Below are 115,343 nucleotides of genomic sequence, written 5' to 3'. Positions count from 1 at the left end.
TGCCGTAGCCCCACAACAGCCAGTTGAAGATCGGCGTGGTACCGACGGCCTCGCCGACAATGCGCGGCTCGTAACCGATGCGCAGCACGACGATGCCGGCGAGGATGGCCGCGAGCGTGCGCAGGAACGGAATCGGCCGCTGCGTGGATATCCAGGCGGTGCCTGCTGACATCAGCGCCAAGGCGATCGTCAGCCAGCCTTTTTCCAGCGCAAAGGTCAGCGCCAGCGCCAGCGCTGCGAGGGTGCCGGTCGCAAACAGTGCGATCGAGGCTTGTAGTCCCGGACGATCCTCGCGCTTGCTGAGTATCTCCGTCGCAGCGGCATAGGCCGCGGCGAGCATTACCGCGACAATCGCAAACGGAATCGAGCGGTCGAGATGCGCAATGCGGGCGTAGAGTGCGACCAGCAGCGCCAGCGGCGTGAACACCGCTGCGGCCGACCAGATCACCGGTATCACCGGCCCCGTGAAGCGGCCCTGCGCGAAAAATCCCGCCACGCCAAAGCCCGCCGCGAAGATCGCGGCCGAGATCAGATGCAGCGACACTGATCCTTCCGTGGCGGTCGGCCCGATGCCTTGCAGCGGCCCGCCGGGCAGCACCAGCATGTCGGGATTGGCGCGAATGGCCCATTCGGCGAACACGACGAAGACCAACGCGGCGGCGGCGCCGACGGCACCCGCGGCGGCATCGCTGCGCCAGGCAACCACGATGCTGCCGGCCACCAGCAGCCCGAATACGATCGTCGCGGCGTCGGCATGAAAACTGTTGAGCACGATCAAGGTCGCGCCGAGCAGATAGGCCGCAAGCGAGCCGGATGAGATCGGCTCAACCTGGCCTTGGTCCGCGGGCGGGCCGAACATGAAGCCGCACACCACAAGTAGCGCGGCGAGAATGAATCCGGCGAGCACGTGGAACGCATGCGGGCCGACCATCGACGGGCCGCATTGCAGGCAGGGGAATGTCCATAGCAGGGCAAACGCGATCGTGGTGACCGCGAGCCAGCGCCACAGCCTGACGCGTGCCAGACCGAAGGCCGCCGCAGTGACGATTGCGAGATAGATGTAGAGCGCCCAAAAGTCCGGCTTGTCGGACGAGACCAGGATCGGCGTCACAAAGGCGCCGACCACGCCGAGGCCGGCCAGCGCCGGGCCATGCAGCAGCGCCGCGGCCAGCGTGCCCAGCGCTACCAGACCGAGCAGGATGAACGCGGTCGCCGGGACCAGGAAGCCGTACAGCGCATAGGCTGCATAAACCGTGGCAAATGCCACCGCCGTTCCGGCGGCGGTCAGGATGGCCGGGATATTGGCGATCGGCAGCGCGTCGATCGTGGAAATGCTTTCCTTGCGCCGCGTCCATTCGCCCGCAAGCAGCAAGGCCAGAGCGAACAGGCCGCCGAGGATGGTGCGCACGCCGGGGCCGAGCAAACCTGCCTCGATCGAATAGCGCACCATGAAGAATCCGCCGAGCGCCAGCGTCAGGCCGCCGATCCACACCACCCAGCGCGTGCCGACGGTTTCCTCGAAACCGCGATCGGCCGGCGGCAATGGAGGCGGCGGCGGTGCCCCGTCGGCGGCCTGCCCAGCCGCCTCAGGACTGGCAGCGGACGCGATGGATTCCGCCTCGGGAACGATCGGCGGAGGCGTCGGTGTGGCCCCGCTCGGAGCTGGCGGCAGACTTTGCTCGAAGGCTTCAAATGGTGTCAGGGGCGGAGGCGCGGCTGCAGCAGCGGCCCCCGGCGTGGCCTGCATCGCCTCCAGGCGCTGGCGCAACTCCGCCACCTCATTCATTGCCTTCCGCGCCAAGATCAGGGCGACGATCGCGATCGCAAGCGAAAAGAAAACGAAGGGGTCGTCGAACATCGGGCCTCCGGGCGGGCGCATCAGAGCGTTAACCGGCCACGTCCGCAGCCCGGTTGCAATCCTGTGTGTGCTTTTGTCCGCTAAAAGTTCACGCCGATCCGGAGTTCATTTGGCGCATCCGTGTCCCGGACGCGGTGCAGCGTGCAAACGCTGCTCCGCTGAGCCGGGACCCGACGTCGCAGTGCATTGGACCCCGGATCAGCAGCGCACCACGCCGCATGCGCAGCATCCGGGGAACGCCGCGTCATTCCAGATCTAGTCGGAAGGGCCGGCCTTCGACCATCATGCTGCCCGGACCCATTTCGTCCAGCGCGCGCAGCATGCGCCCCTCACGGCCCAGCGCCCTGTCGGCGAGGCTGACGATCAACCGGTTCGGCGCCGCGATCGGGGAGCGGGCGCGAATCTGCCGGGCGATCTCGATCTCGGCGCGATGCGGATTGAGCGCGCAGGCGGCGGCAAAAGCACTCGCCGTCGAGCGGCTGATGCCGGCATAGCAATGCACCACCATCGGCGCGCTGCGGTCCCAGCCTCGGACGAAATTCAGCACTCTTTCGATATGATGATCCGCCGGCGCGACAAAGCCGTCCATCTCCTCGATAATGTCGTCCATCGAGATTTTCAGATGGTTGGCCTCGAGCACCGAGGCCGGGCGCTGCACCTGATCGACATTGGCCATCACGGTGAGAATGTGGCTGGCGCCGGTCGCCCTGACGGTGTCGGGAAGTGCGGCAAGCGAACAGACGTGAAGCATGGCGTTCCCTGGTATCCTTGGTTGCCGCGATTATAGCTGCTGCCTGTAGGGTGGGCAAAGCGAAGCGTGCCCACCATTTTTGTCGGATGGTGGGCACGGCGCAAGCGCGCCTTCGCCCACCCTACGTTGACGATAGCAGCTCGAATCGCGCCAAAAACTGCTTTTCGGCCCGGGCCGCGGTCCACGGCGTCAGATAGTCCCGCACCGTGGCCTCGGGGAGGCCGGGGTCCCTGCCGAACAGGCGCTTCGCTTCACTTACCGAAAATCCCGCCAGATGGGTGGCTTCGAGATAGGCCGCGCCGCGGTCCGCCGCCTTGATGGCCCTCGTGATTTCATCGGCGAGACTTGGCGGCAGGCCGAAGCGAATATGGATCGCCGCCAGCAGGCGCTTCTCCACCACCTTGTAGTCGCCGCCGAGCACTGCCTTGAACGGTGAGATCATGTCGCCGATGACATATTCTGGTGCGTCGTGCAGCATCGCCGCGAGGCGGAAGCGGGCGTCGACGCGCGGCATCTGCTCGCGCATCACGGCTTCGACCAATAGCGTGTGCTGCGCCACCGAGAAGATGTGCGCGCCGCTGGTCTGCCCGTTCCAGCGCGCCACGCGCGCCAGGCCATGGGCAATGTCGGCGATTTCGATATCGAGCGGGGATGGATCGAGCAGATCGAGCCGTCGCCCCGACAGCATCCGCTGCCAGGCGCGCGTGGCGAGGCTGGACGATCTTCGCGCCGTCATTTGGCCTTGAGGCGGGGCTTGCGCAGCTTGCCGGTGCAGGCCTCGTGGCAGAAGCACGTGACGAGATGGTCGTTGACCATGCCGGTAGCCTGCATGAAGGCATAGACGATGGTCGGGCCGACGAATTTGAAGCCGCGCGCGCCGAGTTCCTTTGAGATCTTGACCGATACCGGCGTCGAGGCCGGTACGCTGGCCGTGGTCTTGAACTGGTTGACGATGGGCTTGCCGTCGACGAAGTCCCACAGGAATTTGGAGAAGCCCGCGCCTTCTTCCATGATCTTCAGATAGGCCTTGGCGCTGTTGACCGCGCCTTCGATTTTTGCGCGGTTGCGCACGATGCCGGCGTCGTTCATCAGCGCGTGGATCTTCTTGGCATTGTAGCGCGCGATCTTTTCCGGCTGGAAATCGTCGAACGCTTTGCGGAAGTTTTCGCGTTTGCGCAAAATCGTGATCCACGACAGCCCGGCCTGAAAACCGTCGAGGATCAGTTTTTCGTACAGCGCCCGGTCGTCATATTCAGGCACACCCCATTCTGTGTCGTGATAGGCCATGTAGAACGGGTCTTCGCCGGGCCACGGGCACCGTGTCTTGCCGTCAGTGTGCAGGCGCGCAGATTTGCTCATGCGACGGTCTGCTTCGGTGGGACGCGAACGTCGTTCGGATCGGTCAGCCGGATCGCAAGGCCGCCGGCGGTCAACGAAAGTCCTGCATCGAGCGCATCCGCAACGCGGTCGATCCGGACCAGCGCGAGGCCGTGGCCGCCGGCGGTCGATCCCATGGTGCCGACCTGCTTGTCGCCACCGAGAACGGCGACGCCGGTTTCCGGCGAAAAGTCTTCGAGGGTAACGCGCACGATCCGCGTGCGCGCGGTGCCGCGATGCTGCATGCGCGACACCACTTCCTGGCCGACATAGCAGCCCTTGTCGAAATCGACGCCGTGCAGGCGGTCCATGTTGGTCTCGTGCGGGAATGCGTCGCTGTACATGAAGTCGAGCCCGCCGCGCGGCACGCCCAAGGCGATGCGATGCGCCTCGTAGTCCTCGCTGTCCACGAGGTCGGCGCCGATCAGCTCGGCCACCTTTTGCTTGAGATCTTCAGGGACAAGAATGCGCCAGCCGAGAGCTTCATGCCGCGGATCGGCAAAGGCCAGATCGGGCTTCACCGCGGGCTCGCCGTCCCAGGCCGCCAGCACGCCCATGCTGTCGGAGATGTTCTCCACCGCGACCTTGGCGCGCAGCTTGTAGAAGCCGAGCTTGTCGGCGAGGTTCTGCGCCAGCACGCGGGGCGCATCGATCAGGAAGTCGCCGCCGTGACCTGCAGGGGCTTCGGTGATAAGGAAGTCCGTCGTGATCTTTCCCTGCGGCGTCAGCAGCGCGCCGAACCGGCCAAGACCGGGCTGCAGCGGCGTGACATCTGTGGTGACGAGGCCGTTGAGGAAGTTGCGGGCATCCTCGCCACTGACCTTGACCACGCCCCGGTCCGGAAGAAATGCTGCTTTCATTAGGTAAAACGGCCTCTTTTGCAGTGCGGTTTGCAGTGAGCTTTCAAGTTCCTGGGAAAACGCAGGAGCCGGATATCACATGAGAACGTAAGGCGCTAAGGTGCTGTCAACAAGGCCTTAAAGCGAGCGCCAGAGGACCATGAAGCAGCGATGAATCAGCGATTTGATACCATTCTAAAATCCGGCACCGTGGTCAATCAGGACGGTGAGGGCATCTGCGACATCGGCATCTCCAATGGCCGGATCGCTGCGATCGGGGGGCTCGGACAGGCCTCCGCCGGCGAGACGATCGACTGCAAGGGCCTGCACATCCTGCCCGGCGTGATGGACACGCAGGTGCATTTCCGCGAGCCGGGGCTGACGCACAAGGAGGACCTCGAGACCGGCTCGCGCAGCGCCGTAATGGGCGGCGTTACCGCGGTGTTCGAGATGCCGAACACCAATCCGCTCACGGTCACCGAGGAGACGTTCGCCGCCAAGATCAACGCCGGCCGTCATCGCATGCATTGCGACTTTGCCTTCTTCATCGGCGGCACCCGCGAGAACGTGAACCATCTGCCGGAGCTGGAACGCGCGCCGGGTTGTGCCGGCGTAAAGGTGTTCATCGGCTCCTCCACCGGCGCGTTGTTGGTCGAGGACGACGAAAGCCTGCGGCGTATCTTCCAGGTAATCCGCCGCCGCGCCGCCTTTCACGCCGAGGACGAATATCGCCTCAATGACCGCAAGTCGCTCCGCATCGAGGGCGACCCGCGCTCGCATCCGGTATGGCGCGACGAGACTGCAGCGCTGATGGCGACCCAGCGGCTGGTCAATCTTGCGCGCGAGACCGGCAAGCGCATCCACGTGCTGCACATCTCGACCAAGCAGGAAATCGACTATCTGCGCGACCATAAGGACGTCGCATCCTGCGAGGCGACGCCACATCATCTCACCATGGCCGCGCCGGAATGCTACGAGCGGCTCGGCACCCTTGCACAGATGAACCCGCCGGTACGCTCGGCCGATCACCGCGAGGGCATCTGGTATGGCATCGAGCAGGGTATCATCGACGTGCTCGGCTCCGACCACGCGCCACATACGCTGGAGGAAAAGGGGAAGACCTATCCCGCTTCGCCCTCCGGCATGACCGGCGTGCAGACGCTGGTGCCCTTGATGCTCGATCACGTCAACGCAGGCCGGCTGTCGCTACAGCGTTTTGTCGATCTCACCAGCGCAGGTCCTGCGCGGCTGTACAACATCGCCTGCAAAGGCCGCATTGCGGCGGGCTACGACGCCGACTTCACCATCGTCGATCTCAAGCGCTCTGAGACCATCACCAACAAGTGGGTGGCCTCGCGCGCCGGCTGGACGCCCTATGACGGCGTCCGCGTCACCGGCTGGCCGGTCGGCACCTTCGTGCGCGGCAGGCGCGTGATGTGGCAGGGCGAAGTAACGACACCGTCCACCGGCGAGCCGGTGCGATTTCTGGAGACATTGAAGGCGTAAGGCACAGCATCGCCGACCACAACTGTCGTCACCCGCGAAAGCGGGTGATCCAGTATTCCAGAGAAGGCAGTGATTGAATCGAGAAGCCGCGGCGTACTGGGTCGCCCGGTCAAGCCGGGCGATGACATTTGTGCAAGATCACTGCTTCGCCAGCGTCAGCGAAAACTCGCCGTTGCGCACGCGGGCCGAAAGACCTTCGGCGAATTTCGCGACCGCGTCCTCGCCATAGGTCGAGACCAGTTCGGCGAGCGCCGTGAACAGGCTCGCTTGCGCCAGGCAGTCGCCGTCGACGCCATCGTGCCGCGCTTCGGCCCAGGCCTCGCTCAGGTAGCTAAGGGCAGTCTGCTTCTGTTCGAGATCCGGAAGCGGGTCGTGGGTGGTCGAGAAGGAGACTGGGCGGCTCATGAAGCTCAACGAAATCTGCGCGCGAACCAGGGCGGATCGCATCCTAACTCGACAAGCTGTATCACGCGCTGCGGGCCCGCCTAGGCCACATCTTTAGGAAAGGTTAACGGCACTGCCGATATTTCGAGCGAGGGTTCCACGAGGTTCCCAACGTCAGGAAATGCAGCCGAGAATCGCTCCGGGCGTAGCGCAGACATGGTGCGCGCCGGCCTCGATCAGCTCGGCCCGGCTGCCGTAGCCGTACAACACGCCGATGCCCTTCATACCGTTGTTTTTTGCGCCGACCATGTCGTGGCTGCGGTCGCCGATCATCAGGGTTTTGGACGGATCGACGGCAACTTCCTTCAGCGCGTATTGCAGCAAATGCGACTTGTCCGCGCGGGTGCCGTCGAGCTCGGCGCCGAACACGCGCTCGAAGTGCTTGCGCAAGCCGAAATGGTCGATGATGCGCTCGGCGAACACGTGCGCCTTGCTGGTAGCGACGAACAGCCGGTGGCCGGACGCGCGGAGTGCCGTCAGCACCTCGTCGATGCCGTCGTACACGCCGTTTTCGTAGAGGCCGATGTCGGAAAATCGCTCGCGATAGAGCGTCACCGCGCGGTCCGCGGAGTGATCGCCGAGCAACTTGACAAAGCTTGAGCGCAGCGGCGGGCCGATGCACCAGGTCAGTTCGTCCTCGGTCGGGATGGTGGGATGATCGAGCCTTTGCAGCGCATACTGGATCGATCGGGTGATGCCGGGCTTGGGGTCTGTCAGCGTTCCGTCGAGGTCGAAATAGATCGTGTCCATGGCCTTAGTTCGCGTAGCGCGCGGTGAGGTCGCGCGAGATTTTGGAGCCTTCCTCGATATATCTGCGGATCGCGACCGAGGCTGCCGGCGTGCAGGTCCGGTAGGTCTGCTGAAAGCCATTATAGCCGCGGTTGAAGCCGGCGATCATGCGGGCGCGGCGGTCCCCGGAGGGGGTTTCGGCATCGATCAGCGCCTGCATCTCATTGCGCCATTTCGCTCCTTCATTGGCGCCGCAAATGCCTCGGAGGTAATGCAGGGTGCCGAGAATCTCGGCCAGCCGCTGCAGTTCGCCATCAAACGGCGCAGCCGCGTCCTGGGCGCGTGCGGGGGCCACATGGCATGCCGAAATGAGGATGAGGGCGGCGAGGGCGTGCTTGAGCATTTGAGGGCCGATATGCCCCCTCAATACGCCCGAGGCAAGGCGTGAGGCGCCAGTAGGGACCGCCTAGACCAGCTTCCGGGCGGCCTCGATAACCTCCAGAAGGCCGCCGGTGACCTTGAGATTGCCAAGCGCATCCGGCGCCAGCCATTTGAAATCGTCGTGCTCGTCGTTCAGGACTGGCTCGCGGGCCGTCCAGCGCGCCGCGAATGACATGATCACGTAGTGCCCGCCGCCAGAGGCCCCCGGCAGCACCTCGCGCCAGCCGGCCAGGCCCAGAATCTGGATTCGCAAGCCCGTTTCCTCGTCCACCTCGCGGTGGAGCGCGGTATGCAGGGATTCGCCGAATTCGACCCGGCCGCCGGGGAGCGAGTAAAAGCCCTTGCCCGGCGTGCGGGCGCGGCGGACCAACAGGACCTTGCCGTCACGGAAGATCGCGCCGCTGACGGCGAGTTGGGGGCGGTCCGGCTGAATGGGAGAGGTCAAGGGGTGATCCGGTAAGCAGGGAACTCGCTGCGCACACGATCATGCCCGATCGGGCCGCGCAGGTCGAATGTGGTGGGCCGGGGACGAGGCGGCTAGTTCGACATCGCCCCTTCGAAGTCGGTGTCGGCATTGCCGTTGATGACGCCGCCGGCCAGCGCCACCAGCGGCTTGACCCAGGCGGTGGCCTGCTCGGCCAGCGTGGCGCGGGTTTTGTCCTGCTGGGCCTCGCGCATCGCCTTGCCTACCGCGGTCAGGATCGAGGTCATGGTCGCCGTGAGCTTGTCGAAATCGGCACGGACCTTGGGGTCGGCGCATTCATAGGCCTCGATCGCGAGGTCGCGGGCCTTGAAGTTGGAGGCCCAGAAATGCTCGGCGTAGGACAGCGGCGTCCAGGTGAGAAAATCCTCCGCGCATTCCGGCATGTCCGGAACCATTTCGAGCAGCATGATGGCTTCGTTGAAATGATTCAGGTAGTCGGTGGCGAGCCCAGTGCGGGGATTGATATTGGCGGCGCGCAATTGCTCCGCGCGAGCTTCATCTATGCGGCCTGTCGGTGGCGGCATCGGCGGATCGGATCGCACTTCTGTGGCGGCCATGGAGGTCATCCATCCCACTGTTAACATCTGGGGTTAACACCCATTAAACGGAAGCCTATGTTGGTCAGATAATGTGCGGACGCTTCGTCATCACCTCGCCGCCGGAGGCGCTTCGGCAAATCTTCGGCTATATCGAGCAGCCCAATTTCCCGCCGCGGTATAATATCGCGCCGACTCAACCTGTTCCGGTGGTGATTCTGGAAAATGGCGGCCGCCATTTCCGGCTGATGCGCTGGGGCCTGGTGCCGGCTTGGGTGAAAGATCCCCGTAAATTTACGCTCCTGATCAACGCGCGCTCCGAGACGGTGCTTGACAAGCCCGCGTTCAAAAACGCCATCAAGCGGCGGCGCTGCCTGATCCCGGCGGACGGCTACTACGAATGGCAGGACGCCGGCGGCCGCAAGCGGCCGTTCTTCATCCATCGCCGCGACGGCCGTCTCGTTGGCTTTGCTGCGCTCGCGGAGACCTGGATGGGGCCGAACGGCGAGGAGACCGACGGCGTCGCCATCGTCACCGCACCCGCCAGCCGCGATCTCGCCACGCTGCATCACCGCGTGCCCGTGACGATCGCGCCTGACGAATTCGAGCGCTGGCTCGATGGCCGCATCCACGATGCAGAGGATGTCATGCCGCTGCTGCGCGGGCCTGTTGAGGGCGAGTTCGCCTGGCACGAGATTTCCACGCGCGTCAATCGCGTGGTCAATGACGACGCGCAATTGCTGCTGCCGATCACGGACGAGCAGCGTGCGGCGGAGGAGCCGAAGCCTGCGAAGCGCGCCGCGCCGCGCAAGGCGACGGCGGCATCAGAGGATGACGGGCAGGGCTCGTTGTTTTGAGGCGGATACAATCTCGTCGTCTCTGGTAGGGTGGGCAGAGCGAAGCGTGCCCACCATTTCCACCACGAAATTCTGCTCGCAATGGTGGGCACGCTGCGCTTTGCCCTCCCTACAGGTCAGCGAAAAATATGCAGCGCCGCGTATTGCAGCAGCATGATGGTCTTGGCATCCGCAATGCGGCCATCCGAAATCATGGCCAGCGCGGAATCGATCGGCAACTCCAGCACCTCGATGTCCTCGCCTTCGTTGGCCAATCCACCGCCGTCGCCGACCCGCATCGCAGCTTCGTATTCGGCGACGAAAAAGTGCAGCTTCTCGGTGACCGAGCCCGGGCTCATGAAGGCCTCGAACACCTTGCGCACATCGTGCAACCGATAGCCGATTTCCTCCTCCGCCTCCGCACGAATCCGATTCTCGGGAGTCTCGTCGTCGAGCATGCCGGCGGCGGCCTCGATCATGAGATCGTCGTGCCCGGCACGATAGGGCGGCAGGCGGAACTGTCGCGTCAGCACGACGGTGCGGCTTGCGACATTGTACGCCAACAGCGTGGCGGCGTGACCGCGGTCGAAAACCTCCCGCTTCATCGTCTGCCATTCGCCGTCGCCGCGGCGATAGTCGAACTCGACTTCCTCCAACCGATAGTGCCGGTCGGAGAGCACGGTGACGTTCTTGACGCGGACACGATCTGCGAGGCTCATGGCAATCCTTCAGCTCACCGCGGCGGCTCGCGGCCGTCGAGCCACTTGGCGAAAAACAGCATCTTTTGCTCGCCGAATCCGATCGACTGGTAGAAGGCGGCGACATCAGAATTTTCCGGCCGCACCAGCAATTGCAGTTTCGGAATGCCGGCCGCGCGCAGCCAGTCCTCGGCCGCGTTCATGATGGCGCGGCCATAACCTTGCGCGCGGCGATCGGGATCGGTGGCGACGTAATAGACCCAGCCGCGATGCCCGTCATGGCCGACCATCGCGGTCGCCACGATCGCGTCACCGTCGCGGCCGATCAGCACCGTGGAGTGCGGTCCACGGCGAGCGAGCGCGATGTCGGCGGCGGGATCGTTCCAGGGCCGCGTCAGGCCGCTGGCCTGCCACAGCGCGATCACGGCCGCGACATCGGCATCCACGATCTCGGCGATGGCGAGCGCAGGCACGGGCTTCGTCGCTGATACGGTCACAGCACCTTGCCCGGATTCATGATGCCGAGCGGGTCGAGCATTGCCTTGATGCCGCGCATCAGTTCGATCGCGACCTTGTCCTTGACGTCGGGCAGTTCGTCGCGCTTGAGCACGCCGATGCCGTGCTCGGCGGAAATCGATCCACCCATCCGCAATACGATTTCGAACACCACCTCGTTGACCTCATGCCAGCGCGACATGAAATCGGCGGTATTGCCGCCGATCGGCTGGCTGACGTTGTAATGGATGTTTCCGTCGCCGAGATGGCCGAACGGCACAGGCCGCGAGCCCGGGATGAGCTTCACCACTGCCGCATTGGCCTCCTCGATGAAGGCGGGCACGGCCGCGACCGGCACCGAGATGTCGTGCTTGATCGAGCCGCCTTCCGGCTTCTGCGCGGCCGACATTTCGTCGCGCAGTTTCCAGAACGCGGCGCGATGCGAGAGATTCGCCGCGATCACGGCATCATCGACGATGCCTTCCTCCATGCCCTTGGCGAGGATCGCTTCCAGCGCGTCACGCGCGTCGTCGCGCGAGGACGACAATTCCATCAGAACGTACCAGGGATGCTTGGTCGAGAGCGGATCGCGGATGTCGATGCCGTGACGCAGGCTGAAATCGACGGCGATATCGGCCAGCAATTCGAAGCTGGTCAGGCTGCCGGCGGCCTCATTCTGCGCGATCGACAACAGTTTTAGCGCCTGCGCCGGCGATTGAAGGCCGACATGGGCGGTCTCCACCGCGTGCGGCTTCGGAAACAATTTTAACGTCGCCGCGGTGATGATGCCGAGCGTGCCCTCGGCGCCGATGAAGAGGTTGCGCAAATCGTAGCCGGTGTTGTCCTTTTTCAGTTTGGACAATCCGTTCAGGATCCGGCCATCCGCCAGCACGACTTCGAGCCCGAGCGCCATCTCGCGCGCCACGCCGTACGCCAGCGCCGCCGTGCCGCCGGCATTGGTGGAGAGATTGCCGCCGATGGTGCAGCTACCCTCGGCGCCGAGCGACAATGGGAACAGGCGATCGACTTCGGCCGCGCGAGCTTGCGCGATCTGCAGCACCACGCCGGCCTCGCACGTCATGGTGTTCGAGGCGGGATCAATCTCGCGAATTTTGTCGAGCCGCCGCAGCGAGACGACGACCTCGCCATGATGCGGGGTCTGCCCGCCGACCAGCCCGGTGTTACCGCCCTGCGGCACCAGCGCGATTTGGTGTTCGCTGGCGAGTTTGCAGATCGCGGACACTTCTGCCGTCGAGCCCGGCCGCAGCACCAGCGGCGAGCGGCCGTGGAACAGGTCGCGTTCCTCGGTGACGTAAGGCGCAATATCGGCAGCATCGGTCACCGCATATTTCTCGCCGACGATGGCGCGGAATTTTGCGATCAGCTCGGCGGGAAGCGGCGACACGGAACCCTGAACGATATTCATTTTATTCTCTTTCATTCCCGACCGTTCATTCTCGCCCAACTGCCGCGCGGCGCAGCCGGTCGTTGATGGCTTCGCCCAATCCTTCGTTCGGAATCGGCATCACCGCGATCGTGTGCGCGCCCTTGGCGTCGAGCGCGCGAAGATGGCCGAACAAATTGGCGGCGGCCTCGTCGAGATCGCCGCGCTCCGACAGATTCATCACGCTCGAGGCGGCGTCAATTCCGGAAATTGCTCCGAGGCCAAACGCGAGCAATGCTTCGCCCGGCTCGAGCGCGGCCGCATTGAGCCGCACACGCGCGCGCGGCGCGTAGTGCGAGGCCAACATGCCCGGCGCCAGCGGCTGGCCGGTTTCGCTCTCAGTGCCCGCCGGCGGCTGCACCAGCGCGCGGCCCAGCACGCGCTCGATCTCGGCGCGCGGCAGGCCGCCGGGGCGCAGCAGCATCGGCGCGTCAAAGCAGCCGACGATGGTCGATTCGACGCCGACCTCGACCGCGCCGGCATCGACGATCAGGTCGATCCGCCCCGCGAGGTCGCTCTGCACATGAAGGGCCGTGGTAGGCGAGACGTGGCCCGAGATGTTCGCGGACGGCGCGACCACCGGGCCGCCGAACTCGCGCAGGATGTCGCGAGCCACCGGATGGGCCGGAATGCGGACCGCGACCGTATCGAGGCCGGCGGTCGCGAGATCGGCGACTGCGCAAGCTTCCGTCTTCGGCAGCACCAGCGTCAGCGGGCCGGGCCAGAACGCTTCGGCCAGCGCCGTCGCAGCCGCGTCAAACCGGGCGATCTGCCGCGCGGCGGCGACATCGCCGACATGGGCGATCAGCGGGTTGAAGGCCGGCCGGCCCTTGGCCTGGTAGAGGCGGGCGATCGCGGCCGGATTGGTGGCATCGGCGCCGAGGCCGTAGACCGTCTCGGTCGGGAACGCCACCAGCCCGCCTTCTGAAAGCGCACGCGCGGCAGCCGCCACGGCGGCCTCGCCGGCGGGCAAAATCTGGGTTTTCAGGCCAACATTCACTGTGATTAATTTCCTTAATTCGGCTGCTTGCGGTCGCCGAAACCCAAGGCTATAAGCCGCGTTCCAAGTCGGAGTGTGGCTCAGCCCGGTAGAGCACTGCGTTCGGGACGCAGGGGTCGCAGGTTCGAATCCTGCCACTCCGACCATTTGCGCTTGCCATTCATTTTTCAGGACTTTTTCTGATTGCTGGCGGTTCCCAAGTCAACCGCTGATTCCCCTTCCAAAGCCGAGCATAGATATGCGTTCCCGCGGCGCATGGCGTCCGGGGCTTGCCAGTTTCACCCTCGAAAGGGAGGATGCAGGGAATGCCGGGTGCCGGCTCGCACCCGCGGTCTCGTGTGCAAGTAGCGCTAAGAAAATGCGCACACGAGCATACAGGTACAGCCAGAGCATTCCGGCATTCCCTGCGCAATGGTTTGACGGCTTATGCCGCGCTCTCCCGGAGACGAATTCCTTTTGCCTCCGTCGCTGCCGGCGGATCGAGTCGTTTGGAACATCTCGAAGGAGAGGTTGAATCAGATTGCGTACGATCGATGAATTTTTCAACGTCCGCCAAACTGGTCACGAACCCGGGGATAGCTCATGTTCTTGCTCGAACAGGATCTGGCCGAACTGGTTGCCTGGCGCCGCCAACTGCACCGCAGGCCGGAATTGTCGGGGCAGGAGAAGGAGACGGCGCAAACCGTACAGGCGTTTCTCAGGGCAGCCGGGGCCGACAAGATCATTACCGAACTGGGCGGACATGGCGTGGCCGGGATCTATGAAGGGAGTGCGCCGGGCCCGACGATCATGCTTCGGTCCGAACTGGACGGACTGCCGATTCAAGAGACATCCGTGATTCCGCATCGGTCGGAGGTGCCGGGAAAAGCGCATCTCTGTGGCCATGACGGTCACATGACGATCCTCGCAGCCGTGGCGCGCGATCTCTGCCGAACGCGTCCCCGCTGTGGGCGGGCCGTGTTGCTGTTCCAACCCGCTGAAGAGGATGGATCGGGCGCGGCTTCTGTGCTTGCCGACAAAAAATTTCAGCAGGTGCAGCCGGACTTCGTGTTTTCCTTGCACAACCTGCCGGGCCTTGCGCTGGGCGAAGTCGCCATCGCGGAAGGCCTGGTCAATTGCGCCTCGCGCGGCATGCAGATCGCATTGTTCGGCCGAACGGCGCACGCGTCGAATCCGGAACTCGGCGTTTCGCCGCAACGAGCCATGGTCCGGCTGCTGAACGAAATCCCTGCGCTGGGACAGGGCGGCGAGTTCACTAGCGAATTCTCGATGGTCACGGTCACCCACGCGCGGCTGGGTGAGCCGGCGTTTGGCATCTCGCCGGGGCACGCCGAGCTTTGGTTGACGCTCAGAACGCTGACGGACGCAAAGATGGAAAGCATCCGCTTGCAGGCTGAGAATTTGATTCGGCGCGTTGCGGAAGACGAGCGGCTGAAAGTGGAGATCGCCTATCGCGACGTCTTCGCTCACTGCATGAACGCGCCCGAGGCGGTCATTCATCTGAAGAGCGCGCTAGATGCCGAAGGGATCGCGCACTCCACGCGGGGCCTGCCGCTGCGCGGCTCCGAGGATTTCGGCCTGTTCAACCGGCAAGCGAAGTCTGCGATGTTTTTCTTGGGCGCCGGTCGGGATCATGCCGGCCTGCATGCGCCGGACTATGATTTTCCGGACGAGTTGATCGAAGTCGGCTCGCGGGTCTTCATCCGCGCGTTGCGCAATCTGTTGGGTTGATGTGGCGCGAATCGATTTCCTGATATCGCTGCACAACAAAGCATCACGACTCGGCCGACCGCTGCATTCGACTTCGCGTTCACCTCACAAAATTAGAACGCTTAAAAACTTCATGCGATTTAGAACAATTCGAAGAGCGTGAGGTGTTGCCTCATCGCAACTAACGCAATCCGTTATGTGCACGCTTCGTTACCTTAGATGGCTTCTACTCGCCGTTTCCACCTCAGAAGTTAGAACGGGCCGGAACCTGCTTGTGGGCCTTTGGGGTGGAAGTATGACGCATCGAGTCGCTGCCAGAAATGTTATGCGCGCTGTTTCGCTGGGAGCGGTGAGCTATCTTGCGCTGTCTCTGGATGTTGCCGGCGGCTCGAGCGCCTTCGCGCAGAATTTGCCGCCCGTCACCGTCGATGCTCCAACCCAGCAACGCGCGCGCTCAGCCCCAGCACGGAGAACGCAAACGTCGACGTCGCGCGTGCAGCGCCGTGTCGCAGCGCCGGCGCCGCGTCGGGTGGAGCCGGTGCCGTATGTGACGCCTACGACTGGCGCGCTCGGTGCTCCGCCCGCACCCTATGCGGGTGGGCAGGTTGCCACGGGATCCCGGCTCGGATTTCTCGGTAATCGCGGCGTTATGAACACGCCGTTCAACCAGACCAGCTACACTGCGGAGCTGATTAAGAACCAGCAGGCGCGCACCGTCGGCGATGTCCTGTACAACGATCCGTCGGTCCGGATGAAGACGCCCGCCGGCAACGGCATCGATGGCCTCTACATCAGGGGCTTCTACCACGACAGCGGCGACTACTCCATGAACGGCCTCTATGGAATGGCGCCGTTCTATTCAACGTCGGCGAATTTCCTCGAACGTGTCGAGGTTCTGAAAGGCCCGGGCGTGCTGCTCACCGGCATGCCGCCTGCGGGCGCCAACGGTGGTAGCATTAACCTGGTAACGAAGAGCGCTCCCGACTTCGATATTACGGAGCTGACCGCACTTTATAGGTCAAAGTCCCAATTCGGACTGCAGACTGATGTGAGCCGGCGCTACGGTGAACACAAGGAATGGGGAATCCGGTTCAATGGCGAGGGGCGAGGTGGATCGACCGCGTTTGACCGGCAGACCTCCGAGTTCGGCAACGCCGCACTCAATCTCGACTACCGGGGCGAGCGTGTGCGCTTCTCCACGGATATCGGTTACCAGGCCGAAAATCTTAATCCGCCGCTGCGGTTCCTGACGTTCAACACCAGCCCTCCTTTTCCGACCTCCATTCCGGTTCCAGCCGCACCAAAGCCCGGCACCAATTACATGCCGGATTGGGCCACATGGAAACCGAGGGATACGTTCGCGATGACGCGCGGCGAAGTCGATCTGACTGAGTCGGTCACTGCATATGGCGCGCTCGGATACCACAAGAGCGAGATCGATTACATCTATGCGTCGCCGCGCATCACGAGCGCCAATGGCAACTGGACGGCCATTCCTTTCAATGGACGCGACGTCTATGACAATTATGCGGGTGAGGTCGGGCTGCGCGCATCGGTCGACACTGGGCCCATCAACCATCTCCTGACCGTCAACTACTCGGCCTTCGAGCGGGATTACAGTTCGTTCGGCAGGGCAGGTGCGGCTGTCAATTCAAACCTGTACAATCCGGTCTCGATCCCTTACCCGAACTTCACGACTGTCGCCCAAAATCTTCAAACTCAGACAAGGCTTACCAGTGTCGGCATCGCCGACACGATGTCGATGTTTAATGACAGACTCCAGTTCATCGTTGGAGCCAGACGACAGACGGCGGCAGTGGACAGTGCAAACCTTCTGACTGGCGCCAAATCGAGCGTCGATGTTCCAACCTGGAGTCCCGGCTATGCGGTAATCGTGAAGCCGCTGGAGAACGTCTCGCTCTACGCAAACTACATCGAAGGCCTCAAGGCGCCAGAAGTGGTAACGGGAGCCACGACGTATTCAAACGTCGGAGAAATCATTCCGCCCGCGCAGACGAAGCAGAAGGAAGCCGGCGTCAAAGTCGACATGGGCCGCGTTACCGTCACAGCGAGTTGGTTTGATATCACGAGCCCTAACATAATAGCGGTCGCCGTACCGGGAGTGACCCTGCCTGCAAGGCGACTTGCTGGCGAGCAGCAAAATCGTGGCGTAGAGCTCCACGCCTTCGGCGAGATTTCGCCGACTGTTCGGATCCTGGGCGGCGTCACTCTCATCGATGGCGAAGTGATCAAGCAATCGACCTCGGTTGGATCATCGGTCTTCAACTTCAACGGTAAGGTGCCCGTGGGTGTGTCGGCGTTGAATCTCAATATTGGCGCCGAATGGGACACTCCCTTCGTGGACGGGCTTACGCTGACCGGCCGGGTCATTCACACCAGCGAGAGTTATGCCAACGATGCGAATACGCAGGAGCTGCCGGCATGGACGCGGGTCGACCTCGGTGCGCGCTACACCTTCCTGTCACCCTGGAACGGCAAGCCAATCGTCATTCGCGCCAATGTAGAGAACGTCTTCAATGAGGCTTATTGGAACTCCTATCGCACGGTAAGCAGCGCCGTATCCCTCGGTGCCCCGCGCACCTATCTCTTGTCGACGACGTTCAATTTCTGAACGCTGCGCAGTTCAATCGCTTGCAATTCATGCCGCCGCGGATCTCATCCGCGGCGGCATTTCTTTGACCTAGTGTTGTCGCAAAACTGACGCATCGAAATTGATGACAATGCGATGAAAATCGTCGCGCGCTGGATGTGCGATTTCGAAAATCAAAAAGGTTCCCGCCTGGCGAGTTAGAATTGCAAGAAACTGCGCATCGCATTGCCATCAGTCACTTTTCATGCGCGCCGGCCGCGCAAGCGCGGAGGTTGCATCGTGTCACGCCATCGCCACCTTGGAGCTATTAAAAACTTCGTCGTCGATATTGCTTTGACCATGATTTGCTTCTGACCTAGTCAACACGCCATTGCTTTCGTTTTCTGAAGAGGGACCGAACCATGATGGTGTTCGACAGAGACGACGTCACCTTCACCGTCGTCATCAATCACGAAGAGCAATACTCCATCTGGCCGACGTTCAAGGATATTCCGAGCGGCTGGAAAGCGGTGGGCAAGACCGGCAGCAAGAAGGAATGCCTTGAACACATCGAGCAGGTGTGGACCGACATGCGCCCGCTAACGTTGCGCAAATTCATGGACGGGACGGCGCCGCAGAAGTCGGCTTAAGCCAACGGAGCCTTGTCTTCCGATGCGGCTTCTTTGTCTGCCTTACTCCGGCGGCAGCGCCATGTTCTATGCGCGGTGGCGCAGGCTTTTGCCGTCATGGATCGATGTCCGGCCGATAGAGTGGCCCGGGCGCGGCGCACGCATGGACGAGCCGCTGGCGACCGACCCCCACGCGCTTGCATGGCAGCTCGCTGCCGAACTTCACGCCCAGCTTGATGCGCCCTATGCACTGTTTGGACATAGCCTCGGCGCGCTGATTGCATTCGAACTCGCGCATTTCCTGCGTGATCGCGGCGCGCCTGCGCCGGCTATTCTCTTTGCCTCGGGCGCTGAGGCGCCGGCCGTTCGAGACGGCAGCAAATGGCGCCTGCCATTGAGCGACGAAGCGTTGCTGAAGGAGCTCCGCGATCTGCAGGGCACGCCGGATGAGGCGCTGTCGAATGCCGAGCTGATGCGATCGGCATTGCCGGTGCTCCGCGCCGATTTTTTGATGTGCGGCGCCTATGTCTATCGGCGGCGGCATCCGTTGTCGTGTCCCGTGCACGTCTTCGGCGGCGCCGACGACGAGACCAGCCGCGAAAAGCTACAAGCCTGGCGGCGGGAAACGTCGGCGGAATTCGCGCTCGACATGCTGCCGGGCCATCACTTCTTCATTCACACGCAGCAAGCCGAACTGCTCGGCCTGATCGGATCGGCCCTGGCCCGACGGTCGGGGCGATCGATCGGTTCGCATCGGAGCGAGGATCATGAGCGTATTCTCCGTCCAGCCACTCATTGAAGGCAAGCGTCTTCCGTTGTTGCTGAAGGCCGACAAGGCCGGGCAGCCGCTCGGTGCGGCGCTTCCCATGCTACGCGACACCATCGATCGGCATTTGACCGATTGCGGCGGCATCGTGTTTCGCGATTTCTCTCTCGATGGGCCTGACGCGTTCCGGGCGTTCGCGGCCGATTTCGGTCATCCGCTGCTCACCTACGAGTTCGGATCGACGCCGCGCTCGCAGGTCACCTCCGGCGTCTACACCTCCACGGAATATCCGCCGCACCAGCACATTCCGCTGCACAACGAGCAGGCCTATACGCGCGATTGGCCGATGAAGATCTGGTTCTATTGCATGCAGCCGGCGCAGGAGGGCGGCGAAACGCCGATCGCCGACAGCCGCGCCATCTATCGCGACATGCCGACGGCGATTCGGGAGCGTTTCGCCGAGAAGGGCGTGATGTATGTGCGGAACTACGGCAACGGGCTCGACGTCGACTGGCAGCAGGTGTTCGGTACCGAGACGAGGTCGGAGGTCGAGGCCTACTGCGCCGGGCACGACATCGAATGCGAATGGAAGGAAGACGGCGAGCTTCGCACCCGCCAGATCTGTCAGGGGACGGCACGGCATCCGGTGACGGGAGAGTGGGTCTGGTTCAATCAGGCCCATTTGTTTCACGTTTCCAACCTCGAGCCGGAAGTGCGCGAGAGCTTGCTCGACGTGGTCGGCGACGAGACTGAACTGCCGCGCAACGTCCTCTACGGCGACGGTTCGCCGATCGACGACGAGACGCTCGCCACCGTCCGCAACATTCTCGAAACGCACAAGATCAGCTTTCCCTGGCAGGCCGGCGATGTGGTGATGCTTGACAACATGCTCACCGCGCATGCGCGCGCGCCGTTCAAGGGACCGCGCAAGGTGATCGTTGCGATGGCGGAAGCGCATCGGCAGGGCTGATCGGCATTTCGGGCGACGAGAATCGTCGGTTGCGGGCGGACTGGATTCGAGAAGATGTACAGAGACAATCTCGTCGAACGACTACGGTGCCATGCCGCGTTACGCCCGGACGGGGTCGCGTTGCGCTTCCTGGAGGGAGACGGCGTCGCCGAAGAGTTGACGTTTGCCGGTCTCGACGCCCGGATTCGATCCGTCGCAGCCCGGCTGCAGCAATTGGGCGGCGCGGGCGAGCGCGCGGTTATCCTGCTGCCCAGCGGCCTCGACTATGCCGTGGCTTTCTATGCGTGCCTTTATTCGGGGGTGATCGCCGTCCCGGCCTATCCGCCGGAGGGCGGCGCCGAACGCTATGCAGGGCGTCTCTACGGCATTCTGCGCGATGCGACGCCCCGCCTCATCCTGACGGAAGCCGCGCTGGTTGGTGCGGTGGAAGCAGCACTTCCCGAACTGGCGAAAGCAGAGATCATCGCGGTAGATGCGATACCGGCGGCGTTCGCTGCAGAGTGGCGTGAGACGAGGCCGGAGGCAGATGCGGTTGCCTTCCTGCAGTACACGTCCGGATCGACCTCGCAGCCGAAAGGCGTTTGCGTCTCGCACGCGAACCTGACGGCCAACGAGAAGGCCATCGAGGCCGTCACCCGAGGGGCGCTCGACGACGTCTTCGTGAGTTGGCTGCCGCTCTATCACGACATGGGATTGATCGGCGGGTTGTTGAATCCGCTGTTTACCGGCTTTACCGCCGTCCTGATGTCGCCACGCAATTTTCTCGAGCGGCCGCGACGCTGGCTTGAAGCCATCGATCGTCACGGCGGTACGCTCAGTGGCGGACCTGACTTTGCCTTCGCGCTGTGTGCCGACCGCATTTCCGACGAGACGATCGGCCGGCTCGATCTCAGCCGCTGGAGGTTCGCATTCTCAGGCTCGGAGTTTGTTCGCAGCAGCACGCTCCGCAGATTCGCGGAACGATTCGAGCCGGCCGGGTTCAATCGACGAGCGTTGAACGCCTGCTACGGCCTGGCCGAGGCGACGCTGCTGGTGACGGCAGGTGACCTCTCGACCAAGACTGTCAGCCATACCCTCGATACGGCGGCGCTTGCGGCGGGCCGCGTCGCAACAGCCGACGAGGGCACCGATCTCGTGGCGTGCGGCCGGACGGTCGCGGGCCACGTCACGCGCATCATGCGCATCGACGGGGCGGCTGCGGCGCCGGCCGACGAAGTCGGCGAGATCTGGGTCGCGGGCCCGAGTGTCGCGCTCGGATACTGGAACAATCCTGAGGCCACGCAAAAAGCCTTCGTCGAGCACGACGGCATGCGCTGGCTGCGTACCGGAGATATCGGATTCATTCAGGACGGCGCGCTGATCGTAACGGGCCGGCTCAAGGACCTGCTGATCGTTCGCGGCCAGAACGTATATCCGACTGACGTCGAGCAGGCGGTCGAAGCCGAGGTCGAATCCGTCCGTAGCGGACGGGTTGCCGCGTTTGCGGTCGAGATCGATGGACGGGAAAGCATCGGCGTCGCGGCAGAATTCAGCCGTACCGTTCTCAAGCGCGAGCGTCCCGAGGCTCTCGCCCAGGGAATCGGCGAGGCCGTGCTGCGGCAGGCGCAGGAATATCCGGCCGTCATCGTCCTGTTGAATCCGCAAGCGATGCCGCTGACGACGAGCGGAAAACTGCAGCGCTCCGCCTGCGCCGCCGGCTGGGCCAACAACACGCTCGACAGTTTTATGGTCTTCGAAAGAGGCCGACGTCGCGATGGCGCGACGCTGACCGCGCCCGCGACCGACACCGAGCGCGCGCTGGCGTCGATCTGGTGCGAGGCGCTGGGCGTAAGGGCCGTGCACCGCGAGGACGATTTCTTCGTACTGGGTGGAAACTCGATCTCGGCCGGCCAGATAGCTGCCGCGCTCCGCGAACGCTTCGGCGTCGAGTTGGAACTGCGCAGCTTTTTCGACGCGCCGAAGCTTGACGCATTCGCTGATCATATCGACGCGCTGCAGCGCGACGGCGCGAAGAGGGCGCTTCCCCCGATCCAGCGGGCAGCGCCGGCCGACCGCGCGACCTTGTCCCATGCGCAGGAGCGGCTGTGGTTTCTCTGGAATCTGGACCCCAATGGCACGGCCTACACGGTCGCGAGCACGATCAGGCTCAAGGGAAAGCTCGACCATACCGCCTTGTTACAGGCGATTGCGGAAATCGTTCAGCGTCATGAGGTGCTGCGCACCACATTCGTTGCAACGGATGGTCGCGCAAGGCAGGTTATTCACGACGCCCTCGGCGTCGGTATCAGGCACCAGGATCTCCGCGGATGTCCCGCTGAACACGCGGCGGAGGTCAGACGGTCCGAACTCGGAAAACCGTTCGACCTTGTCAATGGGCCGCTATTGCGGGCGGTGTTGCTTCAGTTCGCAGATGATGCGCACGAATTGCTGCTGCTTGCTCATCACATCGTCGTCGATGGATGGTCACTTGACGTGATGCTCGAAGAGCTGGCGGGACTCTACCGCAACGGCATCGGACAAGACGCAGGCCGGCCGCCGGTGCCGATGATGCAATATGCGGATTTCGCAGTCTGGCAGCGAAACTGGCTCGCTTGTGGCGAGGGAGATCGGCAGCTCGCCTATTGGCGTGCAAAGCTGGGCGACGCGCACCCCGTGTTGGCTCTGCCCCATGACCGGCCGCGTATGGCTACGCAAAGTCATGCCGGCGATACGGTCGGCCTTGCCATCGACGGCGCGCTGGCGGCCCGGCTGCGGGAGATCGCCGCAAAACACCGGGTGAGCGTCTTCATGCTGCTGCTCGGTGCATATCAGGCGCTGTTGCATCGCTATACGGGGCAGAGCGATTTGCGCGTCGGCGTGCCGGTCGCGGGGCGTCGTCACGCGCAGCTCGAGCGGCTGATTGGCTGCTTCATCAACACGCTGGTGCTGCGGGCCGAGGTTGCCGATGAAGCAACCTTCGCGAACCTGCTGCAGCAGGTCAAGGACGCGGTGATCGAGGCGCTGTCGCATCAGGATCTGCCGTTCGAAATGCTGGTCGACGGGCTGCGCCCTGAACGAAGCGGTGGGCACAATCCGCTGTTCCAGGCCAAGTTCAACTACATGACGGCGCCGCGCGGGTTCGACGGCGTCGAGGGGCTCACCGCCGAGATCGACATCATGGACCTCGCGGGATCGCATTTCGATCTCGCGCTCGATGTCGTCGATGGCTCTGGCGGCATGAAGGTAACGTTCAACTACGCCACTGATCTGTTCGATTCCCCGACGATCGCGCGGCTGGCGGCGCAGTTCGGTTCATTGCTGCGCCAGATCGCGGAGAATGCGGAACGACGGATTTCGGACTTCGTCATCGACGATGCGAACCGGCAGGTCGTGCCGAGCGAGGCCGCCGTGTTCGGGTTCACCGATGTGGTCGGTCTTCATCGCGCGTCGACGATCGATCGCCAGGCCGAGGTCGCCATCCGGTGCGGCAGCGAGACGCTGACATTCGTCGACCTGGAGCAAAAGTCAAACCGCATCGCTCACATGCTTGCAAGCAAGGGCGTGACGCGCGAGGTGCCGGTTGCGCTGTGGATCGAGCGCTCGCCGGCATTTGTTGTCGCGCTGCTTGGTGTGCTGAAGGCGGGCGGCGCCTATGTGCCGCTCGATCCGAAATGGCCGCTGGAACGTATCAGGCGCATCCTGCAAGACGGCGGCATCGAAATCGTGCTGGCGGCCGGCGAGAAGCTGGCCGAAGTGCGTGCACTTGATTGCACTGTGCTCGATGCGGAAGCCGAAGCGGCGGCGCGCGAGGACACATCGAGCGCGCCATCAGACAATCTGATCCACCCGGCGCAGACCGCCTACGTCATCTATACCTCCGGATCGACCGGGACGCCGAAGGGCGTCGCCGTCTCACACGGCGCGTTGGCCAATTATGTGCAGGCCCTGCTGCAACGCCTGCAGCCGCAGCGTTTGGCGAACATGGCGATGGTCTCGACCGTGGCGGCGGATCTCGGCCACACCGTTCTGTTCGGGGCGCTCGCCTCCGGCGCGACGCTGCATTTGTTGCCGCCCGAAGTGGTGTTCGATGCGGATGCGTTCGCGAAAGTCATGCGGGACGGCGAAGTCGGCATTCTCAAGATCGTGCCCAGCCATCTGCGAGGGCTGCTCAAGGCTTCGCGCTCGGCCGATCTCCTGCCCAGCGATACGCTGATCCTCGGTGGCGAGGCCAGCGATCCCGCACTGTTGAACGAGATCCGGCAGTTACGGCCGCAATGCCGAATTCTGAATCACTACGGACCGACGGAAACGACGGTTGGCGCGGTCACGCATGAATGTGACCCCGCGAGCGAGACGGGTGCGATCCCGACTGGCTTGCCGCTTGCCAATCTGCGCGCGCATGTTCTGGATGACGCGCTCAACGAGGTTCCGATCGGCGTAGCCGGCGAACTCTATATTGGAGGCGCCGGCGTCGCGCGGGGCTATCGTGGCGAGGCCGGCTTGACCGCCGAGCGCTTCATTCCGGATCCGTTTGGGCCGGCTGGAGAGCGGCTATATCGCACCGGTGATCGCGTTCGCTGCGATCGGGAAGGCCGGCTGATATTCCTCGGCCGTGGCGATGATCAGATCAAGCTACGCGGCTATCGCATCGAGCTTGGTGAAGTCGGGCGCGCGATCAAGGGGCTGCCGGGGATCGACGACGCGGTGGTTGTCGCACGCGCCATCGGGGACAGCGCCGAATGCCAGGAACTCGTTGCGTACTGTGTGCCCGCGATGGGTGCCACGCCGAAGCCGGATGTGATCAAGCAGCAATTGGCCGCGGTGGTGCCGGAATACATGGTGCCGTCGCACATCACTGTTCTGCAGCGGCTGCCGCTGACGCCAAACGGCAAGGTCGACCGCAAGGCGCTGCCCGAGCCGGTGGGAGATGTGGTCGCCGCGAACTATTCCGCGCCGATGGGGGACACTGAGGAACAGATTGCGGCGGTGTGGCGTGAGGTGCTCAGTCGCGAACGCATCGGCCGCAACGACAATTTTTTCGAGCTTGGCGGCGATTCCATTCTCAGCCTGCAGATCATCGCACGCCTGCGCAAGCGCGGCATTCGCCTGACGCCGAAGCAGGTGTTCGGCCAGCAGACCGTGGCGGGGTTGGCAAGCGTCGCCGCCGTCGCGCCAGCACCTGCGGCAGGGAAAGAGAGTTCTGCCGCAAAGGTATCGACCGGTGCGGCAACCGGCATGCGTCATTTGCTGCCAATTCAGGCACGCTTTTTCAGCGAAGACATCGGCAACCGGAGCCATTGGAACCAGGCGGTGCTGCTGGAGCCGCAAACGCGGATCGACTGGGAGACGCTGCGGCGCGCGCTGACGACGATCGTCGATCATCACGATGCGTTGCGCCTGCGGTTCGCGCAGGTGGACGGCGCGTGGCGCACAGCGCTGGGCATTCCGCCATCACCGTCGGAGTTGCTGTGGATTCGTACCGATGTCGGAGATGCGACACAGGTCACCGCGATTGCATCGGCCGCGCAGGAAAGCCTGTCGCTGTCCTCGGGTCGTTTGCTGCGTGCGGTGGCGATCGACCTTGCGGACGGCAGTCAGCGGCTGCTGATCGTGATCCATCATCTGGTTGTCGACGGCGTATCCTGGCGGGTCCTGCTCGAAGACCTGGCCTCGGCGTACGACCAGCTAAAGAGAGACGCCGTCGTAACGCTGCCGCCGAAGAGCGAGTCCTATGCGTCCTGGGGCGAGCGGTTGCATTCCTACGCGACGACCAGCGAGCTTGCCGACGAACTGCCGTTCTGGCTCGATGGTGCGGCGGGTCCAAGCCTGCCATGCGACGATGATCATGGCGGCGTCGATCGGGTCGGCGACGGCGAAGAGGTATCACTGGTGTTCGATACCGAGGTGACGTCGAGGCTACTGCAGGAGGCGCCGTCGGCCTATCGGACGCAGGTCAACGATCTGATGCTGGCGAGCCTGGCGCGTGCCGTGTCGCACTGGAGCCAGCGCGACGATGTGACGGTCGAGCTCGAGGGTCACGGCCGCGAGGACATTTTTCCCGGAGCGGATATTTCCCGCACGGTCGGCTGGTTCACGACAGCCTTCCCGGTGCGGCTGCAAGGCGGGTCGGACGACCACGCCTCCCTGATCAAGGCGGTGAAGGAGAAGCTTCGCGCGATCCCGAACCGCGGGCTTGGTTATGGCGTGTTGCGCTATCTCGGCTCCGAACACCAGCGCAACGCGCTGGCGCAACTGGCGGAGCCGCAGGTCGTCTTCAACTATCTCGGCCGCTTCGACGGCAGTGTGGGGGCTTCCTCGCTGTTCGGATTCGCGCCCGAGAGCGCGGGTGCGTCGCGCAGCGCCATTGCGCCCTTGCGGGGATGGCTGAACATCACCGGTCTGGTGCGTGAGGGACGTCTGCACTTGTCGTTCGGATATGGACGAAAGCGCTATCGGCGAGAGACGGTCGAGCGGCTGGCGAAACTTTACGAAACGGCCCTGTGCGAACTGGTGGCGCATTGCTGCAGCGGGGCCGTTGGTCTCACGCCTTCGGACGTCCCGTTGTCCGGCCTCGACCAGGCCGATCTCGATCGGTTGGCGACGATTTTCGATCTCCGCAGCATCGAGGACATTTATCCGCTTTCGCCGATGCAGCAGGGCATGCTGTTTCACGCAGTCTGCGATGGCGACAACGATGCCTATGTCAACCAGGTCGGGCTCGAGCTGTTCGGCTTCGAGGCCGACAAGCTTCGAGCCGCGTGGCAAGCGGTGAGTGACCGGCATGCGGCCTTGCGGACCGGCTTTGTCTGGCAGCACGTGTCAGGCGCGGCCCAGCAGGTCGTGCACCGTCATGTGACGGTGCCGTTCGTCGAAGAGGATTGGCGCAGCCGGACGGCAGCGCTGGAACGTGGCGGACGCGCCGAACTGGATGCCGCGCTGGCAGAAGCATCGCGGCGGGAGCGCGAGAGCGGCTTTGACGTCTCCCAGCCGCCGTTGCAGCGGGTGCGCTTGATCCGGCTCGACGACGAGCGTCACTGGCTGATCTGGACCCATCACCACATCTTTGTCGACGGCTGGAGCTCGGCGCGGCTGGTTGCGGAGGTGTTTCGGCATGTGAGCGGGGGAACACTGCCGGCCGTACAGGGCAGCTATCGCGACTACATCGCATGGCTGCAAGGTCGCGATCACGCAGGCGCCGAGAAATTCTGGCGCGACGCTTTGGCAGGGCTCGAAGCGCCGACCTTGCTGGCGAATGCGCCGGTTACGAACAAGGCATCGGAGGAGGGACACGCCAGCATTGCGCTTTCGCTGAATGCGGAATTGACCGAACGGCTGAAGGCATTTGCGAAGCGCGAGCGCGTGACGCTCAATACGCTCGTTCAGGCGGCGTGGGCGCAGTTGCTGCGGCGGCATTCGGGGCAGGCCGCCGTCTGTTTCGGGGTGACTGTATCGGGTCGTCCGGCAGACCTGCCGGGCTCCGAGGAGATGGTGGGCCTCTTCATCAACACGTTGCCGATTGTCGACGCACCAAGCCCGCAAGCGCGAGCTGGCGATTGGCTGCGTCAGTTGCAGGAGCAGAACCTGGCTCTGCGCGAGCATGGCTGGACGCCGCTCTACGAAATCCAGCGCCTCGCCGGCCAAGCCGGGCAGGCGCTGTTCGACAGCATTCTGGTGTTCGAAAACTATCCGATCGATGAGGCGCTGCGGCGAACGGGGGAGAGCTGCCCACGCGTGGGACGGGTGCAACATGTGACGCCGACAAATTATGCGCTGGCGGTTGCCGTGTTTGCCGGAAGCGAACGGCTCGATCTCGAGTTCAATTACGACCGCGCCCGCTTTGATGAGGTTGCCATCCGGCGCCTTCGGGACATCCTGCACGGATTGCTGGAGCGGATCGCGGCCAATGCGGAGCGACCGATCGGCGATCTCGGATTATCCGCCGGTGATGAGACCCGGCGAATTCTGGAATGGAGCGGTGCCGGCCGTTTGGCGACAGGTGCTTCCTATGTCGGCGTCGTTGCGCATATCGAAGCGCAAGCCGTGCGGGCGCCTTCTGCCCTTGCGATTGTGTGGGGCGACCAGCGCCTGAGCTATGGCGAGTTGAACGCCCGGGCCAACCAACTCGCGCGGCGGCTTCGCCACTGGGACGCCGGTCCGGATCGCCTGACCGGCATCGCCTTGGCGCGCAGCCCTGAAATGATGATAGCGCTCCTGGCCGTTCTGAAAGCAGGCGGCGCCTATCTTCCGCTCGATCCGGATTATCCGGCCGAGCGGCTCGGCTACATGCTGCGCGACAGTGCGGCGACACTGGTATTGACGCAAAGCGCGCTGCTCGAACCTCTCGCGCCGGTGCTGCGCGAGACCGGCGTCGAAGCCTGGTGCATCGACGAGCCGCAGCGGCCAGTCGGCGAAGATACAGCCAATCTGAATGTCGAGATTCACCCGGATAGTCTGGCCTACGTCATCTACACGTCGGGTTCGACCGGGACGCCTAAGGGCGTGGCGGTAACGCATGGGCCGCTGGCCATGCATTGCGAAGCGATCGGCCGTTTGTACCGCATGACTTCGCGCGACCGGGAATTCCAGTCGGCCTCGATCAATTTCGACATTGCCCACGAGCGCTGGCTGGTGCCGCTGATGACAGGTGGCTCGGTCGTGCTGCCGTCCAGGCCAGGTCTATTGATCGACGACCTCGTCGATGAGATTGCGAGAAACTCGGTCTCGACGATCTTTCTGCCGCCGGCCTATGCGGATCAAATGAGCGCAGCGTTGTGCCAGAGTCGGCGCCGGCTTGCGATCAGGGCGTGCATTGTCGGCGGCGAGGCCTGGTCGGATAGCGGAATCAAAGCGCTTCGCCAGGCCGCCGATGTCGACCTTCTGGTCAACGCCTACGGCCCGACCGAAACGGTGATCGCGCCGACGGCGTGGCTCGTCGATGACGCCGCGTTGACGCCAGGCCAGCCGGCGCCGATCGGACGGCCCGTTGGCATCAGGTCCGCCTACATTCTCGATGCCGATCTCAACATCGTGCCCGTTGGTGTCACCGGCGAGCTGTTCATCGGCGGCATTGGATTGGCGCGAGGCTATCTGAACCGGGGCGCGCTGACGGCAGAACGATTTATCCCGGATCCGTTCGGCGGTAGCGGCGGGCGTCTCTACCGTACCGGCGATCTTGCGCGGTGGCGGGTGGACGGCGTGATCGACTATGTCGGCCGTGCGGACCAGCAGGTGAAGATCCGCGGCTTCCGTATCGAACTGGGAGAGATCGAGGCGCCACTGCTCGAGCAGCGTGGCGTACGTGCGGCGGCCGTGGTGACGCGCGAGAGCAGGACCGGCCGTCAGTTGATCGCCTATGCGAGCGGCGAGCCGACGCTTGACAGCCGCGCCTTGCGCGATGCGCTGTCGGCCATCCTGCCCGATTACATGGTGCCATCGATGATCGTGGTGCTCGAGCAATTGCCGCTGACCCCCAATGGCAAGATCGACCGTCGCGCATTGCCGTCGCCGCACGAGGATGCCCAAGCCCACCGCGGCTATGAGGCGCCCGAGGACGAAATCGAGATCGCGCTGGCGAAGATCTGGGCCGAACTGCTCGGCGTCGAGCAGATCGGACGCAACGATCACTTCTTCGAGCTCGGAGGACACTCACTGCTGGCGGTGCGGGTGCTCAGCCGGGTCTCTCAGGAGATCGGCGTGTCGATTCCTGTCTCAGACCTGTTCGTTCATCCCGACCTCGCGTCATTCGCACGCGTCGTATCGATCAGGCTGATCGAGCAGGAGTTCGATGCCGACGAGCTCCAGGATCTGATCGCGGCGGGGCAGTGAACATGGCTGAACCATCAAAGCCCGGTTTGCGTGATCTGGATTCCGCACAGGTGAAGAAACTCCTGTCGCTGGCGAGAGACCGCGGCCGAAATGCCAGCAAGATTGGAATCTCCTCGATTCCGGCGGTGCCGCGCGGCGGGCCGCTGGAATTGTCCTTTGCCCAGCAGCGGCTTTGGTTGCTGGCGCAGCTCGATGGCGCCAACGCCAACTATCACATTCGCGGCGCTTTGAGCCTCGCGGGTGATCTCGACGTCGCTGCATGGCGTCGCAGCCTTGATCGGTTGTTTGCGCGTCACGAAGCGCTGCGCAGCGTCTTCCGCGTGGTCGAAGGAAAACCCTGCGTTGAATTGCTGCCGGCCGATGAGCACCTGCCGGTGCTCGAACATGACTTGCGGCAACGGCTGGATGCCGAACAGGAACTCGCGCGCTTGTGCCGCGAGGAGGCCGATACGCCGTTCGATCTCGCCGCCGGCCCGTTGATCCGCGGACGCCTGATACGGACAGCGGAGAAGAAGTATCTGTTCCTGCTCACCCAGCATCACATCATATCCGACGGCTGGTCGATGAGCGTGCTCGTGCGCGAGCTTGGCGCGCTTTACCGAGCCTTCACAGCAGGCCAAAACGATCCGTTGCCGCCGCCGGCAATTCAGTATCCGGACTATGCAGCCTGGCAACGGCAGTGGCTGGCCGGCGAGCGATTGCAGCGCCAGGTCGATTATTGGCGGCAGGCGCTCGCGGGCGCGCCGGCGGTGCTCGAACTGCCGACAGACCGGCCGCGCCCGCCGGTCAGGTCTCTCGCCGGCGCGTCATTGCCGATCGAGATCGACGCCGGGCTTGCGCATCGTATCAGGCTGTTCAGCCAGTCGCACCGCGCGACGGCATTCATGACGGTGCTGGCGGCCTGGGCGGCGGTGTTGTCAAAACTTTCCGGGCAGACCGATCTTGTGATCGGCACGCCGACGGCAAACCGCAACAGGCGCGAAATCGAAGGCCTGGTCGGCTTCTTCGTCAACATGCTGGCGCTCCGCGTCGATTTATCGGGAGAGCCTGATGTGGCGGAGCTGCTCAACCGCGTGCGCGCTGCGGCGCTCGAAGCTCAGGATCATCAGGATCTGCCGTTCGAGCAACTCGTCGAGATCATTCAGCCGCCGCGGCGGCTGGAGCATACGCCGGTCTTTCAGGTCGTGTTTGCCTGGCAGAACAACGAGACGGCGGTGCTTGAACTGCCTGGCCTCCAGGCCGAGATTGCCGATATCCCGCTGCAGCAGGTCAAGTTCGATCTCGAGCTCAATCTGGGCGAGGCGGGCGGCCGCATCGTCGGCGCCTTGAACTATGCAACGGCACTGTTCGACGAAGCGACGATCAGGCGTCACCGGGACTATCTGCTCGTCTTGCTGCGGGCCATGGTAGCCGACGCGGATCAAATCGTCGATCAGATCGACATTGTCGGTCAAGAGGAACGCAAGCTCGTTCTGGACACATGGAACGAAACGGCTGCGCCGTTCCCATCGGAGCGCTGCATCCACGAGCTGTTCGCAGAGCAGGTCCGAACCGCGCCCGAAGCCACAGCGCTGGTTCACGAGAACGTTCGCCTGAGCTATGGCGAACTTGATGCGAACGCCAATCAGCTCGCACGGCATTTGATCGCTTTGGGTGTGGGCCCGGATCAGCCGGTCGCGATCTGCCTGGAGCGCGGCATCGCCATGGTCGTCAGCCTGCTGGCCGTGCTGAAGGCGGGCGGCGCTTATCTGCCGCTGGATCCGGCCTATCCGGCGGAGCGGCTGCGGCAGATCGTGGAGGATGCAAAACCGAAATTGTTGATTGCTGATAGTGCCGGACGCGCAATCTTCGCGAATGCGGCCTGCAAGATTGTCGATCTGGAGGCGAGCGCGTCGGCCGTCGCCAATTTGGAGGCATCAGATCCAGGCGACCTTGTCACGGGACTTACATCACAGCATCTCGCCTATATCATTTACACGTCCGGCTCTACCGGCCGGCCGAAGGGAGTGATGGTCGAACATCGCGGCTTGGTAAATCTGGCGCTGGCCCAGCGAGCGCTGTTCGACGTTTCCCAACGCAGCCGCATCGTGCAGTTTGCCTCGTTCAGCTTCGACGCCAGCACCTGGGAAATTGTCATGGCCCTGTGCTCGGGGGCCGAACTGTTTCTCGTCGGCCCGCAACAGCACCGCAATACGTCGGAACTGCTCGATTTTCTCTCGGACAATACCATTACGCACGCGACCTTGCCGCCGGCCATGCTGCAGGGGCGGGACGATCTCGACAGGCTGGCGTCGCTGCGGGTGCTCGTCCTCGCCGGAGAATTGCCCAAGGCGGAATTGATCAAGGGTCTGCCGCCTGGCGTTGCCGTTTTTAACGGCTACGGGCCGACGGAAACGACGGTCTGCGCTACCAGTTGGCTGCGGCCGGCGAGCTTTGATAGCGACGTCGTCCCAATCGGTCGCCCGCTTCCCAATACACGGATCTATCTGCTTGATAGCTTCGGCGCGCCCGTTCCGTTAGGTGCGACCGGCGAGATCTGCATCGGCGGGGCAGGAATAGCCCGCGGCTATCTCAATCGCGCCCATCTGACGGCGGAGCGCTTCGTGTGCGACCCCTTTAGTGGCGACGCTAACGCGCGAATGTATCGCAGTGGCGATCTCGGACGCTACCTGCCGGATGGCAACATCGCGTTCCTCGGCCGCAACGATCATCAGGTAAAAATCCGCGGCTTCCGCATTGAATTGGGCGAGATCGAATTTCGTCTCAATGAGCACGCCGACGTCGCCGATACGGTGGTGCTGGTCCGCCAGGATCACAGCGGTGACCCGCGCCTAGTCGCCTATGTGGCCGCGAAGGACGACGGCGTGAAGCTTGATGCCGGTGAATTTGCGGCTGCGATGCGCAATCATCTCCGTGAGCGTTTGCCGGACTACATGGTGCCGTCGGCGTTCGTGCGCCTGGATGCACTGCCGCTCACGCCGAACGGCAAGGTCGATCGCAAGGCGCTGCCCGCGCCGGAGGATGATGCCTTTGCAAGGCGCAGTTTCGAGGCGCCGCAGGGCGAGATCGAGGGGGTAGTTGCAAAGATCTGGACCGAGCTGCTCGGCGTCGATCGAATTGGACGTAACGATCACTTCTTTGAACTGGGAGGCCACTCGCTGCTCGCGGTCCGCATGCTGGAACGCTTGCAGCGGCATTCGCTCCGCGCTGACGTGCGCACGCTGTTCGCAAAGCCGGTGCTGGCTGAGTTCGCCGCCAGCCTCAATGGCGGCGTCGGCGTGGCTGTTCCGGCCAATCTGATCACGCCGCAGACGACGACAATTACGCCCGAGCTGTTGCCGCTGATCGCGTTGACGCAATCCGACATCGACAGCATCGTGGCCAAGGTGCCCGGGGGCGTTGCCAACATCCAGGACATCTACGGGCTATCGCCGCTTCAGGATGGCATCCTGTTTCATCATCTACTGTCGAAGCAGGGCGATCCATATCTGCTGGTCGGCCAGATGGCGTTTGCAAGCCGTGACCTGCTCGATCGCTATCTCGCTGCCGTTCAACAGGTGATCGATCGTCACGACATTCTCCGCACGTCCACTGCATGGGATGGGCTGTCCGCTCCGGCGCAAGTGGTTTGGCGGCGGGCTTCGCTGGCTGTTACCGAAGTCGTGTTGGATCGCGACAGTCCCGCGCACGAACAGCTTGCGCGGCGTTTCGACCCGCGCCGCAGCCGGATCGATCTCGGTCAGGCGCCGCTGCTGCGATTTGCGATCGCCCGCGATCCCGGCAAGGAGCGCTGGCTGCTCTTGGTATTGCTGCATCATTTGATCGGCGATCACTCCACCCTGGAGGTGATGCACGACGAAGTTCAGAAGATATTGTCGGGACGTGCTCATGAGCTTTCGGCTTCGTATCCGTTCCGAAATCTGGTTGCGCAGTCGCGTGGATCGGCCGCCATCGCGGAGCACGAGCGCTTCTTCCGACGCATGCTGTCCGACATCGATGAGCCGACCACGCCGTTTGGGCTGGATCGCGTGCATGGTGACGGTGGTGGCGTGGCGGAAGCGCGGCGAATGCTTCCGGAACAGCTCAATGCACGGCTCCGCGCTCTGGCACGGCGGCTGGGGGTGAGCCTTGCCAGCCTCTGCCATCTTGCCTGGGGCCAGGTGGTGGCGCGAAGCAGCGGACGCGAGCGCGTCGTGTTCGGCACGGTTCTGTTCGGCCGCATGCATGCGGGAGCCGGCGGCGATCGCACCATGGGATTGTTCATCAACACATTGCCGCTGCGGATCGATCTTGATGGCGCCTCGGTTGAAGACAGCGTTCGTCATGCGCACGCCCGGCTGACCGAGCTGATGGCGCATGAACATGCCTCGCTGGCGCTCGCGCAACGATGCAGCGGCGTCGCCGCGCCGGCGCCCCTGTTCAGCTCGATCCTGAATTACCGACACAACGCGATGCCGGCGGCTTCGTCTCCAGATCAGGGCGGCGCAGGTCTGCAGGGCGTCGAGTGGCTCGGCGGCGAAGAGCGTACGAACTATCCCTTGATGATGGCGGTCGAGGATTATGGCCAGGCGCTCGGCTTGACCGCTCAGGTTGTCCATCCGCTCTCGGCCGATCGTATCTGCGCCTTGATGCAGAAGGCGCTCGATCAATTGGCTGAGGCGTTGGAACACGCGCCTCGGTCTCCGGTCCGGCAACTGGATGTTCTGCCTAATGAAGAGCGTCAGCTTTTGCTGGAGACGTGGAATCGGACGCACGCTCGATATCCACGAGACCGTTCATTCGTCGCGCAGTTCGAGGCGAAGGTCCGCCAATGCCCCGACACGATCGCGTTGGTGTTTGGCGATGAGGCATTAAGTTACGCCGCGTTGAACGCGCGCGCCAATCGGCTGGCGCGGCGATTGCGCGGTCGCGGCGTTGGAACCGACGTGGTGGTGGGGCTGGCGCTCGAGCGCAGCGTCGAGATGATGGTCGCGCTGCTGGCGGTATTGAAGGCGGGCGGGGCCTATCTGCCGCTCGATCCGGACTATCCGGCGGAGCGGCTGGCGCACATGCTGCGCGACAGCGGGGCAGCGCTGGTGCTGACGCAACGGATGCTGCCGGAGCAGTTTACCCCGGTGCTGGAGGAGACCGGCGCCGAGGCCTGGCTGCTTGACGAGCAGCAGCACGGAGATGGCGAGGGCGGTGATGCGGCGAACCTCGACGTCACCGTCCATCCCGAGAGCCTCGCTTATGTGATCTACACCTCCGGCTCGACCGGCCTGCCCAAGGGCGTGATGGTCCGCCATGATGCGGTAACAAACTTTCTGGCGACGATGGCGGATCGGCCGGGCCTGACGCCCGAGGACCGCGTACTCGGCTTGACCTCGCTGTCGTTCGACATTGCGGTGCTGGAACTGTGGCTGCCGCTCACGCGCGGGGCATGCGTGGTGCTGGCAGATCGCGCGGCGGCGCATGATCCGGCCCGGCTCAAGGCTATCGTCGCCAAGCAGGGCGTCACCCTGATCCAGGCGACGCCGTCGACCTGGCGGATGCTGCTCGACCATGACGGCCCGTCGCTCCCCGCAAGCTGCCGCGTGCTGTGTGGCGGCGAGGCGCTGGCGCCGGATCTGGCGCGGCGGCTGGTGGCGCAAGCCGGTGAGGTCTGGAATTTGTACGGCCCGACCGAGACCACGGTGTGGTCGGCCCGCCATCGCCTCGATGCGCAGGATGGTCGTCCGCTTCTGGGCGGCCCAATCGGCAACACCACGCTGCATATTCTGGATAACGACCTCAATCTCGCGCCGGTCGGGGTTGCCGGCGAACTCTATATCGGCGGCGCAGGACTGGCGCGCGGCTACTGGCGGCGCGGCGCGCTGAGCGCGGAGCGCTTCATCCCCGATCCGTTCGGCACATCAGGCGCGCGGCTCTACCGCACCGGCGACGTGGCGCGGTGGCGCGCTGACGGCGTGATCGAGTATATCGGCCGCGCCGATCACCAGGTGAAGATCCGCGGCTTTCGGATCGAGCTCGGCGAGATCGAGGCGCGGCTTCTCGAACAGGATGGCGTACGGTCGACGGTGGTGGTGGCGCGCGAGCATGGCGCGGCGCGCCAGCTCGTCGGCTATGTCAGCGGCGCGGCATCGCTGGACGGGACAACTCTGAAGACCGCGCTGTCGTCGCTGCTGCCGGACTACATGGTCCCGCCACGGATCGTGGTGCTGGAGCGGCTGCCGCTGACACCGAACGGCAAGATCGACCGCAAGGCGCTGCCCGCCCCGGACCAGCTCGCCGCGTTGGCCGAGCATGTGGCACCGCGCACGCCGGTGGAAGCGGCGCTCGCCGCGATCTGGGCCGACCTGCTGCGCCGGCCCAACATCGGCGTCACCGACAACTTCTTCGAGCTCGGCGGCGACTCTCTCACCGCCGTCCAGCTCGTCAGCCGCATCAAGCGCGATCTCGGCCACGACCTGCCGCTGAACCGCCTGTTTGAAATGACGACCATCGAGACGATGGCCGCTGCGCTTGCCCCGGAGATTCAGGTCGACAAGCGCAGCGACGACATCGCCGCGATGCTCGACATGTTGAAGGAAGTCGAACTTTCCGATGAATGATATCGCCGCCACGCAGAAGCAGCAGCTTCGTGACATCTCAGGGCGATTGATGCGCCTTGATGCCAGCAAGCAACAAGCATTCCTGACGCAGCTCGCGGCGAAGGGCGTCAATCTCGCTATGCTGCCGATTGCGCGCCAGGAGAAAACACGGGCACCGCTTTCCTTTGCGCAGTCGCGCCTCTGGTTTTTGTGGCGGATGGATCCGGACAGCGCCGCCTACAACATATCGGCGACGGTGCGGGTGCGAGGGCAGCTTCAACGGCACGCCCTGCAGCAGGCCTTCGATGCGCTGGTCGCCCGTCACAGCGCGCTTCGCACGGTGTTTCGACAGGACGGCAAGGAAGCCGAGCAGGTCGTGCTCGACCCGCAACCGTTCGCGTTGCGGCATGTAGCGCTCGATGGCGATGACCGTGAACAGCAGGCATATCTGTTGGCGCGGCAGGAAGCCTCGCGGCCGTTCGATCTCGAAGCCGGCCCGCTCATGCGCGCCGCGCTGCTGAGGCTGGAGGAGGACGACCATTTTCTCGTCGTCAGCCTGCATCACATCGTGGCCGACGGCTGGTCGATGGGCGTGCTGGTCGACGAGTTCTGGCGCTTGTACGCGGCATTTGCAGGCAGCGAGGCGCCGGCTTTGCCGGAGCCCGATATTGAATATGCCGATTATGCCTGTTGGCAGCGACTCTGGATGGGCGCTGTCGATGGCGAGCGCCAGGTCAATTACTGGACGACGCGCTTAAAGGATCCGGCGGTGCTGCAGCTTCCAATCGATCGGGCGCGGCCGGCGGTTCCCGATCTCGCCGGCGCCGCGCTCCGCATGGCGCTCGATCCGGCGCTCGCCGAAGGCTTGCGCGCGCTGGCGCGCCGGCATCAGACCACGCTGTTCGTCGTCCTGCTGGCAAGCTTCAAACTGCTGCTTTATCGCTACACCGGCCAGTCCGACATCAGCGTCGGCGTGCCGGTCGCCAATCGCCACCGCGATGAGACGCACGGGGTGATCGGGCTGTTCGTCAACACCCAGGTGCTTCGTACGCAGCTCGACGGGCGCGCGACGTTCGCTGACTTCATCGCATCCGTCCATTCGGCCACGATCGAAGCGCAGGAGAACCAGGACCTTCCGTTCGAGCGCTTGCTAGAGATACTGCAGCCCAAGCGCAGCCTGAGCCAGAACCCGCTCTTTCAGGTGCTCTACAACCATCAGCGCCGGCGCCAGTCGGGCAACCCGCCCGACCGGACCGGCCTGCAGATCGAGAAGCTCGACGCCGAAGTCGACACGGTCAAGTTCGACCTGGCGCTCGACAGCGAAGAGGGACCGGCAGGGGAGATCCGCGCGATCTTTACCTATGCGACCGCGCTGTTCGAGCCGGCGACGGTCGAGCGCCTTGCGTCGCATTGGATCACGATCCTGAACACGATGGTTCAGGACGGCGCGCAGTCGGTCGCCGGCGTGGCACTGCTTTCCGCGCAGGAACTTGCCACGCTGCGGGAGTGGAACGGCGCGGGTGCCGGGATAGCCGCGCCGTTTACACCGGTGCACCAAACGGTCGCGCGGCTGGCCGCGGAAACGCCTGACGCGCCGGCGCTCATCTTTGGCGACAACGTGATCTCTTATGCAGAGCTCAACCGTCGCGCCAATCGACTCGCGCATCGCCTGATCCGCTTGGGCGTCAGCCCTGCCGATCTGGTCGGCATCTCGGCACGGCGGTCGCCATCGCTCGTTGCAGCCCTGCTGGCCATATTGAAGACCGGCGCGGCCTATCTGCCGCTCGATCCCGAGCATCCGGCAAAACGACAGGTCGGAACCATGCACGACGCCGGCGTGCGCTTCGTGCTGGTTGATTTGGAAGGCTCGGCACTCACTGCGCTTCCGTCAGGGATCGCGGCTGTCCCGCTCGACGCAAGTGATCTCGACCGGGAGGCGGAGAACGATCCCGGCATTGCCGTCGAAGCAACAAGCCTTGCCTATGTGATCTACACCTCGGGCTCCACTGGCGTCCCGAAGGGAGTAGCCGTCGAGCATGGGCCATTTGCGATGCATTGCGAGGTCACCGCCGCGCTCTACGACATGGACCGGTACTCGCGCGAACTGCACTTCCTGTCCTTTACGTTCGACGGCGCCCATGAGCGGCTCTGGACGGCGCTGACATGCGGCGCTGCGCTTGTGATGCGTGACGAGAATCTCTGGTCGGCCGAACAGACGCTTGACGTTCTACGTAAGCAGCGCGTCACCAACGCCGGCTTTCCGCCGGCCTATTTGCAGCAGCTCGCCGACTTTGCGGCGTGGCGCGGCGATCCGCCGCCGGTCGGGCTCTACTCGTTCGGCGGCGAGGCCATGCCGAAGGCCGGGTTCGACAAGGTCAAGCGCGCGCTCAAGCCGCGGACGTTGATCAACGGCTACGGCCCGACCGAAACCGTCGTGACGCCGCTGGTCTGGAAGGTCGATGCCAGCGAGGAGATCGAGGGCAACTATGCGCCCATCGGCCGCCCCGTGGGACGCCGCTCGGCTTATATTCTGGACGGGGACCTGAACATCGTGCCGGTTGGCGTAACCGGCGAATTGTTCATTGGCGGCGAGGGACTGGCGCGCGGTTATTGGCGGCGCGTCGGACTGACGGCCGAGAGATTCATCCCCGATCCCTTTGGTGCGCCCGGCGCGCGGCTGTATCGCACGGGCGATTTGGCGAGATGGCGCGCCGATGGCGTGATCGAGTATGTCGGGCGCTCCGATCATCAGGTGAAAATCCGCGGCTTCCGGATCGAGCTCGGCGAGATCGAGGCGTGGCTGATGCGCCAGCCGGGCGTGCGATCGGCGGTGGTTGTTGCGCGCGAAGCCGGCGTAACCAGCCAACTGGTCGGCTATGTCGCCGGCGAGGGTACGTTCGATGAAGCGGCCATGCGCGCGGCACTTTCGGACGAACTGCCCGATTACATGGTGCCGGCCCGCATCGTGAAGCTTGAGCGGCTGCCGCTCACGGCGCACGGCAAGGTGGACCGCGAAGCGCTGCCGGTGCCCGAGATGCCCGCTGCTGCGGCCGCACATGTCGCGCCGCGCACCGCGACCGAGGCGACGCTTGCCGCAATCTGGGCCGAGTTGCTTGGCCAGCCGCTCATTGGCGTTGACGACAATTTCTTCGAGCTCGGTGGCGATTCGATCATCTCGCTGCAACTGGTCGGTCGCGCCCGGCAGGCGGGCCTCGTGATCGAACCGCGTGACGTTTTCCGGCACCAGACCTTGCAGGAGCTGGCGCGGGCCGCGCGCATCGAACGACCGGTGGAAGACGCGACTCCCGAGAAGGACCTCGAGGGCAGCGAGCATCCGCTGTTGCCGATCCAGGCGCGGTTCTTCAGCGAAGACGCTGGAGAGCGTCACCACTGGAACCAGGCCGTCCTGTTGATGCCGAAGTCGCGGCTGGATTGGGCGACCGTGGAACGCGCGGTCGCCGCCGTTATCGCGCATCACGATGCCTTGCGTCTTGGCTTCAAGGAAGTCGATGGCGCTTGGCGCGCAACCTATGGCGCTGCGCCGGCAGCTTCGGAGTTGTTGTGGATTCGGAGCGGCATCCGCGATGCAGCCGAGGTGACGGCGGTCGCTTCTGCCGCCCAGGCGAGCCTGTCGCTGGCAGGACCGCTGCTGCGCGTGGTCGGCATGGAGCTTGCCGACGGCAGTCAGCGGCTCCTGATCCTGGTGCACCATCTCGTCATCGACGGCGTGTCATGGCGCGTGCTGCTCGAAGACTTTGCGGCGGCGTACGGGCAGTTTCAGCAAGGCGCAGCGTCGATCGCGCTGGCGAGGAGCCAATCCTATGCATCGTGGGGCGCGCGGTTGCAGGCATATAGCCGCTCCGAAGAGCTGTCTGCCGAGTTGCCCTATTGGCTCGAACGAGGTTCGCGCGCCGATCTGCCTTGCGACGACGATCATGATGGTGTCGACCGGGTTGCCGAGGGCGAGGAAATCCTGCTGGCATTCGATGCCGGGCTGACGACGCGGCTGCTCAAGGAAGCGCCGTCCGCCTACCGGACCCAGGTCAACGATCTGCTGCTGGCGGCATTGGCGCGGGCGGTATCGCGCTGGAGCGGAATTGAGGATGTTGTCGTCGAGCTCGAAGGGCACGGCCGCGAGGACATCTTCGCTGGGGCAGACATTTCCCGCACGGTCGGCTGGTTCACGACCGCTTTCCCCGTGCGCCTGCCGGCCGGCTCCGGTGATGACGCTTCCCTGATCAAATCCGTTAAAGAGGAGCTTCGGGCGATTCCCGCCCGCGGCTTGGGCTTCGGCGTATTGCGCCATCTCGGCACCGAGACGCAGCGCCATGCGCTCGCCGCGCTGCCCGAGCCGCGCATCGTTTTCAACTATCTCGGTCAGTTTGATTCCAGCGTAGGTGAGGGCACGCCGTTCCGGCTTGCGTCTGAGAGCGCCGGGCCGTCGCGCAGCGACAGCGCGCCGCTTGGCCGCTGGCTGAGCATCAACGGCCAGGTGCGCGAAGGCCAGCTACGGTTGTCCTTCAGCTACGGCCGCAGGCGTTACCGGCGAGTTACGATCGAACGCCTCGCAGAGCATTATGCCGCGGCGCTGAGAGAACTCGTCGAGCATTGCACAAGCGGCGCCCGCGGCATGACGCCATCGGACTTCGCATTGTCGAATTTGAGCCAGGCCGATCTCGATCTCCTGGGAGCGACGATCGATTGCCGCGATATCGAAGACATCTATCCGCTGTCGCCGATGCAGCAGGGCATGCTTTTCCATGCGCTGCGCGACGGAGAAAGCGGCAACTACGTCAACCAGGTCGGTCTCGAAGTGCGAGGCCTCGATGCCGGCAGGTTGCGCGCAGCCTGGCACGAGGTGAGCGTGCGCCACGCGGTGCTGCGGACCGGCTTTGCCTGGCGCGAGTTGTCAGGCGCGGCCCAGCAAGTGGTCTATCGCCATGTGACGCCGCCATTCGTGGAAGAAGACTGGCGCGAGCAGGCTGCAGCCATGGACCGCGGCGAACTCGAGGCGGCGCTGGCGAAGGCGTCGCGGGCCGAGCGAGCTAGGGGATTCGACCTGTCGCAAGCGCCGTTGCAGCGCGTGCGGCTGATCCGGCTTGACGAGAACCGCCACTGGCTGATCTGGACGCACCACCATATCCTGCTGGACGGCTGGAGTTCGGCGCGTCTGGTTGCCGAGATACTGCAACATGAGCGCGGCCATCGTTTGCCTGCCGTGCAGGGCCGCTACCGCGACTACATCGCCTGGCTGCAACGGCAGGACCGCGATGCGTCGGCGACGTTCTGGCGCACGGCATTGGCGGAACTGGATGAGCCGGGTTTCCTGGCGGATACGCTGGGAGGACCTGCAGCCGCTGGTGCATCCGGCCATGGTTCGCTCGATCTGCTTCTCACTGCCGATCTGACTGCAAAGTTGCACGCATTTACGAAGCGCGAGCGCGTCACGCTGAACACCCTGTTGCAGGGCGCGTGGGCGCAATTGTTGCGCCGTCACACCGGCCGGCGCGTTGTCTGCTTCGGCGCGACGGTGTCGGGCAGGCCGGCAGAGATCAGCGGGTCCGAGGAAATGGTCGGCCTGTTCATCAACACCCTGCCGGTTGTGGATCGGGCAAGCCCGCAAACCGATGTGGGTGCATGGCTGCGGGACCTGCAGGAACGCAACATCGATTTGCGCGATCACGGCTGGATGCCGCTCTACGAGATCCAGCGCCTCGCCGGACGATCCGGCCGACCGCTTTTCGACAACATCCTGGTGTTCGAGAATTATCCGATCGATCAGGCCTTGCGCGGCGAGAACGAAAGCGGTCGGCGATTGGGGCGGGTCGAGCAGGTCTCGATTACCAACTATGCGCTCACGGTGGCGGTATTCGCCAAGACGGACGGCATCAATCTCGGCTTCCGCTACGATCGAGCCCGGTTCGATGAAGACCAGATCAGATATCTGCAGCTCACGCTGTCGCGGCTCCTTGCCGAGATCGTCGCGGATGCCTCCCGACCGCTGGGTGAGCTCAGCGGGCTCGATGCCGATGAGACGCGGAAGGTGCTCGGCTGGAGCGGTGGCTTTGCCAAGGCTCCGAACGTTGGCAACAGTATCGTCGCTCAGATCGAGGCTCGTGCGGCTGCTTCGCCATCCGCTATTGCGTTGGTATTTGGCGACCAGCAGGTCAGCTATGAGGATCTGAACGCTCGCGCCAATCGTCTGGCGCGGCGGCTGCAAGCCCACGGAATCGGCCGCGACCGGTTGGTCGGGCTTGCACTGGAGCGCAGCGTCGAGCTGGTCGTCGGTGTTCTCGCCGTGCTGAAAGCCGGCGGAGCCTATCTGCCGCTCGATCCCGATTATCCGCCAGACCGCCTTCTGTATATGCTGCGCGATAGCGGAGCCGCGCTGATGCTGACGCAAGGCCGGCTGCTGGATCGTCTCGCGCCCGTAATTGCGAGCGCGTCCGTTGAAGCCTGGGCTATAGAAAGAGAAAGGGAGGCTTGGGCAGGAGAGCCGGTCCGCAATCTCGACGTAGCGCTCCATGCCGACAGCCTGGCCTATCTGATGTACACGTCGGGATCGACGGGTATGCCTAAGGGCGTCGCGTGCACGCATGGCGCGCTGGCCGCGCGGCTTGGCTGGATGCAAACGGAATATCGCCTCGGTGCCGGCGAGACCTTGCTGCAGAAAACGCCGTTCAGTTTCGACGTCTCGGTCTGGGAGATCCTCTGGCCGCTCGCAACCGGCGCACGGCTTGCGATTGCGGCGCCGGGCGCGCATCGCGAACCGCGGCTTCTGGTCGATGCCATCGTCGCCCACGAGGTAACGACGCTGCATTTCGTGCCGCAGATGCTCGAACATTTTGTCGCCGAGTCTGAGGCGAAACGCTGCGTCAGCCTCAAGCGCCTGTTTTCCGGCGGCGAAGCTTTGTCGGCGGAACTGAAGGCGCGTGCGCTCGCAGCCTTCCCCAATTTGCGTTTCGACAATCGATACGGTCCAACCGAAGCCTTGATCAATGCCACGTTCTGGAATTGTCGCGACGATGACGCGGCGCGGGTGCCGATCGGACGGCCGATCCCGGGTACGGCAATTCGTATCCTCGATACCGACCTGAACATGGTCCCGGCCGGCGTGACCGGTGAATTGTTCATTGGCGGAGCAGGGCTGGCGCGGGGCTACTGGCGACGCCAGGCGCTGACGGCGGAATGCTTCCTTCCCGATCCCTTCTGCGGCCCTGGCGCGCGGCTATATCGAACGGGTGATTTGGCGCGTTGGCGCGCGGACGGCGCGATCGAGTATGTCGGGCGGTCCGATCACCAGATCAAGATCCGCGGCTTTCGTATCGAGCTCAGAGAGATCGAGGCGCGGCTGCTCGATCAGCCCGGTGTCCGCGCTGCGGTGGTGGTAGCGCGCGAGATCGGATTGGGCCGCCAGCTCATCGGATACGTCAGTGGCGCGAGTGAACTGAAGGAACAGGTCCTGCGGACGGCGCTGTCGGTCGTTCTGCCTGATTACATGGTGCCATCGCGGATCGCAGTGCTGGAGCGGCTGCCGCTGGTGCCGAACGGCAAGATCGACCGCCAGGCGCTCCCGGCGCCCGACGCCGCGTCCGCGGGTGCGCAGTACGAGGCGCCGCGCACGCCGGCCGAACTGGCGCTCGCGGCGATCTGGGCCGACCTGCTCGGGCGGCCTGCTGTCGGCCTTGCCGATAATTTCTTCCAGCTCGGCGGCGATTCGATTATCTCGCTGCAGATGGTGAGCCGGGCCCGCCGCGCCGGTTACCTGATCGAACCCCGCGACGTGTTTCAGCATCAGACGCTCGAAGCATTGGCGCTGGCCGCACGTGCCGAGCAACGCAGCGAAACGCTTGCCGATCAGGGGCAGGTCACCGGCCCGCATTCGTTGCTGCCGATCCAGGCCCGATTCTTTGCAGAGGACGCAGGAAGGCGCGATCACTGGAACCAGGCGGTGCTGCTGCGGCCGAGGGATCGTCTCGATTGGGAAATGATGCAGCGCGCGATGGCGGCCGTGGTCGATCATCACGACGCGCTGCGGCTTCGCTTTAAGGAAGCCGAAGGAACGTGGCGCGCGGAGCACGGCGCCGCACCCGCCGCCGCGGATTTGCTTTGGATACGAAGCGCGGCCGACGGGGAAGCCGTGACGGCGTTGGCATCGTCGGCGCAGGCAAGTCTTTCGATATCGAGGGGGCCGCTGCTGCGGGCGGTTGGGATCGACGTTGCCGATGGCACTCAGCGTCTCCTCATCGTGATCCATCATCTGGTGGTCGACGGCGTGTCGTGGCGGGTTCTGCTGGAAGACGTCGCCGCCGCCTATGCACAGCTAGTGAACGGCGACGCGGCGGTTGCGCTTCCGGCGAAGAGCCATGCCTATGCCGTATGGGGCAAGCGGCTGCAAGATCATGCAGCATCGCCCGAACTGGCGACTGAATTGTCCTATTGGGTCGATCGCCGTGCAAATGCGGATATTCCTTGCGACGACGATCACGGCGGCCCCGACTATGTCGCCGATGCCGATGAAGTCTTGCTCACGTTCGAACGGGAATTGACGCAGCGCCTGCTGACGGATGCGCCGTCCGCCTACCGTACGCAGATCAACGATCTTCTTCTTGCAAGTCTCGCGCGTGCTGTCTGGCAATGGAGCGGACAGGACGATGTGCTGGTCGAGCTGGAAGGCCACGGCCGCGAGGACCTGTTCGGCGATCTCGACATCTCGCGCACCGTCGGCTGGTTCACCACCGCCTTTCCCGTGCGGCTGGCTGGTGGATCGCAAAACCCTTCGTCACTCATCAAGACTGTGAAGGAAGAACTTCGCGGCATTCCCGGCCGCGGGCTCGGCTATGGCCTGTTGCGCTATCTCGGCTCCGAAGAGCAGCGCGCGGCGCTGGCTGACATTGCCGAGCCGAAGCTTGTCTTCAACTATCTCGGCCAGATCGACGGCGGCGTCGACGACGACGCGGCATTGTTCGCCATGGCATCGGAAAGCGCGGGTCCCTCGCGTGACGAATCGAGTCCGTTGCGGCGCTGGCTCAGCGTGAATGGCACGGTGCGCGACGGCCAGTTGCGGCTCTCGTTCGGCTTCGGTCGCAAGCGCTATCGGCGCGAGACGGTCGAGCGATTGGCCGGGCTGTACGACGTGGCGCTGTGCGAACTGGTCGATCACTGCACCAGCGGCGCCTGCGGCGTGACGCCGTCGGATGTAGCATTGTCGGGCCTTGGCCAGGCCGATCTCGACAGCCTGGAGTTGGATTGGCGAGAGATCGAGGACATCTATCCGTTGTCGCCGATGCAGCAGGGCATGCTGTTCCATGCGATGCACGACGGCGAGAGTGGGCTATACGTCAATCAGGTCGCCGCGGAAGTGCGCGGTCTCGATGCCGGAAAGCTCCATCGCGCCTGGCAGGCGGTCAGTGATCGCCATGCGGTGCTGAGAACCGGCTTCGTCTGGCGCGATTTGGCAGGCTCGCCGCAACAGATCGTCTATCGTCGTGCTGAGGTGCCGTTCGTCGAGGAGGACTGGCGCGCGCGGGCCGCGGCGTCCGAGCCGTCCCAGTTGGAGGCTGCGCTGGGCGAAGTCTCGCTGCGCGAGCGGGTCGAAGGGTTTGACCTGTCGAAGCCGCCCCTGCAGCGGGTGCGGCTGATCCGGCTCGGAGAAGATCGTCATTGGCTGATCTGGACCCATCATCACATCCTTCTCGACGGATGGAGCTCGGCGCGGCTGATCGCCGAGGTGATGCAGCACAACGGCGACGGCCGGTTGCCTGCATTGCAGCGCCGCTATCGCGACTACATCGGTTGGTTGCAGAGCCGGGACAGCGATGCATCGGCGGCGTTCTGGCGCAATGTCATGGCAAAGCTGGAAGAACCGAGCTTCCTGGCAGGCGGTTCGACCGAACATGCAGACGCGGAGTCGCCCGGTCACGGCATGCTCGCGCTGGAGCTGGATGTTGCCGCGACCGAACGCCTGCAGCAATTTGCTGCGCGTGAGCGTGTGACGCTGAACACGCTGGTGCAAGCCGCTTGGGCTCAACTGCTACGGCAATATACAGGACAGGGAACGGTTTGCTTCGGCGTCACCGTATCAGGCAGGCCGCCGGAATTGGCCGGCGCCGAGGACATGGTGGGCCTGTTCATCAACACCTTGCCTGTTGTCGACGACGTCGGTCCGCAGCAGAAAGTCGGCGCATGGCTGCGCGAGCTGCAGGATCGCAATCTGACCTTGCGCGAATACGGCTGGACGCCGCTCTACGAGATCCAGCGCCTGGCGGGACGTCCCGGGCGGCCGCTGTTCGACAGCATCCTGGTGTTTGAGAATTACCCGGTCGACCACGCGCTGATGGGGAAAGATGGACAGATCCGTGTCGGCGAGACCAGGCTCGTCGAGACCAGTAATTATCCGCTGTTCGCCAGCGTCGGCCTCGATAAGCGGCTGCGGCTGGTCTTCAACTATCAGCGCAGGCATTTCGATGAGGCGCCAGATCGCGCGGCTGCAGCGCGCCTTTGTGCAGTTGATGGAGGCGTTGAGCGTCGATGCCGATCGGCCCGTCGGCATGATCGCGGCCAGCGATCCGGCCGACGATGCGCTGCTCTCCCGGGCGAACGATACGCGCCGCGATGCGCCGCGCCGGGGAATTGTCGAGCAGTTCGAGGCGCAGGTCGGTCAATCTCCCGACGCGATCGCCCTGGTGTTTGGCGATGCGGAGCTGAGTTATCGCGCGTTGAACGCTCGCGCCAATCGGCTGGCGCGGCGATTGCGCGATCACGGTGTTGGAACGGACGTGGTGGTCGGGTTGGCGCTCGAGCGCGGCGTCAAGATGATGGTCGCGCTGCTGGCCGTATTAAAGGCGGGCGGGGCGTATCTGCCGCTCGATCCGGACTACCCGGCGGAGCGGCTGGCACACATGCTGAGCGACAGCGGCGCGGCGCTGGTGCTGACGCAACGGTTGCTGCTGGAGCAGTTTGCGCCCGTGCTGAAGGAAACCGGCGCCGAGGCGTGGCTGCTCGACGAGAAGGAAGACGGCGAGGGCGGTGACGGCGGCAATCTTGATGTCGTCGTCCACCCCGAAAGCCTGGCCTATGTGATCTACACCTCTGGCTCGACGGGTCTGCCCAAGGGCGTGATGGTCCGCCATGATGCGGTGACAAACTTTCTGGCGACGATGGCGGATCGGCCGGGCCTTACGCGCGAGGACCGCGTACTCGGCTTGACCTCGCTGTCGTTCGACATTGCGGTGCTGGAGCTATGGCTGCCGTTGACGCTCGGGGCATGCGTGGTGCTGGCGGATCGCGCGGCGGCGCATGATCCGGCCCGGCTCAAGGCTATCGTCGCCAAGCAGGGCGTCACCATGATTCAGGCGACGCCGTCGACCTGGCGGATGCTGCTCGATCATGACGATGGCGAACTGCTCCCCCCGAGCTGCCGCGTGCTGTGCGGCGGCGAGGCGCTGGCGCCAGATCTGGCGCGGCGGCTGGTGGCGCAAGCGGGTGAGGTCTGGAATTTGTACGGCCCGACCGAGACCACGGTGTGGTCGGCCCGCCACCGCCTCGATGCGCAGGACGACCGTCCAGTTTTGGGCGGCCCGATCGGCAACACCACACTGCATATTCTCGACAACGATCTCAATCTCGCGCCGGTTGGCGTGGCGGGCGAGCTCTATATCGGCGGTGCAGGACTTGCGCGCGGCTACTGGCGGCGTGGCGCGCTGAGTGCGGAACGCTTCATCCCCGATCCGTTCGGCCCACCGGGGGCGCGGCTCTACCGCACCGGCGACGTAGCGCGGTGGCGCGCTGACGGCGTGATCGAGTATATCGGCCGCGCCGATCACCAGGTGAAGATCCGCGGCTTTCGGATCGAGCTGGGCGAGATCGAGGCGCGGCTTCTCGAACAGGCCGGCGTGCGCTCGGCGGCGGTGGTGGCGCGCGAGATTGGCGCTGCCCGTCAGCTCGTCGGCTATGTCAGCGGTGCGGCATCGCTGGACGGGACAACTCTCAAGACCGCGCTGTCGTCGCTGCTGCCGGACTACATGGCGCCGGCACGGATCGTGGTGCTGGACCGGCTGCCGCTGACACCGAACGGCAAGATCGACCGCAAGGCGCTGCCCGCCCCGGACCAGCTCGCCGCGTTGGCCGAGCATGTGGCACCGCGCACGCCGGTGGAAGCGGCGCTCGCCGCGATCTGGGCCGACCTGCTGCGCCGGCCCGATATCGGCGTCACCGACAACTTCTTCGAGCTCGGCGGCGACTCGATCATCTCGCTGCAGATGGTCAGCCGCGCGCGCCGCGAAGGTGTGTCGATCGAGCCGCGCGATGTGTTCCGGCACCAGACGATCGAAGCGCTGGCTGCGTTGTCCTGCGACGTTGGCCCGAACAAGGACACTTTTGGACCTGCGCGTGGCTCACTGTCGGGTTTGACCAGCGAACAGCTCGATCGGCTTGAACTGGACTGGAGCCGCATCGAGGACATCTACCCGCTGTCGCCGATGCAGCAGGGCATGCTGTTCCACAGCCTGCGCGATGCCGGCAGCGGCGTCTACGTCAACCAGGTCAGCGTTGAAATCCGCGGACTTGATGCGGGGCGTCTCGGAAGCGCATGGCGCGAGGTGACCGCACGCCATCAGATGCTTCGGACCGGATTCCTGTGGCGCGAGCTTGCCGGGTCTCCGCTGCAAGCCGTCTATCGCGACGCCGTCGCGCCGTTCGAACAGGAGGACTGGCGCGGTCAAACCATCAATGAGGACCGGATTGCGGCGGCGCTTGCCGACGAACGCGCCGCCGAGTTCGATTTATCGATGCCGCCGCTGCAGCGCGTGCGGCTGCTGCGCCTCGAGGACGATCTCTATCGCCTGATCTGGACCTACCATCATATCCTGATGGACGGATGGAGTTCGGCAAGGTTCGTCGGGGAAGTCCTGGAATCCTATTATGGCTGCGCGCCCGCGGCGAACCCGACGCGTTACCGCGACTACATCGCTTGGCTGCTGGCGCAGGACGCCAAGGCTGCCGAAGCTTTCTGGCGTGAGCAGCTCAAATCCTTCGACGAGCCGACGCAACTGGCCGATGCCTTCGGCTCGCGCCGCCATGATGCATCCGGCCACGAGCGCTGTTACACGCGGCTTGGAGAGACGGCGACGGCGGACCTGAAGGCATACGCGCGCCGTGGGCGGATCACGCTCAACACCATCGTTCAAGGCGTGTGGGCGCTGCTGCTGCAACGCTATACCGGCCAGCAGACGGTGACGTTCGGGGTAACCGTCGCCGGCCGCCCGGCGAAGCTCGACGGATCGCAGCAGATGCTGGGGCTCTTCATCAACACGCTGCCCGTGATCGAAACGCCGGCATCGGCCAGCACCGTCGGAGAATGGCTGCGCGCGCTTCAGGATCGCAATTCGACGATCCGGGATTACGAGCATACGCCGCTCTACGATATCCAGAGCTGGGCCGGCCGTGCCGGTCAGGCCATGTTCGACAGCATCATCGTGTTCGAGAACTATCCGATCGAGCGCAGCATGCACCGGGGTGACGGCTCGCTGCAGTTCGGCGGGCTCAGGAATGTCGACGTGACGAACTATCCGATGGACCTGTCGGTGCTCGTCGAGGACACGCTTCAGGTCGAGTACACCTATATGCCGAGCCATTTTACGGCGGCACAGGCGGGGCAGATCAAGGCGCAGTTCGAGCGTCTGCTTGAAGTGCTGACGCGCGACGCGTCGGCGTTGCTTGGCAATATCGATCCGGTCACGGCGGTCGACGCCGCGCTCGCCGAAAACTGCAATCGGCACGCGACGTCAGCGGTCCCGTTGCCGCTGGTTCACGAGTCGATCAGCATCCACGCGCGGCGTCACCCGGAGCGGACGGCGCTTACCATCGGCGGCAAAACGCTCTCGTTCGGTGCGCTCGACGCCAGGGCCAATCGTCTTGCCCATCACCTGATCGGCCGGGGGCTGAAGGCTGAGCAGCGCGTTGGTGTTGTGGTCGAGCGAACCGAAGCCACGATGGTCGCGCTGCTGGCGGTCCTGAAGGCGGGCGGGGCCTACGTTCCGCTCGATCCTGAAATTCCGGCCGAGCGGCGCGCCTTTGTCATGCGCGATGCCGGGATATCGTTCCTGCTGGCAGGACAGCTCGATATCCGGGGAGGCGTGGATCGTGTCGAGAGTGTCTGCCTTTCGACATTCGATTTCGATGCCGGGCCGGAGCATGCGCCGCAACCGGAGCTGCATCCCGAGAACCTCGCTTATCTGATCTACACGTCCGGTTCGACGGGAACGCCAAAGGGCGTGGCCGTCGCCCATGGGCCGCTCGCGATGCACTGTCATGTCACGGGCCGGCTTTACGAGATCGACGAGAGCTCGTGCGAGCTGCACTTCCTGTCGCTCGCCTTCGATGGCGCCCATGAACGCTGGCTGACGGTGTTGTCGCATGGCGCGCGCCTCTTGATGCGGGACGCCGAATTGTGGACGCCGGAGCAGACAGTTGAAAACCTACACGCGCATCGCGTCAGCCATATCGGATTGCCGCCGGCCTATCTGCAGCAGGTTGCGGAGGCGGTCGAGCAGGCGGGCAATCCGCCGCCGGTCAAGCTCTACTCGTTTGGCGGCGAGGCGATGCCGAAAGCGGGCTTCGACAAGGTCAGGCGCGTTCTGAAACCGCGGATATTGATCAACGGCTATGGTCCGACCGAAACCGTCGTTACGCCGCTGGTCTGGAAGGTCGATGGCACTTGCGAATGCGAAACTCCGTATGCGCCGATTGGTCTGCCGGTCGGCGACCGCCGCGCCTACATCCTCGATAGTTCGCTCAATATCATTCCCGCCGGTGTCGCCGGCGAGCTCTATCTCGGCGGCTTCGGGCTGGCGCGCGGCTATCACGGCAAGGCGGGTATGACCGCCGAGCGATTCGTGCCCGATCCATTCTCTGCGGTGCCGGGGAGTCGCCTCTACCGGACCGGTGACCTCGCGCGCTGGCGCGAGGACGGTACCGTCGAATATCTCGGCCGTAGCGACGACCAGGTCAAGGTCAACGGCTTCCGGATCGAGCTCGGAGAGATCCAGACTTCCCTGCTTCGCCACGAGGAGATCGAACAGGCCGCCGTAGTGGCGCTAGCGGGCGCGGCCGGAAACCAACTCATTGCCTATGTCGCGCCGAAGGCGGCAAGGAACGCAACGGGAGGCGCTGCCGAGGCTCTGGTCGACAGATTGACCTCCTTTCTGAAGCAGACGTTGCCTGTTTACATGGTGCCGGCGCGGATCATGGTGCTTGAGCGACTGCCGGTGTTGTCGAGCGGCAAGGTTGACCGGCGTGCGCTGCCGGCCCCGGACTCGGCCGGGCGAAGCTTCGTGGCTCCGCAAGGGCCGGCCGAAGCCGCGATGGCGCGACTGTGGGCCGACATTCTCAAGCTGCCGCAGGTCGGCGTCACCGATAATTTCTTCGAGCTCGGCGGCAATTCGATTCTCAGCCTGAAGGTCGTGGCCCGGCTGCGGCAGGACAAGACATTTGGCATCGAGATCAAGCTTCGTGATCTCCTGCAGAAGCCCACGATCCGCGCGCTGCTCGCGGATAACGTTTCCCCGACGCCCGCAACAGCGCCGCCGCCGACAGCGCTACTTCCGCTGAATGCGGCGGTTCATGGCGCGCATCCAGTGTTTTGCGTACATGGCGGTTTCGGCACCGTCTTCGATTATGGGCCGCTGGCGCGCCGCCTCGAACGACGCCGCCAAGTCATTGGGCTGCAGTCCAGGATGCTGGTCGATAGTTCATGGAGCGACCGGTCGCTCGAAGCGATGGCGTCCGACTATGCGAACGAGATCAGGCAGGTTCAGCCGCAAGGTCCCTATAGCTTGGTGGGCTGGTCGCTCGGAGGCCTTCTCGTCACGCTTGTTGCAGCCGAGCTCGAACGGTGCGGTGAACGCGTCGATTGTCTCCTGATGGTCGACAGCTTTGTGCTGCGTGAGCACGGCGGATCGGATCGGCAGGCAGCGGCATCCCACTGGGCCGATGATCTCGCAGGGTTGCTGTCGGCCGTTCTGCCGCACGCCGCAGCCGTTCGTATCAGTTCGCATGTGGAGGAGGCGAAGGTCGCAGGCATGCCGGAGACATCCGAGAGCGTCCGACGTCTGGTTGCTAAGATATTGGGAGAGGGGGTTTCGGCGGACGACACACTGCTTGGCGTCGACGATCTGTCAGCAGCCTTCGCGGTCGGCCGGCACCTCAAGTCCCTGACGCAGAATGCCGCGCCGCCGCGGCGTCTTGCGACCAAGCCATTGTGCTGGTGGACGTCGGGCCGCCTGACGCAGCGCGATCGGCTGGAGACGCAACTGCCTGATGCCGTTGATCGCGGCGTCATCGGAGACAACCACTTCACGATCCTGAGGGATGCCAGCTTGCTCGATGAGATCTGCAGGCTGCTCGTGCCGGAGACGGCATCGGCGGCTTCGCAGGACACGGTGCCGGAACCGGCGGAGTGAACATTCGCATGAGCCTTGATCCCGATATCGCCGCACTGCTCGAGATGGTGCAGGATGGCACCGAACGCGGATCACGCGTTCCGTTTCCGCAATTGACGGCCGTACAGGCACGCGCTGATTTCGATGCATCCTCGCCGTTGCTCGATGTCGATCCGCCGGCGCTCGCGTATGAGCGCCATCTCGCGCTGCCGACGCGCGATGGAGCTACGATCGATGCGCGGCTCTACGCAAAGCAGGAGCCGAGCCGTGGCAATCCCGCACCGGTCCTGCTCTATATGCACGGCGGCGGCTTTGTCGTCGGAAGCCTGGACTCGCATCAGCCATTGTGCCGCGGCCTCGCCGAAGACAGCGGCGCCGCCGTGCTGTCGGTCGGCTATCGGCTTGCTCCGGAGCACAAGTTTCCGACCGCGTTCGAGGATGCGGTCGATGCGCTGGCCTGGATCGGCCGTGAGGGGCCTGCTGCGGGACTAGATGCCGGCCGCGTCGCCGTCGGCGGCGATAGCGCTGGCGGCACGCTCGCCGCGGCGCTCGCCATTGAAGCAAGGACGAACCGAAACCTGCCGCAGCCTGTCCTCCAGGTACTCGCCTATCCCGGCCTGAGCTCCCGGCAAACGTCCAATTCCTACGAACGATACGGATCCGGTTATCTCCTGGAACGCAGCACCGTCGACTGGTTCTTCCGGCAGTATCTCCGCGACGATTCGGACCGCGAGGATTGGCGGTTTGCGCCGCTGGCCGCGGAAGATCTCTCAGGGCTGCCCCCGGCGCTCATCGTGCTTGCCGAATACGATCCTTTGGTGGACGAAGGGCGCGACTACGCGGCAAGGCTTCGCGCCGCCGGCGTTCCTATCGACCTGCAGATCTATCCGGGCATGATCCACGAGTTCCTGCGCATGGGAAATGTCGTGGCCGGTGCCCTGCAGGCACGGGCCGCGATCGGGCAGGCGCTGGCGGGCGCCTTTCGCGCCGCAGGCGAAAGGCAGCGGCCGGGCATGGAAAGACAGAGCATATGAAGGTATGTCATAACTCTCGTCTCTCGTAGCCTCGCCGCAAGCCGTTCCCGAGCCGCACCCCATGAGCCAGAATTCACTCTCCGACTACAAGCTGTCTCGCCGCGCGCTTCTCACAGTGGGCGCGGGCATCGGCGGCGGGGTGCTTGCAGGCGGCTGGCCGATGGCGCTTGCTCAAGCCGCCGCACCGCAGGGAGGCCCCCGCATCGCCGCGCTCGGCTGGGCTTGCGCGCAGACTATACTGGCGCTCGGCGTCGTGCCGCTCGTTGTACCGGAGATCGAGCGTTACAGCCGGCTGGTCGTCGAGCCGGCTGTCCCGTCAAGCGTTCAGGAAATCGGCCTGCGTTCGGAGCCAAATCTCGAACTACTGCAGAGTTTTGCGCCTGATATTATCATCATCGATCCCAGCATCACAGCCGCACTACCCCGGCTCAAGCTGATTGCCCCGGTCGAGGTCTTCACGATTTTCAAGCCCGGCCGGCATCCGCTTGAAACAGCGCGCAGTTCGACGATGGAGCTGGCGCAGCGTCTCGGTGTGCAGGCCGCATGCGAGGCCTATCTGGCGCGTTTCGATGCAGCCATGACCGGCTACCGCGATCAGCTTCGCGGTCGCAACGACAAGCCGCTGTATCTCGTCAGCGAAATCGCGCGCAACCGTGCGCTCGTATTCGGCCCGAACAGCCTCTATCAGGAGGTGCTCAGTCAGTTCGGTTTGAAGAATGCCTGGACCGGCCAGAGCGGTCCGTGGGGACACACCAGCGTGGGCCTTGAAGTGCTCGCTGCGGTTCCGGATGCGCGATTGGTTCTGATGAGTTCGCGGGTTGCCGATATCGAAGCCTTGCTCAACGCAAGCCCGGTGCTGCGGACCTTGCCGTTCCTCCGCTCGGGGCGGCTGACGGTGCTGGGAAATCAATTCTTCTATGGCGGCGTGCCGGCGGCCGAACGCTTCGCACGCCTTCTCGTCGAACGTTTGCCGCAGGAAAACAATGAGCAAGGTTGACGCGCTGCCCGCCCGATCCGGGATCGAGATGCATCCTGCGATACTGATCGGCTTATTGTTTGCGGCGGCGGCTGCGCTGACCTTTCGGCATCTGTCGGGATATCTGCCTGTTAGCGCGTGGTTGCCGGTGCTGTGGCGTCCTGAAATCAACGATCCGCAGCAGATGCTCGTGCATTATACGGTCTTTCCGCGAATTGCGGTGGCGCTATTGGCCGGCGCAGCATTGGGCCTTGCCGGCGCCGTCTGTCAGCAGGTGCTGCGCAATCCGCTGGCTGAGCCGACCACGCTCGGTGTCTCGAACGGCGCCTATCTCGCGCTGGCGGTGACGACATTGTGGGCGCCGTCGCTACTTGCTTTGGGCCGCGAGTGGATTGCGCTGGTTGGGGGATTCGCTGCGTTCCTCTGCGTGTTCGGCCTCACCTGGAAACGTGCGCTATCGCCGGTCGTTCTGGTGCTGGCCGGATTGATCGTGGGCTACTACTGCGCCGTGACGACCCAGGCGCTGGTATTGCTCAACCATGACTACCTGATCGGCCTGTTCATCTGGGGCGCGGGCTATCTCAACCAGCAGGACTGGAGCAACGCGGCGTTCCTGGCGCCGCGGTTTCTGATTTCGTTCGTGCTGATCGCGGCTATGGTCCGCCCGCTGACATTGCTCGGCTTCGACGACGAGACCGCGCGCAATCTCGGCCTCGGATTGACGGGTGCGCGGGTCTGGGCACTTGGCATTGCGATCGCTCTCAGCGCTTCGGTGGTCAGCGTGGTCGGCGTGTTGGGCTTTGTCGGTCTGACCGGACCGGCTCTCGCCATGCTTGCGGGCGCGCGACGTTTCCGCGATCGGCTGATTTGGGCGCCGCTCTGCGGCGCGGGCCTCTTGTGGCTGGCAGACGAGCTTGTGCTGCTGATTCCGCCGGGCTATCGCGAGATGCCGGCCGGCGCAGCCACGGCCTTGATCGGCGCGCCCATGTTGCTGGTGCTGTTGCCGCGGCTACGGTCCGCAGCTCCAGTCGGAAACCTCACACCATCCGTTCCGCCACGTCTTGATCATCCCTGGCGGGTGATCCTGTTTGGTCTGGCCTTGCTGTTGTTTGTGGTCTGGGTCGCGCTCGCAGTTGGGGTCGGCGCCGAGGGCTGGAGCTGGAGTGGTCTCGCCGGCATCCAGGAATTCCTGCCGTGGCGCTGGCCGCGCGTGGTGTCGGCGTTGGCCGCGGGGGCCACGCTGGCGGTGGCTGGCACGCTGCTGCAGCGCATGACCGGAAATCCAATGGCGGCTCCAGAGGTGATGGGGATCAGCTACGGCGCCGCGATGGGCGTGATCGTTCTTCTCTATCTCCTTCCGTCCCACACGCGCGTGGCGGAGATTGCAGGCGGCGGGATCGGAGCCTTCATCGTGCTCGGGCTCGTTCTGCTGTTCAGCCGGCGGTCCGAATTCAGTCCGGAGCGTGTGCTGCTGGCTGGTGTCGCCATGAGCGCGGCATTCGGCGCGATCATCGCCATGGCGCTGGCGACCGGTGATCCGCGCATCGGCATGCTGCTGTCATTGCTGACCGGATCGCTCTATCAGATCAGTCCGGCCGAGGCCTGGGTCCTGGCCGCCGCGGCGCTCCTTCTGTTGATCATGGTGCCGATGCTGTCACGCTGGCTCGACATTCTGCCGCTCGGCTCGGCGGCCTCGCGTTCGATCGGCGTATCGATGGCGAGAAGCCGCATCATCATCATGCTGCTGACCGCATTGTTGACGGCGACCGCGACGCTGATGGTTGGGCTGCTGAGTTTGGTCGGTTTTATCGCGCCGCATATGGCGCGGATGATGGGGGCGCAGCGCGCGCTGCATCAGACGGCGCTGGCCGCACTGATCGGAGCCATCCTGATGGTAACAGCCGATTGGGCCGGGCGAATGGTGATATTTCCGTTCCAGATGCCGGCCGGCATTTTCGCGATGATGCTCGCCGGGCCCTATCTTCTCTGGCTGTTGCGACCGCAGCGCGGATGACGCGAGACGGTGAAGCGCCGAATGATTTACGCGCTCACCGTGCGAAGCTGATGAGATGGCTGTGATCCGGAGACGGCATCACCCCCATCGGAATGCCGTAGATGGTTTCGAGTTCGGCAGGCGTCATGATCCTGTCCGGCGCGCCGCGCGAAATCAGCTTGCCCGAATGCAAGGCGATGATCTCGTTGCAGAAGCGTGCCGCCATGTTGACGTCATGGAGCACGACGACCACGCCGAGATTACGCTCGCGCGCGAGCCGCTTCACCAGCGACAGCACTTCGATCTGATGGGCAATGTCGAGCGCCGAAGTCGGCTCATCGAGCAGCAGGCATTCGGCATCCTGCGCAACCAGCATGGCGATCCAGACCCGCTGGCGCTCGCCGCCTGACAATGTATCGACCAGCCGGTCCGCAAACGGCTCGATGTGGGTCAGCGCCATGGCTTCCGCAACCTTGTCGCGGTCAGTGTCGCCAAACCGGCCCAGCGCGCCATGCCAGGGATAGCGGCCGAGCGCGACCAACTCCTTCACCAGCATGCCGGCGGCGGGCGGCGTCTGCTGCGGCAAATAAGCCACCTTGCGGGCGTACTCCCGATCGCTCCATTCGCGTAAAACGCGGCCCTCGAAACGGATCGTGCCGGATGAGCTTGGCTGCTGCCGCGCCAGCAACTTCAGCAAGGTCGATTTGCCGGAGCCGTTGTGCCCAATCAGGCCGACGACGCTGCGCGCGGGAAGCGACAGGGTGAGCGGTTCGAGCAGCGCGCGCCCCGCCACAGCGAACGCCACCTGGTCCAGTTCGAACAAGGGCGCGGCCGCATCGGGCGAGGCTAGCGCGATTTCGGTTGGCCGAACTACATGCATGGGAAAGGGCCTGCGGGGATAATGCGGTGCGAGGTGAATGTCGTCGTCCCATCGGCCTGCGGATGTGGGGACGTCATGGCTGCCGCAGGCTCCAATAAGCGACTGCAAGATGCTGCTCGCGGGCGAGCTTCCGCTCGTCGCGCAGATGGTTTCGCAGCGCCTTCAGCGCCTGCGCTTCGCACGCGACCCATGCAAAGACCTCGCGATGATCCGGCCATCGCACGGCCTTGACGGCATCGACCAATAGCTGCGTCGTCCCGGCCGGACGGTCGCCGCGATGCAGCCATTGGATCGATACGCCGGCTGGCGCGATCAACGGAACCTGCTCACGCCGGTCGGCGACTTCGATGAAGACTTCACCCGTTGCCGTCGCCGGCAGCGTTTCGAGAATTCGCGCAATGGCGGGAAGGGCGGTCTCGTCGCCCGCCAGCAGCAACCAGCGTGCCGGACGAATGCCTCGTCCGAGCGGACCGGCCATGCCGCAAATGGCGCCGGTTTGCGCATTGAGCGCGAAAGCCGAGCCCGGTCCGGCATGATCGTGGACCACGAAATCGATGTCGATCTCGCAAGCCTGCAGATCGATGCGGCGGATCGTGTAGTAGCGGGTGACGGGTCTGCGGTCCGGTTCCGGCCACAGGATGCGCCCGTCGGGGGCGGGCCACGGCCATTCAGGCTTGGCGAGGCCTTCCGGCGGAAAATACAGGCGGACGTGCAGGTCATCGTCGTTCACGAAGCGGGCGATGTCGTCGCCGGTGAATGTCAGCCGGCGCATGCGGGGCGTCAGGTCGATCGCTGCCTTCAGCCGCACCTCGCGGAAATTGGCCAGCGTGCCGCCGTTGGATTCATGGCCGGACCAGACGATGGTCGGCGGCTCATCGCCGGCGAACTCGATGACATGGGAAGCCACCACCGAGCGCAGCATTTCCAGATTGCCCTTGTCGTTGGCCTCGACGCGGATCTTGAGCGCCTCGGCCTCGACGGCGAGCGAGCTGGTTCCAAACGGCAGCTTCGCCACCATCAGGCCACCTTGGTCCTCGAAGGCGATATCATGCTCGGCAAGATGATCGATCATTCGGGCAGCAAGGCCGGCGGCATCCGCAATCGGAATGCGGGTTTCGGAAACAAGCGAATCCAAAGTCATTTCTCCAGTCGGGCCTGCCCGATGCTGGCCTGCGCACGCTTCGATTTCCGGATATCGCAGCCCGACACCGAATCCATGTCCCTGGTGGATCCATGTCCTACTCGCTCGCCGGCTGCGACGCAAAGGCTCTACTACTCGCATTTTATTAAACGCGTTGCCGATCACAAATTAGAATCAATCGAAAGAGGCTGAAAAATAGGCTCTGGAAGAGCGATGCTGCCATCATGTATTCGCATCACTCCCGCAAGGCTATTCGTACTACGACGGGCCGTGTAGGTTCGCTTCAGCTCTACTCCAGCGCGGCACTCATGATGAATCCACGAAGCGGCCTGACGGCGCAGATTCTGCATCTCCTGCGGCCCTACTGGCCGATCGTGCTGGGCGGCACCGTTCTCGGCGTTGTCGGTGGCGCCAGCGTTGCGGGACTGCTCGCGGTCGTCAATCGCGGACTTTACGCGTCGCAAGACGACGTCGCAACGCTGCTGTTCGCGTTTGCGAGCCTGTGTCTCTTGATCCTGATCGGCTCGATCGGCGCCGATATCAGCGCCAACTATGTTGGGCAGCGGATCATCGCCGAGCTGCGCAAATCGCTCGCCGTGAAAATTCTGGCGGCTCCGATCGACCAGCTCGAAATCTACCGGACGCATCGATTGATTCCGGTCCTCACCCATGACGTCGATACCATCAGCGATTTCGCGTTCTTCTTCTCCTCCTTCTTCGTGTCCGTCGTCATCACGCTCGGCTGCATGGTCTACCTTGCGGTGCTGTCGTGGCCACTTTTCCTGATTACGGGGCTGGTCATTGTCCTCGGCTCGCTCGCGCATGCATATGCGCGAACGCGCGGCGTTCAGGGCTTCAACGTCGCCCGCGATTCAGAAGACCAATTGCAGAAGCACTACCGCGCGATTGCCGAGGGCGCGAAGGAGCTGCGCCTGAACCGCACCCGCCGTCAGCGCGTCTATGTCGATCAGCTTCAGCGCACCGTCGACCGGATCAGCGCGGTGCAGATCAAATCGATCAACCTGTTTGTGACCGCGCGGGCGTTGGGTACGATGTTGTTCTTCGTCGTGATCGGCGTCGCGCTGACGTTGCGTCCGTTCCTCTGGCCCGACAGCCCGGCCGCCGTCTCCAGCGGCTTTGTCCTGGTGCTGCTCTATATGCGGGGACCCATCGATCAGGTGATCGGCATCCTGCCGGCGTTGGGCCGCGCGCAAGTGGCGATGAAGCGGATCGCCGAGCTTTCGGAACAGTTCGCGACGCCCGAGCAGGGCTTGCTGGCCGCGCCCTCGAACGCGCCAAGTGGATCAGGCAGGATCGAATCGATCGAGCTCCGTGGCGTATCGTACGGCTTCCGCGCGGTGCCCGGCAGCAACCCCTTCGTTCTCGGACCGATTGATCTGCATGTCCGGCAGGGAGACATCGTTTTCATTGTCGGTGAAAACGGAAGCGGAAAAACCACGCTGATCAAATTGCTGTTGGGTCTCTACGCACCACAGAGCGGTACGCTGCTTCGCGACGGTCTGCCTGTTGTAGCGGAAACGCGGGATGATTACCGACAGCTCTTCACGACCATCTTTTCCGACTATTACCTGTTCGAAGATCTTCTGCAGGGAGCGGGAATGGTGCCTGACGTCGCGGAGCGCTATCTGGAGCGATTGGAGGTCGCGCACAAGGTCTCGGTCGAGAACGGCGTGTTTACGACGACGGACCTGTCGACCGGTCAACGCAAACGGCTGGCGCTGATGAATGCCTGGCTCGAGGAGAGGCCGGTCCTCGTGTTCGACGAGTGGGCCGCGGATCAGGACCCAGCCTTCCGCCACATCTTCTACACGGAACTGCTGCCTGACCTGAAGCGCATCGGCAAGACGATCATCGTGATCTCACATGATGACCGTTATTTCGGCGTGGCAGATCATCTGGTGCGACTGCGGCACGGCAAGATTGTCGCGGGTGAAGCGAAGACCCATGACATCATCAAGTCGTCATCGGTTCCAACCGACGCCTCTCTTTAGAGCTATTTTATTCTTTCGGAAAATTTGCGTCGAAGTTCCGTCTCTTTCGAGACGCGCGCCGGGGAAAGCGCGCGATGTTTTTGGCGACGCCGTTTTGTCAGATTTGTAAGAAATCTAAACTGCGTGTGCCTGCATTTCTTGTCATCCTGTACGCGAGTGCTTTACATCGCAGGCGCGCGTCAAGATCGCGTGCTGTTTCAAGCAACCATTTGCGATGCGAGGGCCGGATGAACAAAGCTTCGAGCTCCGCGACAGGGCCTCGCGCATTCCCGATCGGACCGGATTTTTCCATGACCGTCGTTCAAGACGGTGGGGGAGATCTCCGCATTGCTGTAGGCATCACGACGGTGATGCGCCTGCGTCTCGATGACCAGCTCGATCATCTGAAGATATTGACCACACCCGACGATCCGCAGCTGGCGATATCGGCGGTTTCGGCAGCGGCCGAAGCCACGTTTGGATGGCGGCCGAGTCTGGACCGGCTTGTGCTGGAGTCGGCCAGCGTGGAGCTTGCGCGCGAGTTGATGAACCACGGTCTCGCTCTCATGGCGGGGGCAGACCTCGTGCTGCTTCCCGAATTGATCATGCAGCGGCGGGACAATTGGCTGGTCAATGCCGGACGGCCGCCATTGCCGCAACTCCACGTCATGACGGACGGCAAGCGCCATCCGCGACGTTCGCCAAAGCCGGTGGGAAAGGTCTATGCCCGCTTCATACCCTGGCTCGCCGAAGTGATCTCCTTCCGCGTCGCCAACACGGACGGCGACCTGCATCTGCTGCACCGGTGGATGAACGATCCCCGCGTCGACGCGTTCTGGAACGAAGCCGGCGATCTCGAAAAGCATCGGCGCTATCTCTCCGGCATCCTGGCGGACCCGCACATGCTGCCGCTCATCGGCTGCTTCGACGACGAGCCGTTTGGCTATTTCGAGCTCTACTGGGCCAAGGAGAATCGTATCGCGCCGTTCTACGATGCCGACGATTACGATCGCGGCTGGCATGTCGTCGTCGGCGAGGACGCCTATCGCGGGCGCCGCTATATCAGCGCCTGGCTGCCATCGCTGATGCACTACATGTTCCTGGACGATTGTCGAACGCAACGGATCGTCGGCGAGCCGGCGGCAGCGCATGCGCAGCAGCTCCGCAATCTGGAAGTCTCGGGATTCGCAAAGATCAAGAACTTCGATTTTCCGCACAAGCGGGCCACGCTCGTGATGCTGTTGCGCGAACGCTTCTTTGGTGACCGGCTGTGGCTGCCGGCAGCGACCAGCCCGGCGACCACGTCCTAACGCCCGAACGGAGCGCAGCTCATGTCTCACCAGTTTGCGATCGAACACGACGTCATCGGCGTCGGATTCGGGCCGTCCAATCTTGCGCTTGCGATCGCACTGGATGAATGCGCCAGAAGATCACGTCTGAAATGCGCCGCTCTGTTCGTGGAGCAGCAGCCGCAATTCACCTGGCACGGCGGCATGCTGCTTCCAGGCAGCGACATGCAGATCTCGTTTCTCAAGGACCTCGTTTCGTTGCGTGATCCGACCAGTCCGTTCACCTTCGTGAATTATCTGCACAAGCGCGGCCGTTTGCAGGATTTCATCAACTGCCGAACGTTCTATCCGACCCGGATTGAATTCAACGACTATCTGCGGTGGGTAGCCGCCCAGTTCAAGTCTCAGGCGGCCTACGGGGAAACCATCGTCGCCATCGAGCCGGTAACGGTTGGGCAGTCGGTGACGTCCTTGCGCGTTCATTCACGGACGCTCGCCGGCGGGGAAACGGTGCGGCTTGCAAGGAACCTGGTGGTCGCGGTGGGAGGGCGACCGTATATCCCGCAGGTATTTGCAGAGATCGCCGATGATCCGAGATTGTTGCACTCCAGCCGCTATCTCGACACGGTCGAGGACATCGGCCTCGGTGGAAAGGCCGCGCGCGTGGCCGTGGTCGGGGGAGGGCAGAGCGCGACCGAGGTGACGGTCGACCTTCGCGGGCGATTTCCGGACGCGCGCATTGATCTGATCTTTCGCGGCCATGCCTTGAAGCCGTCCGACAGCAGCCCGTTCGTCAACGAGATTTTCAATCCTGATTACACCGATTTCATCTATGCGCAGCCTGCCGAGCGACGAGACGCGATCGTTCGCAACTTCCGGAACACGAACTATGCGGTGGTCGATTCCGACCTCCTCGACCAGTTGTATCGATTGCTCTACCAGCAGCGCGTCAGCGGCACGACAGGGATCGCATTGCACCCTCGTAGCGAAATAACGAGCATAGACGCCGCACCTGAAGGCATCGAGATCGGCACCGTTGACAAGTTCGGCGGTGCAAAGCGCCGAGCCACCTACGACGCCGTCATTCTGGCAACGGGCTACGACAGGGAGACTCCACACGCATTTCTGGAGCCGATCCAGCGCTACATTCGCGACACCGTGTTGGACCGCAACTACAAGCTCGTCACCACTCCGGCATTTCGGCCGCAAATCCATCTCCAGGGATATTCGGAGGCCTCTCACGGCCTGAGCGACACGCTGCTGTCCGTTCTTGCCACGCGCTCGCAGGAAATCGCAGAATCGCTGCTTTCGACGATTTCGCGCCGCGAACTCATCGCGTAGGCGATCAGATCGAGGGAGCGATGAGTCGCCACTGTGCAGCGGATCCAAGCGCGGCCGGCACCGACAGCACGGCAGGTGACGGGCCTGCGTCGATGATCACGGTGTTCGGAGCTATCGTGAATCCGAGTGCGGCCGCCTTCAGCAAGGCTTCCTTGAGGGTCCAGTAGCGAAGAAAGAGCCGGGACCGAAGTGCCGCAGGAGTGTTCCATAGAACCTCCCGCTCTTCGGCCGCCAGGACGATTTCGGCGACCGAATCCATATCGGCGATTTCCCGCAGCGGTTCGATATCGACGCCGATCGGCATGCGGGCCGCTGCAACGGCCACAGTGCCCCTCGCGTGGCTCAGGCTGAAGTCGATCTTCGCTCGATCAGCAACGAGCATGGGCTTGCCATGCTCCGATGGTTCAAACCGCAGGTCTTCGGCCGGCTGACCGACAAGTCCGCCAAGCATGAGGCGAGCGCCCGCATGCGCAGCGAGATAGCTCAGTCGATCTTCGATGTGCAGGAACCGCCCCATGCGATCGGTCTCACCGGCATCGAGGAGTTTCGCAGCTCGCTCAACGTTGAGCATGCCGGGTTCGCCGGCAGCGATCTCCCGCGATGGAGGTATCGCTGCCAGCCAGAGAACAATCTCTTCCGGTTCCAACTGTCTGACCTGCCTCGTGATATCAGCATACGGCAGGCATCGCACCCGCAATTGATCCTGCGGAGCCGTGCATTTCACGGCGATCGACCACGCGAGGAAGACGCTTGCACGCGCCATTGAAAGCGATGCGGCAAATGGTTCTTGTCCAGCCTTCCAGGAGTTGGTCATGTCCACGGGCTTATCGACCAATGCGCAACGGTCTGCAACCCCCGGATGTGCAGAGGGCCGCGTCGAGATGATCTGACTTAGAATCCATCTAACTGAGACAAGCCGAGATCATACACGCTTGCGGTGCTGATAGATTCACTCTCAATCGCATCCGCAGATATTCAGCGTGGAACCGGTCATGATAAAATCCGTCCCTCTCGAGCAGCATATCGATAGCTATCTGCCGGAGCGAATTGCAACCATACTGGTTCGCAGTCACCACGCGGGGCTCGTCAGCAAGGAGCCATCCACGCGCATTAACTACCTCCTCGAGATTGCGTCGCTCCATACCAGGGGTGAACTCCTCGGACAGCCTGGCCTCGGACGCCTGAGTTTGCAACGGATCGAGAAGTGGATGGATTTTCATGGCCGCCGCCTTCGGCGCAACGATGAGAGTCTGGATAGCGTGATCTGCCGATTTGGCTTTCGGCAGGATTTACTCGAGAAGAAGGCCAGCCGGTCCGCGCCAAGATCCGTCATCTCGTCCGAGGACAGAGACAAGATCTTGCGCGAGTTCGGTTCATACGGCGAGCGTGAAGATATCCGGCGGCCGGAACGGCGGATTGCGGTGAGCCAGGATACTTGATGCGAGGATGCCGCGCGTTCGCTACTGTTTACGTCTCATCCGCCAAAGCCGTAATATTCGCGAACGACGGGTTCGCGAAGCGGGTCCGGCTCACACTCGCACGGCGTTAAGAGGTCGACGCGTCTGCCGATGCGGCTGCCAACAATTTCGGCAGTCGCTTGGGTTACTCCTTAAGTGCCGGCTCCGCTTACTGCGGCGACAAAGCCAGCCGCATTGAACACCCCGTGAATGACGATACCCACTGACGTGTTTTGCCGGCGCTGCACGATCCAGGGCAAGAGTAGTGTAATCGGCAGCAACGTCACCATGATCGGCCAGCCGAAACTCCAGTGAAACAAGCACCACAGAATTCCGTTTAGCAGCCATGCTATGCGGCCAAATCCCGCCTCCTGGCGGGGCAGAAGGTAACCGCGCCAGCACAGTTCCTCACCCAGGATATTGGTGACAAATAAAGGAATCCATGCCGCAAATACCGAGGCGTGCCAGCCGGGGGGCTGCAGCAGGAACCAGGGTGACGGACGGAAGCTCGGCTCTATGTAACGCGCCAGCGCCAAAATCGCAGCGGTGGCGGTCCCAATAGCGAAAAGCCCGCCGATGGCCCAAACGATGTCGCCACGGTTCATCGTGTTCAACCTCAGGCGCTTTCTCAGCGAGCCTTGGTCACGCTTTGGCAGTTCTCGCCAGGCCATCAGACAGCCAAAAATCAGCATGGGGATAAGTACGAGCGCCGTGCCGCTTACGTACCAGCCAATGATCGGCGAAATACCGAACGCGTCACGCAGCCAGGGAATTACGGCCATGATTGCCAGCCACAGCAGTATTGAGAACGCGCCAAACATCGAGGTCGAGGCGGCGAGCCCTATCGGCGGCGGCGTTTCCGTTTGCGTTTGCATGAACGGCATTCAGTTATCTTTACCGATCTGTGCCGACGAACGCTTCGTTCACGTGAACAACTGCCGACTGACAGCACCAAACACCGGCGCGCCGCAATCGTTCTTGATCGCTGATGTCTGATCTGAAAGCTGGCCGCGCGCATCGTTCAGCCAGGCGACGAAAGCAGTCAGCGCCGGATCGTCAGCCATGCGCTGCTCGTATTCGAGCACGAACTGCCGGCGCGTCGGGCGAACGGTTGGATGGGCCTTGACGAGATTGCCGCGTGCGAGATCGGGCGCGAGAAGGCCGTCGATGGCGATGGCGACGCCCATGCCGGCGGCGGCGGCTTCAATGGTCAGGCCGAGGCTTTCGAAGCTGCTGCCGCCCTGCACGGGCACGTCGGCGAATTGCGCGTGATCGAGCCACCGCCGCCAATCGTCCGGGCGCGGCCGCGCATGCAGGAGAGGAACGGTTGCGAAATCCACGGCGCCGTTCGTCATGAATTGCGGCGCGCAGACCGGCACGGTCGTAATCGGCATCAGCGAATGGGTGATGAGCCCGGCGCGGGGCTGCCCGTCCGAGACGGCGATCACCGCATCGTACCGGCTGGCGAGAAGGTCGAGCGGATTGGAACTCGTGTGCAGGTCGACTTCCAGATCGGGATAGGCCGCCTTGAGCGTGGGCCAGATCGGCAGCAGGAAGCGCGACACGAAGAAGCCATAGACCCCAACCGAAAGTCGCCTGAAACGCCGCAACCGCAGCCCGTCGGCGGCATCTGCGATCCGGTCCAATGCCTCGCGGGCGGAATCGGCGAAGGTCTTGCCTGCGGAGGTGAGGACCAGGCCGCGCGAGCCGCGCAGAAAGAGTGCGGTCCCCATTCGCGCTTCCAGGGCGCGGACGTGCCGGCTCACGGCGCCGACCGTCACGTTCAGTTCGTCGGCTGCCCGGGTGATCGACAAGTGCCGTGCGGCGGCCTCGAACGCCCGCACCGCATGCAAGGGAGGAAGTCGTCGTGATGCCATCGCGGGAGCTTAGTGGAAAAGGGCCGGCCGGCAAACGGGGGGAACCGCAGCGTTGACTCTGGCTCAAGCCCCCGACCCAAGAAGTCGTTTGCACGGCCGCTCCCTGGATCATACGCCGATATTTTCCGCAAATATCGTCCAGGCCAGTGCGCCCGGGCGGGCGGAGCCGAGGGAGATGCCCATGACCATTCATGTCGATCTGACCGGCCGCGAGGCGGCGGCGCGGCGCTCCAGAGCACTGGCGCCGACCTGCCGCGGGCTGAACTATTATTCGCTCGACCAAAGCCTGCGCGACCTCTTGCCCCATTACATGGAGGCACCGCTGCTGGCGCATCTCGCGCCACACCTTTCGGAACTCGGCGAACTCGCCGGAGGCCGGCTGCATGATTTGTCTGATAAGGCCGAGCGCCATCAGCCGGTGCTGCATCCGCGCGACGGCTACGGCCGCGACGAGGAGTGGGTCGAGTATCACCCGGCGTATCGCGAGATGGAAAGCATCGCGTTCGGAAAATTCGGCATGCACGCGATGTGCAATCGCAGCGGCGTCTTGGCTTGGCCGTCGCCGATGCCGCCGATCGCAAAATACGTATTCCATTATTTGTTTGCGCAAGCCGAGTTCGGCCTGCTTTGTCCGGTCAACCTCACCGACAGCTCTTCGGAGCTGGTGCGCCGCTTCGGCACGGATGAGCTGCGCCAGCGCTATCTCGAACGGATGTGGAGCCAGGATCCTGCCGCGCTGCTCAAGTGCGCGCAATTCATGACGGAGAAAACCGGCGGCTCCGATGTGGGCGCCGGCGAACTCGTTGCTGTCAGCGACGGCAAGGATTGGAAGCTGTGGGGCGAAAAGTGGTTCTGCTCGAACGTCGACGCCGAACTGGCGGTGTTGCTCGCCCGGCCCGAAGGCGCGGTGGCCGGCGGCCGCGGGCTCGGTCTGTTCCTGATGCCAAAAGTGCTTCCCGATGGACGGCGGAATTCGTACCGGATCCTGCGGTTGAAGGACAAGCTCGGCAGCCGCACCATGGCCAGCGGCGAGATCGTGTTCGAGGGCGCCACAGCCTACCAGCTCGGCGAGCTCGATCAGGGCCTCAAGCACATGCTGGTGATGGTGAATTCGAGCCGGGTGTCGCACCTTGCGCGCGCGGCCGGCATGATGCGGCGATGCCTCAATGAGGCGATGATCGCCGCGCGGCATCGCAACGCGTTCGGGCGCGCGGTGATCGACCATCCGCTGATGCGCCGGCAGTTGCTCAAGCTCATGGTCCCGACCGAGCAGGCGCTGTCGGCGCTACTGTACTCGGCAACCGCGTCCGACAAGGTGCTGCGGCTGCTGACGCCGATCGCAAAATACCGGGCGTGCCGGGACAACGTCACGGTCGCCACAGGTGCGATGGAGGCCCGCGGCGGCAACGGCTACATCGAGGACTGGCCGAACGCGCGGCTGGTTCGCGATGCCCATCTCGGCCTGTTGTGGGAGGGCACCAGCAACATCAACGCGCTCGATGCGGTCCAGCGCGCGGTCGGAAAGGCGCGCGGCCATGAAGCGTTGTGCGACGATCTCGGCCGTCGGTTGGACGATACGGCCGGGATGCCGGGGCAGTTTCGGACGCGCCTTTCCGGCGCGCTGACGGATGCGATGCGCTTTGCGGAACAGGTTGCGGCGGATCCCGAGAACGAGCGTTTTTGCAGGGTCGCCGCCGGAAAGCTCTACCACGCGACGACGGCTGCGCTATTGGCGTCCGAGGGCACGCGCCTCGGCAATGCCGGTGGCGATGCACGCCGCCTGCTGCTTTCGCGTTTTGTCCTCGAGCATCGCTTGGCCGAACCTTCGTCCACCAATCTGCAGGCGCAGCATTGGGAGAAGGCAGCGATCGATTTGCTGCTCGGCGATGCGCCGGTCCCGATGCGCGAGGCTGCCGCGCTGGTGCAGGGATAGGTCATGGACATCGCTCACCAACGTGAACTCGCCCGCCTGCGCGCGACGCTGCGCCGTGAACGACGCCCGCAAAGCGGCCTCGATCAACGGCTGGTGCCGCCTGACAAGGCGACAGCCTATCGCGTCGCCGGCATGGTCGCGGAAGAACTTGGTTGGGAAGTCGTCGGCTGGAAGATCGCCGGCATGAAGGAGGGGCTGCAGCGTCAGCTTCGCACGGACTCGCCGATCTATGGCCGGGTGTTCGCACCGATCATGGAGTCGCCGGCCAGCGTCGAGCACGCCAAACTCTGCAGCCCGATTCCCGAAGTCGAGTATCAGGCGCGCTTGGGCGTCGACCTGCCGCCGCGCGAAAAGCCCTATACACTTGCAGAAATCACAGAGTCAGTGGCGTCGCTGCATACGGGAATCGAACTCGCCGAATGCCGCTTCGTCCATGATGCCGCATTTCCGCCGCTGCCCGCGATCCTCGCCGATGGCGCGGGAAGCGGCATCATCGTTTGCGGCGCCGCGATTCCCGATTGGAAGACGCGCGATATCGCCGGACAGGAAGTGTTGTTGAGCTGCAACGGCACGCTGCGCCGAAAGGGCACGGCGGGGGAGGCGCTCGACCATCCGATGGTGCCGCTCACCTGGCTCGCCAACGAGCTCTCGCGCACCGGAGTCGGAATGAAGGCGGGACAGACCGTCAGCACGGGAACGCTGACAGGCATGTTGCGGCCGAAGCCCGGTGAGGCCTATGTCGCGGATTTCGGCCCGTTCGGAACCGTTACGGCGACCTATGCGTGAAGGGCCGCGGCAAGGCCGATCTCACTTGCCCTGTTCGGGAAGGTCGCCAAGAAGATTCGACAGCCTGACCGCAAGCTTTCGCAGCCGGACATTCTCCTCGAGCAGCAGCCCGAGATTGCCGTTTTCCTGCTGCCGCGCGCCATCTCTGCGAAGGCCGTCGGCTTCGTCGAGCAGGGGCGATAGCGCGGCAAGGAGGGCGTCGCCTCGAAGCGGCGCGTTGCGCGCTTGAGGCTCGTACTTGTCCTGACGCAGCGGCACGACGTTGTCGCGATGTCCGGCGTCCCGAAATGCATCGACGCCGGGCTGTCTGGCACGCGGTGAATGTTCGATACTCATGACAATTTCCTGATCACAAGGTGGCGCAGTCGCCTTTTCAGCGACGAACTTTCCATTGAGTCCGGGGCAAATTTGCGTCGGAAAGGCAACGGCGAAAAGGCTCGCCAGATAGTTCATGCGTCGCTCGAGTCACACGGCAGATCGGATTAGGCCTAATTTTTGACGTACCGCCGGCCTTTCTGGCGTCCCGGGGTGGGCTGGGGAGCAACCACCTTAGGGGCGTACCGATGACGGATTTCCTGACCAATGCGGAGCACTGGCGCAAGCGCGCGGAACGGACGAGGGAGCTAGCTGCCGTTGCCGTCAAGGACCAGGGGCGCCTGCTCAAGGTGGCGGAAGAATATGATCGCCTGGCGGCGCTCGCCGAACGGCGGCGAAGCGCGCCGGTTCCGCCCGGTCCCTACGTTCCGGCAAGCCGGCCCGAATAAACCCTTCAATCGAGAAGCCGTCGTAAGAGCGGGCCGTTTCCGCTTCCGCAGGCGCGTGGCTGCGTCATCGCGGCGGAAATGCGCCCCCATACCCCAGATGTGTGACCTCTAAAACACAACCGCCAAGCAACGTTCAAACCATTGTGATCGCGTGATTGCGGTCGAATCAACGAATCGCCTAGACCGTTAGTGGGGCTGGGAAGCGGAGAGTTAGTATGAGAGTCGCTTCCTTAGAAAGTGTACTGACGGCGGCTACGCTGGTATTGGCCATCGTCATCGTGCTGTGGGGAATCAAGATTTTCCACGGTGTGTGAACAGGCGAGCTGGCGTCGAACTAGAGACCTCCGGTCAAGAAGAGGCTCGCGACCAAGGCAGAGGCAAAGGCGTCACTTCCGCGGCGGCGGAGGCCTTCTTGTTTCTGGTTGCCCGACGCATGGTTCGCCGGAGGCTTGTCCCTTCCGACGCGTATCGAGTTTGATTTACGGCCTGGCGCGATTCCGCACGGGCCGCGAGAGGCATTGGTTTCAAATTCCGCATGCATTTTGGTTATTATCTGATGATCGCAGCCCTCGTTCTCATGGGGCTTGAAGTTCTTTACGCGCTCTATCAATTGTCGACGTTTCTCTAGATCGCACGCGCAGGCTGCAGGTTTGCCCCGCGCGGGCCTTACGATTTGCCGCAATCACGCCGCTTTAGCGCCGGGGTCGTCTCCGCACGATTCCAATTTTAGTCGCAAATTTGCCTGCCGACTCACCTCATTCTCCGCGCGCGAGACAGGGTGACTGGGGGCACGTTCCGCTTTTTAAAATTGGAGTATCAATCATGCGAGTAGACCATCCGCAGCTTAATAAGCGAGACCGCCGCGCTGAACCTTCATTTTGGGTTGAGGAACCGACCGACGACGCTCTTTCACTGCTTGAGAATGCCCTGCGCGGGGACGAGCCCGCCCTTCGTCGAAACGAAAAGGCCGACGAGGCCCATGCGCTGATCGAGGAGAATGCCAGGCTTCGGGAGCTTTTGTCCCAGCTTTCGGACCTGATCCGCAAAAACGGCATTCAGACGCGCTAGACCAGCGCCACGATCTGATTTCGGCCCCGCCCCGGCACGAGTGGTTCGACCGCTGCCGGGGCGGGGCCGCATTGTTTTCAAGGATTGAATTCTTTGCCGCCGCCGCATGAGAAGCGGCGGATGGTCCGGCCGGATACGCGCCACCATCAGGCCAGATGACACGCCACGAAATGTCCGTCGCTGCCTTGCTTCAATTCGGGCGCGCTTTCCCGGCAGCGCGGTTCGGCGATCGGGCAGCGGGTGTGGAAGTGGCAGCCGCGCGGCGGGTTCATCGGGCTGGGTACGTCGCCCTGCAGCCGGATCCGCTTACGCTTCACCTTCGGGTCCGGCACCGGCACGGCGGAAAGCAGCGCCTGCGTGTAGGGGTGTCGGGGATTGCGGTAGAGGTCGCTCGCGTCAGCCAGCTCGACGATGCGGCCGAGATACATCACCGCGACGCGGTCGGAAATATGCTCGACCACGGAGAGATCGTGGGCCACGAACAGATAGGTGAGCCCGAGCTCGGCCTGCAGGTCTTCCAACAGATTGATCACCTGCGCCTGAATGGAGACGTCGAGCGCGGAAACCGGCTCGTCGCAGACGATGAACTTGGGCTCCACCGCAAGTGCGCGCGCAATCACGATGCGCTGGCGCTGGCCACCGGAAAATTCGTGCGGGTAGCGGCGCATGTGCTCGGCCTTCAGCCCGACCTTGACGAGCAGGCTCGCCACGCGGTCATCCCGCTCGCTTGCCGAGGAAGCGAGCGCGTGGATGGTGAAGGCTTCGCCGAGAATCGCGCCGACCGTCATGCGCGGATTGAGCGAGGCAAAGGGGTCCTGGAAGACGATCTGCATGTTGCGCCGCATGGTGCGCAGGTCGCCGCCGGAAAGGCCTCGCACGTCGCGCCCGTCGAAGACGATCTCGCCTTCGCTGGGTTCGACCAGGCGCAGCACGCAGCGCGCGGTGGTGGACTTACCGCAACCGGACTCGCCGACCAGCCCGAGCGTTTCGCCGCGATTGACTGCAAACGACACGCCGTCCACCGCATGCACGCGCCCGACTTCGCGCGAAAGGAATCCGCCCTTGACGGGAAAATATTTCTTCAGGCCGTTAACGCGCAGCAGGGGTTCGCTCATGCCGTCTCTCCGCGCACGTCTCCGAGGTGGCACGCCATGCGATGGCCCGGAGCGACCTCGCGCAGCACCGGTTCCTGTTCGGCGCAACGACCAAAGGCGTAGCGGCAGCGTGGCGCGAACCGGCAGCCGGGCGCGGGATTGATCAGGATCGGCACCGAGCCGCCGATCGCTTCCAGCCGGGTCTTGTGCGCGCTGGCGAGATCGATGCGCGGGATCGAGCGGATCAGGCCCTGCGTGTAGGGATGGTGCGGGCTTTCGAACAGGCTGTCGACATCGGCCTCTTCGACCACCTTGCCGGCATACATGACGACGACCCGCTGCGCGGTTTCGGCCACCACGCCCATGGCGTGGGTGATCAGCATCACCGCCATGCCGAAGCGTTCCTTCATGTCCTGCAGAAGATCGAGAATCTGCGCCTGGATGGTCACGTCGAGCGCGGTGGTCGGCTCGTCGGCGATGACGAGCTTGGGCTTGCAGGCAAGCGCCATCGCGATCATGACGCGCTGGCGCATGCCGCCCGAGAACTGATGCGGGTAATCATGGACGCGAGCTTCCGCGTTCGGGATCTGCACCAGCTTGAACAGTTCGACCGTGCGGGCGAGCGCGTCCTTGCTCGAGAGGCCCTCGTGGCGGCGCAGGCTCTCGGCAACCTGTTCGCCGACGGTCAGCACCGGGTTTAGCGAGGTCATCGGCTCCTGGAAGATGAAGCCGATATCCTTGGCGCGGATGTCGTCGAGCTCGCTACTGGTGAGCGGCACGAGGTCGCGGCCTTCGAACATGATTTGGCCTTCGACGATGCGGCCTGGCGGCATCGGAATGAGCTTCAGAACCGACATGGCTGTCACGGTCTTACCGCAGCCGGATTCGCCGACCACGCAGAGCGTCTCGCCCTTGTTGAGCGTGATGTCGACGCCATCGACCGCCCTCAGCATGCCGTCGTCGGTAGCGAAGTGGGTTTTCAGGCCCTTGATTTCGAGCAATGGAGCCATCAGATCACCCGCCTCGCATCGAGCGCATCGCGCATGCCGTCGCCGATGAAATTGATGGCCACGACCGCGATGAAGATGGCGCCGCCCGGAAACAACGCCCAATGCGGACCGATGTCGAGATAGTCCTTGGCGTCGAACAACAGCCGCCCCCAGGTCGGGGTATCCGGCGGAAAGCCGAGGCCGAGAAACGACAGCGTCGATTCGGCGATGATCGCGGCGGCGACGTCGATGGTGCCGGCGATGATCACGGGGCCGACTGCGTTAGGCAGGATGTGCCGCACCACCTGCCGCAACGGGCTGGCGCCGAGCGCGCGCGCGGCTTCGACGAATTCCTTCTCGCGCAGGGAGAGGAACTGAGCGCGCACCAGCCGCGCGACCGGCATCCAGCGCAGGCCGCCGATGACGAGCACGATCAGGATGAAGATGCCGCCCTCGGGCCCGAACACGGATTTGAGCCCGTCGCGGAACAGATAGATCAGAAGCAGCAGCAGCGGCAGTTGCGGTAGCGAGAGGAACAGGTCGGTCAGCCACATCAGCGCGTGCCCGAGCGCCCCGCGCGACATGCCGGCGAGCGCGCCGATCAGCGTACCGACGAGGACGGCGACCGCCATGGCGGCAAGCCCAACCGCGAGTGAGATACGTCCACCATAGATCATGCGGGCGAGGATATCCTGTCCGAGATCGTCGGTGCCGAAGGGGTGGGCGAACGAGGGGCCCTCAAGGCGCGCGTTGAAATCGATCTCGTTGATGCTGACGCGCCAGACGAATGGGCCGAATACCACCGCTGCGATCAGGACAAGCAGCAGGAACGCGCTGACCACGGCGAGCTTATGCCGGCGATAGCGCCGCCAAGTCTCGCGCCAGGGCGACCAGGCCGGCCGCCGCTCAGCGGAAGGAGATGCGAGGGTCAAGCCAGCCATAGAGGACATCCGCGATCAGGTTGAAGAGCACCACAAGACAGGCGAAGACGAAGGTCACGGCCATCACAACCGGCGTGTCGTTGGAGAGGATGGAGGAGATCAGCAGTGAGCCGATCCCCGGAATCCGGAAGATCTGCTCGGTGACAATGGCGCCGCCGAACACGGCGGGCATCTGCAGCGCGACCAGGGTGACGACCGGAATCATCGCGTTGCGCATCGCGTGCTTGACGATCACCCGGGGTTGCCCGAGGCCCTTGGCGCGGGCGGTGGTGACGTAGTCAAGGCGGATCACGTCCAGCATGGCCGAACGCACGAAGCGCGTCATCGAAGCCGCCTGGAACAGGCCGAGCACCATCACCGGCATGATGGCCTGGCGGATATGCTCGAAGAGCCAGCGTATCCCGGTCGCCTTGATATCGCTGGAATAGACAAAGGGCAGCCAGTCCAGCGTGATCGAGAAGACCAGGATGAATAGCAGCCCCGTGAAGAAAGTCGGCAGCGAGAAGCCGATGAAGGCAAACGTGTTGGCGATCTGATCGAAAATCGAATAGGGCCTGGTCGCGGCGAACACGCCCACGGGAATCGCGATCAGGAGCGCCAGTATTTGCGCCGAGCCAATCACGTAAAGCGTGGTCGGCAGGCGCTGCAGGATCAGCGTGTCGACGTTCATCCGGCTGACGAAGGAAAAGCCCCAGTCGCCCTGCGCCATCGCCGCTAGCCAGCGCAGGTAGCGGACGTAGATCGGATCGTCTAGGCCGAACTTGGCCCGAAGCGCCGCCCCGACTTCGGGCGGCACGTTCGGATTGGTCGCCAGTTCACTGAAGGGATCGCCGGGCGCGAGCGCCAGCACGATGAACAGAACGAGCGAAATGCCGAGCAGGCTCGGCACGGCGATCATGAGGCGACGCAGCACATACTGGCTCATGAGGGAAAAATCCCTTCGCGATCAGCCCGTCGCCTCCCGATACCAGTCGAATAGATTGTCGGTCTCGTTGGCCCAGCCACTGACCACCGGGCGCAGCGCATTGGCGGCAGCTTCCACTTTCAGGCGGTGCATCACCGGGATGAACACGATGTCCTGCATCATGATGTCGTTGGCCTTGATGTAGAGAGCGGCGCGCTTCACCATGTCGGTCTCGGCCTCGGCGGCGTCGATCGCCGCGTCATATTCCTTGTTGACCCAGCGCGGGAAGTTCACGCCCTGCCACTTGTTCTCCTTGGTGGCGACGTTGCGCGAATGATAGCGGCGCATGTGCTGGGCCGGGTCGGGTTGGCTCATCGGGATCTGGAACATCTCGAGGTCGGCATAGAATTTGGCGTAGGTGTCGGGGTTAGCGACATCGGAGGAGAAGAACACCGAGGCGACCACCGATTTCAGCTCGACGTCGATGCCGGCCTTCTGACAGGCCTGCTTGACGATCGCCTGGGTCTTCTGGCGCGGGCCGTTGATCGCGGTCTGGTATAGAAGCTTCAGCTTCTTGCCGTCCTTCTCGCGGATGCCGTCCGCGCCGACTTTCCAGCCCGCATCGTCCAGCAGCTTGGACGCCTTCTCGATGCTGAATTCCCAGCTAGTGTTTTTGGAAACAAACTTCTCGGGGCCGTTGAGGAAATTGGGCGTGACGCGTCCGGCGCGGCCGTAGATGACTTTCTTGACGGCCTCGCGGTCGACCAGCATGGAGAGCGCCTTGCGCACCGCGGGATCGGAGAGCAGCGGGTGCTTGGTCTTGATCGAGGAGCGCTCGCCGTCGACCTCGGTGTTGGGGTCGGTGAAGTTGAGGGCGATGAATTCGGTGTCGCCGCCGACCGCATAGACGGTCTTGCCCTTGCCGCCCTTTTCCAGGCGCAGCAGGACGTCGTCTTCCACCTGGATGTTCCAGCCGAAATCATACTCGCCGGTCTGGATGACGGCGCGCGCGGCCGAGACCGCATCGCCGCCGCCTTTCATCTCGACGGTGTCGAAGTGGGGGCGGTTCGGCATATGGTAGTCGGGATTGAGCACGCCGCGGATCACATCGCCCGGCTTGAACTCGACGAATTTGTAGGGACCGGTGCCGACCGGCGAAAGGTTGTTCGGCGCCTCGCGGGACTTGGCGCCTTTATATTCCGCGAACAGGTGTTTTGGGATGATGCTGCCGGGAGCGCCGACGAACGCATCGGCCCAGAACGGTGTCGGCTTCTTGAAGAGGATGCGGACCGTGAGGTCGTCGACCTTTTCCACGGTGATATCGCGGTGAACGCCGATGGTCACGGTGGCGGTGGCGGGATCGCGGGCGTATTCCCAGTTGAACACGACGTCGTCGGCGGTGAAGGGCTTGCCGTCGTGCCATTTGACGCCGGGCTTGAGTTTCCAGGTCACCGACATGCCGTCGGCGGCGAGGCCGCCGTTCTGCAGCGAGGGAATCTCGGCCGCCAGAACCAGTTTCATGTTGCCGTCCGGATCCCAGCAGGCGAGCGGCTCATAGAACAGGCGCGAGCCGTCCTGGTCCTTGGTGCCGGTGGCGAAATGCGGATTCAGCAAGGTCGGTCCCTGCCACCAGAGCAGCTTCAGCGCGCCGCCGCCGCCGCGCTTGGTCGGCTTGTAGACGGAGGGGCCTTCGGCCAGGGCCACGCCGCCCATGGCCAGAATCTGCGTGGCCATGGGTGCGGTGAGACCGAAAGCAAGCATGCGCTGAACGAAGCCGCGGCGATCCATGCGCCCGTCCTTCACCTCGTCGATCATGGCTTTGAGTTCAGTGTCCAGCATCGTAGTCCCCGTCTGGTTTTCGTTTGGTTGTGGCCGGACCCGCGGGCCGCGGCCGGCGGAGGGTAGATTGCGCATCGTTTGAACGCAAACGGTTCAATGGTCGTCGTTTGGGCAAAAAGTCTTTGCACCGCACACGGCTTCGGCAATCCGGCCTTTTCTGTGCGCCAAATTTGTTCGCTTGGTCAGACGAGCGACATGTCCAGCGGCGGTGCCACGCTGTCCGGCAGCGGGCTGACATAGGGGGTGCGGGCGGTGCGCTTGTTGAGGTCGGCCTTGGCGGCGGCGATCAGGTCCGGTTCCGTCAGCGCCCTGACGCCTAAACCCGCCATGGCCTTGGCGGCCTGCACCATCGCCTTGTGGGCGTGCGGGCTCTTGCCCTGTGCCACCACCTGCCAGGTGTGCAAGGGGGTGCCGATGGCAATGGTCGGGGCGTGAACCTGAACGGTCGGCACGACCCAGCTCACGTCGCCCACATCGGTGGATCCGATCAGTGGGTTGCGCTTGGCGTCCAGCGGCACGATGAAATCGGCCAGCGGCCGGTCGGTCGGCTCCATGCCGATCGCATGATAGACGGTGGCGATATCCTTCTCGGTCAGCGTCGAGCGGATTTTTTGCGCGAAGTCCTTGTCGGCCTCGTCGAAATGCGGCGGGCCGAGTTCCTCCATGATGCCGTGAAGGGCCTGTTCGAGCGGGGCGTTGGGCAGCAAATTGGAGACGGCGGAAATGATCCGCATCTCCACACTCGTTTCGGTCATCAGCGCCGCGCCCTGTGCGATCTTGTGGACGCGTTCCACCAGTTCGTTCATGCCGGGCAAATCGCGGGCGCGGATCGAATAGCGCACGCGGGCGTGGGCCTGCACCACGTTCGGGGCGATGCCGCCGGTATCGAGCAGCGCGTAATGGACGCGGGCATCGCTCGGCATGTGTTCGCGCATGTAGTTGACGCCGACATTCATCAGCTCGACCGCATCCAGCGCGCTGCGGCCGAGATGCGGCGAGGCCGCGGCATGCGAGGTGCGCCCGGTGAAAATGAAATCGGCGCGGGTGTTGGCGAGCGAGGGGGTCACCACCACTTCCCAGAAACTGTGGGGGTGCCAGGTGATCGCGATATCGGCGTCGTCGAAGGCGCCCGATCGCACCATGAAGGTCTTTGCCGCTCCGCCTTCCTCCGCGGGGCAGCCGTAATAGCGCACGCGCCCCGGTGCCTTGTGCTCGGCTAGCCAATCCTTCACGGCGGTGGCCGCGAGCAGGGCGGCGGAACCAAGCAGATTGTGGCCGCAACCATGGCCATGGCCGCCGGCCTGCAGCGGCCGCGGTTCCGCCACGCCAGCCGCCTGACTGAGGCCGGGCAGGGCGTCATATTCGCCAAGGAAGGCGATCACGGGTCCGCCTTCGCCCCATTCGCCCATCAGGGCGGTAGGAATGCCTGCGACCTGCTCCGTGATGCGGAAACCCTGATGACGCAGCTCGGCGAGATGTTCGGCGGAAGATCGCGCCTCGGTGTAGCAGATCTCGGGCATCGCCCAGACCCGGTCGCTTAGGGCGGTGAAGCGCGGCTTGATGGTGTCGACGCCACGCCAGATGCTACTGCGGTTATCCATCTTCCAATCCCTGAAACTGAAGGCGATGTGAGCAATTGTTATCAGCTTCGCGAGATAACGCCCAGCGCAGGGCAGGTATCCGCCATGCTCGTCACACCTTCAAGACGTGCGGCCTGAACAGCCGGCCTTTCTCCACTACCAGCACCACCGCGAGCGCCGCCAGCGTGCAGAGCAGGAAGCCGGTCGCGAACGGCACCAGCGTGCCGTCGTAATCCTGGCCGATGGTGGCGCCAATGCCGATGCCGAGCAGGGTGGTGATCGAGCCGTACAGCGACGCAGCGGTGCCGGCGATATGGCCCTGCGGCTCCATGGCGAGCGCGGTGAAATTGGCGATCATCAAGCCGAACGCAAACATCATCGATATCGAGAGCACCATGAACAGCGGCAACGGCAGCATCTGCATTTTCGCCGCCACCAGCATGGTTGCGGCGATGACCACGAAGCCTAGCAGCGCAGCGTGGGAGATCACGCGCATGCCGAGGCGGCCGACGAGGCGGGAATTGACGAAGCCGGCGATGGCGGTTCCGACCGCGACGCCGGCAAACGCAACCGGAAAATAATATCCGAGCTTGTAGATCTCGGTGAACACTTGCTGCGACGTAAACACGAACGCGAACAGCGAACCCAATACGCCGCCGGCGACCAGCGCATAACCCAGCGTCTGGCGGTTGGTCAGCGTCTGGCGGAACGCATCGAACACCTCGCCGACGGCGAGCGACCTGCGCCTTTCGACCGGCAGCGTCTCCGGCATGCGCAGCGCGCTCCAGATCAACGCCACCACGCCATACAGCGTCAGCACGATAAAGATGCCGCGCCATTGCGTCAGCAGCAGCACGGCCTGGCCGAAGGCCGGGGCGACCACGGGCACCGCAATGAATATCATCATCGCCAGCGACATCACGCTCGCCATGCGCCGGCCGGCATAGCAGTCGCGCACGATTGAGGTTGCGATCACACGCGTGGCCGAGGTGCTGAGGCCCTGCAGTGCGCGTGCCAGCAGCAACGTCTCGAACGATGGGGCGGCGATCGCGAGCAGGCCGGCAGCGCAGTAGACGATCATGCCGCCGAGCAGGACCGGCCGCCGGCCGAACCGGTCGGATAAGGGGCCCATGACGAACTGCCCGACGCCGAAGCCGACCAGGAAGATCGACAGCACCATCTGCGGCCGGTTGACTGAACTGATGTGGAAGGCGGACGCGATGTCCGGCAGCGCCGGCAGCATCATGTCCATCGCAAGCGGATTCAGCGCCATGATCGACGCGATCACGATTACGAATTCGGGGAAGCCCATCGGGCGGTGGCCTGAAGCGGCCAAGGCATCGGCACTGGTATCGGACAACGAAAAACCCTCTTGCGGAGCGCAATCTATTCATGGTGCTGCGGCGCACAATCTGCGTTTTGGTATAGCAGCCCGGCAGCATCGGAGCCGATAGGCACGCCCTGCCCACCCAGGCGGCAACGCGTTCCGCTGCCGGCCAAAGTCATTGTTCTGGTGGGCCGCTTGTTCTATCCCGTACCGGCTGGAAACGACAGCCGTGGCTTACGTTCGAACGGAGACCTTGTGTCAGGAAAAACCTTGAAGATCGGCACGCGCAAGAGCGCGATGGCGCTGGCGCAGACCGAAGCGATCGCACGGCTGCTGCGCGCGGCCGATCCCGCGCTCGGCGTCGAGATCGTCACGTTCGAAACCCGCGGCGACCAGGACCAGACCAGCAAGCTGTTGCGCCACGGCGGCAAGGGTGGCGCCTTCGTCGCCGAAATTCGCGAGGCCATGCGCGGCGGAGAATTGCAGGCGGCAATGCACTCGCTCAAGGACGTTCCCGGCAACGAGGAGACGCCGGGCCTGATCATCGCGGCGACCCTGCCGCGCGATCCGGCCAACGACGCGCTTGTGCTGCGTCCGGGCCTTTCGCTGGATGCGTTCCGCGCATCGAAAGGTAAAGGTTTCAAGATCGGCACCAATGCGGTGCGCCGCGCCGCCTATCTGCGCCGGCTGTTCCCCGAGGCCACCGTGATTCATTTCCGCGGCGCCGCCGATACCCGCGTCGCGAAGCTCGATCGCGGCGACAAGCAGCGGCTTCCCGATGGCGGCGAGGTGGGACCGGCGGACGCGCTGGTGATGGCAAGGTCAGGGCTCGAACGCATCGGAATGGCGTCGCGCATCGTCCATGACTTTTCGGTCCGGGAAATGCTGCCTGCGGTAGGGCAGGGCATCGTCGCGGTGGAATGCGTCGAGAAGGACTGGGTCACGCGCGGCCGGCTCGCCAGGATCGAGGACGCCTCGTCGCGCCTCTGCGCCGAGGCCGAGCGCGAAGTGCTGTGGGTTTTAAACGGCCACTGCAACTCGCCGATCGCCGGCCACGCGACGTTGGCGGGCAATGAGATGACGCTGACAGCCGCCGTGCTGGATGAAGCCGGCGACCGCTTTATCGAGGTGTCGCGCCAGGGGGCTGCGAACCGCCCCCGCGAACTCGGCCGTGCGGTTGGGCTCGAGTTACTCGACAAGGGAGCCGCGGAAATTATCGCGCGCACGCGGCCGGAGGAGGATTCGCTGCTTTCGTAAGGGACGCGTTCCCCGGATGCTGCGCAGCGCGCCGCCTCTCGCGGCGTGGTGCGCTGCTGATCCGGGGTCCATGCCACGAACGATGGGTCCCGGCTCAGCGAAGCAGCGTTTCACGCTGCATCGGGACACGGATGTCGCGCTCGTCGCCGTGACGGTCGCGAACTACAGCCACAAAATCTTCTTGCGATATTCGAGATCCGTCAGCAGCGGCTGCGCCGGTCCTTGATGGAACACCGCGCCGCGTTCCAGCGCGAAGACGCGGTCGGCGAGCGCCAGCACCAGGTCGAGATTGTGCTCGACGATCACGATGGAGATGTGCTGCCGCAGTTTGTCGAACACCTTGAACAGTTCGAGGATCACGGCCGGTGCCAGCCCCTCGAAGGGCTCGTCGAGCAGCAGGAGTTTGACATTGCCCGACATCGCGCGCGCCACCGCCACCATCTGCTGCTCGCCGCCGGAAAGATAATCCGCCGCGACGTCCATGCGCTCGGAGAGGCGCGGGAAATAGTCGAGAATCTGCGCTTCGTCCCACACCACGCCGTTGCTGCCGTCGGTCTTGCGTGCGAGACGCCCGAGCGACAGATTTTCCCGTACCGTCATCCCGGCGAACAGGCCGCGGCCCTGCGGCACATAGCCGATGCCGGCGCGCGCGATCTCGGGCGCGGGCAGGCGGGAGAGGTTCATGCCGGCATACTCGATCGTGCCCGACGACAGCGGCACCAGGCCCGCGAGCGTCTTTAGGAGCGTCGACTTGCCGGCGCCGTTGCGGCCGAGCAGCGCAACGATTTCACCTTCGCGCACGTCGAGGGTGGCGTCGTGCAGGATATGGCTCTTGCCGTAAAACGTGTTGACGCGCTCGAAGCGCAGAATGGGGGCTGTGCTGTGGCGGGCCTGCTCGCTCGCGATGTGCTCGACCTCGGGCACGCCGGTGCCGGTATAGATTTCCTGCACCTTGCGGTCGGCCCGCACGGCCTCGGGCGTGCCGGTCATCAGCACTTCGCCCTGGTTCATCACGGTGACGGTGCGGGAGAAGCCGAGCACGCGATCGATGTCGTGCTCGACGATCAGGACCGGAATGTTGGCGGCAATGTTTTTCACGAGGTTCGAGACGCGCTCGCGCTCGGCGGCGGCCAGCCCGGCGAGCGGTTCATCCAGCAGCAGCACCTGCGGTTTGGAGCCGAGCGCAATCCCGAGATCGACCAGCCGCTGCCCGCCATAGGACAGTTCACCACCTTCGATAGTCTCGATGCCTTCGAGGCCAAGGAACTTGATCAGCTCCGCGGTCTCGGCGTGGATATCCCTGTAGTGGTCGATGTCGCGCCACAGGTCGAAACGCCCCGGGCTCTGCGCCTGCAGCGACAGGCGGAGATTCTCGTAGATCGAAAGGCCCTTGAACAGGTTCGTGATCTGGAACGAGCGGGCCAGCCCCTGATGGCAGATCGCCTCCGACTGCACGCCCTGGATCTCGCGGCCGTTCAGCTTGATGGTGCCGCTGTCGGTCGGATAGAGGCCGGAGACCAGATTGAACAGCGTGGTTTTTCCTGCGCCGTTCGGCCCGATCAAGGCGTGGATTTCGCCCGCGCCGACGGTGAGGCTCGCATCGGCCACCGCGCGGATGCCGCCAAAGCTCTTTGAGACGCCTTGCACGTCGAGCACGGTGCCCTCAAGCGCTTTCGGCCGCAGGAAAGCCGGCAAAGGCAGGCCTTGGTAGATTTTTCGCCTGCTCATGGCGGCGGATTCTTCCGGCGGTGGCCACCAGCGCTTTGCGAGTGTCGCCCAGATGCCGACGAGACCACCCGGCGAGTACAGCACGAAGGCGACGAAGACGAGACCGAACCAGAGCAGCCAGTTCGGCGTCCAGATTGAAAACAACTCGCGGAACAGGATGAAGAACAGCGCGCCGATCGCCGGCCCCAGCATGCTGCGCATGCCGCCGATCACGACGATGGCGAGCAGTTCGCCTGAGAAGGGGACGGAGACGGCCTCGGCGGAGACCAGATAGTTCTGGAATCCGATCAGTCCGCCGGCAAAGCCGGTCACGACCGCCGAGATCACGAAGACGCCGAGCTTGTAGCGCTCGACCGGATAGCCCTGGAACGTGGCGCGCAACTGGTTCTCGCGGATCGCCATCAGCACATGGCCGAACGGCGAGCGGACCAGGCGCAGTAAGAGGTAAAGCACGCCGAGGCAGAGCACGGAGACGACGATGTAGTAGTTGAGCGCGTTGTCGAGGCTGAATGGGCCGATGCTGCCGCGCTTCAGGCCGCCGAGACCGTCCTCGCCGCCAGTTACTGCGGTCCACCGAAAAGCGATGGTGTAGGTCAGCGCCGACAGCGCCAGCGTCAGCAGCGAGAAATAGACGCCGCGCCGGCGCAAAATGACGAAGCCGACGAAGGTCGCGATGACGGCGACGACGATCGCCGCCAGCGCGAGCGGCAGGAAGATATCGTTGTTGAACCAGTTGCGCTGGATCAGTCCCGCCGCATAGGCGCCGATGCCGAACCAGGCGCCGTGGCCGAACGAGACCAGCCCGGTGTAGCCGATGCAGAGGTTGAGCCCCATCGCGGCAATGGCGAGCGCCACCACCATGGTGCCGGTGTTGAGTGACAGGCCGAGCAGATAGAGGCCGAACGGCAACACGATGACGGCGAGCGCGGCCAGCAGCAGCGGACGAAATTTGGCGGCAGGCATCATCATTCGAACTTCTCGATACGTTCGCCGAGCAGCCCGCGCGGCCGCACCATGAGCACCAGGAACATCAGCACATAGATCGAGGCTTCACCGGCAGCCGGCGCGAAGTGGATGGTGATGCCCCTGACGACACCGACCAGAAGAGCGGATATCACCACGCCCCAAAAACTGCCGAGGCCGCCGATCACGACGACGACAAAGGCGACGGTGATGATCTCGGCGCCCATCGCTGGATGCACGATCGTGATCGGTGCAAAGAAGGCGCCGCCGAGCGCGGCCATGCCGACGCCCAGCATGACGATCGCGGTCATGTAGGGCTGCAGGCGAATGCCGAGTGCGGCGACCATGTCCGGCCGCTGGATGCCGGCGCGCACCACGCGGCCGAACGACGTCTTGTGCAGCAGGAGCCAGACACCGAGCAGGACTGCAGCGACGACGGCGAGGATGAGCAAGCGGTAGCGCGAGAACAGGAAATCGCCGAGGAACACCGAGCCGCGAAGCGCCTGCGGGATCGCGGCCGATATCGGCGGCGCGCCCCAGATGATACGGATCGCCTGTTCGGTCACCATGGCGAGGGCGAACGTCACCAAAAGGCTCAGGATCGGATCGGCGTCGTAGAACCTTCGCAGGATGAAGCGCTCGAAGAGAATGCCGAGCAGCGCGACACCGACCGGCGACAGCACCACCGCCGACCCGAAGCCGAGATATTTCGTGATCTCGACGGAAATGTAGGCGCCGAGCGCATAGAACGCGCCATGGGCGAGGTTGACGATGCCGCCGACGCTGAAGATCAGCGATAGCCCAAGCGCAATCAGGAGGTAATAGCCTCCGAGCACCAGGCCATTCACCACCTGTTCAAGCAGAAATCCAAACTGCATCTGCGATCCGCGACTTTAAAACGCGCCTCGAAAAAGAGACGGCGCCGGCTGTTGTCTGCCGGCGCCGCTAGCGCCAGTGTGCCCGACGCCCGGTTTCGGGCTTCTATGCCTTCATGTTGCAGGGATTTTGCGTCTTTGTCGGGTAGATCGTTTCAAGTTCGGCGCCCGCGGCCGGAACGGCCTCGCCGAGCACCAGCATGTCCCACTTGTCCTTCATCTCGTTCTTCGGCTTCACCGTGAACGGATAGGCCTCCTGGACGAGCTGATGGTCCCAGGATCGGAAATACGCCTTGCGCGACTTCATGATGTCGAACTGCGTCTGCTTCTCGAAATAGCCGATCAGCGCGTCGCTCTCGGTCGACTTGGTCTCGGTGATCGCCTGCGCGATCATTTTCAGCGTGATGTATTCGATCCAGGCATGGTTTTCAGGCGGCTTGCCGTATTTCTTGCTGAAGGCATCGACGAAGGCCTTGGACACCGGATTGTCGAGCGTGTGGTACCAGACCGTGGGCCAGGTGCCGGAAAGATTGCCTTCGCCCATCGCCCAGGCGTCGCCGGTGTTGAGGTTGAAGCCGACGAGCGGGTAGGGGAAGCCGAACTCGGCATATTGTTTGACGAGATTGGTCACCTGGTTGCCGGCGAGGTTGCAGCAGACGACATCGGGCTTGGCCTGCCGCACCTTCAGGAGATACGGGCTGAAGTCGGTAACGTCCGTCGCGATCAGCTCGTCGCCGATCAGGGTAGCGTCGTTGGCGCTGAAGAAGGCCTTCGCCGCCTTCAAGAGGTCGTGGCCGAAAATGTAGTCCGCCGTCAGCGTAACGAACTTCTTGCCCTTCACCATGCCCTTCTGCTTGAGCGCGGTGCCGACGGCGTTGACCATCACCGTATTGGGAATGTCGCAATGGAAGGAGTAGCGGTTGCAATCCTTGCCGCGTAGCGCGTCCGAGCGCGCGCCGGTCGAGAAGAACACCTTCTTGTTGCGTTCGGCGACCTGCATGATGGTCAGCGACGAGGCGGATGAGATTTCGCCGAACAAGAGCACGGCGCCGTCCTGCTCGATCATGCGTTGCGCCTTGGTCGAGGCGGTGGCGGGATTGACCGAGTCTTCCGACATCAGGTCGATTGGCTTGCCCATGATGCCGCCGGACGCGTTGATCTCTTCCGCCGCCATCTTCACCCCTAACTGGGCGTAGCTGCCGATCGCGCCGAGGAAGCCCGTCAGCGGCACCAGATGGCCGATTTTTATTCGCGCGGCCTGCGCGCTGACGATTGCAGGAAATCCGAGCGCGGAGACGCCGGCAAAGGCGGCGCCGGCTTTCAACAAAGTACGTCGGCTGTAGCGGGTCATCACTGATCTCCTCCCCGAGAGTACGTCGCGACGTTCTCTCTCCGATTCCCGCTTATGCGACAATGTGAGAGACGTTCTTTTATTGTTGTAAGATATTTCCGGACGCAGTCGCTCCTGTCAACGCCAAATGCGTCGCAGCCGCGTCTGCCGTGCGGAGAGGATTTAGATCAATCGTATCAGGAGGATTTCGCCAGACCCCGCGCGCCGAATTCGATCGACAGTCGGCTGGCGGCCGATTGCACCAGCTTGGCGCGGCTCTGCACCACCTGGTCGGTCATGCGCCAGATCGGGCCGGAAATGCCGAGCGCGCCGATCACTTCGCCGGTGAAGTGATAGACCGGCACGGCAACGCAGCGGACTTCTGCGTTGTATTCGCCGTCGTCGAAGGCGATCGCGTTGCGGCGGATTTCGGCGATCTCGCGCATCAGCACGGCGGGATCGGTGATCGACTTTTTCGTCGAGGGTTTCAATTCGACACGTTCGAGAAAGCGCTTCAACTGGTCCGGGCGGAGCGAGGCCAGCATGATCTTGCCGAGCGCGGTGCAGTGCGCCGGCCGCACCACGCCGACGCGGTCGGCCAGTTGGAACGCGCCAGCCCCGCTGGTGCGGGCGATCACGACAACGGCGTCGCCCATGCGCACAGCAAAATGACCGCTCTCGCCGGTCTCTCGCGACAGCTCTTCCAGGATTGGCGTGGCCAGATTGACCATCTCGATTTCGTCGAGCGCGCTTGCCGCCAGCGCAAACAGCGGCCGGCCGACGCGGTAGCGCTTGGAATCGCGCTCCTGCCTGAGATAGCCGAGCGAGACCAGCGTCTTGGCGAGGTGGAAGGTGGTGGAATTATGTAGGCCCACCAGCTTGCTGAGATCAGCCAATCCAATGCCTTCGCGGTGGCGCGCGACTTCTTCCAGGATCGAAAACGCACGCCCGAGCGACTGCACGCCGCCGCGTGCACGCTCCTCGGCCTCGTCGTCGATATTGGGCTCGCTCGACGGCATCAGCCTTGCGATCGAAACCTTGCGTGGGCCTGCAGGCTTGTCGCTCGTCTTCGGCTTGGTGCGCGGCTTCACAGAATCAGTTCTCCAGATGGGCGAGGCGAAGTCTAGCAGGCCGCCCTGGCCCTTCAACGGCATCACCCCCGGTCGGAGGCGCAATCCGAACCATACCACAATAGCAATTGACGTACAGTATTATGAGAAATAGGTTCGCGGGGGCCGCCGACCGCGCGAGGGAAAGACGCGGAGGCAAATTCGTTGGGCTCAGGGAGAGAGTGGTCGATGTCGCGTAACATGCTCAACGGCGCCCAGGTCATCGTCGACTATCTGATCCAGGAAAAGGTGCCGCAGGTTTTCGGCCTGTGCGGCCACGGCAATATCCAGTTCATCGACGCGCTGTACGAGCGTTCCCACGATATCAAGACGATCTCGGTGCATCACGAGAGCGTCGCCGGCTTCATGGCCGACGTTTACTACCGCGTCTCGGGCCGGCCGACGGCGACTTTCACCTCTTGCGGACCGGGATCGGCGAACCTGCCGATCTCGCTCGCCAACGCCTTTCTCGATTCCGTGCCGTTCCTGGCGGTAACCGGCAACGTGCCGACCAGCCAGTTCAACCGCGGCGCCTTCCAGGAGATGTACCGGCATCATCAGGCTGATTTTCCGTCCACCGTGCGCACGATCTGCAAGAAGGTGTTCCAGCCGACGCGTGGCGAAATGGTGCCGCTGGCGGTGCGGCAGGCCTGGAAGACCATGACGACGGGCCGCCCCGGTCCCGTGGTGCTCGACGTGCCCTTCGACGTGTTCATGGAGTCGGCGGCCGAGGAGGCGCCGAACGCGATCGAGTGGAATGCCAATATATCGAGCCGCTGCGGCGCCGATCCGGAGGGCGTGGTGAAAGCCGTCGACATGCTGCTCGGCGCCGAGCGGCCAACGATCATTGTCGGCCAAGGCGTGCGCTATGGCGGCGCGGCGGAGGAACTGCTGCGGCTCGCCGAGCGGCTGCAGATTCCGGTCGCGGCTTCCGCCAGCGGCCTCGGCGCGATCGACTGCAACCATCCGCTGGCGCTGGGCCTCGTCGCGCGCGCCGGGCACTACCAGGCCAACCATGCAACGCGTCAGGCCGATGTGCTGCTCGCGATGGGCATGCGGTTCGACGACCGCACCTCGAGCTCATGGATCCCGGGCTATTCCTTCACCATTCCGCCGACGCGGCTGATCCATGTCGACATCGATCCCGAGGAGATCGGCCGCAACTATCCGGTCGCGCTCGGGCTGATGGCCGACGTGCGCACCTTCCTGCGGCAAGTTCACGCCGAACTCGATCGCCGCGGCGATCTCTCGAAGAAGCTGGACGCGCGCAAGAAGTGGCTTTCGCAGATCGATGGCTATCGGAAAGAGTGGGACAAGTTCGTCGCCCCCGGATTTTCCGACGACACCACGCCGATCAATCCGCAGCGCGCCGCGCTCGAAATCGACAAGGCGCTGCCTGAGGATGCGATCCTCGTCAGCGACATCGGCGTGCATCACAACTGGCTGCTCGGTTTCTGCAAGCCGCGGCGGCCGGATTCGCTGATCGGCTCGATGGGATTCGGCCCGATGGGCTTTGGCGTTGCGGGTGTGATGGGCGCGAAGTTTGCCGCGCCCGATCGCCCCTGCGTGTCGGTGTGCGGCGACGGCGCGTTCTTCATGCACGCCAACGTGCTGGGCACGGCGGTGGAATACAATCTGCCCGTGGTCTGGGTGGTCTGGAACAACTACGCCTACGCCTCGATCCGAGGGCTGCAGCGCGGCTATCTCGGCGGCCGCGAGCTCGCGACCGACTTCCACGATCCCAACACCGGCGAGCGTTACAATCCCGATTTTGCCGCGATGGCGCGTTCCTGTGGCGTCGAGGGCGTGCGGGTCGATCGCGCCGGCGATCTCGGCGAGGCCATCCGCAAAGGCATCGCCGCCAACAAACCGTATCTGATCGACGTCGATATCGCCGCCGACATCAATCCGGTCGGTGCGGGTGTGTGGGAATTGCCCGGGCTTGGACAGAGCAAGGCCGGCATCGGCACGCGCTACCAGCCCGCCTGATCTCACTTCGAGGAAAATCACATGCTGCTAGCAGGCAAGAAAGTCGTCGTAGTCGGTGGTTCCTCGGGCATCGGCCTGGCGACCGCTGAGATGGCGAAGCGCGAGGGCGCCGACGTCATCATTGCGTCCCGCAATGTCGAAAAGCTCGACCAGGTGGCGGAGAAGCTGAACGCCATCGCGATCCCGGCCGACGTCACCAGCGATGATAGCGTGGCAAAGCTGTTCCGCCGTTGCGGCCCGATCGATCACGTCGTGGTTACGGCGGCGCAGCTTCGCACCGGCCCGTTCAAGACGGTGGCGATGGAAGATGTGCGCGTCACGATGGAAGGCAAGTTTTGGGGCGCGTGGCGGGTCGCGCGCGAGGCCGAAATCCGCGCCGGCGGCTCGCTGACCCTGGTCTCGGGCTTTCTCAGTGTCCGTCCGCGGCCGAATTCGGCAGTCATCAGCGCCGCCAACGGTGCGCTGGAATCACTGGCTCGGGCGCTCGCGCTGGAATTGGCGCCGGTGCGCGTCAATGCAGTCTCGCCGGGCGTGATCGACACCCCGATCCGCGCTGCGATGCCGGAAGAGGCGCGGCGCGACATGCTGGCGAAAACGGCGGCGGCGCTGCCGGTCGGCCGCGTCGGTGCGGCTGAGGACATCGCGCGGCAAATTCTGAGCTTCATGGCGAACGGTTTTGCGACGGGATCGATCGTCTATATCGATGGCGGGGCGCTAGTGATCTGACCGGCAAAGGAGGCAATCATGGCTCCAGAAAACAACGGCGCCTTCATCCGCAACATCGCCGAAGTGCCGTGGCGCGAATTCCCCAATCACTTTGGCGGCGCGCTGTCAAAACCGCTGGTGATGCCGGACACCGCGGGCTCCCGTCACATCGACTATCGCATCTCGATGTACCAGCCGATGGCCCATGTCGCGCGCCACAATCACCTCGTGCAGGAGCAGATCTACCATGTGCTCGAAGGCGAGGGGCTGATGGAGATTGCCGGCAAGAACCATGTGGTGCGCAAGCACGACTTCATCTTCCTGCCGCCCGGAGTCGAACATGCGATCTCGAATTCCGGGCTGGTCGATCTGGTGTTCCTGGTGATCACCTCGCCGGCGACGGATGAGGAGAGGCCGGTGTGAGTATTCCGTGTCCCGGACGCGGCGCAGCGTGTAACGCTGCTCCGCAGAGCCGGGACCCACTCCCGCAGCGTATGGACCCCGGATCAGCAGCGCACCACGCCGCAAGCGGCGCGCTGCGCAGCATCCGGGGAACGCAGTCCAACACCTGTCGCTTCATGCTCTCCTAGGACTGCAGACGCGTTGCTGCCGCGAATCAAGCCGCCAGATCCTGCAACAGCAGCGACGAGCCGCGAATCAGCACCTTGCGTCCCTTTGCCGTAATGGCGGGTGCATCGCCGTGCATCACGGCGAGTTCGAGCGCGATCAGGCCATCGATCGTGGTGCGGCTCATGCGCGGCAGCCTTGATGCTGGCGTGCGCAATGCTTTCAACGTTTCCCACTGGGACGGCGTCAGGTCGTAGTCGAATTCTTCGTTCATGGTGCCTCGGCTTCCACAATTCTTGTGGCGCCTCATAGCGAGCGCACATGAAATTCGTGCGACCGCAACGAGACGGGATTTCGACAAGCGACGATGCGCTGTCACATCATCGTGTCATTGGAATTGGTCGATGTTGTCGAATCACGCGCGTGGGCCAAAAACAAATGACGCCGGCGCAGGTCGCGTGAGCACGGGCGTCAAAAAGACCGCCCAATCGCCGGAACACTTAGGAGAAGGTTACTAACGAAAAGTAAACGGCGGGCCTGGTGCAAATACCGTGATTCAGCTCACAGTGCCGCTCTATCCCCGCCGCACGCTGGCGCCGCCATCGACCGGCAATGTCACGCCGGTAATAAAACTCGCTTCATCTGAGGCGAGGAACAGCGCGGCGTTGGCGACGTCCCAGCCGGTGCCCATCTTCTGGCGCAGCGGCACCTTGCTGTCGCGTTCGGCCTCGACCTCGGCGCGGCTCCTCTTGAATTCGCGGGCGCGGGTGTCGACGGCCATCGGCGTGTTCATCAGCCCGGGCAGGATGACGTTGGCGCGGACGCCGTATTGCGCGTTCTGGTAGGCGAGCTGTTCGGTGAAAGCGATCATCGCCGACTTGGTCGCCTTGTAGGCAACGTAAGGGTAAGTCGTGATCGCGGCCATCGAGGAGATGTTGATGATGGCGCCGCTTCGTTGCGCGCGCATGATCGGGATGACGTGCTTGGCCGCCCACACGCAGCTCTTCAGGTTGATCGCGACGCAGCGATCGAACGCTTCCTCTGATATCTCGAGCAGTTCGGCGTCGCCGCCGGCGAGGCTGACGCCGACATTGTTGTGCAGCACGTCGATGCGGCCCCAGCGTGCTTGCGCGTCTGCCACCATCGCCTTCAACTCGGCGCTTTTGGTGACATCGGCTCTGAAGGCTGCCGCCACGCCGTGGCTCTCGGCGATCATGTCGACCGTCTCCTGCGCCGATTGCAGATTGTGATCGACGCACAACACCTTGGCGCCTTCGCGCGCAAAGGTCAGCGCGGTGGCGCGGCCATTGCCGATGCCTTCGCCCGGGCTCTGGCCGGCGCCGACGACGATGGCGACACGATCTTTCAGACGCATCTCGTTCCACTCCCGGGATCGGGTACTGTTGCAGTACCTCTTTGTAACAGGGCTCGTTGTCGGTTCGGGCTCACCTACCCATGGAGCGCTTTATGCTCCTGCTCGTAGTTGGCGTAGGAATCCTTGATGCTCGCCATGTTCAACATCATGGTGGCGACAGGCGTATCGTCCATTGCGAACACGGTCGTGCGCATCCACACGCTTTCGGTGCGGCGGCTGCCGCTGAGCGCGACGATCTCGCGTTCGGTTGCATAGTTCTCGCCGACGAATAGCGGCCCGCGCAGCAGGCGGATCTCCTGATCCGCGAACAGCCCGACCGCGGGTCCGCGGACCGGCAGCCGATCCTCGCGGGCGCGGTACTGAAGCAGCACGCTTAGCATTTCGAACGGGATGATCGCGCGGCCCCAGGGATTGAGCTCCTGGGAATAATATGCCGATGGTTCGGTGATCACCTCCAGCTTCTGCTCAAGCGAAAACGGATAGAGATCGCCCATGTGCTGGTCGAAATCCATTTTCACCATCTTGCGGCCGGTCTTCATGCCGACCTTGAGATCGGCGAGGATGACGGGATCGGCGAGCGGCTTCAATTCGCCGAGCCGCCGGGAAAGCGCCGTTTCCATTACGTCGCCGACGGAAGCGGTGCCGCGCAAAATCTCGGTGCCGTCGCGCTTGGTCATGCCGATCGCGCAAGTCGTTTGCCCCGGCTTCGGTTTCTCGATGTTGGCCTGCACTTCTTCGCCCTCAAAGGCAGGATTGCGGTAGTGCGCTGACAGGCAGCCAGTTTCGAACCAGGCCTGGCCCCAGATGCGTTCACACAGCGGCGCGAACTGGCTGAAATGGGTCGGGCCCTCGATGGTGCCGCCCTGAAAGCCGAGCTTCTGCGCGGTCGCATCGTCGTGGATCGAGGCGTGCGAATCATAGACCTGCGCGTGGAGCATCTGCCTCGGGCTCCGCCACGGCCCCACCAGCAGATTACCGCTCTCCAATATCTCGGTCCTGAAGGCCGGTTCTGTCATCGCTGGCGTCTCCCTTTCCCCCAAGCGTTTCAAAGAAGGCGGGCTCCCGCAAGAGGCCCGGCCGATCCACAACACGGGCGAGATATGCCCTGCGGCCATGAATTCACGCTGGGCACGCATAGCAAAATCGGTGCATGGTGTTCGCAATTAGACCGGTTCAAATAACCGGCGGAACGTGCGACGGGGAGCGGACGAATGGCGTTGATGGAAGTGGGACTGGACGACAAGTACCGTCTGGATGCGAAACGGATTTTTCTGTCCGGTACGCAGGCGCTGGTCCGGTTGCCGATGTTGCAGCGCGAACGCGATCGCGCACAGGGGCTCAATACCGCAGGTTTCATCTCCGGCTATCGCGGCTCGCCGCTCGGCATGTACGATCACGCGCTGTGGCGCGCCAAAACGTTCCTCAAGCAGCATGACATCGAGTTCTCACCGGGTCTCAACGAGGACCTGGCGGCTACCGCTGTGTGGGGCAGCCAGCAGGTCGGCATGTTCCCGGGCGCCAAGGTCGATGGTGTATTCGGCATCTGGTATGGCAAGGGTCCCGGCGTCGACCGCTCCGTCGATGCGCTCAAGCATGCGAACTCCGCCGGCACCTCGCCGAATGGCGGCGTGATTGCGCTGGCCGGCGACGACCATGGCTGCCAGTCGTCGACACTGGCGCACCAGAGCGAGCAGGTGTTCGCGGCGGCGCTGATGCCCGTGGTCAACCCGGCGACGCTGCAGGATTATCTCGATCTCGGCATTTTGGGCTTTGCGCTGTCGCGCTATTCGGGCTGCTGGGTCGGGTTCAAGGCGATTTCCGAGACGGTCGAAAGCTCGGCCTCGATCGTCAGCGATCCCGACCGCATCAAGATCATCACGCCCGACGATTTCGAGATGCCGCCGGGCGGGCTTTCGATTCGCTGGCCCGATGCGCCGATGGAACAGGAGCGGCGGCTGCACGGCGCGAAGATGCAGGCAGTCGCGGCGTTCGCGCGCGTCAATCGCCTCGACCGCATCGTGCTGGATTCAAAGCCGGCGCGGCTCGGCATCATGGCGACCGGCAAAGCCTATCTGGATCTACGGCAGGCGCTGGCCGATCTCGGCATCACGGATACTGAAGCGCAGGCGCTAGGATTGCGCATCTACAAGGTGGCGCTGACTTGGCCGCTGGAGGAATCCGGCGCGCGCGCCTTTGCGGAAGGCCTGCAGGACGTGCTGGTGGTCGAGGAGAAGCGCGGCTTTATCGAGGACCAGCTTGTCCGCATTCTCTACAACGTGGATGCCGCGAGGCGCCCTTCGGTGGTCGGCAAGCGTGACGAGAGTGGCGCCATGCTGTTGCCGAGCGAAGGCGAGTTGACGCCGACCATGGTGGCGGCGGCCGTCGTGGCGCGTTTGCGAAAACTCGGTCATCGCAGCCCGGCGCTGGAGCAGCGTCTCGCAAAACTCGAGGCGTTCGACCGCCCGGCGGACGGCGTCGGCTCCGCAAAGCTGCAGCGCACGCCGTATTTCTGCTCGGGGTGCCCGCACAACACCTCGACCAAGATCCCCGAGGGCAGCCGCGCGATGGCCGGCATCGGCTGTCACGGCATGGCGCTATCGGTGCCGAACCGCCGGACGCAGACGATTTCGCATATGGGCGCGGAGGGCGTCACCTGGATCGGACAGGCGCCGTTCACCAGCGAGCCGCATGTGTTCCAGAATTTGGGCGATGGCACCTACACCCATTCCGGCCTGCTCGCGATCCGCGCCGCGGCCGCCGCCGGCGTCAATATCACCTACAAGATTCTCTATAATGATGCGGTCGCGATGACCGGCGGCCAGCCGGCCGAAGGCGGGCTTTCGGTATCGCAGATCGCGCACCAGGTTTCGGCGGAGGGCGCCAAGCGGCTTGTCATCGTCTCCGACGATCCCGAGAAATATCCGGCGAATTATTTTCCAGCAGGCGCGACCGTTCATCACCGCCGCGAACTCGACGCCGTGCAGAGGGAGCTGCGCGAGGTCAAGGGCCTCACCGTCCTGATCTATGACCAGACCTGCGCGGCGGAAAAGCGCCGGCGCCGCAAGCGCGGGCTCTATCCGGATCCGCCGAAGCGCGTCTTCATCAACGAACGCGTCTGCGAAGGCTGCGGCGACTGCTCTTCCGTTTCGAACTGCGTCTCGGTGCAGCCGCTGGAAACCGAGTTCGGCCGCAAGCGTCGGATCGACCAGTCGAACTGCAACAAGGACTTTTCCTGCATCGAGGGCTTTTGCCCGAGCTTTGTCACGGTGCATGGCGGACGCTTGCGGAAAGCCGACCGCGCGGCGGCTGATCCCTCGGCGCTGTTTGCCGACCTGCCGACGCCCGCTACACCGGCGCTCGATGGCGCCTACAACATCCTCGTCACCGGCATCGGCGGCACCGGCGTCATCACCATCGGCGCGCTGCTCGGCATGGCCGCGCATGTCGAGGGCAGGGCGTGCTCGACGCTCGACTTCACAGGGCTATCGCAGAAGAACGGCGCTGTGATGAGCCATGTCCGCATCGCGCCGCAGGCTGACGATCTCTCGACCGTCCGCATCGCCCCCGGCGGCGCCAATCTCATCCTCGGCTGCGACATCGTGGTCGCCACCAGCATCCCCGCGCTGAGCCGGGCCGAGCGTGGCGTGACACGGGCGATCGTCAATGCCGACCTCTTGCCGACCGCGAGCTTCGTCATCAATCCCGACATCGATTTCGAGGCGGGAACGATGCGGGACGCGCTGAATGAGGCGGTCAGCGCCTCCGACCTCGACATTCTCGATGCCACCGGGCTTGCCACCGCGCTGATGGGCGATAGCATCGCGACCAATGCCTTCATGCTCGGCTTTGCGTTCCAGCGCGGGGCGATCCCGCTGTCGCTGGAAGCGATCATGAAGGCGATCGACCTCAATGGCGCGGCGATCGAGATGAACAAGCTCGCGTTCTCCTGGGGCCGGCTCGCGGCGCACGATCTGCCGCGCGTCGTCAGCGCCGCACGCTTCAAGAGTTCGGGCGCGGCGCCGGTCCGGCGCACGCTCGACGAAAGCATCGCGTTCCGCGCCAGGTTCCTGACCGACTATCAGAATGAGGCCTACTCGAAGCGCTACCTCGCCGACGTCGAGCGCGTCCGCGCCGCGGAAGCCAAGGCCGCGTCGGGCTCGCATGAACTGACCGAGGCTTTCGCCAAGGGCCTGTTCAAGCTGATGGCCTACAAGGACGAATACGAGGTCGCCCGGCTTTATTCCGACGGCGAGTTTGCAAAAGCGCTGAAGGAGCAGTTCGACGGTGACCCCGGCGTCAAGGTCAGCCTCGCGCCGCCGCTGCTGGCATCCCGCCATAGACTGACCGGGCATTTACGCAAGCGCGAATTCGGTTCCTGGATATTCCGCGCCTTCGACATCTTGACCCGCTTCAAGTTCCTGCGCGGGACCGCATTCGATCCGTTCGGCCATACGGCCGAGCGGCGGATGGAGCGGGCCTTGCCGGGCGAATATTCCGCGATGATCTTCCGCCATCTCGACAGGGCCAAGGCGCATGACTGGCCGCGTCTGGTGGCGCTGGCGAAATCAGCGGAACTTGTTCGCGGCTATGGCCATGTCAAGGAAGCCAATGTCGCGAAATACCGTGCAGAGTGCACGCGGCTGGAAGCGGCGATCGGTCAGCCGGTGGCGCAGGCGGCCGAATAGGGGCTGTTCATCCGGCACGTGAAGTTTCTCACGGCTGGCTCAGTCATCGGTGACCGTGAGGGCGGGAACGGCTGGAATTGTCCGGCCGGCGCCCTACATGTCGGCTGTTCTTAATTCTTTGGGTTGATTTCAGGAGGCCTGCGATGGTCCTGAAAAACGCTATTGCCGCAGCACTTTGCATGGGGCTCCTGATGTCGGGCAGCGCCGCGCTTGCAGACGAGTATCGCGCGGGCGAGCTCCTCGAGCTCGATCCGTCCAAGGCCTTGCTCTCGCCGAAGCGGCTCGGGCCGCAGACGCAATTTGCGCCGGTCCGGATCGAGGCCAGAACCGATCGCAAGCCGGTGAAGACGGAGCGCGTGGTCGTGCCCAAGGCCGCTGCGCCGAAGGTTGCTGCACCCAAGGCTTCTGCATCCAAGGCTGCTGCACCCGAGGCCGCTGCACCCAGGACTCGTGTCGTGCAGGAGCGCGTGCAGAAGCCGCGCGCTGCTGTCAACACCAAGCAGGCGCGCCACCATACCAATCCGCTCGACGCCCAAGCGCGCGACACGCGGATCCAGACCTGGCCGTGCAAGTTCGGCGGTATCTGCGACTGGCAGCGGTAGAGTAGATTCGTAGGATGGGTGGAGCGACCTGTCCGCCGTAGCTCGCAAAGAGCGAAGGCGGAAGCGATACCCATCATGCCTCCGCGCAAAGATCGATGGGTTTCGCTTCGCTCTACCCATCCTACGATTCCACGTCATCCACCTGTCGCAAAACCTTCGGCCAGCATTCAAATTGCTCGGGCACACCTTCGTCGTGATTCGACGAGGGGTGTTCGATGCCGATTGCGATTCGCGCCAAGCCCGCCCTGACGCGGCGTCAATGGCTGGTCCGCTCCGCCGCGACATTCGCCGTCGCTGGCTTCGGCGGCCTCACCAGACCCTACCTCAGTCGCGCCGCGGATCGGCCGCTCATCACCAGCGGCATTCAATCGGGCGACGTCTCGGCCAATTCCGCGGTGGTCTGGGCGCGCGCCGACCGCGCGGCGCGGATGCAGGTCGAATGTTCAGCCAGCGAAGATTTCAAGACCATCATTGGCACGGCTTCTGCCGATGCGTTGCCGGATGCCGATTTCACTTCGAAGGTGCTGCTCGATGGACTGACGCCGGGGCAGGATATTTTCTATCGTGTGCGGTTTGAAAGCGAGCCGGGGATCGCTGGCGAGGCGCAGGTCGGGCATTTTCGTACCGCACCCACCACACGGAGCAGCGTATCGTTCGCCTGGTCGGGCGATACGACGGGGCAGGGCTGGGGCATCGACGAAAGCCGCGGCGGCATGCGGACTTACCGGACCATGCTCGACAACCGCCCGGACTTCTTCATCCATTGCGGCGACCACATCTATGCGGATTGTCCGGTGGAGCGGGAACTGAAGCTGCCCGATGGCGGCGTCTGGCGAAACCTCGTTACCGAGGAAAAGTCTGTCGTCGCCCAAACCCTCGCGCAGTTCCGCGGCAATTACAAATACAACTGGCTCGATCCGAATTTTCGCGCCTTCCATGCCGCCGTGCCCTTGTTCGCGCAATGGGACGATCACGAGGTCACCAACGACTGGGCGCCCGTCAGCACGGCCGACGCGAGCGGCTATGCCGAGGACGGCAGCTCGCATCTGGTGGCGCGGGCGCGCCGCGCGTTCCATGAATTCATGCCGATGCGGGCGACACCCGCACAGGGAGACGGCCGCATCTATCGCAAGATCGCCTACGGCCCGCTGCTCGATGTCTTCATGATCGACATGCGCAGCTACCGCGATTCCACTTTTAATAGGCATGACGACCACAGCGACACCTGCATCCTCGGCGCGGCGCAACTGGCCTGGCTGAAGCGCGAACTGGTGGCTTCCGGCGCCACCTGGAAGGTGATCGCGGCCGACATGCCGATCGGATTGATCAGCGAGGATGCCATCGCGCTCGGCGACGGCCCGCCGGAGCGGCGCGAGCATGAGATCGCCGATTTGCTGTCGTTCATGAAGCGCGCCAGCATCCGCAACATTGTCTGGCTGACCGCCGATATGCATTACACGGCCGCGCATCACTACGATCCGAACCGCGCGATCTATCAGGACTTTGAGCCGTTCTGGGAATTCGTCTCCGGCCCGCTGCATGCGGGCACCTGGGCGCCGGCCCCGCTCGACAATACGTTCGGCCCGAAAGCGATGTTCCAGAAGGGGTGCAGCGGCGAAAATCTCGCCCCCTGTTACGGCTTGCAGTTTTTCGGCCGCGTCGACATCGACGGCAAGACCGAAGTCATGACCGTGACATTGAAGGACGTCGACAACCGCGACCTGTGGTCGGTCGATATCAAGCCCCGCCCGGATGCGCGGCCTGGCCGGATCATGGCGCAGCATATCTGAGCCGGCGTTGTGAGGGGCGCACCAGCAGATAGCCGCCGACCACGATTGGCACGGAGAGGGCGATGATCGCCCCGAGCACGCGGCGAACGCCCTTACCATCGCACCCCTGACTGGGTCCTGATTGCCTTCGCGCGGCGATCTCCAAAGGTCAATTTCGCTTAGTGAAATAGCTGGAGCGTCGCGCATCGGCCTAACGCGGCGGGAAGCCAAACGCGACCTTGCCGAAGGACAAACGGTGTGCAAATCCCGGCCTCGAGCCGGTTTGCGGATTCATTCTGTTCCGCCGGCCGGAATTCGGGTTTTCGCTACACACCGCCGCGGCTCCAGTCCATACTGGATCGCATCAAAGGGAGGTCTTTCAAATGCGTGAAGCTGTCATTGTTTCCTATGCACGTACGGGGCTGGCGAAGTCCGGCCGCGGCGGGTTCAACATCACCCCGCCGATGTCGATGGCGGCTCACGCCATCAAGCACGCCGTCGAGCGCGCCGGCGTCGACAAGGAGTATGTCGAGGACTGCTATCTCGGCAATTGCGCGCATGGCGCGCCGAATATCGGCCGCCAGGCCGCGCTGCTCGCGGGATTGCCGAAGTCGACCGCCGGCGTCTCGGTGAACCGCTTCTGCTCCTCCGGCCTGCAGACCATCGCGATGGCCGCCAACTCGATCCGCTCTGACGGAGCTGACTGCATCGTGGCCGGCGGCGTCGAGAGCATCTCGATCCCGGGCGGCGGCTCGCCCAAGGAATCGATCGATCCGGACCTGCTCAAGGTCGCGCCCGATATCTTCATGGCAATGATCGACACCGCCGATATCGTTGCCGAGCGCTACAAGCTCAGCCGTGAATATCAGGACGAGTACTCGCTGGAATCGCAGCGCCGCATGGCCGCCGCCCAGCAGGCCAACAAGTTCAAGGACGAAATCGTCCCGATGAAGACCAAGATGAAGGTGGTCGACAAGCAGACCAAGGCGGAGAGCATCGTCGACTACACCGTGGACCGCGACGAGTGCAATCGTCCCGACACGACGATGGAAGGCCTTGGCAAGCTCGAGCCGGTCAAGGGCCCGGGCAAGTACGTCACCGCCGGCAACGCCAGCCAGCTCTCGGATGGCGCGGCAGCGGTCGTTCTGATGGAAGCCAAGGATGCCGAGAAGCGCGGCCTCAACCCGATGGGCCGCTTCGTCGCCTGGGCGGCGGCGGGCTGCGAGCCGGACGAGATGGGCATCGGCCCGATCTACGCCGTGCCAAAACTTCTGAAGCGCCATGGCCTGAAGATCGACGACATCGATCTCTGGGAGCTCAACGAAGCTTTCGCCAGCCAGTGCCTCTATTCCCGCGACAAGCTCGGCATCGATCCGGAGAAGTACAACGTCAACGGCGGCTCGATCGCGATCGGCCATCCCTTCGGCATGACCGGTGCGCGTCTCACCGGCCACATCCTGCAGGAAGGCCGCCGGCGCAAGGCCAAGTGGGGCGTCGTCACGATGTGCATCGGCGGCGGCCAGGGCGGCGCCGGCCTGTTCGAGATCTACAGCTGAGATTTTTCGAACGCAGCGACACGCAAAACAAAGAGAATGGCCCCGCGAGGGGCCATTTTTCGTTCTTGGCGAGCACGCGCTCAGAGGCGATCCGGAAGGGACCGGGATCGCGTCAAGAACGGCCCAAACAAAGCGGAGCCCGGCACTGAACTAATCAGAACCGGGCTCCAGCAATGCTACATCAGTAACGATACTTCTTGATGACCACGGTCTTGTGGCGGTGACCGTGCCGATGCCCGCGATGCCAACCGCGGTCGCGCCAGAATTCGGCACGCGCGCCGTGATGGTGGTGATGATAACCAGTGTGGTAGCCGCGCTTCTTGATCACGACGGTCTCGGCGCTCGCAATCGACGGCGCCGCAATGATGAGCGCGCCGAGTGCGGCAATGACGTATCCAAGCTTCTTCATCCAATTCTCCTCAATTGAGCGAGGATAGAACATCAAATTTTGCAGAACGTTCCCGCGGAACTGGAAGAGAATTCTGAACGCTTGTTCAGACGCGTGTGCGATGCAGCCCGAATCGATCATCGTCCGATCGCTTCTTTTGTCGTGGCCGTGGATCGCATGCGTGCGCGAGAGGCAACGCTGCGAACGTCGATACAGCAAGCGCCCACTGGAAACCGGCAGCGCCGCGCCTCAATCCAGCGTGGGACGAGAATGGGCGGGCTTTACTCTTGCTTGCGGAAGGCTGGGAGCGGGCGCATCATCGCGTCATAATAATCAAACTGGGGAGGCTGCCATGAGTGGGGTTTCACGCCGTCATTTCCTGAGCCTGACCGGATCGGCCGCGGTCGCCGCGATGTCCGGAAGCGCCCATGCCGCGATGGGGCCGAATGACAAGTTCGACCTCGTTATCAAGGGCGGCGACGTGCTCGATCCGAGTCAGTCGCTCAAGGGCAAGCGCGATATCGGCATCCGCTGGGGCATGATCGAGGCGGTCGAGAACGAGATTCCGGCCGCGCGCGCCGCCAAGACAATCGATGCCTCAGGCAAGCTGGTGACACCCGGCCTGATCGATCTGCATTCGCACGTCTACCCCTATGGTTCGGCGATCGGCATTCCCGCCGACGAGCTGGTGCAGGCCCAGGCCACCACCACGGTGGTGTCGGCAGGCGATGCCGGCGTCAACAATCTCGCGGCGCTGCGGCGTTACATCGTGGCGCAATCGCGGGCGCGAATTTACGCCTTCGTTCACATCGCCAACAACGGGCTGTCCGGTTTCCCGGTCGCCGAGCTCTACAACATCGACTACGCCCAGGTAGATGCGTGCGCGATGGCGCTGGCGGAAAATCCGGACTTCCTGCTCGGCGTGAAGGTCAGGATGTCGGAGAACGTGATCGCCAGGCACGGGCTGGAGCCGCTGAAGCGCGGCATCAAGGCCTGCGAAATGTGCGGCTGGCCGGCCAAGATGATGGTGCATATCGGCGGCGTCGAGACCAAGGAGCTGATGTCAGAGATTCTCGATCTGATGCGGCCGGGCGACGTGCTGACGCACGCCTATTCCGGCGCTCCGAACATCGGCGGCCTCTTCACCAACATCGTTCAGGACGGCAAGCTGCTGCCGGCAGCGCTATCAGCCAAGCAGCGCGGCGTGATGTTCGACGTCGGCCATGGCGGCGGCAGTTTTGATTTCACGGTGGCGGAGGTCGCGCTTCCCGGCGGCTGCACGCCGGATACGATCTCCTCCGACATCCACGTCTTCTCCGGCAACTCGCCGGGCATGCCGTATTTGCCGAACGTGATGAGCAAGTTCATCACGCTCGGCCTTACATTGGAGCAGGTGGTGGCGGCCGCGACTTCGACGCCGGCGAAGATCATCAACCGCGCGCCCAAGATCGGCACGCTGCAGATCGGCGCACCCGGCGACGTCGCGATCCTGGATCTGGTGGAGGCGCAGACCTCGTTCGTCGACACCCGCAACAACAAGCGCGAAGGCAAGCTGTTGCTCAGACCCGTGCAGACCGTGATCAACGGCGTGCCGTTCGGCCGGCCCTACCAGGCGCCGTTCGCGGTGCGGTGAGCCGCCGCCCGTTCACTTTGATAGTCGCTGCGCGCGGATATCGCCGACGATGTCGGCAATGACGGCGCCCATCACCAAAGCGCCGCCGGCGAGGACCCGGAGTGTGGGCACCTCGCCAAATCCAACCCATATCCAGAACGGCATCAGCGGCGTCTCCAGCGTGGAGATCAGGGCGGCCTGCCCGGAAGGCAGCAGCCGCGAACCGAGGAAAAACAGGGTCAGCCCCAGCGCAACCTGGAAAAATCCGAACATCGCGAGGATCAGGATATCGGCCCCGGGGATGCCGGCTATGCTGCCGGCAAAGGGAATGCTGACGACGCTGCCCAGAAAGTTGGATAGCGCGGCGGCGGCCACCATGGACGTATCCCTGTGCCGCCGGACCATGACGGTCATCGCGGCGATCGCCAGCGTCGTGAAGCAAGCGAGCGCTATTCCCAGGATATCGGATCCGATGCGCGCGTTGCCGACGATGACCGCAACGCCGCCGAGCGCCACGACACTCGCGATCATAGTTCGCGCATGCGGAACTTCTTGCAACCACGCCCAGGCAAGCGCGGCCGTGACGAAGGGCCCTGTCGCGATGATGATGGCCACATTGGACACGCTGGTCAGTTGTAGCGATGGGATGAAGGCGATCATGGCGGATGTCGATAATGACGCGACTAGCCAGCCGCTTTTTCCTATCCTTGTCAGATCCCGCAGTCCGGCGCGGCCTTGCAGCACCAGCATGATCACCACGATCAGGCCGCCGCCGAACAATCCGCGCCAAAACAGGATGGTCCAGGAGTCGTAGGGAAGCAGCCTTGTAAAGAACGGCGCCGTGCTCCAGGCGATGGCGGCGGCGACGACCAGGGCAATGCCTAGGCGATGCTGGGAGCGCGCCTCCGTCATCAGGGGATCAATCCGGGCTGGGGATGAGGCTTCGGCCGATCAGCTTGTTGACGAGTGGCGCGGGATCGTCAGGGAGCGTGTCGCCACGCCAGGCGACATGCTGGTCGGTGCGCGCAAGGATGAGCTTGTGGCCGCCGGGCGGCTGCGCTTCACCGCGGGGAACATCGACGATCTGCAACGGGACGCCATTGGCGTGCATCACATCGGCCAAAGGCGCAACCACAACACCCGGATCGTAGCGCACCAGCGTGTAACCCGGCCCGAGCGCATCATAGACCGGCCGTCCGTCCGAGAGTTTCGCGAACGGAAGCCGGCAGCCCGGCGTCGAGGACGGCGCGAAGTCCGCCATCGTAAAACCCGGATGCTCGGCGCCGTCATAGGCGATGATCGGAGAGCGATCGTAGAAATAACCGAAGTTGAGCCCGGCACAGCAATATTGCTGCACGTTCAAATCATAGGCCGCTTGCCCGACCTGCTTGCGGACGGCATCGCCCTCCGGCCCCGGCTGCTCGATTGCATCAGGAACGGTGCGGCGCTGGCTCAAGACCTTGCCCGCCATCTCCATCGCAAAGCGCGACACCTGTTCGGTGATGGGTAGGCGCTCGGCCTCATAGGCATCGAGGATGGTAATGCCGGCCCAACCCTGCAGATAGGCGGCGAGCAGCCATGCGAGGTTCGTTGCGTCTGCGATCCCGGCATTCATGCCGTAGCCGGCATAGGGCATCCACAGATGCGCGGCATCGCCGCAGATGAAGGCGCGTCCCTTGCGAAACCGGTCGGCGACGAGGCGGCGGCCGACCCAGTCCTCCTTGCTCAGAATCTCGTATTCGAAATCGGGGCCGACGCCGAGGATGGCGCGGATCGAGGCGTCGCGATCGACGGATTCGAAGGTCTCATCCTCGCGATTGAGGTGATTGTGTATCAGCCACTTCTCGCGGCCGTCGATCGCGACAACCGTGCCGCAGCGCCGCGGATTGAGCGACAGCGTCATCCAGGCGGGCCGGTCCATCAGGCCGAGCAGGGCGGGCGCACGGATGTAGGTCGACTGCACGCGCTGGATGATCGGCGTTCCCTGCAGATTGGCGTCGATCGCCTTGCGAACCAGCGAACGCGCCCCGTCGCAGCCAACGATGAAATCGGCGTGAATCTGAAAGGCGGCTCCGGTATCGAGGTTGCGGACGGTTGCAACGATGCCCTCATCGACTTCGCTGAAATCCTCGAATGCGGTGCGGTTCAGAATCTGCAGCCCGTCGATGGCGGCGGCGTGGGCGAACAGCACGGGTTCCATATAGATCTGGTTGATGCGGTGCGGCGGCTCGGCCGTCGGCCAGCCGGTGTCTGGTCCGCCGGTCGCGGTATAACGATCGCGCCGGCAGGGAATGAGGATACGCGAGAGTTCGATGCCCGTTGCCGTGGTGCGGTAAGAGCAGTCGTTGGGGTAGTCGGCCGGCAATCCGGCGTCGCGCAGCTTCTGCGCCAGGCCTAACCTGCGAAAAATCTCCATCGAGCGCGACGAGACGTGGTTGCATTTCACGCTCGGCGGCTCGCCGGCGGCGCGTGTTTCCACGACAGTGACGGATATTCCCCGCGATGCGAGGTCCATTGCCAAGGTGAGACCAACCGGACCGCCGCCGACAACGAGAACGCTGGTCTTCACCATGTCACTTGCCACCTTGTCGCTTGCTGCGTTGGGACGATCATGCATTACTGAGCGCCACAGAGATCATCGGGGGACCCTCAATGTTTCCGTCGATCCGGCAAGGCATGATCCGCGCCCTTGTTGTTGTTTTGTCGCTGTCGTTGTCGGCGATTGAAGCAGCTAACGCATATCCCGATCAACCCATCAAGATCATCGTGACGTTTCCGCCCGGCGGCAGTGCCGATATCGTCATCCGCGCCCTGCAGCCGCTATTGTCGGAAACGCTGCGTCAGCCCGTTGTCATCGAGAACAGGGCAGGCGCGGGCGGCAATATCGGGATCGCCGCGGTGGCGCAGGCAGCGCCTGATGGCTACACGCTCGGCGTGGCCGCAGCCGGCGTGCTGACCGTCAATCCCCATCTCAACCGCGCGGCGATGGCGTTCGATCCGAGCAAGGATCTGGCGCCGGTCACCTTGCTGGCGGAAATTCCGTTCGTGCTGGTGTCTTCGCCACAATCGGCCATTGCCTCGGTCGCCGATCTCATTGCCAAGGCCAAGGCTCAAACGGCAGGTCTGTCGATCGGCCATGGCGGCAACGGCACGGCGATGCACCTGACCTCGGCCTTGTTCAACCAGAAGGCCGGTGTCGGAATTCAGTTGATCGCCTATCGCGGCACAGCGCCGGCGACGACGGATGTTCTTGCCGGCCACGTCCCGCTGGCCGTGCTGGATATCCCTGCATCCAAGCAGTTGATCGGCGACGGCAAGTTGAAGGCGCTCGGAGTCTCTGCCGCGAAACGCGTGGCCTTCCTGCCCGATGTTCCGACGCTGGCGGAGCAGGGCCTCTCCGGATTCGAATCCGTCGGCTGGTTCGGCATCGTCGCGCCCGCCGGCACGCCGCCCGACGTCGTCAAAACGCTGAATACCGCCTTCGTGAAAGCGTTGAGCGATCCCGCGGCGATCGAGAAAATCCGCGTTCTCGGCGCCGAACCCGCGCCTACCTCGCCCGAGGCTTTTGCAAAATTTATCCAGAGCGAAAGCGTGAAATGGGGCAAGCTGATTACCGAGGCCGGGATCAAGGCTGAATAGGGCACCGGCCACGACCTGCGGCCGGTTGATCAAAATCAAATTGCGAGCCTTCTCGGTTCTGATTGAATCAGAACCGGGCTCTAGATTCTTGTTTTGACGCGTTTTCTTGACGCGAACGGTGTCCACCCCGGATCGAGTCCGGGGCAGGCTTTCGCTGGAAAACGCTCTAACGCCGTTTGATCTCAATCAATGCGACGGCCTTCTTGCTTGGCGACGATGTTGGGCAAAGGATCGAACGTGGCACACAGCGAAGGCCTATCCCACAACGAGGCTGCGACGGACGGCCCAGTCCGGCCAATTCCCTATGACGAGGACGGGCGGCTGCCGCACGAGAGCGAATTTCTCACCCAACTCGGGGATCGGGTCCGCGAAATGCGCGCGCTCCGCAGCATGTCGCGCCGCGAGCTCGCGCGCCGGTCCGGCATGTCCGAGCGCTACGTGGCGCAGATCGAAGCCGGCAAGGGCAACGTCTCGATCGTACGCCTGCTGCGGATCGCGCTGGTGTTTCGCGGCGAATAGCGCTTCGTACGACGAGTTGAGCCTGGACTCGGCTCAACTCCGCGCCCGCTTCTCCACATTCGCGATCCGTGCCGGCACGCCGAACTCCTTGCGGCAGACTTCGGCGAGCACGGCGACGCCTTCGCGGATCTGTTCATGCGAGGGACTTGCGAAACACAGCCGCAGCCGGCTGCCGGCATAGGCCTTGTCGGTCGACCATTCAGGCCCCGGATTGATGGCGACGCCTGCGACAAGCGCGGCCTGATAGAGTTTTAGCGTGTCGACATTGTCGGGCAGCTTCACCCACAGGAAGATGCCGCCCTCGGGCTCCCCGAACTCGGCCGCGGTGCCGAACTGCTCGTTGAGCGCTTCCATCAGCGTGTCGAGCTTGGCGCGCAGGCCGCGTGTCAGCTTCGGCACGTGGGTCGAAAAATTCGGCGCGCAGTACTCGGCCAGCACCATCTGCTCCAGCGCGCCGCTTCCGGCGTCGGTCTTCAGAGCCAGCATCCGCGACATCATCTCCCAGGGTGCCACGATGAAGCCGACCCGCAGCGCCGGCGCGATCGACTTCGAGAACGAGCCGATGTGGATGACGCCGCCATGCTTGCTCATGGCGGAGATCGCGGGCGGCCGCTCGCCGCTCCAGACCAGATCGGCGTAGCAATCGTCCTCGAAAATCGGCACGCCATATTGCTGCGACAGCTTCAGCATCTCGGCGCGCCGCGTCTCCGGCAGGATGCTGCCGGTCGGATTCTGGACGGTCGGGATGGTGTAGATGTATTTCGGCGTAATGCCGCGGCTTTTGTGGTCGGCAAGGGCTGCCGCCAGCGCATCCATCCGCATGCCCTGCTCGTCGAGAGGGATGCCGATCGCCTTGACACCAAGCCGCGTCAGCCGGGTCAGCGCGCCCTGATAGGTCTCCTGCTCGACCAGCACAGTGTCGCCGCGCGCCAGCAAGGTTTGATTGACGAGGTCGAGCGCCTGCAGCGAACCGGAGACGATCATGATATCGTCGGCAATGCAGGCGATGCCGGCGTCGCGCTTGAGTTTCGCGCTGAGGAATTCGCGCAAGGGGCGATAGCCCTGCGGGCCGCTGGCGAGGCCGTAGGTCGCGAGCGTCCTGCCCTCGCGCCGGAGCACGGTATTGACGGCGTCGATCAGGCCATCGACCGGAACCTGCTCGGGATCATTGTTGCCGCCGACAAAGCTGTATCTGGCAAGGCCGGTCCACCGCGCTGCCGGCGCCGGCAATCCGGCGGGCAGCAAGGGCGCAAAATCGAAGGAAGCGGTAGACATGAATGTTCACTCCATCTTGTTTCTTGTTGAGAGGGCCGACCGGCTCTCTGTCTCGTCGTCGTTCAGCCTGGTTCTTGCCGACGATCCTGATCGGCCTGGCTGATGAACGCATCATGAACGGCGCCGACGCCGCCGACCATCGGCGCCTCGATCGTGGGCTCGGCGATCTCGCCCGTGGCCGCCCAGTCGACTACGAAATTGGCTTCCGTTTCGCCGCGCATGTCGTTTGCGGCGATGAAGACCTCGACGGTCGCGAACGCTTTTAACGCAATCGGGGACTTGAGGTAGCTCCCCGCCATCTTGCCTGATGTGTCGAAATAGGCGATCCGCTCGGGGATCAGGGGGCGGGAGTTTGCGAAATTCTGTTCGATTCCGCCTGCGGTCCGGGCGCTGGCTGTGGAGGCGTACGGGATCGACAACGCGGCCAGAATCGCGAGAAAAGCTCCCATTCTATGGCTGTGACACATTGCTTGTTTGACCCTTGCGCCGGGACCTCTAGGTTGCAAAAGGGGGAAATCCGGAACCATGCACGAGCTTATTCGCGATATCACCTTATGCATCCTGTTCGCCTGGGTGCTCGGCCTGTTGGCGCATTTTTCCCGGCAGCCGCTGATTTTGGCCTACCTTATCGCCGGGTTCGTCATAGGTCCATTCGGCATGCGCTGGGTCGAGTCCCAGGAATCGATCACCGTCATCTCCGAGCTTGGCCTGATCTTCATGCTGTTCATGATTGGGCTGGAAATCGACCTGAAGAAGATCGTGCGCGCCGGCAAGGTGATTCTGTTTGCTGCGGGCGGACAATTGGCCGGCGGCGTCCTGCTCGGAATATTGTTTTTTATCGGGATCGGCCTGTCGATGGGGAGCGGGCATTTCGACGCGCTCTATCTCTGCATCGCCTGTGCGCTGTCGAGCACGGTCATCATCGTCAAGGTGCTGTACGAGAAACGCGAGCTCGACACGCTGCCGGGTCGGATCACGCTCGGCGTGCTGGTGCTGCAGGACATCTTCGCGATCCTGTTCCTGGCGGTGCAGCCGAGCCTCGACAATCTGCAAGTGAGCGTGATCCTCTTGTCGATCGCCCGGGTCGGCGTGCTGGTGGCGACCGCGCTGGTGCTCAGCCGCTATGTGCTGCCGTGGCTGTTCCACCAGATCGCGCGCCGGCCCGAGCTGATCCTGCTCGGCGCGCTGGCCTGGTGCTTCCTGATCGGCGAGATCGCGGAGAGGCTGCATTTGTCGCGCGAGATGGGCTCGCTGGTGGCCGGCGTTTCGCTGTCGACATTCCCCTATGCGCTCGACGTCACCGCCAAGGTGACGACGCTGCGCGACTTCTTCATCACGCTGTTCTTTGTCTCGCTCGGCATGACCATCCCGATCCCGGGTGCGTCGGTGATTGGGCTGGCGCTCGCGATCGCGGCCTTCACCGTGGTCAGCCGCATGGTGACGACGTTCATGCCGCTTTATCTGATGAAGCAGGGCCTGCGCGCGAGCCTCCTGCCGGCGATCAACCTGGCGCAGATTTCGGAATTCTCACTGGTCGTGATCCAGACCGGCGTGACGGCACACCATATCAGCCCGGAAACGTCGAGCGCGGCGTCGTTCGCCTTCGTGGTGCTGGCGGTCCTGAGCACCTTCGTCATGGGCCGCAGCGACCAGGTCACGCGCGGCCTGATCGGTCCGCTGAAGCGGATCGGGCTCCGCGACCTCGATCACAAGCATGAGGCCGACGGAGGGCACGAGGGCGGGCACGGGGAGGCGCGCCGGATCGTCATTCTCGGGTTCTTCCGCGCCGCCAGCGCGCTGGTTGCCGATATCGAGCGCCTCAATCCTGCGGTGCTGGAGCAGATCACCGTGATCGACTTCAATCCGCTGGTGTTTAGAACCTTGACGGACCGCGGCATGCACGTGGTCTATGGCGATATCAGCAACGTCGATACGCTGGTGCATGCCGGCGTCGGCAAGGCCGAGCTGATCATCCTCAGCATCCCGGATTCGCTGTTGAAGGGCGCCGACAACGAAAAGCTGGTCCGGCACGTCCGCTCGCTCAATCCGACCGCCAAGATCGTCGCCACCGCGGAGATCCTGGCCAACGTCAACGACCTCTACGAGGCCGGCGCCGACTACGTGACGGTGACGCGGCTTAGCGACGCCCACGAACTCTACAAGGTGATCGAAGCCGCCCAGGCCGGGCTCCTGGAGGACAAGCGCGCCGAGACCGACACGCTGCTCAGCGAGCGCCGCGAGGTGCTGCCGTAGCGGGAAGACGGCGTCTCGGGCCGGTGATTTACCCAACGGGCTTTCGCCGGCTGCACGAGAGGAGCTATAATCTCGCAGGTGCTTTCGCCAGGCGAAACCGCTCCATGCGGCCGGGCGATCATCGCCAGCATTTTTTTCATCCCGGCCCGCCATGCCTCTCCAGCGTTCCGCCTTGCGTATTGACGCTGGCGCCGGCCAAGGAGTCCGGCTAATGCACTGCCTGAACCGAGCTAGATTTGGCGAGATTTTGAGAAATGGCCGATAGCATCCAGGAAGTTCTGCAAGCCTTTGCCAAAGGCGAACTCGTCGTCGTCACCGACGATGACGATCGCGAGGGCGAGGGCGATCTGATCGTTGCGGCTTCGCTCTGCACCGCGGAGAAGATGGCATTCATTATCCGCCACACCTCCGGCATCGTTTGCGCGCCGATCACCACCGACGACGCCAGGCGGCTGCGGCTGGATCCGATGGTGGCGCATAACGAGTCCAATCACACCACCGCCTTTACCGTCTCGATCGACTACAAGCCCGATGGCGGCACCGGCATTTCGGCGGAGGAGCGCGCCTCCTGCTGCCGCGCGCTCGCCAATCCCAACGCCGGCGCCAATGATTTTGCCCGGCCCGGTCACATCTTTCCGCTGATCGCCCGCGATGGCGGCGTGCTGCTGCGCTCCGGCCATACCGAAGCGGCGGTCGATCTCTGCAAGCTTTCCGGCCTGCCGCCGGTCGGCGTCATCTCTGAATTGATGAACGACGACGGCACTGTGATGAAGGGCGAGCAGGTGACGAAATTCGCCGCCGCTCACAAGCTCAAGCACGTCACAATCGCTGACATGATCGCTTACCGTCAGGCGCGCGAAAAGCTGATCGAGCGGGTCGCAACGTTTACCACCGACAGCCCGATCGGTCCGCTGCAGGGCTATGCCTATCGCTCGCCATTCGACGAGATCGCACATGCTGCCTTCGTCTATAACGGCATCGGCGACGGCAAGAACGTGCTGACGCGCTTGCACAAGCCCAATATCGTCAAGGATCTCTTCACCGGCCAGGCGCGGATGCAAATCGTACTGGACCATTTCAAGAAGGCCGGCCGCGGCGTGCTGGTTTACTTGCGCGACGGCGCGGCCGGAGTTCCCGTCGAGCCGGTCGGCGAACAGAAAACGGCAGAGGCGGACAGGCACCGGCAATGGCGTGAAGTCGGCGTTGGTGCCCAGATCCTGCGCGATCTCGGCATCACCTCGATCATCAATCTCACCTCGTCGGTGCACGACTACAAGGGGCTATCCGGCTTCGGCATCGAGATCGTTTCCAACGAAAGGTTGGAGTGATGAGTTGTCATTCCGGGATGGTGCGCAAGCACCAGACCCGGAATCTCGAGATTCCGGGTTCGATGCTGCTCATCGCCCCGGAATGACGATTACCCAATCCATTTGCGCTTCTGCCGATAGCGCATTAATTTGTTGACAATTTCCATGAGGACAGTGATGCGAAAGGGATTTTCATGAGCGTGCGCCCTCAAGCCAAGGACAAGCCGGCGGCGGCTTCCTTCCAGTGGGACGATCCGTTCCTGCTCGACGACCAGCTCACCGAAGACGAGCGCATGATCCGCGACACCGCGCGTGCCTATGCGCAGGACAAGCTGTTGCCGCGCGTCATCAATGCGTATCTGGAAGAGAAGACCGACCGCGAGATCTTCAACGAGATGGGCGAGCTCGGCCTGATCGGCGTCACGCTGCCGGAAGAATATGGCTGCGCGAACGCGAGCTACGTCGCCTATGGCCTGGTGGCGCGCGAGATCGAGCGGGTCGATTCCGGCTATCGCTCGATGAACTCGGTGCAGTCGTCGCTGGTGATGTACCCGATCTACGCCTATGGCGACGAGAACCAGCGCAAGAAATACCTGCCGAAGCTTGCCACCGGCGAGTGGGTCGGCTGCTTCGGCTTGACCGAGCCGGATGCCGGCTCCGATCCCGGCGGCATGAAGACCCGCGCCGAGAAGGTATCCGACGGCTATCGCATCAGCGGCAGCAAGATGTGGATTTCCAACGCCCCGATCGCCGACGTTTTCGTCGTCTGGGCCAAGTCGGCCGCGCATGACAACCAGATCCGCGGCTTCATTCTCGAGAAGGGCATGAAAGGCCTGTCGGCGCCGAAGGTCGGCGGCAAGCTGTCCTTGCGCGCCTCGATTACCGGCGAGATCGTGATGGACGGCGTGGTGGTGCCGGAGAGCGCGCTGCTGCCCAACGTATCGGGCCTGAAGGGACCGTTCGGCTGCCTCAACCGCGCCCGCTACGGCATCTCGTGGGGTGCGATGGGTGCCGCCGAAGACTGCATGCACCGCGCGCGGCAATACACGCTCGACCGCAAGCAGTTCAACCGGCCGTTAGCCGCAACGCAGCTCGTGCAGAAGAAGCTCGCCGACATGGAAACCGAGATTGCGCTCGGCCTTCAGGCCTCATTGCGCGTCGGCCGCCTGATGGACGAGGGCAAGATGGCCCCGGAAATGATCTCGATCGTCAAGCGCAACAATTGCGGCAAGGCGCTCGACATCGCCCGCGTCTCGCGTGACATGCACGGCGGCAACGGCATCCAGATCGAGTACCACGTGATGCGCCATACCGCGAACCTGGAAACCGTGAATACCTATGAAGGCACCCACGACGTCCACGCCCTGATCCTGGGCCGGGCAATCACGGGGATTCAGGCGTTTTCGTAAGTTCCTTGCTCGTCGTTCCGGGGCGCGCCGAAGGCGCGAACCCGGAACCTCGCGCCGTATTCTTTTCCCCACTTCGGGATTCCGGGTTCATCGCTGCGCGATGCCCCGGAATGACGCCAAGAAAAACCATGGCCGACAACGACGACATTCCGTTCAACCGCGACTTTCCGCTTCGAGCCGGCGTCGTCGACGAGCCGCGGCCTGGCGTGCGGCGTATCCTGTGCAACAATCCGAGCCCGTTCACCTTCACCGGAACGGTCAGCTACATCGTAGGCAAGGGCAATGTCGCGATCATCGATCCCGGTCCCGATGACGAAGCGCATGCCAAGGCGTTGCTCGACGCCGTGCGCGGCGAGACGGTGACGCATATTCTCGTCACCCACACCCACCGCGACCATTCCCCGAACACCGCGCGGATCAAGGCGGCCACCGGCGCGCCCGTTTATGCCGAGGGGCCGCACCGCGCCTCGCGGCCACGCTTCGAGAGCGAAAAGCACAATCCGGAATCCGGCGCCGACCGCGATTTCAGGCCCGACATCGAGGTCAAGAACGGCGACGTCATCGAAGGGCAGGGCTGGGCGCTGGAGGCGGTCGCAACCCCCGGCCACACCGCCAATCACCTGGCGTTCGCGTGGCCCGAGCGAAAGATCAATTTCGTCGGCGACCACGTGATGGGCTGGTCGACCTCGATCGTCGCGCCTCCGGACGGATCGATGATCGACTACATGGCCTCGCTGGCGCGGCTGGAGGCTCGCGAAGAGGATCTGTATTTTTCAGGCCACGGGCCGGAAATTCCGGAAGGGCCGCGTTACGTCCGCTTCCTGACCCGGCACCGCCAGGCCCGCGAAGCCTCGATCCTGCATCGGCTTGCCAAGGGCGAGGCCGACATTCCGACCTTGGTCCGCGCGATCTATATCGGCATCGACCCGCGGCTGACGAATGCCGCCGGCTATTCCGTGCTGGCGCATCTGGAAGACCTGGTCGCCCGCGGGATCGTGGCGACCGATGGCGATCCGGTGATCGGCGGGACGTACAGGTTGGCTTGATTTTTTATGGTCATTCCGGGGCGTGCGAAGCACGAACCCGGAATCTCGAGATTCCCCGGTGCGCAATTGCGCACCTGAGGTTCGACACTTCGTGTCGCCCCGGAATGACTGACGTCACTTCTTCACGTTCTTTGCTTGGGCCTTGGCCGGCGCCTGCGGCTTCTTCGGCGCCGCCGGTTTGGCGTTATCGACGGCGGCGTTGATGTCCTCGATCAGCTTTGAGACGCGGGCGGCGTTGCTGCCGAGGTCGCTTTCGAAATAGCGCGAGGAGGAGCGGATATCGACGCGCGATTCGTCGCCGTCGGGCGTGATGCGGATCGAGATGTCCTCGCGGAATCCCATGATCGGCGTTCGCGCCACCGCCTCGATGCGGGCGATGCGGCGCGGCGGCTGCGGCGGCCGTTCGTCGATCACGAGCCATTTGCGCTTAGTGACCAGCGCCAGCGTCACCTCATAGGCCCGCTGCGGGGGAACTTCGAGTTCCACGGTCTCGATGTCGGGATAAGCGATCCGCTGCTGCTCGGCCGAATAGAGTCCGGCATAGACCGCTGAGTTGGCGCCTTCGCCGCTGCGCAGCCGGGCCAGCGCCTCGAAGCGCGGCGGATCGATCGGATTGGTGGTGATGTCGTGGATCGGCGGCAGCTTGCGGTATTGCAGGGCGAGGTAGGCCGGGTAGGCGAGCAGGAGGGCGTTGATCAGGAACGCCAGCAGGATCCGGCCCATGCCGCGCGAGCCGTTCTGCCAGATCGCCGCAAAGGCAGCGAGGCCCACCAGGATGGAAAGCACGGCCAAACCGAGCGCGCCGAAGAACGTCGCCAGCGCGGGTTTTACCTCCAGGAAGCCGAAGCGGACGATGATGATCGACACCACCACCGCGACCACGGCGAAGATGGCGAGGTTGCGCGACCAGGTGGCGAGGCTGGACACGGGCTCCGACTGGTAGGGAGCGGAAAACCTTCGGGCCATCGGTGAATCTGCCGGGTTTCTGAAATCTGTCTGGCCGGCGGGCCGGCTGCAAACTCGCAAGCTTGAGACCACGGCGTGGCGCGAATTTCAAGTTTGCAGGCGATACTAATCGGGCAAATGCGCTGCGTGCAGCAACCTGATGGGTTAACCATCCCTGTAAATTGATTATTAGTTGTACATTGAAGTTGGTCCAATTTTCGTCTACCTCTCGCCGCCGGGTTGTCGTATTTGCCGCAACACGGGACTGTCCTGCACGGGACGCCGGCGAGCGCCAGCCAGGGGAAACGGCGGGCGTCAGCC

At 63.7% G+C, this 115,343-nt stretch carries 76 protein-coding genes, 1 tRNA gene and 1 pseudogene (1 of these 78 running past the window's edge); 38 read left to right on the top strand and 40 right to left on the bottom strand.

The genetic code is table 11. The features are described 5' to 3' along the window. The 5 genes from V1277_RS06630 to ygfZ all read right to left on the bottom strand — a co-directional run. Positions 1-1,858 carry the 5' portion of a DUF2339 domain-containing protein gene (locus tag V1277_RS06630; RefSeq protein ID WP_334415509.1) on the bottom strand. Its footprint begins 845 nt before the window's first position, so 1,858 of the gene's 2,703 nt are visible here — the first part of the coding sequence; it begins with the start codon at positions 1,856-1,858; its stop codon lies off the left edge, out of view. 244 nt (positions 1,859-2,102) lie between these two features. After that, entirely contained in the window at positions 2,103-2,609 is a 507-nt protein-coding gene (locus V1277_RS06625; protein WP_334415508.1) for a tyrosine phosphatase family protein, read from the bottom strand. A 121-nt stretch (positions 2,610-2,730) separates the two neighbouring features. Further along, the gene (locus tag V1277_RS06620) at positions 2,731-3,345 is read right to left on the bottom strand and encodes an HD family hydrolase (protein ID WP_334415507.1); all 615 of its coding nucleotides are present in this window, start codon (positions 3,343-3,345) and stop codon (positions 2,731-2,733) included. Continuing rightward, entirely contained in the window at positions 3,342-3,968 is a 627-nt protein-coding gene (locus tag V1277_RS06615) for a DNA-3-methyladenine glycosylase I (RefSeq protein WP_334415506.1), read from the bottom strand. The genes V1277_RS06620 and V1277_RS06615 overlap by 4 nt, the downstream gene beginning before the upstream one ends. After that, positions 3,965-4,846 (bottom strand): CAF17-like 4Fe-4S cluster assembly/insertion protein YgfZ, encoded by an 882-nt coding sequence (ygfZ, locus tag V1277_RS06610; RefSeq protein ID WP_334415505.1) that lies wholly within the window; start codon positions 4,844-4,846, stop codon positions 3,965-3,967. Before ygfZ ends, V1277_RS06615 begins: the two co-directional genes overlap by 4 nt. 150 nt (positions 4,847-4,996) lie before the next feature. Here ygfZ and V1277_RS06605 point away from each other — a divergent pair, with 150 nt between their 5' ends. Continuing rightward, positions 4,997-6,331 carry a dihydroorotase gene (locus V1277_RS06605; protein WP_334415504.1) on the top strand — a complete coding sequence of 445 codons (1,335 nt, stop codon included), beginning with the start codon at positions 4,997-4,999 and terminating at the stop codon, positions 6,329-6,331. Between the two features lie 138 nt (positions 6,332-6,469). Here the strand turns inward: V1277_RS06605 and V1277_RS06600 are convergent, their stop codons facing one another. The 5 genes from V1277_RS06600 to V1277_RS06580 all read right to left on the bottom strand — a co-directional run bounded on the left by V1277_RS06600 (position 6,470) and on the right by V1277_RS06580 (position 8,995). Next, on the bottom strand, positions 6,470-6,736 hold the full coding sequence (locus V1277_RS06600; RefSeq protein WP_065744658.1) for a hypothetical protein: 267 nt from the start codon (positions 6,734-6,736) through the stop codon (positions 6,470-6,472). A gap of 153 nt (positions 6,737-6,889) precedes the next feature. Then, a complete protein-coding gene (locus V1277_RS06595) occupies positions 6,890-7,525 on the bottom strand; it encodes an HAD family hydrolase (RefSeq protein ID WP_334415503.1) in 636 nt (211 codons plus the stop codon). 4 nt (positions 7,526-7,529) lie between these two features. Next, the gene (locus tag V1277_RS06590; RefSeq protein ID WP_334415502.1) at positions 7,530-7,907 is read right to left on the bottom strand and encodes a TIGR02301 family protein; all 378 of its coding nucleotides are present in this window, start codon (positions 7,905-7,907) and stop codon (positions 7,530-7,532) included. A gap of 63 nt (positions 7,908-7,970) precedes the next feature. After that, positions 7,971-8,390, bottom strand: coding sequence for an NUDIX hydrolase (locus tag V1277_RS06585; protein WP_334415501.1), 420 nt, complete (start codon positions 8,388-8,390; stop codon positions 7,971-7,973). Positions 8,391-8,482: 92 nt separating this feature from the next. Beyond that, complete coding sequence (locus tag V1277_RS06580) at positions 8,483-8,995, bottom strand: hypothetical protein (RefSeq protein ID WP_442894451.1); 513 nt, start codon at positions 8,993-8,995, stop codon at positions 8,483-8,485. Positions 8,996-9,057: 62 nt separating this feature from the next. Here V1277_RS06580 and V1277_RS06575 point away from each other — a divergent pair, with 62 nt between their 5' ends. Beyond that, on the top strand, positions 9,058-9,822 hold the full coding sequence (locus tag V1277_RS06575) for an SOS response-associated peptidase (RefSeq protein ID WP_334415500.1): 765 nt from the start codon (positions 9,058-9,060) through the stop codon (positions 9,820-9,822). A 116-nt stretch (positions 9,823-9,938) separates the two neighbouring features. Here the strand turns inward: V1277_RS06575 and V1277_RS06570 are convergent, their stop codons facing one another. Genes V1277_RS06570 through V1277_RS06555 form a run of 4 tightly spaced genes read right to left on the bottom strand, consistent with a single transcriptional unit; the run spans position 9,939 to position 13,438 of the window. Further along, positions 9,939-10,520, bottom strand: a complete 582-nt coding sequence (locus V1277_RS06570; RefSeq protein WP_334415499.1) for an NUDIX domain-containing protein — start codon at positions 10,518-10,520, stop codon at positions 9,939-9,941. 14 nt (positions 10,521-10,534) lie between these two features. Beyond that, positions 10,535-10,972: a GNAT family acetyltransferase gene (locus V1277_RS06565; RefSeq protein ID WP_334420298.1), complete on the bottom strand. Its 438-nt coding sequence runs from the start codon at positions 10,970-10,972 to the stop codon at positions 10,535-10,537. Between the two features lie 20 nt (positions 10,973-10,992). After that, positions 10,993-12,420 carry an FAD-binding oxidoreductase gene (locus V1277_RS06560; protein ID WP_334415498.1) on the bottom strand — a complete coding sequence of 476 codons (1,428 nt, stop codon included), beginning with the start codon at positions 12,418-12,420 and terminating at the stop codon, positions 10,993-10,995. A 25-nt stretch (positions 12,421-12,445) separates the two neighbouring features. Next, on the bottom strand, positions 12,446-13,438 hold the full coding sequence (locus tag V1277_RS06555; protein WP_334415497.1) for an L-threonylcarbamoyladenylate synthase: 993 nt from the start codon (positions 13,436-13,438) through the stop codon (positions 12,446-12,448). Positions 13,439-13,507: 69 nt separating this feature from the next. On the opposite strand from V1277_RS06555, the gene V1277_RS06550 reads away from it, so the two are divergent. From V1277_RS06550 to fhuB, 13 genes and pseudogenes are all read left to right on the top strand, one after another. After that, positions 13,508-13,584, top strand: a tRNA-Pro gene (locus V1277_RS06550). 436 nt (positions 13,585-14,020) lie between these two features. Beyond that, entirely contained in the window at positions 14,021-15,169 is a 1,149-nt protein-coding gene (locus V1277_RS06545; protein WP_334415496.1) for an amidohydrolase, read from the top strand. 304 nt (positions 15,170-15,473) lie between these two features. Further along, entirely contained in the window at positions 15,474-17,780 is a 2,307-nt protein-coding gene (locus tag V1277_RS06540) for a TonB-dependent receptor (protein ID WP_334415495.1), read from the top strand. 380 nt (positions 17,781-18,160) lie between these two features. After that, the gene (locus V1277_RS06535) at positions 18,161-18,388 is read left to right on the top strand and encodes an MbtH family protein (RefSeq protein WP_334415494.1); all 228 of its coding nucleotides are present in this window, start codon (positions 18,161-18,163) and stop codon (positions 18,386-18,388) included. Positions 18,389-18,410: 22 nt separating this feature from the next. Then, entirely contained in the window at positions 18,411-19,166 is a 756-nt protein-coding gene (locus V1277_RS06530) for a thioesterase II family protein (protein ID WP_334415493.1), read from the top strand. Then, complete coding sequence (locus tag V1277_RS06525) at positions 19,135-20,103, top strand: TauD/TfdA family dioxygenase (RefSeq protein ID WP_334415492.1); 969 nt, start codon at positions 19,135-19,137, stop codon at positions 20,101-20,103. Before V1277_RS06530 ends, V1277_RS06525 begins: the two co-directional genes overlap by 32 nt. Before the next feature lie 54 nt (positions 20,104-20,157). Beyond that, positions 20,158-29,907 (top strand): amino acid adenylation domain-containing protein, encoded by a 9,750-nt coding sequence (locus V1277_RS06520; RefSeq protein ID WP_334415491.1) that lies wholly within the window; start codon positions 20,158-20,160, stop codon positions 29,905-29,907. 2 nt (positions 29,908-29,909) lie between these two features. Further along, on the top strand, positions 29,910-36,497 hold the full coding sequence (locus V1277_RS06515) for an amino acid adenylation domain-containing protein (RefSeq protein WP_334415490.1): 6,588 nt from the start codon (positions 29,910-29,912) through the stop codon (positions 36,495-36,497). Next, positions 36,490-46,890, top strand: a pseudogene (locus V1277_RS06510) (amino acid adenylation domain-containing protein); the annotation flags it as partial. The gene V1277_RS06515 and the pseudogene V1277_RS06510, both read left to right, overlap by 8 nt. Before the next feature lie 52 nt (positions 46,891-46,942). Beyond that, a complete protein-coding gene (locus V1277_RS06505) occupies positions 46,943-52,936 on the top strand; it encodes an amino acid adenylation domain-containing protein (RefSeq protein ID WP_334415489.1) in 5,994 nt (1,997 codons plus the stop codon). 8 nt (positions 52,937-52,944) lie between these two features. Further along, on the top strand, positions 52,945-53,949 hold the full coding sequence (locus V1277_RS06500) for an alpha/beta hydrolase (protein WP_334415488.1): 1,005 nt from the start codon (positions 52,945-52,947) through the stop codon (positions 53,947-53,949). 61 nt (positions 53,950-54,010) lie between these two features. Further along, positions 54,011-54,946 (top strand): ABC transporter substrate-binding protein, encoded by a 936-nt coding sequence (locus tag V1277_RS06495; RefSeq protein ID WP_334415487.1) that lies wholly within the window; start codon positions 54,011-54,013, stop codon positions 54,944-54,946. After that, positions 54,933-56,939, top strand: a complete 2,007-nt coding sequence (fhuB, locus tag V1277_RS06490) for a Fe(3+)-hydroxamate ABC transporter permease FhuB (RefSeq protein WP_334415486.1) — start codon at positions 54,933-54,935, stop codon at positions 56,937-56,939. Before V1277_RS06495 ends, fhuB begins: the two co-directional genes overlap by 14 nt. 34 nt (positions 56,940-56,973) lie before the next feature. Here the strand turns inward: fhuB and V1277_RS06485 are convergent, their stop codons facing one another. Continuing rightward, positions 56,974-57,798: an ATP-binding cassette domain-containing protein gene (locus V1277_RS06485; protein ID WP_334415485.1), complete on the bottom strand. Its 825-nt coding sequence runs from the start codon at positions 57,796-57,798 to the stop codon at positions 56,974-56,976. A 73-nt stretch (positions 57,799-57,871) separates the two neighbouring features. Beyond that, positions 57,872-58,933, bottom strand: a complete 1,062-nt coding sequence (locus V1277_RS06480) for a siderophore-interacting protein (protein WP_334415484.1) — start codon at positions 58,931-58,933, stop codon at positions 57,872-57,874. Between the two features lie 314 nt (positions 58,934-59,247). On the opposite strand from V1277_RS06480, the gene V1277_RS06475 reads away from it, so the two are divergent. The 3 genes from V1277_RS06475 to V1277_RS06465 all read left to right on the top strand — a co-directional run bounded on the left by V1277_RS06475 (position 59,248) and on the right by V1277_RS06465 (position 63,560). Beyond that, on the top strand, positions 59,248-60,951 hold the full coding sequence (locus tag V1277_RS06475) for a cyclic peptide export ABC transporter (RefSeq protein ID WP_334415483.1): 1,704 nt from the start codon (positions 59,248-59,250) through the stop codon (positions 60,949-60,951). A 290-nt stretch (positions 60,952-61,241) separates the two neighbouring features. After that, positions 61,242-62,240 (top strand): GNAT family N-acetyltransferase, encoded by a 999-nt coding sequence (locus tag V1277_RS06470; protein ID WP_334415482.1) that lies wholly within the window; start codon positions 61,242-61,244, stop codon positions 62,238-62,240. Between the two features lie 21 nt (positions 62,241-62,261). Continuing rightward, on the top strand, positions 62,262-63,560 hold the full coding sequence (locus V1277_RS06465) for a lysine N(6)-hydroxylase/L-ornithine N(5)-oxygenase family protein (protein ID WP_334415481.1): 1,299 nt from the start codon (positions 62,262-62,264) through the stop codon (positions 63,558-63,560). A gap of 4 nt (positions 63,561-63,564) precedes the next feature. On the opposite strand, the gene V1277_RS06460 is transcribed toward V1277_RS06465, so the two are convergent. Further along, a complete protein-coding gene (locus tag V1277_RS06460) occupies positions 63,565-64,374 on the bottom strand; it encodes a 4'-phosphopantetheinyl transferase family protein (protein ID WP_334420297.1) in 810 nt (269 codons plus the stop codon). 178 nt (positions 64,375-64,552) lie between these two features. On the opposite strand from V1277_RS06460, the gene V1277_RS06455 reads away from it, so the two are divergent. Next, the gene (locus V1277_RS06455) at positions 64,553-64,999 is read left to right on the top strand and encodes a hypothetical protein (RefSeq protein WP_334415480.1); all 447 of its coding nucleotides are present in this window, start codon (positions 64,553-64,555) and stop codon (positions 64,997-64,999) included. A 170-nt stretch (positions 65,000-65,169) separates the two neighbouring features. Here the strand turns inward: V1277_RS06455 and V1277_RS06450 are convergent, their stop codons facing one another. Together V1277_RS06450 and V1277_RS06445 are read right to left on the bottom strand one after the other, a co-directional pair. Beyond that, complete coding sequence (locus V1277_RS06450) at positions 65,170-65,901, bottom strand: CPBP family intramembrane glutamic endopeptidase (RefSeq protein ID WP_334415479.1); 732 nt, start codon at positions 65,899-65,901, stop codon at positions 65,170-65,172. 39 nt (positions 65,902-65,940) lie between these two features. Then, on the bottom strand, positions 65,941-66,894 hold the full coding sequence (locus tag V1277_RS06445) for a LysR substrate-binding domain-containing protein (protein WP_334415478.1): 954 nt from the start codon (positions 66,892-66,894) through the stop codon (positions 65,941-65,943). Positions 66,895-67,075: 181 nt separating this feature from the next. On the opposite strand from V1277_RS06445, the gene V1277_RS06440 reads away from it, so the two are divergent. Further along, positions 67,076-68,827: an acyl-CoA dehydrogenase family protein gene (locus V1277_RS06440; RefSeq protein WP_334415477.1), complete on the top strand. Its 1,752-nt coding sequence runs from the start codon at positions 67,076-67,078 to the stop codon at positions 68,825-68,827. Positions 68,828-68,830: 3 nt separating this feature from the next. Continuing rightward, entirely contained in the window at positions 68,831-69,613 is a 783-nt protein-coding gene (locus tag V1277_RS06435) for a 2-keto-4-pentenoate hydratase (RefSeq protein ID WP_334415476.1), read from the top strand. A 21-nt stretch (positions 69,614-69,634) separates the two neighbouring features. Here the strand turns inward: V1277_RS06435 and V1277_RS06430 are convergent, their stop codons facing one another. Then, entirely contained in the window at positions 69,635-70,066 is a 432-nt protein-coding gene (locus V1277_RS06430) for a hypothetical protein (RefSeq protein WP_334415475.1), read from the bottom strand. A 110-nt stretch (positions 70,067-70,176) separates the two neighbouring features. On the opposite strand from V1277_RS06430, the gene V1277_RS06425 reads away from it, so the two are divergent. Next, positions 70,177-70,377, top strand: coding sequence for a hypothetical protein (locus tag V1277_RS06425; protein WP_334373684.1), 201 nt, complete (start codon positions 70,177-70,179; stop codon positions 70,375-70,377). 822 nt (positions 70,378-71,199) lie between these two features. Then, complete coding sequence (locus V1277_RS06420) at positions 71,200-71,445, top strand: hypothetical protein (protein ID WP_334373685.1); 246 nt, start codon at positions 71,200-71,202, stop codon at positions 71,443-71,445. Between the two features lie 146 nt (positions 71,446-71,591). On the opposite strand, the gene V1277_RS06415 is transcribed toward V1277_RS06420, so the two are convergent. The 7 genes from V1277_RS06415 to V1277_RS06385 form a co-directional block, all read right to left on the bottom strand. After that, positions 71,592-72,560 carry an ABC transporter ATP-binding protein gene (locus V1277_RS06415; protein ID WP_334415474.1) on the bottom strand — a complete coding sequence of 323 codons (969 nt, stop codon included), beginning with the start codon at positions 72,558-72,560 and terminating at the stop codon, positions 71,592-71,594. Then, complete coding sequence (locus tag V1277_RS06410) at positions 72,557-73,549, bottom strand: ABC transporter ATP-binding protein (RefSeq protein ID WP_334415473.1); 993 nt, start codon at positions 73,547-73,549, stop codon at positions 72,557-72,559. The genes V1277_RS06415 and V1277_RS06410 overlap by 4 nt, the downstream gene beginning before the upstream one ends. Beyond that, positions 73,549-74,469, bottom strand: a complete 921-nt coding sequence (locus tag V1277_RS06405) for an ABC transporter permease (protein WP_334415472.1) — start codon at positions 74,467-74,469, stop codon at positions 73,549-73,551. The genes V1277_RS06410 and V1277_RS06405 overlap by 1 nt, the downstream gene beginning before the upstream one ends. Continuing rightward, complete coding sequence (locus V1277_RS06400) at positions 74,435-75,394, bottom strand: ABC transporter permease (protein WP_334373689.1); 960 nt, start codon at positions 75,392-75,394, stop codon at positions 74,435-74,437. The genes V1277_RS06405 and V1277_RS06400 overlap by 35 nt, the downstream gene beginning before the upstream one ends. A 21-nt stretch (positions 75,395-75,415) precedes the next feature. Beyond that, positions 75,416-77,212 (bottom strand): peptide ABC transporter substrate-binding protein, encoded by a 1,797-nt coding sequence (locus tag V1277_RS06395; protein WP_334415471.1) that lies wholly within the window; start codon positions 77,210-77,212, stop codon positions 75,416-75,418. A 182-nt stretch (positions 77,213-77,394) separates the two neighbouring features. Beyond that, positions 77,395-78,813 (bottom strand): M20 family metallopeptidase, encoded by a 1,419-nt coding sequence (locus V1277_RS06390; protein WP_334415470.1) that lies wholly within the window; start codon positions 78,811-78,813, stop codon positions 77,395-77,397. Between the two features lie 91 nt (positions 78,814-78,904). Continuing rightward, the gene (locus V1277_RS06385) at positions 78,905-80,152 is read right to left on the bottom strand and encodes a multidrug effflux MFS transporter (protein WP_334415469.1); all 1,248 of its coding nucleotides are present in this window, start codon (positions 80,150-80,152) and stop codon (positions 78,905-78,907) included. Positions 80,153-80,389: 237 nt separating this feature from the next. On the opposite strand from V1277_RS06385, the gene hemC reads away from it, so the two are divergent. Further along, the gene (hemC, locus tag V1277_RS06380) at positions 80,390-81,376 is read left to right on the top strand and encodes a hydroxymethylbilane synthase (protein ID WP_334420296.1); all 987 of its coding nucleotides are present in this window, start codon (positions 80,390-80,392) and stop codon (positions 81,374-81,376) included. Between the two features lie 162 nt (positions 81,377-81,538). Here the strand turns inward: hemC and V1277_RS06375 are convergent, their stop codons facing one another. The 4 genes from V1277_RS06375 to V1277_RS06360 form a co-directional block, all read right to left on the bottom strand. Further along, positions 81,539-84,073, bottom strand: a complete 2,535-nt coding sequence (locus V1277_RS06375; RefSeq protein ID WP_334415468.1) for a branched-chain amino acid ABC transporter ATP-binding protein/permease — start codon at positions 84,071-84,073, stop codon at positions 81,539-81,541. Continuing rightward, positions 84,070-84,945: a branched-chain amino acid ABC transporter permease gene (locus tag V1277_RS06370; protein ID WP_334415467.1), complete on the bottom strand. Its 876-nt coding sequence runs from the start codon at positions 84,943-84,945 to the stop codon at positions 84,070-84,072. The genes V1277_RS06375 and V1277_RS06370 overlap by 4 nt, the downstream gene beginning before the upstream one ends. 103 nt (positions 84,946-85,048) lie before the next feature. Then, positions 85,049-86,293, bottom strand: a complete 1,245-nt coding sequence (locus tag V1277_RS06365) for an ABC transporter substrate-binding protein (protein ID WP_334415466.1) — start codon at positions 86,291-86,293, stop codon at positions 85,049-85,051. 176 nt (positions 86,294-86,469) lie between these two features. Continuing rightward, positions 86,470-87,363 (bottom strand): IclR family transcriptional regulator, encoded by an 894-nt coding sequence (locus V1277_RS06360; RefSeq protein ID WP_334373696.1) that lies wholly within the window; start codon positions 87,361-87,363, stop codon positions 86,470-86,472. A gap of 207 nt (positions 87,364-87,570) precedes the next feature. Here V1277_RS06360 and V1277_RS06355 point away from each other — a divergent pair, with 207 nt between their 5' ends. The 3 genes from V1277_RS06355 to V1277_RS06345 are packed head-to-tail and all read left to right on the top strand — an operon-like array spanning position 87,571 to position 90,498. Next, on the top strand, positions 87,571-89,370 hold the full coding sequence (locus tag V1277_RS06355; protein WP_334415465.1) for a thiamine pyrophosphate-binding protein: 1,800 nt from the start codon (positions 87,571-87,573) through the stop codon (positions 89,368-89,370). Between the two features lie 21 nt (positions 89,371-89,391). Then, positions 89,392-90,096, top strand: a complete 705-nt coding sequence (locus V1277_RS06350; RefSeq protein ID WP_334415464.1) for an SDR family oxidoreductase — start codon at positions 89,392-89,394, stop codon at positions 90,094-90,096. A gap of 18 nt (positions 90,097-90,114) precedes the next feature. After that, on the top strand, positions 90,115-90,498 hold the full coding sequence (locus V1277_RS06345) for a cupin domain-containing protein (RefSeq protein ID WP_334415463.1): 384 nt from the start codon (positions 90,115-90,117) through the stop codon (positions 90,496-90,498). Between the two features lie 193 nt (positions 90,499-90,691). Here V1277_RS06345 and V1277_RS06340 read toward each other — a convergent pair whose 3' ends face one another. The 3 genes from V1277_RS06340 to V1277_RS06330 form a co-directional block, all read right to left on the bottom strand. Beyond that, positions 90,692-90,916 carry a hypothetical protein gene (locus tag V1277_RS06340; RefSeq protein ID WP_334415462.1) on the bottom strand — a complete coding sequence of 75 codons (225 nt, stop codon included), beginning with the start codon at positions 90,914-90,916 and terminating at the stop codon, positions 90,692-90,694. A gap of 300 nt (positions 90,917-91,216) precedes the next feature. Then, positions 91,217-92,017 (bottom strand): SDR family NAD(P)-dependent oxidoreductase, encoded by an 801-nt coding sequence (locus V1277_RS06335; protein ID WP_334415461.1) that lies wholly within the window; start codon positions 92,015-92,017, stop codon positions 91,217-91,219. Between the two features lie 74 nt (positions 92,018-92,091). Next, positions 92,092-93,033: a hypothetical protein gene (locus V1277_RS06330; protein ID WP_334415460.1), complete on the bottom strand. Its 942-nt coding sequence runs from the start codon at positions 93,031-93,033 to the stop codon at positions 92,092-92,094. A gap of 195 nt (positions 93,034-93,228) precedes the next feature. Between V1277_RS06330 and V1277_RS06325 the strand changes: the two genes are divergently transcribed. The 4 genes from V1277_RS06325 to V1277_RS06310 all read left to right on the top strand — a co-directional run bounded on the left by V1277_RS06325 (position 93,229) and on the right by V1277_RS06310 (position 100,629). Further along, on the top strand, positions 93,229-96,702 hold the full coding sequence (locus tag V1277_RS06325; protein ID WP_334415459.1) for an indolepyruvate ferredoxin oxidoreductase family protein: 3,474 nt from the start codon (positions 93,229-93,231) through the stop codon (positions 96,700-96,702). A 143-nt stretch (positions 96,703-96,845) separates the two neighbouring features. Beyond that, positions 96,846-97,304: a hypothetical protein gene (locus V1277_RS06320; protein ID WP_334415458.1), complete on the top strand. Its 459-nt coding sequence runs from the start codon at positions 96,846-96,848 to the stop codon at positions 97,302-97,304. A 215-nt stretch (positions 97,305-97,519) separates the two neighbouring features. Continuing rightward, entirely contained in the window at positions 97,520-99,094 is a 1,575-nt protein-coding gene (locus V1277_RS06315; protein ID WP_334415457.1) for an alkaline phosphatase D family protein, read from the top strand. A 362-nt stretch (positions 99,095-99,456) separates the two neighbouring features. Further along, a complete protein-coding gene (locus V1277_RS06310; protein ID WP_028346836.1) occupies positions 99,457-100,629 on the top strand; it encodes a thiolase family protein in 1,173 nt (390 codons plus the stop codon). Positions 100,630-100,810: 181 nt separating this feature from the next. On the opposite strand, the gene V1277_RS06305 is transcribed toward V1277_RS06310, so the two are convergent. After that, positions 100,811-101,038 carry a hypothetical protein gene (locus V1277_RS06305; protein ID WP_334415456.1) on the bottom strand — a complete coding sequence of 76 codons (228 nt, stop codon included), beginning with the start codon at positions 101,036-101,038 and terminating at the stop codon, positions 100,811-100,813. Between the two features lie 331 nt (positions 101,039-101,369). On the opposite strand from V1277_RS06305, the gene V1277_RS06300 reads away from it, so the two are divergent. Next, entirely contained in the window at positions 101,370-102,650 is a 1,281-nt protein-coding gene (locus tag V1277_RS06300) for an amidohydrolase/deacetylase family metallohydrolase (RefSeq protein WP_334415455.1), read from the top strand. Between the two features lie 12 nt (positions 102,651-102,662). On the opposite strand, the gene V1277_RS06295 is transcribed toward V1277_RS06300, so the two are convergent. After that, positions 102,663-103,541: a DMT family transporter gene (locus V1277_RS06295; RefSeq protein ID WP_334415454.1), complete on the bottom strand. Its 879-nt coding sequence runs from the start codon at positions 103,539-103,541 to the stop codon at positions 102,663-102,665. Positions 103,542-103,548: 7 nt separating this feature from the next. Beyond that, positions 103,549-105,246 carry an FAD-dependent oxidoreductase gene (locus tag V1277_RS06290; RefSeq protein ID WP_334415453.1) on the bottom strand — a complete coding sequence of 566 codons (1,698 nt, stop codon included), beginning with the start codon at positions 105,244-105,246 and terminating at the stop codon, positions 103,549-103,551. A 35-nt stretch (positions 105,247-105,281) separates the two neighbouring features. Between V1277_RS06290 and V1277_RS06285 the strand changes: the two genes are divergently transcribed. Next, positions 105,282-106,268, top strand: a complete 987-nt coding sequence (locus V1277_RS06285) for a Bug family tripartite tricarboxylate transporter substrate binding protein (RefSeq protein WP_334415452.1) — start codon at positions 105,282-105,284, stop codon at positions 106,266-106,268. A gap of 297 nt (positions 106,269-106,565) precedes the next feature. After that, entirely contained in the window at positions 106,566-106,787 is a 222-nt protein-coding gene (locus tag V1277_RS06280; protein ID WP_334420295.1) for a helix-turn-helix domain-containing protein, read from the top strand. A 33-nt stretch (positions 106,788-106,820) separates the two neighbouring features. Here the strand turns inward: V1277_RS06280 and V1277_RS06275 are convergent, their stop codons facing one another. Both V1277_RS06275 and V1277_RS06270 read right to left on the bottom strand, forming a co-directional pair. Further along, a complete protein-coding gene (locus V1277_RS06275) occupies positions 106,821-108,062 on the bottom strand; it encodes an aminotransferase-like domain-containing protein (protein WP_334415451.1) in 1,242 nt (413 codons plus the stop codon). Positions 108,063-108,124: 62 nt separating this feature from the next. After that, positions 108,125-108,589: a DUF3124 domain-containing protein gene (locus V1277_RS06270; RefSeq protein WP_334415450.1), complete on the bottom strand. Its 465-nt coding sequence runs from the start codon at positions 108,587-108,589 to the stop codon at positions 108,125-108,127. On the opposite strand from V1277_RS06270, the gene V1277_RS06265 reads away from it, so the two are divergent. The 4 genes from V1277_RS06265 (at position 108,588) to V1277_RS06250 (ending at position 114,077) form a co-directional block, all read left to right on the top strand. Beyond that, positions 108,588-110,315 carry a cation:proton antiporter gene (locus tag V1277_RS06265; protein WP_334415449.1) on the top strand — a complete coding sequence of 576 codons (1,728 nt, stop codon included), beginning with the start codon at positions 108,588-108,590 and terminating at the stop codon, positions 110,313-110,315. The two genes, V1277_RS06270 and V1277_RS06265, sit on opposite strands and share 2 nt — an antisense overlap. A 254-nt stretch (positions 110,316-110,569) precedes the next feature. After that, the gene (ribB, locus tag V1277_RS06260; protein ID WP_334415448.1) at positions 110,570-111,643 is read left to right on the top strand and encodes a 3,4-dihydroxy-2-butanone-4-phosphate synthase; all 1,074 of its coding nucleotides are present in this window, start codon (positions 110,570-110,572) and stop codon (positions 111,641-111,643) included. A gap of 173 nt (positions 111,644-111,816) precedes the next feature. Beyond that, positions 111,817-113,031 carry an acyl-CoA dehydrogenase gene (locus tag V1277_RS06255; RefSeq protein ID WP_065730999.1) on the top strand — a complete coding sequence of 405 codons (1,215 nt, stop codon included), beginning with the start codon at positions 111,817-111,819 and terminating at the stop codon, positions 113,029-113,031. 128 nt (positions 113,032-113,159) lie between these two features. Further along, positions 113,160-114,077 (top strand): MBL fold metallo-hydrolase, encoded by a 918-nt coding sequence (locus V1277_RS06250; protein ID WP_334420294.1) that lies wholly within the window; start codon positions 113,160-113,162, stop codon positions 114,075-114,077. Positions 114,078-114,191: 114 nt separating this feature from the next. Here the strand turns inward: V1277_RS06250 and V1277_RS06245 are convergent, their stop codons facing one another. Continuing rightward, positions 114,192-115,043: a DUF1499 domain-containing protein gene (locus V1277_RS06245; protein ID WP_334373716.1), complete on the bottom strand. Its 852-nt coding sequence runs from the start codon at positions 115,041-115,043 to the stop codon at positions 114,192-114,194. Positions 115,044-115,343 lie beyond the last annotated feature (300 nt).

The organism is Bradyrhizobium sp. AZCC 1588 (genome assembly GCF_036924735.1).
Classification (GTDB): Bacteria; Pseudomonadota; Alphaproteobacteria; order Rhizobiales; family Xanthobacteraceae; genus Bradyrhizobium.
This window is presented reverse-complemented; position numbering and strand designations above follow the sequence as displayed.

Excerpts from the sequence above, each read along its gene's own strand:
- V1277_RS06370 (WP_334415467.1), bottom strand. The coding sequence starts at position 84,945 with ATGCAGTTTGGATTTCTGCTTGAACAGGTGGTGAATGGCCTGGTGCTC.
- V1277_RS06285 (WP_334415452.1), top strand. The coding sequence starts at position 105,282 with ATGTTTCCGTCGATCCGGCAAGGCATGATCCGCGCCCTTGTTGTTGTT.
- V1277_RS06590 (WP_334415502.1), bottom strand. The coding sequence starts at position 7,907 with ATGCTCAAGCACGCCCTCGCCGCCCTCATCCTCATTTCGGCATGCCAT.
- V1277_RS06325 (WP_334415459.1), top strand. The coding sequence starts at position 93,229 with ATGGCGTTGATGGAAGTGGGACTGGACGACAAGTACCGTCTGGATGCG.
- V1277_RS06300 (WP_334415455.1), top strand. The coding sequence starts at position 101,370 with ATGAGTGGGGTTTCACGCCGTCATTTCCTGAGCCTGACCGGATCGGCC.
- V1277_RS06255 (WP_065730999.1), top strand. The coding sequence starts at position 111,817 with ATGAGCGTGCGCCCTCAAGCCAAGGACAAGCCGGCGGCGGCTTCCTTC.
- V1277_RS06600 (WP_065744658.1), bottom strand. The coding sequence starts at position 6,736 with ATGAGCCGCCCAGTCTCCTTCTCGACCACCCACGACCCGCTTCCGGAT.
- V1277_RS06410 (WP_334415473.1), bottom strand. The coding sequence starts at position 73,549 with ATGGCTCCATTGCTCGAAATCAAGGGCCTGAAAACCCACTTCGCTACC.
- V1277_RS06455 (WP_334415480.1), top strand. The coding sequence starts at position 64,553 with ATGATAAAATCCGTCCCTCTCGAGCAGCATATCGATAGCTATCTGCCG.
- V1277_RS06580 (WP_442894451.1), bottom strand. The coding sequence starts at position 8,995 with ATGACCTCCATGGCCGCCACAGAAGTGCGATCCGATCCGCCGATGCCG.
- V1277_RS06365 (WP_334415466.1), bottom strand. The coding sequence starts at position 86,293 with ATGACCCGCTACAGCCGACGTACTTTGTTGAAAGCCGGCGCCGCCTTT.
- V1277_RS06405 (WP_334415472.1), bottom strand. The coding sequence starts at position 74,469 with ATGGCTGGCTTGACCCTCGCATCTCCTTCCGCTGAGCGGCGGCCGGCC.
- V1277_RS06450 (WP_334415479.1), bottom strand. The coding sequence starts at position 65,901 with ATGCCGTTCATGCAAACGCAAACGGAAACGCCGCCGCCGATAGGGCTC.
- V1277_RS06315 (WP_334415457.1), top strand. The coding sequence starts at position 97,520 with ATGCCGATTGCGATTCGCGCCAAGCCCGCCCTGACGCGGCGTCAATGG.
- V1277_RS06560 (WP_334415498.1), bottom strand. The coding sequence starts at position 12,420 with ATGAATATCGTTCAGGGTTCCGTGTCGCCGCTTCCCGCCGAGCTGATC.
- V1277_RS06375 (WP_334415468.1), bottom strand. The coding sequence starts at position 84,073 with ATGATGATGCCTGCCGCCAAATTTCGTCCGCTGCTGCTGGCCGCGCTC.
- V1277_RS06500 (WP_334415488.1), top strand. The coding sequence starts at position 52,945 with ATGAGCCTTGATCCCGATATCGCCGCACTGCTCGAGATGGTGCAGGAT.
- V1277_RS06355 (WP_334415465.1), top strand. The coding sequence starts at position 87,571 with ATGTCGCGTAACATGCTCAACGGCGCCCAGGTCATCGTCGACTATCTG.
- V1277_RS06425 (WP_334373684.1), top strand. The coding sequence starts at position 70,177 with ATGACGGATTTCCTGACCAATGCGGAGCACTGGCGCAAGCGCGCGGAA.
- V1277_RS06420 (WP_334373685.1), top strand. The coding sequence starts at position 71,200 with ATGCGAGTAGACCATCCGCAGCTTAATAAGCGAGACCGCCGCGCTGAA.
- V1277_RS06485 (WP_334415485.1), bottom strand. The coding sequence starts at position 57,798 with ATGCATGTAGTTCGGCCAACCGAAATCGCGCTAGCCTCGCCCGATGCG.
- V1277_RS06495 (WP_334415487.1), top strand. The coding sequence starts at position 54,011 with ATGAGCCAGAATTCACTCTCCGACTACAAGCTGTCTCGCCGCGCGCTT.
- V1277_RS06435 (WP_334415476.1), top strand. The coding sequence starts at position 68,831 with ATGGACATCGCTCACCAACGTGAACTCGCCCGCCTGCGCGCGACGCTG.
- ygfZ (WP_334415505.1), bottom strand. The coding sequence starts at position 4,846 with ATGAAAGCAGCATTTCTTCCGGACCGGGGCGTGGTCAAGGTCAGTGGC.
- V1277_RS06390 (WP_334415470.1), bottom strand. The coding sequence starts at position 78,813 with ATGGATAACCGCAGTAGCATCTGGCGTGGCGTCGACACCATCAAGCCG.
- ribB (WP_334415448.1), top strand. The coding sequence starts at position 110,570 with ATGGCCGATAGCATCCAGGAAGTTCTGCAAGCCTTTGCCAAAGGCGAA.
- V1277_RS06445 (WP_334415478.1), bottom strand. The coding sequence starts at position 66,894 with ATGGCATCACGACGACTTCCTCCCTTGCATGCGGTGCGGGCGTTCGAG.
- V1277_RS06440 (WP_334415477.1), top strand. The coding sequence starts at position 67,076 with ATGACCATTCATGTCGATCTGACCGGCCGCGAGGCGGCGGCGCGGCGC.
- V1277_RS06535 (WP_334415494.1), top strand. The coding sequence starts at position 18,161 with ATGATGGTGTTCGACAGAGACGACGTCACCTTCACCGTCGTCATCAAT.
- V1277_RS06615 (WP_334415506.1), bottom strand. The coding sequence starts at position 3,968 with ATGAGCAAATCTGCGCGCCTGCACACTGACGGCAAGACACGGTGCCCG.
- V1277_RS06470 (WP_334415482.1), top strand. The coding sequence starts at position 61,242 with ATGACCGTCGTTCAAGACGGTGGGGGAGATCTCCGCATTGCTGTAGGC.
- fhuB (WP_334415486.1), top strand. The coding sequence starts at position 54,933 with ATGAGCAAGGTTGACGCGCTGCCCGCCCGATCCGGGATCGAGATGCAT.
- V1277_RS06525 (WP_334415492.1), top strand. The coding sequence starts at position 19,135 with ATGAGCGTATTCTCCGTCCAGCCACTCATTGAAGGCAAGCGTCTTCCG.
- V1277_RS06340 (WP_334415462.1), bottom strand. The coding sequence starts at position 90,916 with ATGAACGAAGAATTCGACTACGACCTGACGCCGTCCCAGTGGGAAACG.
- V1277_RS06270 (WP_334415450.1), bottom strand. The coding sequence starts at position 108,589 with ATGGTTCCGGATTTCCCCCTTTTGCAACCTAGAGGTCCCGGCGCAAGG.
- V1277_RS06575 (WP_334415500.1), top strand. The coding sequence starts at position 9,058 with ATGTGCGGACGCTTCGTCATCACCTCGCCGCCGGAGGCGCTTCGGCAA.
- V1277_RS06400 (WP_334373689.1), bottom strand. The coding sequence starts at position 75,394 with ATGAGCCAGTATGTGCTGCGTCGCCTCATGATCGCCGTGCCGAGCCTG.
- V1277_RS06335 (WP_334415461.1), bottom strand. The coding sequence starts at position 92,017 with ATGCGTCTGAAAGATCGTGTCGCCATCGTCGTCGGCGCCGGCCAGAGC.
- V1277_RS06345 (WP_334415463.1), top strand. The coding sequence starts at position 90,115 with ATGGCTCCAGAAAACAACGGCGCCTTCATCCGCAACATCGCCGAAGTG.
- V1277_RS06330 (WP_334415460.1), bottom strand. The coding sequence starts at position 93,033 with ATGACAGAACCGGCCTTCAGGACCGAGATATTGGAGAGCGGTAATCTG.
- V1277_RS06310 (WP_028346836.1), top strand. The coding sequence starts at position 99,457 with ATGCGTGAAGCTGTCATTGTTTCCTATGCACGTACGGGGCTGGCGAAG.
- V1277_RS06430 (WP_334415475.1), bottom strand. The coding sequence starts at position 70,066 with ATGAACTATCTGGCGAGCCTTTTCGCCGTTGCCTTTCCGACGCAAATT.
- V1277_RS06350 (WP_334415464.1), top strand. The coding sequence starts at position 89,392 with ATGCTGCTAGCAGGCAAGAAAGTCGTCGTAGTCGGTGGTTCCTCGGGC.
- V1277_RS06295 (WP_334415454.1), bottom strand. The coding sequence starts at position 103,541 with ATGACGGAGGCGCGCTCCCAGCATCGCCTAGGCATTGCCCTGGTCGTC.
- V1277_RS06250 (WP_334420294.1), top strand. The coding sequence starts at position 113,160 with ATGGCCGACAACGACGACATTCCGTTCAACCGCGACTTTCCGCTTCGA.
- V1277_RS06245 (WP_334373716.1), bottom strand. The coding sequence starts at position 115,043 with ATGGCCCGAAGGTTTTCCGCTCCCTACCAGTCGGAGCCCGTGTCCAGC.
- V1277_RS06305 (WP_334415456.1), bottom strand. The coding sequence starts at position 101,038 with ATGAAGAAGCTTGGATACGTCATTGCCGCACTCGGCGCGCTCATCATT.
- V1277_RS06520 (WP_334415491.1), top strand. The coding sequence starts at position 20,158 with ATGTACAGAGACAATCTCGTCGAACGACTACGGTGCCATGCCGCGTTA.
- V1277_RS06395 (WP_334415471.1), bottom strand. The coding sequence starts at position 77,212 with ATGCTGGACACTGAACTCAAAGCCATGATCGACGAGGTGAAGGACGGG.
- V1277_RS06290 (WP_334415453.1), bottom strand. The coding sequence starts at position 105,246 with ATGCATGATCGTCCCAACGCAGCAAGCGACAAGGTGGCAAGTGACATG.
- V1277_RS06595 (WP_334415503.1), bottom strand. The coding sequence starts at position 7,525 with ATGGACACGATCTATTTCGACCTCGACGGAACGCTGACAGACCCCAAG.
- V1277_RS06320 (WP_334415458.1), top strand. The coding sequence starts at position 96,846 with ATGGTCCTGAAAAACGCTATTGCCGCAGCACTTTGCATGGGGCTCCTG.
- V1277_RS06620 (WP_334415507.1), bottom strand. The coding sequence starts at position 3,345 with ATGACGGCGCGAAGATCGTCCAGCCTCGCCACGCGCGCCTGGCAGCGG.
- V1277_RS06605 (WP_334415504.1), top strand. The coding sequence starts at position 4,997 with ATGAATCAGCGATTTGATACCATTCTAAAATCCGGCACCGTGGTCAAT.
- V1277_RS06540 (WP_334415495.1), top strand. The coding sequence starts at position 15,474 with ATGCGCGCTGTTTCGCTGGGAGCGGTGAGCTATCTTGCGCTGTCTCTG.
- V1277_RS06415 (WP_334415474.1), bottom strand. The coding sequence starts at position 72,560 with ATGAGCGAACCCCTGCTGCGCGTTAACGGCCTGAAGAAATATTTTCCC.
- V1277_RS06505 (WP_334415489.1), top strand. The coding sequence starts at position 46,943 with ATGAGGCGCCAGATCGCGCGGCTGCAGCGCGCCTTTGTGCAGTTGATG.
- V1277_RS06475 (WP_334415483.1), top strand. The coding sequence starts at position 59,248 with ATGATGAATCCACGAAGCGGCCTGACGGCGCAGATTCTGCATCTCCTG.
- V1277_RS06625 (WP_334415508.1), bottom strand. The coding sequence starts at position 2,609 with ATGCTTCACGTCTGTTCGCTTGCCGCACTTCCCGACACCGTCAGGGCG.
- V1277_RS06275 (WP_334415451.1), bottom strand. The coding sequence starts at position 108,062 with ATGTCTACCGCTTCCTTCGATTTTGCGCCCTTGCTGCCCGCCGGATTG.
- V1277_RS06460 (WP_334420297.1), bottom strand. The coding sequence starts at position 64,374 with ATGACCAACTCCTGGAAGGCTGGACAAGAACCATTTGCCGCATCGCTT.
- V1277_RS06515 (WP_334415490.1), top strand. The coding sequence starts at position 29,910 with ATGGCTGAACCATCAAAGCCCGGTTTGCGTGATCTGGATTCCGCACAG.
- V1277_RS06530 (WP_334415493.1), top strand. The coding sequence starts at position 18,411 with ATGCGGCTTCTTTGTCTGCCTTACTCCGGCGGCAGCGCCATGTTCTAT.
- V1277_RS06570 (WP_334415499.1), bottom strand. The coding sequence starts at position 10,520 with ATGAGCCTCGCAGATCGTGTCCGCGTCAAGAACGTCACCGTGCTCTCC.
- V1277_RS06545 (WP_334415496.1), top strand. The coding sequence starts at position 14,021 with ATGTTCTTGCTCGAACAGGATCTGGCCGAACTGGTTGCCTGGCGCCGC.
- V1277_RS06465 (WP_334415481.1), top strand. The coding sequence starts at position 62,262 with ATGTCTCACCAGTTTGCGATCGAACACGACGTCATCGGCGTCGGATTC.
- V1277_RS06265 (WP_334415449.1), top strand. The coding sequence starts at position 108,588 with ATGCACGAGCTTATTCGCGATATCACCTTATGCATCCTGTTCGCCTGG.